The sequence below is a fragment of the Rathayibacter sp. VKM Ac-2857 genome, assembly GCF_013205025.1.
Lineage (GTDB): Bacteria > Actinomycetota > Actinomycetes > Actinomycetales > Microbacteriaceae > Rathayibacter.
Window position 1 is genome coordinate 785775 of sequence record NZ_JABMLE010000002.1, and the last position, 113528, is coordinate 899302.

A 113528-nucleotide genomic window follows, 5' to 3' on the forward strand; every position below is an offset into this window, starting at 1 on the left:
CGTACGGAGGTTAGCTGACCGAGTGGACGCGTTCCGGGGCCTGCACCCGCTGCAGAGCCCGCTTCGCGTCCACTGAGCACGGCCGCCGCCCTCCACTGGACGCGTCCCGGGGCCTGCGCCGTAGGCGGCCCCCGCTCCGCGTCCACTCGCGAATCTCTGCGGCTCGTGCGGGCGAGAGGACACCGCAGGGCGGCGGCGCGCTCCGCGCGGGTCGAGCAGAAATCGCGCAACCTCATGCTGATCGAGCAGCCGCGCCCCCCATGCTGGTCGAGTAGCCGCGCAGCGGCATATCGAGACCCACCGTCGCCAGGGCCGCAGCCCTGCACACCACGTCCTTGCGATGGTGGATCTCGATACGCCCTCTCCGAGGGCTACTCGATCAGCATGGATTGCTGACGCCCCGGCTAGAGGAACACGAGTCCGCGCCGACCCCGCAGCGAGCGCGCCCACGCCGGCCGGACGGCCGCACCCATGCTGGTCGAGTAGCCCGCAGGGCGTATCGAGACCCACGTGTCCGAGCTGAACCCGCACCTCTCGCCCGCATCCGTCGCACGGTTCGACACTTTCTGCGGGTATGAGGCCGGCGAAGCAGCGGAAAGTGGCGAGCGGCGCGCGCGATCCGGCGCGGAGGGTCGTCGTCGGGCGGGGAGGGCGACCGTTTGTGACGGATCGCGCGCGGGTCAGTGCTGGGGGTCGCCGCCGAGCTGGCCGATGGGGGGCAGCGGGCCGCCGTCGTCGGCGCCGGTGCGGCGCCAGCGGGCGACGGCGTTGCCGAGGTGGTAGATCACGAGGGCCGCGGCCGCGCCGAGGACGATGCCGCCGAGCTCGAAGCCGCCGGAGCTGAAGGAGAAGCCGGCGATCGCGATGACGAGGGAGACGGCGGCGGTGTACTGGTTGACCGGGCGGGAGAAGTCGACGCGGTTGTCGATCCAGATCTTGATGCCGATCACGCCGATGAGGCCGTAGAGCGCGGTGGTCGCGCCGCCCAGGACGCCGGCGGGGATCGAGTTGAAGACGGCGCCGACCTTGGGCGAGAGGCTGAGCAGCACGGCGGTGACGCCGGCCACCCAGTAGGCGGCGGTGGAGTAGACGCGGGTCGCGGCCATCACGCCGATGTTCTCGCCGTAGGTGGTCGTGCCCGAGCCGCCGAACGCGCCGGAGACGGTGGTCGCGATGCCGTCCGCGATCAGGGCGCGGCCGGTGTGCTGGTTGACCGAGGAGTCGGTCATCGTCGCGACGCCGCGGACGTGGCCGACGTTCTCGGCGATGAGGACGAGGACGACGGGCAGGAACATCGCGATGCCGGACCACGTGGATCCGGACGCGAAGTCGGGGAAGCTGAACGGCGGCAGGCCGACCCAGGCGGCGTCGGCGACGGCGGAGTAGTCGATCTCGTTGCGGATCAGCGCGACGACGTAGCCGATCACGACGCCGACGAAGATCGAGACGCGGCCGAGGAAGCCGCGGAAGAAGACGCTGCCGAGGATGATCGCGGCGAGCGTGACCGTCGCGGTGACCGGGGCCTGCTGGAAGCTCGACCAGGCGGTCGGGGCGAGGTTGAAGCCGATCAGGGCCACGATCGCGCCGGAGACGACCGGGGGCATCAGGCGGTCGATCCAGCCGAGCCCGGCGAACTGCACGACGAAGCCGACGAGCGCGAGCAGCACGCCGACGGCGACGACTCCGGCGAGCGCCGATCCCGTCCCGCCGACCGCCGTCGCCGCGGTGACCGGGGCGATGAAGGCGAAGCTCGAGCCGAGGTAGCTGGGCAGCTTGTTGCGGGTGATCAGGAGGAACAGCAGCGTGCCGACACCCGAGAAGAGCAGGGTCGTCGCGACGGGGAAGCCGGTGAGCACGGGCACGAGGAAGGTCGCGCCGAACATCGCGACGACGTGCTGGATGCCGATCGCGACGGTCGCGGGCCAGTTGAGCCGCTCGGCGGGGCCGACGACGGCTCCGGGCGCGACGGTGCGGCCGTCGCCGTGCAGGGACCAGATGGGCATGGGGCTCCTCGGCGGGAAGGGGATGGGGGCGCTTCAGAGTAGCGACGCGGCGGGCGGGCGGCGCCGCCCTCCCGTGACGCAGCCGGGAGCCGAGTCGGCGCGCCGGTGAAAGAACGGCGGGCGTGCCGGACAGGAGGGAGCATGAGGCACATGCCAGCTCCCCTCGCGGGTCCCGACCGCTTCGCCGTGCTCGCCGGCGTGGTCGCCGAGCCCGTCCGCCGCTACCTGTGGCGCCGCACAGACGAGGCCACCGCCGACGACGTGCTCGCCGCCACCCTCGCCGTGCTCTGGCGCCGCGTCGCCGACGTGCCGGAGGACGACCCGATCGCCTGGTCGATCGGGGTCGCCCGCCTGCAGCTGCAGAACGCGCGCCGGATGCAGCGCCGCCAGGTCCTGCTCACGCACCGGATCGCCGTGGTCGATCCGCCGCAGGTGGTGCGCGACGCCGACGGACCCTCGGCCACCGACGACGCCGTGCGCTTCGTCCTCTCGCGGCTGCGCGAGTCCGACGCCGAGCTGCTGCGGCTGTGGTCGTGGGAGGAGCTCGACGCGCGCGGGATCGGCGAGGTCCTCGGGATCACGCCGAACGCGGCGTCCATCCGCCTGCACCGCGCGCGCCTGCGCTTCGCGGAGCTGTACGAGGGCCGAGCCGAGAATCCGTCGACGACAGAAGGAGGAGCACGATGACCGCGATCGAGGACTCGGAGCTGCGCCGGCTGGTGCGCTCGACCGACCCGGCGGAGGGGCTCGCCCCGCTCACCCGCGCGCAGCTCGCCGAGCACCGGGACCGGGCGATGGGCGCGCAGGCGACGGGCGGGCAGGCGCTGGGCGAACCGGGCACCGACCCCGGCGACTCCGACCCCACCGCCGTCCGCCGCCGCCGCTCCCCCTGGCTGATCGTCGGGGTCGGCGCGCTCGCCGTGGGCGCCGCCGCGTCGCTCCTGCTCCCCTTCGCCCTCGGCGTCACCACCGGCGGCTCCGCCTCGGCACTCAAGCTGCCCGCGACCGGAGGCCCGATGGACCAGTGCGCCCCGGTCACCGCCGAGGCCCTCGCTCCGTCGCAGCTCGCCTTCCGCGCCGAGGTCGCCTCGATCGACGACGGCACCGTCACCCTCCGCGTCCTCGACCGCTTCGCCGGCGACGTCGGCGACGCCGTCTCGGTCACCCAGGCGCCGGAGTCCGCTGTCGACGGCGCCCCGATCGTCTTCGAGCGCGGAATCGACTACCTGATCGCCGCCGACGGCGACATGATCCTCACCTGCGGGCTGAGCGCCGCCGACTCCCCCGAGCTGACGAGCCTGTACCGGGAGGCGTTCGCCCAGCGCTAGGCGGGCCTCAGGCGGTAGGCGCGGACCTCAGGCGGTACGCGCGGGCCTCAGGCGAACAGCCCGAGCACCCACCCGATCACCAGCGGGCCGAACGCCACGGCGAGCACCCCGAGTCCGAGCACGAACCCGACGAGGCTCACTCGTGCGCCGCGAAGCGTCTCGTCCGCGCGCAGCCGGTTCCGGGCGCCGAGCGCCAGCACGATCGCGACGACGGCGAGCGCCGACGCGAGCAGCGGGACGCCGACCAGCAGCGCGCCGAGCACCGCGACGCCCGCGCTCGCGAGCGCCCGGGAGTCGACCGGTCGCGGAGTCGTGCGGGTCTGCTCAGTCATGCTCCGAGCCTCGCACAGCCATCCGACGGCGGCCCAGACCCTCGACGGAGGCGCACCCGGACTCCGCGCAGTCCCCCGGGCCTCGGAGCACTCACCCGCGCACCCCGCGCACCCCACGCGCCCGCCCGGGTCGCACGCGCACCCCCTCGGTGGCAAGGGGCTCTGCAAACGCCCCCAGCGCGGCGGAGGGTGGAGGCACCGACGATCCTTCTGGAGGCAATGGTGTACTTCCACGTTCAGCGACTCATCAACGACATCGAGCAGGACGAGCCGGATCCGGCCGCCGCGAACGCGCTGCAGGAGGGCCTCGGCGGGCAGTTCGGCGAGATGCGCACGATGATGCAGTACCTCTTCCAGGCGATGAACTTCCGCGGCGCCGACGCGAAGCCGTACCGCGACCTGATCCAGGGCATCGGCACCGAGGAGATCGGCCACGTCGAGCTGATCGGCACGACCATCTCGCGCCTGCTCGACGGCTCGCCGCGCTACCAGGGCAAGCCGACCGACCCGCTGGACACCCCGGGTGCCGGCGGCGCGACCCCGCTCAACATCGCGCTCGACACGGGCAACATCCACCACTACCTGGTCGGCGCGCAGGGCGCCCTGCCCGTCGACTCGGTCGGCAACCCGTGGAGCGGCAGCTACGTCTACAACTCGGGCAACCTCGTGCTCGACCTGCTCTACAACCTCATGCTCGAGTCCACCGGGCGCCTGCAGAAGTGCCGCATCTACGAGATGACGCAGAACAAGACCGCGCGCTCGACGATCGCCTATCTGATCGTCCGCGACCAGGCGCACGAGAACGGCTACGCGAAGGCACTCGAGACCCTCGGCATCGACTGGAGGAAGACCCTGCCGATCCCGAAGACGAACGCCGAGAAGTTCCCCGAGGTGAAGAAGCTGGTCGACCTCGGCCTGCAGAGCAAGCAGTTCACCTTCGACCTCGAGGGCGCGTCCGAGGCGGGCAAGATCTTCCGCGGCGCCTCCCCCTCGAACGACGGCACCGACCTCTCGGCGAACGAGCAGGCCCCCGAGGGCGTGCCGTCGACGATCGCGCCGGAGCGCTTCGAGGAGTTCTCGCCGGGCCTGGACCCCGAGCTGCTGAAGCTCATCCAGACCACCGCCGAGATGGAGCTGGACGAGATCACCTCGTTCTACGGCCCCACCGCGAAGTAGCACCACCCCTCCGGTCCCGCGCGGCCCCCTCCGCGCGGGACCGGTCCGTTCCCAGGAGACAGGCCCATGCCGACGTTCCGGCTCCTCGAACCCCGCCGCGTCGCGGGTGTCGCCCTGCGCGAGCTGGGCGACGCGTCCGCGCTCACCGGAGACGGCGACGTCCTGATCCGCAGCGTCACCCTCGCGCACCGCGAGATCTTGCCCGGCGCACTGTTCGCCGCCCTCCCCGGCCGACGCCGGCACGGTGCCGACTTCGCCGACGAGGCCGCGGCGGCCGGAGCGGTCGCCGTACTCACCGACGAGGCCGGATTGGCGGCCGCGCGAGCGAGCGGCCTGCCGGTGCTGCTGTCCGCGGACCCCCGGGCCGCCCTCGGCGGGATCGCCGCCCACGTCTACGGCACCGATCGCGACCGCCCCCAGCTGCTCGGCGTCACCGGCACCAACGGCAAGACCAGCACCGTGCACCTGCTCGACGCGGTGCTGCGCCGGCTCGGCGTTCCCTCGGGCCTCAGCTCGACCGCGGACCGTCGCAGCCGCGACACCGTCGTCGCCAGCCGGCTGACCTCGCCCGAGGCGCCCGAGCTGCACGCGCTCCTCGCCCGGATGCGCGAGGACGGCGTCGAGTCCGCCGCGATCGAGGTCAGCGCGCAGGCGCTCATCCGCTCGCGGGTCGACGGACTCGTCTTCGACGTCGCCGGCTTCACCAACCTCAGCCACGACCACCTGGACGACTTCGGCGATCTCGGCGCCTACCTCCGGGCGAAGCAGCGGCTCTTCCGCCCGGACCGCAGCCGGCGCGGCGTCGTCGTGGTCGACACTCCGGAGGGGCGCACCGTCGCCGCGGAGGCGGAGGTCCCGGTCGTCACCGTCGGCTCCACCGCGGAGGCGGACTGGCGCGTGGACGTCCTCGCGCTCAGCGCCGACGCGACCCGGTTCCGCCTGACCGCGCCCGACGGCTGGACCCTCACCACCTCCGTCCCGCTGATCGGCCGGCACATGGCGTCGAACGCGGCGCTGGCCCTGGTGATGCTCGTGACGGCGGGCCACGACCGCGACGCGATCGCCCGCGCCGTCGCCGACGGCATCGACGTCGCCGTCCCCGGCCGCACCCTGCTCGTCTCCGGCGAGGCCGGCCCGCGCCTCTACGTCGACTTCTCGCACACCCCCGACTCCGTCGCCCGCACCGTCGACGCCCTCCGCGAGGTCACCTCTGGCCGCGTGCTGGTGATCCTCGGCGCGGACGGCGACCGCGACCCGAGCAAGCGCGCGCCGATGGGCCGCGCCGCCGCCGAGCGCGCGGACCTGCTGATCGTCACCGACCACCACCCGCGCTTCGAGGACCCGGCCCGGATCCGCCGTGCCCTGCTCGACGGCGCCCGCGACGGCCGCTGCGAGGTGCAGGAGATCGCCGAGCCCGCGCTCGCCGTACGCGCCGCCGTCGGCCGGGCCGGGGCGGACGACTCGATCCTCTGGGTCGGCCCGGGCGACACCGACTACCGCGTGGTGCTGGATCAGGACCTGCCGTACTCACCGCGCGCCGATGCGGCGCTCGCCCTGGCGGAGGCGGGCTGGGCGGTCTGAGCCGCCGGCGCCCGCGGCCCCGTGCTTGACTGGCCGGGTCGTCACGACCGGAGGGGGTGCAGGTGTTCTCCTCCCTCCCCGTGCGCCGGGTGCAGAAGCACCCGGCCGCGCTCGAGTCCGACGTCTGGCCCGCGACCCTGCCGCCGGTGCGCCAGGTGCTCGACGAGGGCTGGGACCTCGGCCCCGTCTCGGTGATCACCGGCGAGAACGGCTCCGGCAAGTCGACGCTGCTCGAGGCGATCGCGCTCGCCTACGGGCTGAACGCCGAGGGCGGCTCGACCGGCGCGATGCACTCGACCCGCGTCTCGGAGTCGGACCTCTCCCAGCAGCTGCAGCTCGTGCGCGGGGCGGGCGCCTCGAAGCGCGGCTTCTTCCTCCGGGCGGAGACGATGCACGGCTTCTTCACCTACCTCGAGGACATCGGCCTCGGTGACGCGGACTACCACGAGCGCTCCCACGGCGAGTCGTTCCTCGACATCGTCATGAACCGCTCCCGGATCCGCGGGCTGTGGCTGCTCGACGAGCCGGAGTCGGCGCTCTCGGTCTCAGGCTGCCTGGCGCTGATCGGGCAGCTGCGGTCGCTGGTCGCGGGCGGCTCGCAGGTGATCCTCTCGACGCACTCGCCGGTGCTCGCGGCGCTGCCGGGCGCGGACCTCTACGAGCTCGGCGAGTGGGGCCTGCGCCGCGCGGAGTACGACGACCTGGACCTCGTGCGGACCTGGCGCGGCTTCCTCGGCGACCCGCAGCGGTACCTCCGGCACCTCGACTGACCGGGTCCGCGCACACCATCAGCTGAGAAGGGTGGGCCTCCTCTGTGGGGGGAGGGACCCCCTTCTCAGCTGATGTTGTGCAGAGCTCACCGGCAGGCCGGCGCCGTCAGGCCGTTGAAGGCGAGGCTCTCGCCGGGATGGGCGGGTCGGATCGACGTGCGCAGGTGCTCGAAGGCGGCCTGCGTCGTCGCGCCCGCTCCGGGCGTCGCCGCGCACTGCAGCGACGAGGAGGCGAAGGAGTCGACGACCGGGCCGGAGCCGTCGGCCGCCTCCGCCGCGATCTCGGCGCCGATCGCGTAGCCGCTCCCCCGGTCGGTCAGCGCCGTCATCGTGCCGAGCACGCGCGGCCAGACGACGGAGTCGCGCAGCGAGCGCGGGGCGGCTGTTCCGGGTGCGCCCGCCAGCGCGACGTTCAGCACCGCGCCGTTCAGGTGGACCGTCGACTCCCGCACCCCCGAGAAGGAGCCGTCGATCTCGCGGGCGAGGCGGACGATCTCGTCGGCCGGGCGCTCCTCCTGCACGCGGATCACGGCGGCGCCGCGCGCGTCGGTCGCGGGCTGCACGATCGTCCAGTCGAGGTCGCCCCCGGTGATCGCGGAGCGCTGCTCGAGCAGCAGGTCGAGCGCGTCGAGAGCGGTCGCCGCGCCGGTCGGGGCGAGGGTGATCGCGAGGACGGGGTAGCTCTCGACCGTGCGCACCGAAAGGCTCCCGTCGATGCCGCGGCGCAGGGCGTCCCAGGCCCCGACCGGAACCTCGCGATCCCGCGGATCCGCGATCGCCAGGGAGTCGTCACCGACCAGCAGCACCAGCTCGCTCGAGCGCTGCCCAGCCGGAGCCGTGCGGAGCGCCGCGTCGATCGCCTCCGACGCCGTCGCCGCGAGCGCGACCAGGCGATCCGTCGGACAGTCGTCCCGCGCGATGACGTCGACGTCGAAGACCGCCGGCTCGTCCCGCGCGAGCGGCAGCACCGGCCGCCACTCCGCCCTCGCGCTCTCGACGCAGTCGTCCGCCGACAGCGCCAGCTCGAGCCCCTCCGCCGGCCCCGTGCCGGTCGCGACGACCGCGATCGCCAGCAGCACCGCCGCGCCCGTGAGCGCCCGTCCCCGTCGTCCCATGCCGAAGCCCCCGTCTCCCCTTGCCGCTCTGCGGTCGAGGTGACAGTATCGACATTCGATACGAAACGCACGTCTTTCGATACGCGCCCCGCTCGACACGCACCCGTCACGACCCAGGAGCCCCGCATGCCCCGACCCGTCCTCCTCGCGCTCCGCACCCTCCTGCTGGTGCTGCTGCTCGGCTGCGTGCTCGTGCAGCTCGCCGTCGGCCCGGTCGCCCGGGAGGCGCTCGACGGCGGGCCGGTCGACGCGGTGCTCGTCGCGGTCGTGGTCGCCGGGCTGCTCTGCGTCGAGGCCGTGCTGATCGCGGTCTGGCGGCTGCTCAGCCTGGTCCGCGACGACACGCTCTTCGCGGGCGACCACCGCTCCGACCTCTGGGTCGACCTCGCGATCGGCGCCTTCGTCTTCGGCGCGGTCCTCGCCGTCGTCGGCGCCGTCGCCTCGCTCACCGCGGTGCCCGCGCCCCTGCCCGCCCTCGCCTTCGGGCTCGTCGCCGTGGCGAGCGCCACGACCGCGCTCATCGTCGTGGTGATGCGGCGCCTGCTGCACCTCGCGGTGGAGCAGCGCAGCGAGCTCGCCGAGGTCGTCTGATGGCGATCGTCCTGCACCTCGACGTCGAGCTCGCCAAGCGCAAGATGTCGGTGACCGACCTCGCCGCGGCGGTCGGCATCACCACCGCGAACATCTCGATCCTCAAGAACGGCCGCGCCAAGGCCGTCCGCTTCTCCACCCTCGACGCGATCTGCGCGGTCCTCGACTGCCAGCCCGGCGACATCCTCAGCCACGTCCCCGACGAGGAGGGGAGCGATGCCGTACTCGTCGGAAGCGATGCGGACGGCTGATCGGAGGCTCCCGCCGGGCGAGCGGGTCCTGGCGGCGGGCGTCGTGCAGCTGGTGGTCGTCGTCGTCCTCGCCGTCCTCGGGCCGCTCGCGCCGACCTACGGGCTGCTCGGCGCCGACCGGGGGGAGGCGCTGTGGTGGGGCACGATCGTCCTCGGGGACACCGTGCCGACGGTCCTCGGGATCGAGCTGGTCCTCCTCGCGAGCGGCTGCCTCACCGCTCTCGTCGGCGTCTGCCTGCCGTGGACGCAGCGGACTCCGTCGACGACCCGGAGCGTCGTTTCGGGCGTGGCCGGTCTGGCCCTGGCGATCTGCGTCGTGTGCTCCGTCTTCTTCTCGCTCGTCTTCGCTTTCAGCGCCTACCAGGTGCTCCCCGGCGCGAGCGGCTCGGGCTGCCGCCTCGTCGTGCGGGAGTCCGCTTTCCTCCTCCTGGCCGACGGCGCGATCGGCGTGCTCCGCCCCGGGTCGGCGGTCGTCGAGTGGCAGGAGGACTACTCCGCGGACGACGGCCACGCGCCGTTCAGCGCGGACGACTACGAGCTGCGGTGGAGCGGGGACGTGGCGCAGCTGCGGCTGGGGATGAAGCGGATCCAGCCCGTGTGGCTCGAGGGTGACGGCCTGCTCGACTGCTCGCGCTGAGAGCGCTCCCTCCAGACCCCTCGAAGGGGGACATGGTGCGCGCTCGATCGTCTCGGCGCCGTAACAGCCGCGCAACACGAGGCTCCGAGACTGGGGAGGCTCCAAGCCCCCTCCCACTCGATCCGAAGGTTGTCGCTTGTCCACCACCCCCTCGTTCCGGAGGGTCGCCCGACTCTCCGCCGCCACCGCCCTGTGCACCGGACTCGCACTCGGCACCGCCCTCGCCGCCCCCGCGGCGCTCGGCGCGACCACTCCCCCCGTCGACGTGGCCGCCCCCGCGGTCGTCGACCTGAGCATCACCGACGCCCTGGCGCTCCTGCAGTCCGGCGCGACGACGTCCGTCGCCCTGACCCAGCGCTACCTCGACCGTATCGCGGCCTACGACGACCCCTACGGCGACCAGCCCGGACTCGCCGCCGTCATCCTGGCCAACCCGGACGCGCTCGCCACCGCGGCCGAGCTCGATGCCGAGCGCGCGGCCGGCTCGATCCGCGGACCGCTGCACGGCATCCCGATCCTGGTGAAGGACAACTACGCCACATTCGACATGCCCACCACCGCGGGCAGCGCCTCCCTGCACACGTACCAGACGAAGCTCGACTCGACGGCCGTGCAGCGCCTGCGCGACGCCGGCGCGATCATCCTCGCGAAGACCAACATGGCCGAGTTCGCCTGGCACGGCACCTACACGCTCAGCTCCGAGCGCGGCCGGACCAACAACCCCTACAACCAGGCGAACAGCGCCAGCGGCTCGAGCGGAGGCACCGGCGCGGCCGTCGCCGCCGGCTACGCTCCCGCGGGCCTCGGCACCGACACCTGCGGCTCGATCGTCGGACCGAGCGCGCACCAGAGCCTCGTCGGCTACCGGCCGACCATGGGCCTGACCAGCGTCACGGGCATCGTCCCGCTGTCGCCGCGCCAGGACGTGTCGGGCCCGATGACGACGACCGTCACCGACGCGGCCCTGCTGATGGAGGTGCTGGCCGGCTACGACCCGACCGACCCGCTGACCGTCATCGCGGACCAGCAGGACAGCTCGACCTACGTCGAGGGGCTCAGCGACACCGCGCTCGAGGGCAAGCGCATCGGCTACGTGCAGTGGGACTACGAGGAGGACCCGGCCCGCCCGGGCCTCGCCGAGACCATTGGACTCGTCGACCAGGCCGTCCGCGATCTGGCGGCGCAGGGCGCCGAGATCGTGCCGGTGCCGACCTTCACCCGCGAGTTCGTGTCGGAGACGCTCGTCAGCGGCGGCTACCTCGACATGCGCCCGAGCATCGACAAGTTCTTCGCGGACACCGACGCGACCTGGCCCGAGGGCCTCGCCGGACTGACGGAACCGGCCGACGCGCTGACCTTCTCGGACGTCATGGCGGACGGGAAGACCTCGCTGCTGCCCGGCGACGTGGACTTCTTCAACAGCAACGCGGACATCCCGAACCCCGAGTACGACGCGGCGATCGCGGCCCAGGACGCGGGCAAGCTCGCGATGGACCAGTTCTTCCTCGACAACGACCTCGACGCCCTGGCGATGCCGACCAGCGCGACGGCGGCGACCCCCGACTGGGCGGGCACGACGTTCTGCGACGTCGGCGCGAACACCGGGGTGCCGACGGTCTCGCTGCCCGCGGGCTTCACCTCGACCGGGACGGCCGCCGGCCTCGAGCTGGCCGCCCCGCGTAGCCAAGACGCAGCGCTGCTGGCGATGTCGTACGACTACGAGCAGGCGACACTGAACCGCGTCGCCCCGGCGTCGACCCCGGAGCTGGCCGCCGCGCCGACTCCGGAGCCGACGGCCACGCCGACCGCGCCGCCGGTCGGGCCGACGGCGGAGCCCACCGTGGCGCCGACTGCTGAGCCGACCGTGGCGCCGACCGCTGTGCCGACCGCGACCGCCGGGCCCGTCGCTCCGGCGCCGACCGCAACGCCGAAGCCCACGGCGAAGCCCTCCGCATCGCTCGCGCACACCGGCGCCGAGGGCACGACGGGCCTGGCCGCGCTGGCCTTCGCCCTGATCGCCGGCGGCGCGGGCGCTCTCGCGCTCACCGCGACGCGCAGGCGCACCGCCCAGAAGTAACCACCGCACGGCAGGCGGGGTCGGCGGAGTTCCGCCGGCCCCGCTTCCGCGTGCCCGGCCGCACAACATCAGCTGGGAGCACGTCTCATCGCCGATGAGCGATGAGGCCCACTCTCAGCTGATGTTGCGGAGAGCTTCCGTGGCTCGGGCGGCGCTCCATGCTGATCGAGTGGCCCGCGCAGCGGGCGTATCGAGATCCACCCGCCCGCAGAGCCACCCTGCTGGGGACGCCGGGTCTCGATACACCGCTGCGCGGCTACTCGACCAGCAAAGATCTGCGGGCGTCCCTCCAGGTGACGCAACCATCGGACGCCGACACGGCCGAGACCGGCGTCGCCCATGCTGATCGAGTAGCCCGCCCTGCGGGCGTATCGAGATCCACCACCGCCAGAAGTCGAGTCAGCAGACCCCGCACCCTCAGGCCGCCACCGCGACCGGCTGCATCCGGGCCCGCGGCGCCCAGCCGAGCGCGATCGCCGCGACCGCGAACGAGAGCTGCCCCACCCACGGCAGCACCGCCGACACGACCGACGCGTCGCCGCCGCTGGTCGCGAAGGAGTCGGCGATCGACATCCCGATGCCGAAGCCCGTGAAGAAGCGGAAGAAGATCGCCGCGCCGACGAGCGAGAGCATCACGATGACGAGCCGCCTCGGAGTCAGGGCGTCGCCGACGCGGTGCACGGCGAGCGCCGCCACCAGCAGCGCGGGCACCGTCCAGAAGGCCGCCCAGATCGCGGTCGCCACCAGCGTCCCCGTGAGCGAGAAGCCGTCGCGCTCGGCCAGCAGCCGGTAGATCGTGGCGAGGTCCGTGCCCGGCACCTTGGTGAGCGGGTTCCAGACCAGCAGGTCGACCCCGCCGACCACGACCACCGCGACCACCAGCGCCGCCCCGCCCAGTGCGATCGGCACTCGCTGCGCCCGCGACGAGCTCCGGTACTCCCACGCGATCGGCCGCGTCCCGCCGATCACCGCGACCCCCGTCGCCAGCCCAGCGCTCGACACCAGAAAGCCGAGCAACGGCAGCCACCACGGCGCCCCCGGCACCAGCACGCCGCCCGCCACCATCGCCGGCCCCGCGATCGCCGCGAGCAGCGACACCCGCGCCGTCCGGGTCTCGGCGGCTCGCGCCGCCCCCGCCATGTGCGCCGCGCCGACCAGCCCGACGACGAGCGCCAGCCCGATCAGCACCCGACCGGTCGCCTGCATCACCGTGAGCACCCCCGCGGAGACCCCCTCCTGCACCACTCCCCCGCCGGTCAGATACCCGCCGATCAGGATCACCGCGGCCGCCGTGAGCAGCCCGAGCCCGCGTCGCGCCAGCCGCCGCGGCCGGAGGAACCGCGGCTCCCCCGAGTGCACCGGCAGCGCGCGATCGAGCGTGGCGCTGAGCACGAGCGCGCCGAGCACGACGTCGCGGCGCCGCAGCCCCGCCTCGCCAGCGCCGGCGACGTCGGCCCGCCACTCCTCGAGGTAGCGCTCGCGGGCGAGCGGAGGGAGGAGCAGGGCCAGGATCCGCAGCAGCAGGTCGATCACGCGCGGGCCTCCGCTCCGGAGAGCCGGACCGGCCGGGCGGCGACCGCCTCGAACCGCGCCACGGCGCTCGTCGCCGCCTCCGCCCCGTCGCTCGTCAGCTCGTAGAGCCGGCGCCGCGGACCGCTGCGCTCCGTGTCCGCCTCCCATGCCGACGACACCCAGCCGGCCCCCTCGAGCCGCTCCAGGATCGGGTACACACTGCCCGCCGGACGCCCCGTGGACTTGATGACGAGCATCCCCCAGGTCGGCCCGGTGGCGTCGAGGAGCGCACGGAGCACGTCCGCGGTCGCGGCGGTCATGCGGCTGAGCGGAGTCATGCGGCGAGGCTACCTATATAGAGATAGGCAGGTCAACCGCGCGGCTGCGATACTCGCGGCATGACCGCCTACAACCCCGCCGTGTATCCCGAGCCCACCCCCGGCACCGGCCCGCAGCCCCCGAAGACCGGCAACGGCCTCGGGCTCGCCTCGCTGATCATCGGCATCGTCGCGCTGGTCGGCGCCGTCATCCCGATCGTCAACTACGTCTCGGGCTTCGTCGCCTTCGTCGGCCTGGTGCTCGGCGTCATCGCGCTGTTCCTCAAGGGCAGGAAGAAGGGCACGGCCATCGCCGGCACGATCCTGAACGCCGTGGCGATCGTGCTCGCGATCATCCTGGCGATCGTCTACACCGCCGGCTTCGCGAGCGGCATCTCGAACGCCATCGCGACGGCGCAGGCCTCGGCCACCTCCGGGACTCCCCAGGCCCTGGTGTACGAGGTGACCGGCGCCGGCACGGACACATCGATCGTCTACTCCACCCTCGACGGCGCGAACTCCGGCGTCGAGCAGGCCGCCGCCCAGCCCCTCCCCTTCACTAAGGAGCTGCAGGTCGACAGCACCGCCTTCCAGGCGTTCTCCGTCACCGCGACGAACGGCGCCGACGACGAGGGCGACATCACCTGCCGCATCACCCTGGACGGCGAGGTCCTCGCCGAGGAGACCAGCACCGGCGCCTTCGCCTCGGCCGTCTGCATCGCGACCCCGCAGTAGCCGTGTCGTCCGAGCCGTTCGAGCAGCCCGCCGCCGCGGCGGGGCTGCGCGGCGACGAGGCGTTCGTCGGGATCGACGCGCGGGTCCTCGACTTCTGGCGCTTCGCGATGAGCGACCTCCGGATGAACAACACCCGCGGCTACCTCGCGGAGTTCCTGGTCGCGAGAGCCCTCGGTCTCCAGGACGTCCGCCGCGTGGAGTGGGAGGCGTACGACCTGCTCTTCGAGGGCATCACCATCGAGGTGAAGTCGTCCGCCCGACTGCAGGCCTGGCCGCAGCAGCGGCACAGCCGGTTGTCGTTCAGCGGGCTGCGCACTGGTCCGAGGGGCTTCCGGACTCTGAATGCGGACGTGTACGTGTTCTGCACGCAGACGTCCCTCCAGCACTCCGAGTACGACCCGCTCGATCTGGCCGCGTGGACCTTCCACGTCGTCTCCCGGACGGCGCTCGATGCTGCCGCCGGCGACTCGATCGGTCTCGCAGGAGTAGAGAAGGTCTCGCAAGGCGCGACGCCCTGGGCAGGGCTCGCCGATGCCGTCCGCGACGCTCACCGAGCATCCCCGGAGCGCTGACCCGGCCCCGCCGGGATCCGAGGCACTCTGAACAGGCACGATGCCGGTCCTTCCGGATGCTCCGAGTAGAAGTGCTCTCCCGTCTCCAGGACGCGCGTCGCTGTCTGCCAGCATGAAGACCTGCGCTCGACGAGGGGGACATCTGTGGGGATCGTGAAGTGGCTTCTGAGCCTGTTGGAGTCTGGGCCGACGCCCGAGAAGCCGGTGAGGACGACGAGCGCAGGGGTTCCCGCCTTCGCCGTCATCGACGTCGAGACGACGGGCCTGTCCCCCCGCCAGGATCGCATCCTCGAACTCGCGATCGTCCGCACCGATGCAGCCGGAGTGGTCGTCGACGAATGGGTCTCCCGGTTCGACCCGGAAGGACCGGTCGGCGCCACGCACATCCACGGCATCCGGGCATCGGACGTCGCCGGCGCGCCGCTCTTCCGCGACCTCGCTCCGACCATCGCCGCCGCTCTCGGCGGAGTCACGATCGTCGCCCACAACGCGAAGTTCGACACGGCCTTCCTCCGCGAGGAGTTCCAGGCGGCGGGATGGGCGGTCCCCACTCTGTCGACCTTCTGCACCATGGACGGGAGCCACCACTACCTCCCGGACCTTCAGCGCCGACGCCTCGCAGACTGCTGCTGGGGTGCCGGCGTCGAACTGGTCGACGCCCACTCGGCGCTCGGCGACGCTCGCGCCACGGCAGCACTGCTCCGCAGCTACCTCACCGCCGATCGTCGTCGCCCGCACCCGACTCTGGCCGCACTTCCGCGCACTCCGCTCTGGCCGAGCGCGCCGTCCCGAGCCGCCGTCTCGCGGCACCGCACCACCGGATCGCGGACGAGCGCTCCCGTCCGCATCACGCCGAAGCGCCCGGAGCAGCAGCCCCTCGTGCAGCAGCTGACGAACGTCGGCCTTCTCGAGCTCATCGACGAGGGCGCGCCGGTCGGAACGATCGCCTACCTCGAGCTGCTGCTCGACTGCCTCACCGACGGCGACCTCTCGGTGTCGGAGGCGTCCGCCCTCGACGAGCTGACCCGGACTTTCGGCCTCTCCGCGGCGGACGTCGCATCCGCCCACACGGCGTTCCTGCAGGCGCTCGCGCACCGAGCACTCGACGACGGCCGGGTGTCGCAGTCGGAACGGCAGCAGCTCCTGGCCCTCGCCGCCCTGCTGTCCGTCCCCGCGAACTCGGTCAAGACCCTCATCGAGCGCGCGGACGCCGCGCGCATCGCCCGGCTGAGCGCCGGACTCGGGCCGCTGCCCCGGATCTGGTCGCACGGCGCTCCCCTCCACGTCGGCGACCGCGTCGCCTTCACCGGCTGCGACGAGCGTCAGCGCGAGAAGCTGGAACGACGCGCCGAGCAGCTCGGGGTCCGCGTGCTGGGGAACGTCTCCCGCCTGACGGCCGTCCTCGTGGCGGACGGCTCCTTCTCGGGCGGCAAGCACGAGCGCGCGCTCGAGCACGGCACCCGGATCGTCCATCCGGACACCTTCGAGATCCTCCTCGAGCACCTGCAGCCGGCCCGCTCGTCCGCCGAGCCGGAGCGGCGCTCGACGCCTGCTGCGCCGCGCTCCCGGCCCGCCGAAGTGATCGTCGCCGTGCCGTCCCCGACGCCATCGACGGCGTCCCCCTCCGAGATCCGCAGCTGGGCGCTGGCGAACGGCCACGAGGTCGGCGTTCGCGGGCGGCTTCCGAAGGACGTGGTCGCGGCGTTCGAGGCAGCGCGCCCGAGGCTCTAGACCTCACCGGGCTCGCCAGCGACGCGACGGCGGGATTCGAACCCGCGTCAGCGGTGTTGCAGACCGCTCCCTGGCCTCTCGGGCACGCCGCGACGGCGGCGGAGAGTGCGCTCGGGGAGCGCGTTCCGCCTCCGACCAGGGTGGTCCGGACGGAGGCGGGACGGAAGGCGCGTGACGCCGTGTGGCCGATCGTTGCGGAGCGTGACGGCGCCGCGCAGGAGTGAGGCGGACCCGCCGAGATCGGCGGATCCGCCGCGGACGACTACTTGCGGAACATCCGGGCGGTCGTCTCGAACAGGCCCTTCACGGGGCGCTGCTGCTCGCCCTGCTGGGCGCCGAGGATGATGATGACGGCGGTCAGCACGGGGATCGCCCACTGGGTGACCTTCTGGACGCGGAGCGCGGTGGTCAGCTCGTCGGAGTTGCTCGACGACGCCTCGGTGACGCCCTTCGCGCCCTCGTCGGCGTGCTTGGCCTGGGTCGCGCCGGCGATCGCGGCGGTGACGGAGGCGGCGCCCGCGAGACCGGTGACGATCGTCTTCACGACCGTGTTGGTGCGGCTCTCCTGCTGGTTCGCGAGGCGGGTCTTGTTGGCGAGGATCAGGCCGATGCCGCCGACGCCGTGCGCCGCGATCGCCGCGAGCTGCACGGGGGTCCAGCGGGCCCAGCCGTTGGAGGCGAGGCGGAGGCGCTCCGAGGGGTCGGACGAGGTGGACGCGGCGCCGTTCAGGCCGACGGCGCCCATCAGGGACCCGCCGAACCAGGCGGCGGCGCCGAGGTCGTGGAGGCTGCGGACGAGCGTGTTGCGTGAGGGCATGGAGGCCTCTTCCTGTGCGTGGGTGGTCTCGGACGGCTGACTCCCGACGCTACGCGCGTGGCCGCGGATGGCACGGGGCTTGACCTCTCGCCCGCGGGGCGCTCGAGTGGAGCGGTACCGAACCGAGGAGCGAGCACGATGAGCGACGACACGACCGACGACGAGAAGCGCGGGATCCGCGACGACTTCCACGACGCCGTGAACATGACGGCGAAGGAGCTCGAGTCGTGGCTCGAGGAGGACGAGTCGAAGGAGGTCGGCCAGAAGCCGGCGAGCGGAGGCGAGTCCGTCGGCCACCACAGCGGGCGCCGGATCATCGAGATCCTCGGCACCAAGCAGGCCGACCTCAGCGAGGACGACTACGCGCACATGAAGAAGGTCACCGGCTACGTCGCCCGGCACTCGAAGCAGCGGCCCTCCGGCGACGTCACCGAGACGAAGTGGCGGTACTCGCTGATGAACTGGGGGAACGACCCGCTGAAGGGGTGAGCCGGGCCTCGCTGACGAGGCGTCCCCGAACGGTCGAGACGTCCCTGTACACCGGGACGCCTCGACGGGAGCGGGACGCCTCGACGGCCGACGTGCCTGCGGTGGGCGGATCTCGATACGCGCGCTGCGCGCGCTACTCGATCAGCATGAAGGGGGCGCCCGCCGGACGTCCGGCTCCGCCATGCGGCCCTGCATGCTGGTCGAGTAGCCGCCGCAGGCGGCGTATCGAGACCCGCCCAGCTCAGCACTGCCGCCGCAGGCGTCACCATGCTGGTCGAGTAGCCGCGGGACGCGGCATATCGAGACCCACCCCATCGGTAGGCGGGTCTCGATACGCCCCTCCAGGGCTACTCGACCAGCATGTTCTCAGGCGTCTCTTCCCAGGAGGCCCCGCCGTCAGTCGACCGCGCAGCTCGCGTCGATCGGGCCGATCACGCCGTCGGTCACCGGCACGATGCCGCAGTTCGGGAAGCCCGCGCGCGGACGGTGCGCGGGGTCGATGGCGCGCAGGAGGCTGCCGAGCACCGTGCCGTGGGTGACGACGAGCACGTCGCCGTGCTCGGCGGCCGGCAGGATCAGCGCGAGCGCCGCCTCCACGCGCTCCCGCACCGAGGCGGCCGTGTCCGCGCGGCCGGACGGGTCGTGCCGGTGGATCGCGTCGATCACGCTGTCCAGGCCGGCATCGGTCATCCGCGGCCAGTCCGCCGAGGCGGGCACGTAGGAGTAGCCGTGGTCGGCGAAGACCGGCTGCCAGAGCGACGCGTTCGGCTGCCCCTCGAAGCCGCCGAAGTGCCACTCCCGCAGCGTCGTCGTCGGTACCGGCTCGACCGACGGATGCCCCACGAGCGCCGCCGCGGCCGTGGTCCGCGTCCGGGTCAGGTCGCTCATGAAGGCCGCGACCAGCGGCACCCCGCGCATCCGCTCGCCGAGGGCCGCGATCTGTCGCTCACCCCGCGCGGTCAGCGGCGAGTCGCACCAGCCCTGCAGCTGGCCGTTGACGTTGAACAGCGTCTGGGCGTGCCGGACGAAGTGGACGGTGCCGCGGGTCATGGTGCTCTCTCCGTAGTGACTGACAGGGACTCGAACGCGCCCTACTCCGGCGCCGCCCGCGCGATGTGCAGCGCCAGGAACGCCACCTCCTCGTTCGGCAGCTCCGCACCGTACTCCGCCCGCACGAACGCGCGGACCCGCTCCGCCGTCGCCACCGCCCGCGGATACCGCGTGCTGAGGCTGGTGAAGAGGAAGTCGTCCGAGCTGACCAGCAGCCCGCCCGAGAAGAACCGCTCCGCGAAGTACTGCAGGTGCGCCACGAAGCGCGCCGAGCGCAGGTCCTCGCGATCCAGCGCCGCCCCGCTCGTGTGCTGGATGATCGCGGTCACCGAGCGGATCAGCTGCACGATCCGCAGCGAGTCGATGCCGACCTTGCCCAGCTCCGCGTTGGCGAGGTGGAAGGCCACGTTCGCCGCCTCGTCGTCCGGCACGTCCACGCCCAGCCGCGAGCGCATCGCCGCGACCGCCCGCTCCCCCACCGCGTACTGCACCGGGTACACCGAGCGCATCTCCCAGGCGAGTCGGTTGGCGACCGCGAGACCGCGCCGCTGCCGCTCCACCGCGAAGTGCAGGTGGTCGGTCAGCGCGAGGTACACGTGCGGATCGAGCTTCAGCCCCTGCTCCTCCGCGTCGGCGACGACCGCCCGGGTCAGCTCGACGAACTCCGGCGGGATCTGCGCGAGCAGCTCGACGAGGTTCCGCTGGTCGGCGTCGTCGAGCGCGACGAACACCTGGTCCACCGCGGACGCCTCGATCACCTCGCCCGCCTTCGCGCCGAAGCCGATCCCCTTGCCGAGCAGCACCCGCTCGGCGCCGCGCTCGTCGACGACGAGCACGACGCTCGAGTTGAGCACCTTCTTGATGGTCTGCATGCGTGTCTCCGTCGACGGCGTCTGCGCGGCCCGGCGGGCAACTGGAGCGAGGAGGGTCATCCCAGGTCGGCGCCGTTGGACGCGATGACCCGCTGGTACCAGAAGAAGGAGTCCTTCCGGTATCGGTTCGTGCTGCCGTGGCCGAGGTCGTCCATGTCGACGTAGACGAACCCGTAGCGCTTCGATATCTGCGAGCTGGAGGCGCTGATCAGGTCGATCGGCGCCCAGCTCACGTAGCCGAGGAGCTCCACACCCTCGTCCACCGCCTGGATCATCTGCTCGAAGTGCGCGCGGAAGTAGTCGATCCGATAGGGGTCGTGGATGCGGGGATCCTCCCCCTCATTGTCCGCTGCGACGAGCTCGTCCCGCATCCCGAGCCCGTTCTCGACGATGAACAGCGGCTTGCCGTAGCGGTCGTAGAGGTCGATCAGCGAGATCCGCAGGCCGACCGGGTCGATCTGCCAGCCCCACTCGCTCGACTCGAGGAACGGGTTCTTCACGCCGAGCACCGTGTTGCCGGGGGTGCGCTCGGCGTCCGGGCGCACCGACTCCGTCATCGACATGTAGTAGCTGAACGAGATGAAGTCGACCGGGTGCTCGCGGAGCAGCTCGGCGTCCCCCTCCGCGAACGGGATCTCGACGCCGCGCGCCGCGAGTGCCCGCAGGGCGAGCCGCGGGTAGGCGCCGCCGGCCTGGACGTCGGTGCAGAGGTAGAGCATCCGCTCCTTGGCCTGGGTGGCCGCGACGTCGTCGGGGTGGCAGGTGTTCGGGTAGGTCGTCAGCATCGTGAGCATGCAGCCCATCCGCGCCTCGGGCCAGAGCTGGTGCAGGATGCGGGTGACCGACGCCGAGGCCACGAACTGGTGGTGCAGCGCCGTGTAGCAGGCCTGCTCGACGCTGCCCTCGACGGTCTCCTCGATGATGCCGCCCGAGGTGAACGGGTGGCGGATGATCCCGTCGATCTCGTTGAAGGACAGCCACATGTCGACCAGGTGGCCGAAGCGCTCGAAGCAGGTGCGGGCGAAGCGCTCGAACAGCTCGATCGTCCGGCGCTCGACCCAGGCGTTGTGCTTGAGGGCGAGGGCGAGCGGCGGGTCGTAGTGCGAGAGGGTGACCAGCGGCTCGATGCCCAGGCGCCGCATCTCGGTGAAGAGCGCGAGGTAGTAGGCGATGCCCTCCTCGAGCGGCTCCGCCTCCTCCCCCGTCGGGTAGAGCCGGGTCCAGGCGATCGAGACGCGGAGGGTGGTGAAGCCCATCTCCGCGAAGAGCGCCAGGTCGCCCGGGTAGCGGTGGTAGAAGTCGATGCCGCGGCGCTTGGGGTAGTACTCGGTGTCGTCGTCCGCCATCGCCGCGGTGATGCTCGCCACCGTGTTCTGATGGTGGATCGCGTACTCCTTGGGGTCGGCCTTGGGCTTGTAGGAGGCGACGTCACTGACGGCCGGCCCGCGCCCGCCCTCGCGCCACGCGCCCTCGACCTGGTTGGCGGCGAGTGCGCCGCCCCAACGGAATCCCTCAGGCAGCGCCATCGGCGAGCTCCTTCTCTTTCTGGGTGACGGTGATGATCGCATCGCCCGCCGACACGCGGTCGGCGGCCTCGATGAGCACGGTGTACTCGGCCGAGTTGGTGATCAGCACCGGGGTGGTGGTGTCGTAGCCGGCGGCGGTGATGGCCGCGAGGTCGGCGGTGAGCAGCAGCTGCCCGGCCTCGACGCGCTCGTCGACGGCGACGTGCACGTCGAAGGGCGCGCCGTCGAGCTGGACGGTGTCGAGGCCGACGTGGATGAGGGCCTCGACCCCGTCGTCGCGGCGCAGGCCGATGGCGTGCTTGGAGCTGAGGACGGCGATGACCGTGCCGGCGAACGGCGAGCGGACGACGCCGTCGGTGGGGCGGATGGCGATGCCCTCGCCGAGGACGCCGGCGGAGAATACCGGGTCGTTCACCTCGCTGAGCGGGATGACGTCGCCGCTGAGCGGAGCGGTCAGGGCGGTCGCGTCGGCGGCGTCCTTCGCGACCACGTCGCCGAGGGCCTGGACGCTGGCGGAGGCGTCGTCGCGCCAGATGATGAAGGAGACGACGAACGAGACGGCGACGGAGATCAGCAGGCCGATGACCGCGTTGAGCAGGTTCCAGGGGTTGAGCCCGTCGATGAACATCGAGATGCTCGCGACGCCCGGGCTGACCAGCGCGAACGCGGCGACCTGGGTGGCACCGATGTAGGCGCCGCCTACAACGCTGCCCGAGATCACGGAGATCAGCGCGCGCTTGTTCTGCAGAGTGACGCCGTAGAGGGCGGGCTCGGTGATGCCGAACAGGGCGGAGAGTCCGCCGGAGAAGGCGGTCGCGCGCAGCGCCGCGCTCTTGGTGCGCAGGGCGATCGCGAGGCTGGAGCCGGCTTCGGCGGCGTTGTGGGCGAGGGAGGAGGCGAGGTAGAAGGTGTCCTTGCCCGCGCTGGCCATCGTCGCGATGGTCGGCGGGATGAAGGCCTTGTGCATGCCGACCGAGATGATCAGCGGCAGCACGCCGGCGAGGAGCGCGACGGCCACCCAGCCGAGCGCGCCGTAGAGGCCGATCAGGGCGCCGGTGAGCATCGAGCCGAGCCAGTAGCCGAGCGGGCCCAGCAGGAAGATCGTGGCCGGCGCGACGATGACGAGGCACATCAGCGGCACGTAGAACGTGCGGATCGGACCCCAGGAGTGCTTCGTGAAGAAGCGCTCGACGACCGAGAGCAGGAGGACCGCGAGGATCGCCGGGAACACTTGCGCGTTGTAGGCGATCACCGGGACCGGGATGCCGAAGAGGGCGACTCCGCCCTCCTGGTTGAGCAGCGTCGTGAAGGCCGGGAAGACGAGCACCCCGACGAGCCCGAGGGCGAGCGGCCGGTTCACGTCGAGCTTCTTGGCGCTCGTGTACGCGACGAGGAGCGGCAGGAAGCCGAACACCGCGTCCGGGATGGCGGACAGCAGCTTGAAATTGTCGGAGGCGGGGTCGAGCCAGCCCACAGCGGAGGCGAGGACGAGGAACGACTTGAAGATGCCGGCGCCGGCGATGGCCGGGATGATCGGCGTGAAGACGCTGACGACGAAGTCCATGATCGTCGCGCCGACGCGCTTGAGCGACCGCGGCTGCTTCGCCTTCGGGGCTGTCGCCTCGGTGCCGCCGCGCAGCTTCTCGACCGCCGCGTACATCTCGGCGACGCCGTTGCCGACGATGACCTGCGTCTGCGGCCCCATGACGACGCCGATCACGCCGGGCACCGCCTTGAGGGCGTCGACATCGGCCTTCTGGTCGTCCGCGAGCGCGAAGCGCAGGCGGGTCGAGCAGTGCTGCAGCTTCGAGACGTTGCCGGCGCCGCCGACGTGCTCGAGGATCGCCTTCGCGCTGTCCTGGGTACTCATCGGTACTCCTTCGGGTGTGTGGGGGACGCGCGCTTCCCTGCGCTGTGCTGCGTCGCGTTCTTGCTGCTTCCGTCGCTGTCCCCGCGCCATCATCGGCGCGTCAGGAGGCGTCCGGGCACAAAAAAAGGACCCGACGACGCTTCGTACGCGTTCCGTCGGATCCTGCCTGCACGACCAGTCACATGTCCGAGAGCGAACGTAACACGGGGTGGCGGGGGCGTCAAAGACGCGGGGCGGCTGGCACCGACCAGCCGGCTTCTCAACCGCCTCACCGCGCAGATCTGGTCGCCACTTCACGGCCACATGCATCAAACGGAAGACCTCGTCACGTCCTCGTGTTCCGACATCCGAACAGAAGACCCGCTCAGCCCGCTCCCGCAAGCGGTCGGTGTCCAGGTCTCATTCGAGGTTGCTCGTGACCTTCTTCACTCATGAGCGCGTAGGTTTTCGACATCGTGTGGTGCGTGGCGCAGCCGCGCGACTAGCGACCGTCGGGGCACGGCCATCTACTGTTCCGGGAAGGTGACGTCGACCAGCAGCGCAGAACCGAAGGCGACGCTCCAGCAGCAACGTCGTGGTCTCAGCTCGTTGGGTGCCATCCTAGAATCAGGGTCCCCTGCCTTGGGGGCGCGAGACGAAGGCGAGAGTCATGGCGCGGATCAGAGCACTTCACCCGGGCACACAACGGGTCAGCCGGCACCCGACCGAGGTGGACTGTTCCTACCAGGAGATCATCTCCAAGGACGGCACCAAGTACATCCACCTATCAACTTTCGGTTCGGACGACCGCAAGTCGGCACCCAAGAGCAGTCAGTCGATTCAGCTCGACGAGCAAGCGGCGCGGGAACTCGTTGAGATCCTCGTCTCAGCGTTCAGGATCACCTAAGCATCCGCTTGGAGCCGGAAATGTGGCGTTCCCGGTTGGGCGATCCACGCATCGGCCCGGCGCCAACCCCGCCCCGTACCTGTCGGTACTGCGCAGCGAGTCCATCCACGCAGGGTCTCGGGTGACGAGCCAGTGCTCCACCGGCCGCAGCCGTCGCGCGCCGCCAGCACAGCTCGCGTAACTCAACCGGCGACGTCGGAGGTCACGGCTACGGTGTACAGAAGCTCAGAACATGGGCCGGTCGGTCGGACGTGGCCAGGACGACCTTCGATTGCAAACTGACAGGCGATCACAGCACATGAGGAGAACCAGAGTGCAAGGCTCGACGCCAGCTTTCCGCTTCATCGATTTGTTTGCGGGCTTGGGAGGTTTCCACGTCGCCCTCGAAGGCCTCGGTGGATCAGGCGTGTTCGCAGCAGAGTGGGAACCCAACTTAAATTCCCTCTACCAGAAGAACTTTGGCCTAGCACCGTGGTTCGATGTGAGCACGCTTGACGACCAGGTAATCGAAGGACGCGTACCCGACCATGACGTTCTAGCCGCAGGATTTCCTTGTCAACCATTCTCGAAGTCCGGCAAACAACAGGGCTTTGAGCACACTGAACAAGGCCGTCTCTTTTTCAAGGTGCACGATATACTGCGTATTAAACGCCCGGCCAAATTTATTCTAGAAAACGTGCCAAACATCCTTAAGCACGACGGAGGCCGTACCAAGGATGTAATCAAAACAAAGCTCGAGGAACTCGGCTACTCAGTGGACATCCACCGCCTCTCTCCGCACCAATTCGGCATTCCCCAGGTAAGAGAGCGTGCGTACTTTGTTGGCTCAATCAACGGGCTAGACGAATTTAGTTGGCCGACCGCAATATCTGCGCCGACGACGATAGCCTCCGCGCTGCATAAGCAGACGAAGTCGGGACGACCGATACCAGATCAGACAAAGCGCGCAATTGAGATGTGGAATGACTTCCTGCACCTTTCGCCCGCAGATACTAAGCTTCCATCATTCCCAATCTGGGCTATGGAGTTTCGAGCAACATACCCATACGAGGACTTCACCCCTCCAGGGGCGTGGGCTCGTAATCGATCGCGTGATCTCGACTGGAGTTACGGATCATTCGGGTTTCCGCTCGCGGGACTGAACTCCGATGAGCAAGCCGCACGAATTCCAAGCCACTCCCGGCGCCCCGGAGACTTCAACTTTCCGACGTGGAAACGTACCTTCATCCGGCAAAATCGCGACTTTCACAGGGAGAATAGAAGTTGGATCAATCCCTGGCTTAATAAATGGCGCCCTTGGGAACTGCACTCGAGCTTCCAAAAGTTCGAATGGAACGCTCAGGGCGGATCACGAGACATTGATGATTACATCCTCCAGGTTCGAGCGTCGGGCATTCGGGTGAAAAGACCGAATACAGCGCCAAGCCTGATTGCTATGACACACACACAGGTACCCATTCTGGGCGCGAATATCTCCGGGACCGGATCAAGAAGATATCTTACTCCTCAAGAGTGCGCCGAACTTCAAAGTTTGGGAGATATCGACTTGCCCGAAAGCGAGTTGGCAGCATATAAGGCCCTAGGTAATGCCGTAAACGCTCGAGTTGTCGGCGCGATTGCAGAATCCCTAACCGAGACATTCCGCCCAGTCGGCCGCACGACAACCACTATAGCCGCCTGAAAAATATATTCCCCTACTCGACTTGCTTAAGGAGCGCGGATCTATGACAGACGCCATAACCGAAAAGTCCCTCAACGACGAGGAAAACATGTCGCAGCTTCAGGAACGAATTGCAGAACTTCTGTCGGAACTATCGGATGCCGCCGATTCCCCCAAAGGAGTAAGCGCCACCTCACGATTTGCGCCCGAAGACGTGCGGTTCGACTCTGACTCATGGATGGCCCGTCTCATTGAGGTCCAGGGCTGGCTCAGGCTGGCCGAAGATCTTCCGACAACCGGACCGCATGACCTGCTAAGTAGTCTTGCCGCGAGCCTCGGTTTTGAAGATGAGTCCGAGGCAATCGAGTACCACGGCACGACGCCAAGCTTGAGCAACACCGCGCTGGAGCGACTAAGCGCAAGGTCAGAGTTAGCCGCGCGTCTTCAACAAGTATTTTTCGCGAACTTAGATGCTGACGGCGGGACGCGGACCTCCGCTACCACCTACTGGGATGAAGCTTGGGTTGCGCGTGAAGACGATGAGGAGACGATCGATTCCGAGCCCGTCACAGCAAAAGCCGATGTCTGGCACATCTTCACCCTGACGAAAAAGAAGCTAAATTTGACTCCGTCATATCAACGCGGAGACGTCTGGCGAATCAGCGATCGGCAGGCCTTGATTGAATCGATTCTGCGAGGAATTCCTCTTCCTTCAATCATCCTTCTCCGAACGGGCGGCACTGCGCCGAACGACGTCGTCGACGGAAAGCAAAGGCTGACAAGCATTCTACGGTTCGTGGGGCTCCATCCCAGAGCACTCGAGAAGGTTGGCCAACTCGATCGAGACTTCCCTGACGCAGGCTTCGCGAGCCTCTTCCACAACGACTACCCAAAGTTCCGAGCGGCATGGAAAAATGCAATGATCTACCCACTTACCGCGAAACTTGAAGACGACTTCTATTTCCCGTTCAAGCTGCGAAGTGACGCCAATGGCGGCCTCGTCGGCACCGATCTGGAACCGTTACGCGGCAAGTACTTCACGCAGATAAAGGACAGCACAATCAAGGTTGCCGACCAAGAGGTGACCGTCGATGACCTCTTCGGCGGAGCTCCGGACTATAAGGTGCCCGTCATTGAATACACCAAGGCCACGCAACGCCAGATTCACGAAGTTTTCAAGCTATACAACAAGCAGGGCATGCACCTAAATGCCGAGGAAATTCGCAACGCTGTTTATCACGACATCGAACTCACTCGCGCGATTCTGGTTGCTGCCGGTGACGCTAGTTCGCAAAGTAAGATCGCGGATGTAGCCCCCTCGCTTATGAATGTGCCCAATATTGAGGACCTTGGTACAACGCTCTCCGAATACGGGTTTGGCGAAGCAAGATATCGGCGAACTAAGGTGTTGGGCTGGATCGTTGCAACACTGGTTTGCGACTCGAATGGCAAGCTTTTGCCTTCGACCTCGCGCCACACGGATCAGCTTCTCAGCCAGGTGCAAGAAAAGCCGGACCACCCGCTTCGCAGTTCTGTACGGATCGCCGATCTCTTCGGCCTCATATCACAAGCCGCCGACCTGCACGCCTCGTACGGGGAGCTTTGGCCGGATGCGTTCAAAGGTGATGGGAAGTCATCAAAATGGCAAGATCTACAGTTAGTCGGGTCACTAGTAGGAATTGCTGTGGCGCTCGCGGGGTCACCTGATGACATCGAGGCTAGGATAGTGCAGCACGCGAAGGCAATACGCGAAGCTGCGCCGACGGAGTGGAAGCGTCCCGAGAAAACTCAGACTCGTTCGCAGTGGCAATACATTGCGAAACTTGTCGAGGGGATTAACGAGACGCTTGGAGTCGATCTCACCACGGCTTCTAATTCAATGCGCGCACGCTTTGGATCCTCCGGAATCGAGTCGCTTCTCGGTTCTGCTCAGAAAATTGCTAAGTAGAGGATCCCTATGAGCGGCTTTGACGCGGAGCAGATATATCTCGACGGACCGCCACCGGACCAAGAGTCATGGTGGGGCCGTTACGCGTCGACTCTTTCGGGACTTACCTCGACAGGTTTGAATGCGCTGCGTGCTGACTCCGAGCATATTCTGCGTCGCGGTATCTTCGGGGCGGGTAAACCGACTGATAATCGGTGGAAAACGAAGATCAGAACCGGCCTCGTCATGGGCTCCGTACAATCTGGGAAGACGGCGTCAATGTTCGGCGTCTCAGCACTCGCATTAGATGAGGAAATCGACATTGTCGTGATTCTCGCGGGAACGCGGTTGTCCCTATGGCGACAGACGTATGAGCGAATGGCAGCGCAACTGGATTCAGGTGAGGATGGAGTCGAAAAGGCAAATAGGCGTCTTCTGATCCCTAACCCCGGTGTGGCACTATCTCGATCGTCGAGTTCTCTATCAGACGTTTACAGGATGCAGACAGCGCAATTTCGACGAAAGTTGTCGGACAAAGCGCCTTTGATCATCGTTGCAATGAAGCAAACAGACCACCTGTATGCGCTCGGGAGTTCGTTGCGAAAAAGCGTGTTTCCGGCGATCCTAAGCGAGGACAGACCCGTCCACATGCTTGTTCTCGATGACGAAGCTGACGACGGCTCAGTCCTTGATGCGGCAGTGGAAGCGGGTCACGATTCTCTCTGGTCAGGCTATAAGCAGATTCCACGAGCTATTGCCGACCTTTGGGAACCTCGATCGACTGGTTCGCCTCCAAACCTTTACACAACGTACATTGGCTACACAGCCACACCACAGGCCAATCTCCTGCAAGAAGAGCACAATCCGCTAGCGCCCCGCGACTTCGTCATTGCTCTACGCACACCTGCAGATAGGGGGCACCCAGTTGACCTGACTTCGACAGACGCCCCACGTTCTTCTAGCTACCCGGAGCCGACCGGTCTGTCCAATTACTACACTGGCGGGGATGTTTTCTACCGTCGCGGCGCATCAGCTGAGCTCTGTGTGGACCTCACAGGCGAAGAAGACCAGGATCTCGGGCGGGCGCTTCGAGCGTTCCTCGTTGCTGGTGCAGTCCTCCGGGCGCGGAATCCCAACGGCGATCGTCTGACAGAGATCCAAAGCACTCGCTTTTCAAGCGAGTGGGACGCGAGCGTGGCATCGCCTGAGCCTCACTCGATGCTGATTCACCCCGCTTCAGAAATTAACAAGCATTTCGAAACAGCGGAGGATATTCTTCTATGGGCTGGCATCCCAAGTCGTGCGACCGCAGCTGCAATCGTCGAATCCGGGGAGGGCTATCTTCCTCCTTCTCTGCTCGACCGAATTGAGAATGAAGAGCCTCTGTGGGAGGAATGGGCTATACGCTACCAACAGTCATCCTCACTGATCGAGGATGAGTTTGATTTGATGACCTCCCGTCCCGTCCCGGAATGGTCCGTCCTGAAGGACATACTTACGACTGAGATCATTCCTGGAACGCGGGTATCCGTCGTCAATAGCGATCCGAACGCGGATGATCGACCCTCGTACAAGCCGCGCTACGATCAAGAAGAGCGCGTGTGGAGAGCCGCACGAGATCTGTCCACGATTTTCGTATCGGGAAACGTGATGGCGCGCGGTCTAACCCTCGAGGGCCTAACCACCGCTCTTTTTCAGCGTGACACCCTAACCCCACTTGCGGACACGCAGATGCAGATGCAGCGCTGGTTTGGATACCGTGGGAAGTATCTCGAGTTGTGTCGAGTATTTGCTACTGAGCAACAGTTCAACCTTTTCCGCAGCTATGACGACATCGATGAAGCGATACGGATTGCGATTCTTTCGGCAGCTAATAGTGATGACGTCACGCCCGACGTGCTTCATGGTATGCAATTTTTGGCCACTGGGAAGATCTCGAACCTCAGCCGAACGCCCCTATGCCCCGGGCCCAGGCCTTTTATAACTACTGTTAACAGCGGTGAAATGGAGGATCCGAACGCAAGATATGTCGCAGACTTGTTCCGGATGATTCCTTCCGCTGAAGTTACCGCAGGAGGGGTCGTCCGAGGACGGGCGTTAGATCAGCAGCTCTCCATGACGGAGGCTGCGGACTTGCTCGATAATCTGACCTACACCGGCTATTACCCCGGTGAAAAAAGTGATCTAGCTCAACTGTGGTCAAAAATCGAATCGAGAGTTTCGGCGGTTCGCCCTCTCGCGGCCGGCGGCTTATACCGGGCGCCAGGCCCGACAGATGGGGGCCGGGCTTCCGCACCGATGCTGAACTGCCCCTACTCAATCGCTGCGTACCTCCGCTTGTGGGACGCCTGCTTGACTCGTTCGGTGCAGGGCCTTTTCGTGACCGGATCACCGTCGGATCTTTGGTCGATGGTCAACTTGACTGAGAAACAAAGCCAACAGCCGACGTTCACGGTCGGCATCCGCTACGGAATGGGTGCTTCGCTAGAGAATGAGGTCTTCGGCCTGCTCGGCGCGAAAGCCACAACGAAGCGAATTGGTTCCGATGGAACCATGGAGACTCGCTGGGGTGCAAATAACCCGGCTGCCGATAGCACTCAGTATCGGGGCGACGAGTTCTTCGACTATTATCACCGCGGCGATCGCATCGCTCTTTCGTCGAATGGTAGTTCATGGCGTCCATCAGGAGAGCCGGGTCAGATTCTTTTCTACGTTAATCAACTGGCCGAAGGAGAGCAGCCGGTAGTCGCCGTCGGCGTATGTATCCCTTCCGGGGGCCCAGAACAGTTCTCCGCCACAAGAGTCACAGGTTAGGGACTGATTTTGCGTAATATGGAATCTGGCTATGAGAACATCAGGCAGCGCGTCGCTGCGATCCCAAATGCATCCGACCCCTCGAGCCGCGTTGTCGCGTGGCTATCGCCTGCGCAAGTGCTCGGTGTTGCTCGAGACACGGATGGCCGAATCGAAATCTTCCTGCGAGGAGAGCGAGTCGCCCCACTCCTGAAGGTTGTACGCGACGCAATTGACTACCGCGTGGTTCATCGGAAGGGACACCCTCCGTTCGATGCGAGTCGTGTACTTCTTCCTGCGATTGACTATTTTGACAACGTAGCTGCTTTCATTTGCACCGAACTCCTTCGCACCGGCGTTGACGACACGTTAGAGGCTGCCTTCGCGGCGACGGAGCCTCTCATCGCGCTCGCAATCAACCAGTTCATGCTCACTCAAGACGCAGTTATTGGCCTTGCAGGTGAGCTTCTGGTTTTAGACGCTCTGTGTCGCAGGGCCGAGGGATCTCAGATTGCTCTAGTCGTATCTGGCTGGCAAGGATGGAAGCGGTCAGCGAGAGACCTGACCGTGGGTGGAGTGGGAATCGAAGTTAAGACGACGGTTCAAGCGTTCTCAATTCACCATATTGAAGGGACGCACCAGGTAGAGGTTCAGACCAATTCGGGCGGCGCAAATAGCGAGGACAGTCTTATTCTAATCAGCGTGGGGCTACAACACGATGTCTCAGGAGATTCGGGGTTCACCATCCCAATGCTCGTTGATCGGATAGTGTCAAGGATGGAGCATGCGGATGCGTCAGAGGGAACGATCGCGACGTTCTTAGCGCGTCTCTCTGAGTACGGGAATAGCACGGGGGGTGGCTATGTCCATTCTGCGGAATCCACGCAGCCACAGTATCTGCAGGCGTTCCATCCTGCATTCATGCGTGCATACGACATGGCCGATCCGGAGATTGCGATTCCGCGGACTGAGGGGCTGGTCGACTTCATTCATCTGCAACCAGATTCTATAAAGTTCGAGGTTCGCCTGCCCGCGACATTAAATTCAACGAATCCCGTTGCTGGCGCGAACCGAATCGCGAAGGCCATCATCGGCTGATCTCCTCGTGTCGACGTCGTTCTTCGCGGACTGCTGAATCACCGCTCCGCAGGATTTCGCATGCTGGCATGCTCCTGACATCTTCCGCACATCGAGCCACGGTGCTCGCTTCGCCCGTCTGGTCCTCGGAGGTTGTGGCCGGTCAACCGTTTGAAGATCCTGAGTTCTGATAATGGCTGCTCCGATACCGAAGGCCTCCGTTTCAGCCGAGAGCGCGACAGCGCCCCCTACAAGCCTCGCCGGATGTGACGGCAGGCGCGCGTCGACGGCCCACCGGACTCGTTCAGCCTCGAGGATGTCGAGCCCTGGTGCAATGTCTCCCACCGGCAAGCGCAAGCCGGTCTCCTCGACCCGTGCGCCGCAGCATTCAATGCACCGCGACGAAGACCAGGCCCGACGCGAGCAGGAACGCGAGGACGGCGACCACTGTCCCGGTCGCGGGGATCCACCAGATCCGACGCGACCTGTTCGGTCGGACGAGTGCGACGACCGTCACGAGGAAGGTCAGGGCGACGACTCCGGGGACGAGCACGGTCGTCGTGCTCAGGAGCCCGTAGTCGCATTCGCCCGGGGCTCCGCCGCACCGATCCATCGCCAGCTGCTCGACCAGGACGAAGAAGGACAGGACGACACCGAGGACCAGCAGGAGGACGAGCAGCAGGATCGCGGTCACGCGGTCCGCCCGAGCGGGGAGTCCTCGGCGGGGCGGCGGCGGAGGTGCCCACCGATCGAACGGGTCCCCTTCGCCCCAGTCCGAATCCGAGTCGAAGGCCATGATGCCGCTCAAGATAGCGGAGCAGGGCGGCTGAGCATCGTCGGTCGCAGGGCACCAGTGCGGGTCAGCACCCAGCCAGCACGGCTTCCGCCGCCTCCCGGTCCTCCGCCCCGACCGCCAGCCCGTACCCGCCCAGCACCCCGACGAACTGCTCCACGTACCCGCAGCGCAGCTCCGGGGCCGGCGGCAGCCACTCCCCCGGGCCGGCGTCGCTCTTGGACTGGTTCGTGTCGTCCGAGGCGGCGACGAGGTTCGCCGGGTCGTTCGCGAACGTCAGGCGCTGCTCGTCCGTCCACGCCCACGCGCCGTGGTGCCAGGCCCAGCCGAGGGCGACGACGTGGTCGATCTGCACGAGCCGGGACGTGTCGCTCCCGGAGACGAACGACACCGCGGTGCCGTCGTACGGGTCGACCAGGGTGCCGGAGAGGACCTTGCAGTCGCGGGTACCGGCCTTGAAGACCGGGTCGAGCAGGTCGCGGCCGAGGACGTCGTTGCGGGTGTCGCAGCCGTTGCGGTCGACGTCCTTCCAGGACTCGCCGAAGAGGTCGCGGTCGTAGGGGACGTCGGCGCGGCCGTCGTCCACGGGCAGCGCGGCGAGGGTCGCCAGTGCGAGGGCGGCGGGGTCGGCGGAGTTCGCCGTCGGTGACGCGGCGACGGACCCGGACACGGTCGGCGCGCTCGCGGCGGACGGAGTGTCCGTCGCAGGAGCGGCCGAAGCAGGAGCGGTCGACGCAGGTCCAGCATCGGCGCCGGACGACGCAGACCCCGCCCCCGGCACCCCCACCGTCTCCCCCGCGCCCACCACCGCGAACGCGACCGCAGCCACACCGACGGCAGCCACGATCCACGCCCACCACGGCGTCCGCCGCACCCGCCGGTACCGGGCCGGAGCCCCCGGACGCCCAGCACCGCGCCCCGGAACCGCCCGCCGCACCGCGGGAGGCCGCGGCGGCGGCGGCCTGCCGACCACCGACTACACCCCCGAGTCGCCGTCAGCCGGGACGGCGGGCGCCGAAGCCCGCACCGCCCCGTCCCACAGCCGGATCGCCGCACGCGGCACCGGTCCGACGACGTCCACCCGCCACACCAGATCCACCGGCGACCCGGTCGACGCCTCGAACGGCACCACGTGGATGGGCGCGGACGGGTCGAACCGCAGCCGCTCCTGCAGCCGCGACGGTGCGACGAGGAAGCTCGTCACACGCTCGTGGTAGCGCTCGCCCACCTGCAGCTCGGTCAGCACCGTGGCGCTCACCGGGGTCATCGGGTCGGCGCGGGTCAGCGAGTCGAGCAGGAAGTCGTCCCACGGCACGTCGAGCTCGACGCCCTCGAAGTCCTCGGGGCGGCGCAGCGCGTTCAGCGGATTCGTGCCCATCGGGCGGACCCGCGGGCGGGCGATCGCCTCCTCGTCGCGCTGCACGGAGGCGACGATGTCGGCCAGGCGCGGGGCGGCGATCCGGGTGAGCAGCGACTCGTCGTCGAGGGCCCGCAGCAGCATCCGCCGGGTGTGGTTCGACGAGTGCGGGAGGTCCTCGTCCAGCGCCGACAGGCCGAAGCCCTGGCCGGCTCCGTAGTCCGCGGCCATCTCCTGCACGAGCGACTCGAAGGCCTCGTGCCGCCAGCCGCGGCGGACGAGCTTGGACGTCATCGCGGCGCGCATGCGGGCCACCGCCGCCGTCTCCTCGCCGCTGACGGTCGCGAGGCGCACGGCGAACGGCATGGCGCCGCGCTCGACGTCGAAGGTCTCGTGCTGCGTCCACACGGGCGGCACGTGCCACGGCCGGTGCACGGCCTTGGACAGCAGCACCAGCCACTCGACGGCCTGGCGGTGCACCGAGCGCAGGCGCGCGGCCTCCTCGCGGGCGCGGCGGGCGCTGCGGCCGTAGTGCGCGAGGCGGGTGCGCTCGAGCTGGATCCGCCGCTCGAAGCGCGACCAGCCGGCGTGGTACCGGACGAGCGAGACCAGCGTGATCAGCACTCCGGCGCCGGCCAGGCCGACCAGCACCCACAAGAGCACAGAGGTGATCAGCCCGGGATCGAAGGAACCGTCAGCCTGCCGCGAGGCGTAGTCGTTGACGAACCAGATGCCGACGCCGACCACGATCGCGAGCGCCAGCACGGTGACCCAGCCGACGAGCAACGTGCGGTGGAACTCGCGGCGCAGGCCCAGCAGCTCGCCGGGGCGCTGGGGGCGGATCGCGTCGATCTCGCCCTTGAGGTACGCGACCTCGTCCTCGGCGCGGCGGCGCTCGGCGCCGATCCGGTCGAGGAAGCGCCAGACGAACGAGGAGCTCTGCCGGCCGGCCCAGAGGTCGTACTCGCCGAGCGCCTGCAGGCGGCCGGAGCGGCGCGCCTCGGCGTCGGAGGCGGAGACGGGCGGCTCCGCGGGCTCGGGAGCCTCCTCCGCGGGGACCTCGATCTGCACGACGGTCCGCGGCTCGGCGGCCTCGCCCTCGACGAGCGTCTCCTGCGCGGGCGGCGCGAACGCGGCGGAGTCGGAGGGCTGGTCCGAGGGCTCCGGAGCGACCGGCGCCTCAGCCGAAGAGACCTCCGGTACCGAGGCCGCAGCAGCCGCCGCCTCCGACGCCGACACCCAGTTCTGCAGCCTCTCCCGCGGATCCGCGAGCGCCAGCGCGTACCAGTCGACCCGCTCCGGGAACCCCGGCGGCACGTCGTACCCGCTCGACACCCACGGGTCGTCCGGCAGCGCGAGCACGTCGCCCACGCGCCCGAACACGGGCACGGCCCCCTCGACGGGCGCGAAGCCCGCGTCGCGGAGGTCGGCGCTGCCGTCGAGCGCGCCGAAGACCAGCTCGCGCAGGCCCGCCCAGAGCTGCGGCGTCGTGCGGACGTGCGCCATCGCGGCGGGCGCGTCGGCCTCGGCGCGGGCGCGACCCTCGTCCTCGCGCAGGTGCTCGAGGTCGGCGACGAGGAGCCGGTCGCGGACGTCCAGGACCTCGTCGTAGTCGGCCCCGACGACGGCCGAGCCCTGCGAGGTGTGCAGGGCGCGGGTCACCGAGCGGTTCGCGCTCGAGGTGATCCAGAGCACGGCCCAGCGCGGGATCTGCACGAGCTTGCCGGCCGAGAAGGCGAAGAAGCGGCCGATCTGCGCCCAGAAGCCGATCCGCTCGGGCTCCGGCACGTCGAGCGAGCCGGCGGAGTCGTAGGTGAGCGCGCCACCGTCCAGGCGCAGGGCACCGGCGACCATGCTGTCGACGTAGCCGGCGATCTGGCCGTCGTCGATGTAGGCGGTGCCGGGCGGCGGCGGACTGACGCTCGGGTCGATCAGCAGCGAGTCCGGGCGGGCGGCGTTCTCGAGCACCCCGGCGGCGACGCGGCGGCCGAGCGACTCGGTCAGCACCGCGTTGAGGAACACCCGCGAGATCCAGACGGAGTCGCCGCCGTCGGACTCGCGGCTCATCAGCTCGACGCTGCCGTCGGTGACGCCGTTCCACAGCCCGGCGACGCTCGCCAGGTGGGTGAGCGTGAAGCCGGTGAAGCGCTCGTCGTCGCGGACGAAGGCGTCGCCGGACCACGGGCTCGAGCGGTCCTCGGGCGAGGCGATGACGACGAAGCCGTGCTCGTGCGCCTCCACCCGCTCACGCAGCTGGAACGCGGTCGGCGCGCAGATCAGCGTGACCCGGCGGAGCTCCGTGGTCTGGTCGGCGAGGGTCGCCGACGGATTGGGCAGCGGCATCGAGGTGCGCACCCAGCGGCTGACGAGGTCGGCGACCGCGTCCTGCGCCTCGTCGGTCTCGCGCTCGGGCAGCGCGGAGCGGAGGGTGACCAGGCGGACGAGGGCGAGCGGCTCCTCCGCGAGCGCCTCGAACAGGTCGACCGCGATCGCGACGGACTCGAGGTCGGCGCCCACGCCGAGCACCACGGCCTCGATCTGCGGCGGCGCGTAGGGCGAGGTCTTGACGTGCTCGGGCAGCACCCAGAGGGCCTGGCCGAGCAGGCCGGTCTTCGTCCACTGCGCCGCCAGCTCGAGCAGGGTCTCGCCCTGCGCGCCGCTGGGCAGCAGGACGATCGCCGCCTTGCCGTCGGGCCAGAAGCCGGCGTGCCCGTAGCCGGCGTGCCCGTAGCCGTCCGGGCGAGTCTCCGGGGGCACGCTCAGACTCCGGAGTCGCGCGGACCGGTCGAGACGACCGACGACACCAGGCCGAGCAGCGCCTCGCGGAACTGCTCGCGCATCTCCCAGGTCACCGGGTAGTCGTAGACCGAGACCATGTCGTCCTGCAGCACGATGTCGCTGTCGAAGCGGGCGATCTCGGCGGTCAGGTAGGCCTGCACGGCGGAGCGGCGCGACGCGAGGTCGCCGTCCGCACTGCCGGCGCGGGACGACTCCGGCACTGGGGCGCCGGCCGGCAGCGCGCCGGTCTGCAGCCACTCGGCCAGGTCGGTGTCCTCGTCGCGACGCCCGAGCGACATCAGCACCCGGTAGGCGGCGAGCGGCGCCAGCGTCCCGTCGACGTTGCAGAGCGCCATCGCGATGGCGAGCGACTGCAGCACGACGCCGGGGAAGTCGGCGGGGCGGGCGTTGCGCTCGCTCAGCAGCGGGTGCGGGAAGTCCGCGAGCGCGCGGGTCGACGGGTCCCAGACGGAGAGCTTGGGGCCCTTCTCGCCCTGCGAGCCGTCGACGGCGAGGCGGCCGAGCGCCTTGGCGACGTACCAGCCGCGGATCATCGACTCGATCGCGCGCGGGTCGGCCGGGATGCTCTCGCCGAGCAGGCGGGCGCGCTTGAACTTCCAGAACGCCTCGCGGCTGTCCTGGGTGTTCGACTGCGCGAGCCAGCCGCGGGCGATCGGCTCCATCACGGAGTCCATCACGATGGGCTCGTAGGGGAAGCCGGACATCGCGAAGACCTCGATGCCGTCGACCTTCTGGTCCTGGAACCACGACTCGCTGGTCGCGTCGTCCCAGACGCCCATCTGGCCGAGCACGCCCTTGGTCACCTCGTACATCTCGGTGCCGGCGCGGAACGGGATCGAGCTGAAGACCAGCGAGGTGTCCTCGTTGATCGCCTTGCCGTGCACCGCGCGCAGCAGCGCCGGGTTGAGCTTGACCAGCGGCTCGCTCGCGCCGAGGGCGGCCTGGAGCTGCTCGCGGTAGCGGTCGCGGCGGGCGGCGAAGACGTCGGGCGGCAGCACCTCGGAGTCGAAGAAGCCGAGCAGGTCCTCGCCGATGTAGGCGGCGAACGGCGTGCCGTCGCGCTTCATCCAGGCGCGGGCGCGGCCGACGTAGACCTCGGGGTCGGTCGCGAGCTCGAAGGAGGCGCGCTGAGCCGGGTTGGCGACGGCCGGGTCCGCGGTGACGGTCGGCTTCCAGGTGCGCGGGTTGCCGACGAGCGACCAGGCGCCCGCGTCCGACTCGCTGTCCGGGCTGACGCCGACGAGCTGGTCGGCGAGCACGCGCAGGACGGCGTCCTGGTACTTGGCGTCGCCGTCGACGGAGGCGCGCACCAGCTTCTGGAACTCGGCCGGGTACTTCTCCGGCTCGACGAGCATCCGCTCGTTCGGCGCGGGCGAGTACTTGCGCGGCACGGTCTCGTCGACGCGGCGGGGCCAGAACTCGTAGGCGTTCTCGCGGTCGTCGCTGGTCTTGCGGGAGTGCACGCGCTGCAGCAGCGCGGTGCGCGAGCCGTCGAGGTAGTCGGCGAGCGGGCCGAGGAAGGTCTCGCGCAGCTCGGCGAGCAGCGCCCACGCGGAGTCGCGCAGGGCGGCCTCGGAGGACCACTCGAGCGCCTGGCCGAGGCGCTGGATGGCGAACTGCACCGCCTCCTGGTCCGGACGGATCGACTGCTGGTTGGCCGAGGTGCGCAGCTCGTCCGAGACGAGCGAGCTGAGGGTGCCCACCCACTCCTCGTGCTGGCGGGCCTCGACGCGCAGGGCGTCGACGGTGCCCTTGAGGCCGCGCTCGAGGCGGCGGAGCATCGCGGTGACGACCGGCAGGCCGTCCTGGGCGACGTAGCGCGAGACGGTCTCGAGGATGTGTCCGGGCATCGTGCGCGTCCACTCGTCGAGGCGGCGCTGGCGGGCCTCGCGATCGCGCTGGAGCAGGCGCGGGCTGTGCCGGGTGAACTCGTTGACGAGGCGGTCGGTCCAGGTGGTGATGTCGGTGCCGCCCTGGCGGTCGAGCGACTCGGGGCGGGCCAGCTCGTCGTCGGCGCCGCGCTGCAGCTCGGCCTTGATCAGGTCGAGGGTGCTCTGATCGCGCAGCGCGTCGGTGACGTCGTTGTGCTCGGCGGTCTCCTCGTTCAGGCGCAGCTCGCGGAGGAAGCGCTGGTACTCGCTGTCGGACGCCTTCTTGATGTACTCCGACTCGGTCATCCGCTCGAACTGCGGGTCCTCCTCGGCGTGCGCGAAGAGCATCCGGTCGATCGCGGAGCGGGCGAAGCGCTCGGCGGAGTACTCCAGGAAGCGCTCGCGGCCGAGGGTGACCCGGCCGAAGCCGATCGAGGAGAACGGCGGCGAGTGGTGCGCCGGGCTCATCAGGCCGGAGTTGTCGGGCAGCACGTTCGCGGCCGAGCGGGCCTGCCAGTTGCCGGACGAGTAGGCGATCATGTCGTCCTGCACGCGCTCGTCGATCATCCACGCGGTGAGGCTGGTGGCGACGGCGTCGTAGACGGCGTTCTGGTCCTCGAAGGTGACCTTGCTGTTGCTGCGGCCGACGATGAAGGGGTACGCGGCGCCGACGCGGTCCATCGCGGCGCCGTAGGAGGGCGCGACGCCCTTGGTGCGCAGCAGCTCGAGGGTCGCGGCGGAGGGGGTGTCGGTCCAGAAGCCGTTCATCGTCTCGGAGATCGCGGCGAGCGCGTTGCCGGGCATGCCGGCGGTGACCGAGAGCTGATCGAAGACGTCGGGCGCGTAGAGCATGCTGAAGAACTGGTTCGACCACGGGTACTGCTTCGCGGTCGACTTGATGATCTCGATGATGTCGAGGAACTGGCCGGCTCCCGAGCCGCCGGCGACCGACGAGATCACGATGACGATCGGGCTGCCGTCTCCGCCGTCGTCGCGGGCGCGCAGGCGCTGGCCGAGGGTCTGCAGCTCGGCGAGCGACTCCGCGTCGTTCATCTTGCCGATCGCGAGGCGCGCGGCCTGGGCGATCTCCTTGGTGGCGGCGAGCGCGACGGCGCGGCCGACGGCGCGGTACTGACCGGCGCCCTTGGTCACGTCGACCTTGACCAGGCGCGGGTCGGGCAGCTGGCGCTCGATGTCGTGGCGCATCGCGTTGTTGGTCGCGTGGGCGCTCGTGATCGAGCCGTGCACGATGTCGAAGGTCGCCGCGGTGCTGACCAGGCCGCGGTAGTCCTGCCGGGGCAGGAACGGCGCCTGGTACTCCATGCCGTCCTGGACGGTGGGGGTGTCGAAGTGCAGGAAGCGCCAGGCGGCGGGGATGCCGCCCTCCCAGCCGAGCTGCTGGAGCTTGAGCTCGAGCTGGTACTTGATGCCGCGGAGGGTCTTGCCGCCGGAGCCGCCGACTCCGATCAGGAGGAAGGGTCTGAGCATGAGGTCCTGCTTTCGTCTGGTCGCGCGGTGTTCCTGCGGTAGCGCGGTGTGTCGTGAGGCGTGTCTGAGTAGGGCGCGTCGCCGTCAGCGACTGCGGGGCGGAGGGGTGCGGGGTCCGGCGCGCCCGGGCGGCGGGGGCGGCGTGGACCCTCCCGGTCGCGGCGGCGGCGGTCCGCCGGGGCGGCCGGGCGAGCCCTGGGTCCGCGGGGGCGGGCCGCCGGGACGCGGCGGCGAGGAGGGGCGCGGAGGCGTGGCCGTGGGGATGCCGTTCGTCGCGCCGCCCGAGGAGGCGCTCCGTGGCGGGACGGACGAGTGCGGCTCGGCGGCGGGCGCGGGCTGCTGGGGCTCCCTGGGCTCCGGTCGCTTCGCCGCGCGCTCGCGCCGCAGCCCCTCGACGGTCTTCCACGCCGGCTCGCCGGAGTCGCGGAGCAGGTCCTCGAGGCGGCGGTCGTACTGGCCCTCGTCGTCGCGGTCGACGCGGTGGTAGAGCACCGCCGTCGCGCGGACGGGCTCGTCCCCGCGGGGGCGCTCGAGCTCCTGCTCCGAGACGACGATCGCCCAGAAGACGTCGAGCGGAAGCGCCGTGAACTCGACGCCGCCGTTGCCGAGCGGGCGCCCGGCGGAGGTGCCGCGGGTGCCGGTGCGCGAGGCGATGATCACGCCGCCGGCGGGCGGGCCGACGCGGTAGCTCGGGGCCTTCAGCGGCCACCACGGCACGTGCGAGCGGAGCCGGCCGAGCTCGGGGTCGGGCAGCTCGCGCACGCCTTTCTCGCTGCGGAGGTAGCGGAAGCGCTCGTCGAGGCGGCCGCTGGTGAGCGCCGAGCGGACGCCCTCGGGCGTGATCTCGACCGGGAGGGTGCCGCGCTGGAACGAGCCCTCCATCGCGATCTTTGCCTTCGACCGGTTGAACAAGTACAGGCCGAGCAGCGGCAGGAGCACACCGAGCAGCAGGAGGACGAGCGCGACCAGTCCGATCGCCGCCGCGTTCACCGGGTAGGTCGAGGGGAACGAGAGCGCGACCGTCTGCGGGGCGCTGCTGCCGTCGCTCGTCCGGATGTCGAGGGGCAGGATCGCCGAGACCGTGGAGTCGGCGGGGGTGTCGTTCTCGGCGACGACGGTCAGCGCCGCGGAGGCGCCGGTCGCGACGACGACGCAGTCGCCGGGCAAGAGCGCCGTGCCGGTCGGTCCGACGAAGGTCCAGCGCCAGCCGCCGTCGCGGTCGGCGTTGTCGCTGGTGACGGTCGGGGCGGCGGTGAGGCAGACCTGGCCGTCGGTGCCGGCCGTGGGTCCCTGAATGGCGAGGGTGCCCTCCGCGCGGCCGTCGGCGCCGGTTAGCTCGCTGAGCACCAGCGGCGAGGCGACGCTCGGGAAGGCGGCGGGCAGCACGGTCGTGATCCGCTGCTGCGTGGTGACCGGTGCGAGCTCGATCGCGTGCTCGGCGGTGATCAGCGGCTCGAGCGAGGCGGTGACGAGCAGCTCGGAGGCGGTGACGTCGGAGGGCAGCGGGATCGTGATGACGCCGGAGGCCGCGTCGATCGCGGCACCCGGCAGGTCGGCGGTCGCGCCGTCGGCGGTGCTGGTCGCGGTGAAGTCCGCCTGCCCGAAGACGGAGAGGTCGACCGGCTGGCCGTCCGGGTCCTGGACGCGGGCGGTGAGGGCCGCGGAGAGCGTGCCGTCCTCACCGCGCTGCACCTGGTTGGCCTCGTCGAAGACGATCCGCAGGTCGCTGAACGCGAAGACCTCGGTGGTGCCGGGCGAGGTGAGCGTCCACTGCCCCTGCAGCTCGGGCCGGTCGACGGTGATCTCGAGGCGCGAGACGCCGGAGGACTGCGTGACCGTCACCTCGGGGACTCCGGAGGAGGCGGAGATCGTGCCCAGGCCGGAGGCGGCGGGCGCCTGCAGCGTCCAGCCGTCCTTCACGACGGCCTGGATCCGCGCAACGCCGGGGTCGATCCAGAAGGAGCCGTTCGCGTCGAGCGCCTCGGACGCGCCGCCGGCGATGCGGGCGCCGAGCTGGAGGAAGACGGAGGCGAGCGCGTCGGGGTCGGAGGCGTCGACCACGGCCCCGCGGACGGAGCCCTCGGGCGCGACGGCCGGCCCGCAGGTCGCAGTGCCGCTCCCGTACGCCCCGCTGCCCTCGACGAGCGGCCACATCACGCGGGCCTCCTCGCGCTGCTCGCCGTCGGCCAGGAGCGTGCCGAGCACGACGACGCCGGCCTGGCGGAGCGCCGCGAGCAGGCCGTTGCCCTCGGGCTCGTCGCCGTCGGGGTCGATCCGGACACCGCAGAGCGCGTTGGTCGCGTCGGCGGTGGCCTGCGCGGAGCCGAGATCGATCTCGCCGTCGGTCAGCCAGATCACCAGCTGGCACGCGGAGCCGGCGCTCGGCTGGCTCTGCAGCGCGGTCTGCACGCCCTGCAGTCCGGCGAGCCAGTTGGTGCCGCCGCCGGGCGTCTTGTCGCGGATGACGCCGGCGAGCGCCTCCGGGCTGTCCTGCGCCCAGGGCCGCCAGTCGACGGCCGGCTCGAAGGCCCGGCTGAAGAAGGCGGCGCCCCAGTTGACGGTGAGCGAGTCGCGGAGGCCGCCGAGCTCCTGCAGGCTGCCTGCGAGGATGCCGGCCCGCGCGATGTCGGGGTCGGAGCCGCGGCCGTCGTCGCCGCCGGTGTTGAGGGAGCCGGAGCTGTCGACGAGGTAGTAGACGTTGAGGACGTCGGAGGAGGAGAGGCAGGTGCGCAGGTCCTCGATCGCGCCGCGGCCGATGTCGGTGAGCGAGGCGGTGCTGGACGTGGTGCCGGTGGTCGCCGCGCTCGCGGGCTGCGCCGCCGCCCCGAGCCCGAGGGTGAGCAGGAGCGCGGTGACCGCGATCGCGAGGGCGCGGCGGATCACGTGCCGAGCCACTCGGAGATCGGCACGCTGATGTTGAGGACGTGCCAGGCGCCGAGGACGAGCGCGGCCGCCGACAGCCAGTAGAGGGCGCGGGTGAAGCGGGCGTCGGGCACGAAGCGGCGGGCGTCGCGGAGGGAGTGCGCGCGCTGGGAGGAGAGGTCCCAGCCGGTCGCGAGGAAGACGAGCAGCGGAGTCAGCAGGTAGCCGGCGACGCTCAGCCAGACGGCGCCGCCGCGCACCAGCGGCAGCGGCACCCCGAGCACGCGCACGGGCGCCGACGCGACGGAGGCGGCCACGACGGCCAGCACAAGGCTCACCACGAGCCCCGCGGCACCCACCGCGAGAGGCAGGATGCTGGCGGTTCGGCGGGCCGCGAGGGCCCGGTCACGCACGGTCGACACCGCTCCACCCTCCGCTGTCGCAGCTGAACGCTCCCTATTGGGGGCGGTCCTCCAGTATGCGGACCCCACCCCGACCCGCCAAACCCCGCGCTGGGCCCCCGGGTCTCGAGCATGCTGATCGAGTAGCGCGCGGAGCGCGCGTATCGAGATCCACCACCCCCTGCACGCCAGGTCTCGATACGCCGCTCCGCGGCTACTCGACCACCATGGCTTGCCCGCTCATCGAGCAGCGCGCGAAGCGCTCCTCCCCGCTGATCGAGTAGCGCGCCCCGCGCGCGTATCGAGATCCACCCCGCCCGCACCCCCCGGCCGCCCGCCCCCGCTCGGATGGTTGACTGGCCCCATGGAGATCGTTCTCGCGCTCGTCGGCCTGCTCGGCGGCCTCATCGTCGCGGCCGCCGCCGTGGTCGCCGTCGTCATCGGCCAGCGCCGTGCGAAGCCGGCCTCGCTGGTCGACATCGACGTGCGCCTGTCGCACGCGGGCGACGACTGGTGGCGGGTCACCGCGACGGTCCGCAACCTCGGCCGCACCGACCTCCCGCCGACGACCTTCGTCGCGGACCGCCCGATCTCCTTCACCCTCGCCGGCTCCTCCTCCGCCGAGTGGTACGGCGCCCCGCCGCAGACGCCAGAGTGGTCGATCGACCCGTCCGGCTCCTTGCTGCTCGCACCCCTCCTCCTCTCCCGCGGCGTCCCCGTCAGCGCGACGGCCGTCGTCCGCGGCCGGCCGGAGGTGCGCATCGACGCGCCGCTGCGCTACATCCCCGTCCGCGAGAACGTGGTCGAGACGACGGGAGCGGCGCCCACCTGGGGCGAGCCCGCCGCCGCCTCCGCCACCCCTTCTCCCGCGTCCTCCACCCCGCCCGCTCCGCAGCGCCTCGTCGACGCCCCCCTCGAGCCGCGCCCCGAGCGCGAGAGCGTGCTCCGTGGCGGCTTCGGCATGTGGTCGGCGATGGCGGCGGGAGGGCTCGGCGCCGTCTTCATCGGCGTCGGGATCGCTCTGTCGCTGGCCGGCCTGAACTCGACGCCCCTCGGCTCCGCCGGCGTCGTGCTGATCGGCGCCGGCCTGACCGGCCTCGTCGGCACCCTCGTCGTCCGTCTGCTCCGCCGCTGGCTCGAGCCGCCGGCCCTCTGGCGCACCCCGCGGCAGCGCCTGCGCCGCCCCGGCACTATCGTCGTGCTCGTCCTCGCCTACGTCGGCCTTGCACTGTTCTGCCTCGAGTTCCTGGTCGAGGACGTCAGCGGCGACACCACCTGGGTCGCCGGAGTCGCTGTGCTGCTGCTCTTCGCCGCGCTGCTGGGCACGGGCCTGGTCGGCTTCCTCCGCCTGGTCGTGCTGCTCGGCGTCCGGCGCGCCACGAACGGCGCGACGGCCTGAACCCCGCCCGCACCGAGCAGGGGTTTAGGCGCGCGGCGGGGCCGTCGACTCCCGGAGGACGAGGCCGGTGGCCAGCTCGATGCGGTGCGAGAGGGGCGGGATGCCGTCGTGCATCCGGACCAGGGTCTCAAGGCCGAGACGGCCGAGGTCGTGCATGGGGGTGTGCACGGTCGAGAGCAGGACGGCGGTCGGCAGCGCGGCGAAGGTGTCGTCGTAGCCCATCACGCTCAGGTCCTCGGGGACGCGGAGGCCGGCCGCGTTCGCGGCGCGGATCGTCTGCAGGCCGTCGATGTCGTTCGTCGCGACGACGGCGGTCGGCGGATCGTCCAGCGCCAGGAGCGCCGGCACCACGTGCTCGGCCGACCCCATCCCCCGCTCGGAGACGAGGGCCGGGTCCTCGGGCAGGCCCGCCGCGGCGAGCGCCTCGCGGTAGCCGCCGTAGCGGGCGCGCAGCCCCGGGTTGCGGGCGTCGCCGCCGACGAAGGCGATCCGCCGGTGGCCGAGCGAGACGAGGTGCTCGGTGGACTGCTGCCCGCCCACCCAGTGGTTCGAGCCGACGCTGACCACGGACGGGTCGAGCGGGTTGGGCGCGTCGACCGCGACGAGCGGCAGCCCGGCCTCGGCAGCGGCGGCCACGATCTCCGCGTCGATCGCGGTGGTCACGGCGAGGATCCCGAGGTGCCCCTTCGCCGCGACCGAGCGGACGAACGCGGCGTCGAAGCGCAGCGTCTCGTCGGCGGAGCCGCTCGGCGCGAGGACGCCGGTCGTGACGTCGACGCGCTCGCTCTGCGCACCTCCGACGACGCCCTCGAGGACGCGCAGGGAGTAGACGCTGAGCAGGGTGTCGAAGACGACGGTGACGCCGCCGCCGACCCGGGGCGCCCGGGTGCTCGGGCTGTAGCCGAGCTCGCGGAGGGACTGCTCGACCCGCGCGCGCGTCGCCGCCGACGCGCCGGGCCGCCCGTTGAGCACCTTCGACGCGGTCGCCTTCGAGACGCCCGCGTGCGCCGCGACGACGTCCAGCGTGACGCGGGTGTCCGGCGTGCGGGCCACAGGCCCTCCTCTCAACGGTCCCCCGACCCTACCGAAACAGTTTCCTGCCTGACCCCCTGACCTGGCGCGCGCCCCGTCGCGCCCCGCGAGATGCCACTTGTGCACGCGACACGCCGAGAGAAGCGTGCACAAGTGGCATCTCGCGGAGGGGAGAAGGGGGACTCGGGGCGTCATATCGATTCGACCGGCAGAGGTCGCGCTGGTTGGATACCGAGTATGAGTAGGCATGTCGTCGTCGTCGGGGCCGGTCTCTTCGGGGCCGCCACCGCACTGCACCTCGCGCGCGCGGGCGCCCGGGTCACGCTGGTCGAGTCGGGGGACGCGGCGCGCGGCACCACGGCGGCCGGCGCGGGCTTCGTCGGGCTGTGGGCCGCGGGCTACGCCTGGTACTGGAACGAGTCCGAGCGCGACCTCGAGCAGTACGGCCTCGACTTCTACCGCGCCCTCGCCGTCGACCCCGACCGCGGCGGCGTCGACATCCTCCTCCGCGAGACGGGCAGCGCCTGGCTCGCCGTCACCGAGGAGGCCGTCCGCGACCACCTCGGCCCGCTCGCCGAGCACCCGCTGCGGCCGGAGGGCTCCCGCGAGCTCTCGCCGCAGGAGGCCGCCGAGCTCGTCCCCGGCCTCGACGCGAAGGCCGTCGCCGGCGGCTTCCTGCAGCCCGGCGGCATTCAGATCAGCGCGCCCGACGCCGGGCTCGCGCTGATCGCCGCGGCCCGCGCGGCCGGCGTCGAGATCGTCGAGCACGCGCCCGTCACCGAGGTCCTCGCGACGGACGGCCGGGCGAGCGGCGTCCGCACCGCCGACGGCCGCACCTTTTTTGGCGACAGCGTCGTGCTCGCCGCGGGCTCCTGGACCAACGAGCTGCTCGCCCCGCTCGGCCGCCGCCTCCCGCTGGCCCGCGTCGTCGCGAGCCGCCTCACCACCACTCCCTTCGGCCTCCCGCACCTGCCGACGCTGATGGTGCCCGAGCTCGGCGGCCTCTGGGTCCGCGAGCACCTCGGCGGCCTCACCTACGGCAACGGCGTCGGCTACGAGCCGCTCGGCGAGGTCGCTGCCGACCGCCGACCTCAGCGCACCGACCTGGTCGAGGCGATGGACGCGCACCTCGCACCGCTGATCGCCCACCTGATCCCCGCCTCCGCCGACGCGCTGCGCGAGACCGAGTGGACGCAGGGCGTCGTCTCGTACACCGCCGACCGCCGCTTCCTGGCCGGCCCCGTCCCCGAGCTGCCCGGGCTGTTCGTCGCCGCGGGTGACAACGAATCCGGAGTGACGCACGGACCCGGTCTCGGCCGTCTCGTCGCCGAGCTGGTCCTCCAGGGCAGAACCACCCTCGGCGACGCCGAGCTCTACGCCCCCGCCCGCTTCGCCGCCCAGCAGTTCCCCGACGAGGCCGCCGTGCGCGCGGCCATGCCGGCCCGGCGACTGGTCGATGCAATGGGCGGCCGATGACCGGCCGCGACGTCGTCGTCGTCGGCGCGGGCCTCGTCGGCGCCGCCGCCGCTCGCACCCTCGCCGAGCGCGGCGACCGGGTGCTGCTGCTCGAGCGGTTCGAGCGCGGTCACGACCGCGGCTCCTCGCACGGCGAGACCCGCATCTTCCGCCGCGGCTACGCGGAGGACGACTACCGCGCCCTGACCGGACGGGCCGCCGCCGAGTGGGCGCGGCTCGAGCGGGAGTCGGGCCGGAGCCTCTTCACCGCGACCGGCGCGATCGACCACGGCGACGCCTCCGCCCTGCTCGCGATCGAGGAGGCCTTCGCCCGCGACGGCATCCCGGTCGAGCGCCTCGACGCGGCCGAGGCCGCCCGGCGCTGGCCCGGCCTGCGCTTCGAGACCGACGTGCTGCTGCACCCGGAGGGCGGACGACTCGACGCGGCCGCCGCGATCGAGGCGCTGCTCGGCTCCGCGGAGTCGCACGGCGCCGTCGTCCGGGCGAGCACCGGTGTCCGGGCGATCGAGGAGCGCGAGGGCGGCGTCCGCGTCGTCACCGACGAGGGTCCGCTGCTCGCCGACGCGGTCGTCGTCGCGGGCGGCTCCTGGACCCCGGGACTCGTCGGCGGGCTGGTCGCCGCGGCCGGCCGCTCCCTCCCGCCGCTGCGGATCACGCAGGAGCAGCCCGCGCACTTCACGACGGACCTGCCGCTCGACGCCTGGCCGAGCTTCGTGCACCACCGCGGCGACGAGCCGACGATCTACGGCCTGGCGACCCCCGGGGTCGGCGTGAAGGTCGGCGAGCACGGCACCGGCCGCGTCGTCGATCCGGATCAGCGCGACTTCCGCGCCGAGCCCGAGCGCCTCGCCCGGCTCGTCGAGTACGTCGCCGACTGGCTGCCGGGCGTCGACGCGGCGAGCGCCGATCCGATCTCCTGCCTCTACGACAGCACGCCGACCGAGGACTTCGTGCTCGACCGCGTCGGCCGCGTCACCCTCGCGACCGGCTTCTCCGGCCACGGCTTCAAGTTCGGGCCCGTGCTCGGCGAGCTGCTGGCCGACCTGGTCGACGGCGCCGACGCCCTCGAGCGCTTCCGGCTCGCGACCCTCCAGCCCCGCTGACCCCCCGACCACACCCCCGCACCACGGACGAAAGCAGCAGCATGCAGACACTCCGCGCCCTCGGCGCCCTCGCCGCCCTCGGCACCGCCGTCGCCCTCGCCGGCTGCACGGCCCCCGGCGCCTCGACCGGCGACTCCGCCTCGGGCGAGCGCCTCGTCATCGGCACGACCGACTCGATCGTCTCGCTCGACCCGGCCGGCGCCTGGGACCGCGGCAGCTTCACGCCGCAGAACCAGATCTACCAGCACCTCCTGAGCTACGCGGACGGCTCGACCACGCCCGTCCCCGAGGCCGCCGAGGAGTGCGGCTTCGACGACGCGACGACCTACCGCTGCTCGATCGCGCCCGGCCTGACCTTCTCGAACGGCGACGAGCTGACCGCGTCGGACGTCGTCTTCTCGTTCCAGCGGGTCGTCGACATCGCCGCGGACAACGGCCCGTCGCCGCTGCTCGCGAACATGGAGTCGGTCGCGCAGGACGGCGACGACGTCGTCTTCACCCTCGCCGTGCCGAACGACCAGACCTGGCCGTACGTGCTCTCGAGCATGGCAGGGCCGATCGTCGACGAGGAGGTCTTCCCCGCCGACGCGCTGCTCGACGACGCCGACGTGATCGGCTCCGGGCCCTACTCCGTGCAGAACTACGAGGCCGGCGGACTGCTGCAGCTCGCGGCGAACGAGTCGACCTCGAGCCCCGCGCCGAAGACCGCCGACGTCGTGCTGAAGCCGTACACCTCGTCGACCAACCTGCGCCTCGACGTCGAGAACGGCGCCGTGGACGTGGCCTACCGCTCGCTCACCGCGACCGACGTCGAGGACCTCCGCGGGAACTCCGACCTCCAGGTCGTCGACGGCCCCGGCGGCTCGGTGCGCTTCCTCACCTTCAACGTGAACACCCAGCCCGGTGGCACCCCCGAGCAGAAGCTCGCGATCCGCCAGGCCGTCGCCTCGCTGGTCGACCGCGACGAGCTGTCGGAGCAGGTCTACCGCGGCACCTACACGCCCGCCTACTCCGTGGTGCTCGACGGGCAGACCGGTGCGACGCAGGCCTTCGCCGACGCGTACGGCACGACCCCCGACGCGGACGCCGCCGCCGCGATCCTCAGCGCCGCCGGCGTCTCGACGCCGGTGACCCTGCCGCTGCAGTACACCTCGGACCACTACGGCCCCGACTCCGACCAGGAGTACGCGCTGATCAAGTCGCAGCTGGAGTCGACCGGCCTCTTCACCGTCGACCTGCAGTCGACCGAGTGGACCAGCTACGTGAAGCAGCTCTCGCCGGACGCCGGCTACCCGGCCTACCAGCTCGGCTTCTTCCCGGACTACCCGGACCCGGACAACTTCCTCCGCTCGGCCTACTCGACCACCGGCGCCTCGGTCGCCAACGGCTACTCGAACCCGGCCGTCGACGCGCTGATCGACACGGAGGCGACCGCCACCGACCCGGCCGCGCGCGCCACCGCGATCGAGGCGATCCAGGAGCAGACCGCCGCGGACGCTCCGATCATCCCGCTGCTCCAGGGCCGCGAGACCGTCGTCGCGGCATCGGGCGTCACCGGCATCGAGGACACCCTCGACGCGACGTACCTCTTCCGCTTCGGAGCCCTCGCGAAGTAGCGGGGAAGCCGCTTCGCGTCTCGGTGGTGAGCGAGAGGACGCGGCGGCGCCGCGACATGCTGGTCGAGTAGCCCCGCAGGGGCGTATCGAGACCCGCCACCACCAGCAGAGCGGGTCTTCAGACTCAGCGTTCTGACGGTGGTGGATCTCGATACGCCCGCTCCGCGGGCTACTCGATCAGCATGGTTTTCCCATACGTACTAGGTGATCTTTCCTAGGAGGCCCACCGTCCTCAGCACGGCGGGTCTGCAGACTCAGCGTTCTGACGGTGGTGGATCTCGATACGCCCGCTCCGCGGGCTACTCGATCAACATGAATGCCACTGCGGACGACGGCTCCGGCCTCCCCTTGCTGGTCGAGCAGTCGCGCAGCGGCCCTTGCATGCTGGTCGAGTAGCCGCGCAGCGGCGTATCGAGACCCGCGTTCCATCGGACGGCGGATCTCGATACGCCCCTCCGGGCGCTACTCGATCAGCATGGTCCCCCGTCAGCGCTCGACGAGCTCGCCCTCGACCCAGCCGTCGGGGGCGGCCTCTTCCGCGGGCTCCTCCGCATGCACCCGCCGGTGCTGCGCCACCGCCGCGACCACGAGCACGACCAGCAGCCCGAGCGCCACGGTCATCAGCGGCACGGCCGCCCGCGAGAGCGTCTCCCGCCAGATGATCTCGATCGGGGCCGTCAGCGAATCGCCCTGCCACTGGTTCGGCAGCACGAGGATGATCGCCGGGATCGCGAGGAGCGCGGCCCAGAGGACCAGGTCGAGGACGACCGCCCCGACCCACCAGGCGCGACCCGGTGTCATGCGCGCGACCGCCGGACGGCCTGCACCACGACGGCGGCCGCGAGCGAGGCGAGGCCCACGGTCAGCAGAGGTGTGGCGCTGAACTGCAGCAGCAGCCGGAGGTACTGGTCGTAGCCCAGCTGCTCGTAGACGGTGCTCGTCGTGTAGATGGCGAGCGTCGACCACCACAGCGAGGCCAGCCCGAGCGGGATCAGGACCAGGCCCGCGACGGCGAGTGTCACCGGCACCCGCCGGCCGATCGGCCGAACGGCGGCCGGTGCCTCGGCCCGCGCCTTCTCCTCGACCTCCCGATCCTCGGCGGCCTCGAACTCGGCCGGATCCGGCACGAACGAGAGCCCGGCGAACGGCGACTCCGGCTCGGCCGCCTCCACGCGCGGGCTCGGATCCACGCGCGCGACCCGTCCGCCCGGCCACCGGGGGCGCCGGTACGCCTCCTCCTCGCGGCGGCGCACCTCCGGCGCCGGCCCCTGGTAGCCACGCTGATAGGCGGCGTCGAACCGCGGATCCGTTCTGCTGCTGTCGACCATGACCGCCCCCGCCTCGTGCGCTCGGAGTCTCATCCTGTCGCACGGCCCGGCGAGGAGCGAGGCCGCGGCGTCAGGAGCGGCGCCCGGCGCCTCCCGTGGTCGGCAGCTCGACGAGGACGCCCTCGCCGAGCTCGACGTCCTCCTCCTCCGGGTCAGCGTCGACGTCCGTGGACCCGCGACCGGCGCGGACGAGTCCGATCGCGAGGGTCGCCGCGGTCATCGCGAAGGCGGCGGTGCCGAGTGCCGGCGCGACCGGCCACAGCAGACTCGACACGATCGCCGCCAGCGGCACGTCGTCACCCTCGGAGTAGCTCCAGTCGTCGGGTTGCACCGCTGCCAGAACGCAGGCCCCGAGGGCCAGCGCCCACAGCAGTGCGGTGTATCCCAGGAGCAGACGCCACCAGCCGCCGCGTCCGGTCACGAGCGCGCCACCCGCACGGCGATCGCCGCGCCGACCGAGAGCAGCCCGATGGTGATCGCCGGGCCGGCCAGGTAGCTGGTCAGCGCGCTGACGAACTGATCGAACTCGGTCTGCTGGAACCCGACAGTGCCGTACATCGTCGTGGTGACGTTCCAGACCAGGCCCAACCCGGCCATCAGGAAGAGCAGTCCGAGCGCGGCGAGCGCGATCGGGACGCGCCGATCCAGCGCGGACGGCCGCCGCGGCTGGGCCGGCGCGGTCTCCGTCTCGACGTCATCGACCGGCGCCTGGTCCGGGTCGACGACCGCGGCGCCACTCGGCAGTGGCGAGGCGATCGGCGGAAGCGAGGAGCTCGGCAGCCGCGCCGGGCTCGGTCGCCGCACGCGGACCGGCGCGTCCTCCTCGGGAGCCGTCGCCCGGCGCCGACCGCCGACCGAGTCGCCTCCGCGAGGGCGCCGGAACCGCTCCTCCGAGGACACCGCCCGATCCGCCCGGAGCCCCGAGCCGCCCTGCCCCTGATACCCCCGCTGGTAGGCGGGATGGAACCGCGGATCCGTCCGGGTGCTGTCGGTCATGAAGTCCCCCACTCCGTGCGCGAGCCCCCATCCTGTCGCAGAAGCGCGGCGACCGGCCAGGCCGTCAGCGCGCGGAGGCGACGCTCGCGCGGCTCGGCAGGCTCACGCAGCCGGCGCCGACGAGCAGCAGGGCGATCATCACCGCGGTCAGCGCGCCCCAGCCGCCCGCCTCGACGACGAAGCCGAGCAGCCAGCCGCCGACCCCGGAGCCCACGTAGAACGCGATCGTGTAGACGGCGCCGGCGTGGCCGCGGAGGGCGGGGGCCGCCCGCGCGCCGGTCCAGGCCGCGCCGGTCGCGTGCACGGCGAAGAAGCCGGCGGAGAAGAGGACGAGCCCGATGACGACGACCACGATCAGGTCCGACAGCATCACGAGCAGGCCCAGGACCATCGCCGCGACGCCGATCCGCATCAGCACCCGCGGGCCGAGGCGCGGCGCCCAGACGCCGGCGAGCCGGGAGGTCGCGGTGCCGGCGAGATAGGTGAGGAAGAGGAGCGAGACGAGCGCGGGCGGCAGCGCGAACGGCGCGGCCTCGAGCCGGAAGGCCAGGTAGTTGTACACCGCGACGAACACCCCGACGACGAAGAACGTCTGTGCGGCGACCGCGAGCAGGACCGGATCGCGGAGGACCTGCGCGATCTTGCCGCGCCAGCCGCCCTCGCTCCGCGGCGCCCCCACGACACCGCCGCGGGGAGCGAGCAGGACGAACGCGACGGCCGCGAGGGCGCAGACGATCGTCACGGCGAGCAGCGCGCCCCGCCAGCCGACCACCGCGGCGAGCGGACCGGCGAGCAGCCGGCCGGCGGCTCCGCCCAGCGTCGTCCCGGAGACGTAGGCCGCGGCGGCGGCGGTCGCGCCCGCCCCGCCGACCCGGTCGTGGATCGCCGCGACGGCGAGCGCCGGCACCGCACCGAGCGCCGCTCCGCTCAGGAAGCGCAGCACGAGCAGCACCTCGAAGGACGGCGCGACGCAGGCGAGCAGGGCGAGAACCACGGAGGAGAGCACCGCGATCCGCATCGACTCCAGCCGCCCGATCCGCTCGGCGATCGACGCCCAGGGCAGCACCATCAGCGCGAGTCCGACGGTCGCCGCCGAGACGGTCAGCGCGGCGTCCGAGGCGGAGATCCCCCACTCGCGCGAGAACTGCGGCAGCACGCCCTGCACGGCGTAGAGCTCGGCGAAGGTCGCGACCCCGGCGGCGAGGAGGGCGATCGTCAGCCGGCGCTGGGAGACGGGAGGAGCGTCGACGGCGGGGCGGACGCTGGTGCTCATCCTCCGAGGCTAGAACCGCGGCGAACGCATGACCAATGCCTGTCGCGTGCTGACCTATACGCTGGAGGCATGAACGAGCCCGCGATCCTCCGGCTGCTGCCGATGCTCGTCGCCGTCGCGCAGACCGGGAGCGTCACCGCCGCGGCCGCCGAGCTCGGCGTGCCGCAGCCCACCGCGAGCCGCTCGCTCGCTCGCCTGTCGGAGCTGATCGGCGCTCCCCTGGTCCGCCGCGAGGGCCGCGGCGTCGTGCTGACCGAGGCCGGGCGGCGGCTCGCGGACGTCGCGCAGGACGGCCTGGCGCTGATCCGCGCGGGCCTGACCGAGGTGCAGCAAGCCCGCGACCTGGAGGACGGCCGCATCGCGATCGCCTTCCAGACCCTGCTCGGCGAGACCTTCGTGCCCGACGTGATCCGGCGCTTCCGCCGCCGCTGGCCCCGCGTCGGCTTCGGTCTGCGCCACGGTTCCCGCGCGCTGTGCCTCCGGGCCGTCGCCGACGGCGAGTCGGAGCTGGCGATCGTCGCCGACCCGCCGGAGCTGCCGGGCACCACCACGACCACCCTCTACACGGAGCCGCTGCTCGCCGTCGTCGACGACCGGCACCCGCTCGCCTCCCGCCGCTCGGTGACGGTGGCGGAGCTGCGCGGCCTCGACCTGATCATGCTCTCCCCCGGCTACGGCCTGCACGAGTCGGCCCGGCGCCTGCTGTCCTTCGAGGGGCGCGACCCCGAGCCGGCCTTCGAGGTGGGCGACTACCGGGCCGCGCGCGGACTGGCCGCCGCGGGACTCGGGCTGACCATCCTGCCGCCGAGTCCGTCGTCGATCGAGGACGGCGTGCGCGAGATCCCGATCGACGACCCGCGGGCCGTCCGCGAGATCGGGGTGCTGGTCCGCGACACCGGGAATCCGGTGGTGCCGGAGTTCGTCGAGGCGCTGCGGGCGGCGGCCGGAGCGCGCGCCCGGGTGCGCTGACGCCGGAGGACTCTTCTGTCAAGCACAGGCACACGGGGCTCCTGTGCAGGATGCTCGGAGAGGATCCACTTCCCCCCTCACCGCGCACCACCAGCAGCCAGGACGGTCCCGGTCATGATCCTTCTCCGCACCCACTCCAACCGCTGGATCGCCCGCGCCCGCCGCACCGGCGTCGTCCACGGCCTGATCACCTTCGCCGACGACCTGCCGCAGCCGGTCTTCCGCACCCTCCGCCTGGACACCGCGACCGGCGAGCGCGTCCTGCTGCGCGACACCGACACCCTCGAGGTCGCCTTCGCCGTGCTGATCGCGGCCGTCGAGCGGGTGCGCCTCGCGGAGGTCGCGGCGCCGGCGGAGGACGACGCGGACTCCGCAGCGCACGCCCCTCTCGCGCCGGTCGCGGTCCTCGCCGAGCCGGACTCCTTCGAGCCGGACGAGCCCACCGACCCGCTGGAGGACGCCGTCGCGGCGTGACCCGCGCGACGAACCGCGCCAGTTCTCTAAAACCTTCCGAACGATTTCGTTCGTATGGTTTTAGACTGAGGACATGACCCGCGACGACCTCTCCGCACGCCTGAGCGAGCTGCTGCTCGACGCCGGGCTCAACACGCGCATCACCGGCTTCCGCGAGCTGCAGATCATCACCCCGTCCGGCGCGGACCTGCACGTGCGCCTCGTGATCACCCCTCGGCCACCCACCGCCTCCGAATTGCGCGACCAGGCCTCGCGATCGACCGACAGTGCCGTGACCGGGTTCGTCGTGCCGCGAGCGAATGCGATCGCGCGGCGACTCGCTCTGGACGACCCGCGGCTCGCGCTGTTCGGCACGGACGACGGCACGGTGATCCTGGACAGGCAGGACCTGTCGTTCGCGACGGACGATCGACCCGCCGTCCCCCGGCGGGTGCCGTTCGCGCGCTTCGCCCTCCTCCGCACCCTCGTACGGAGCCGCGAGCCCCGCACGCAGGCGGAGCTCGCGGCGGAGTGCGGCGTCTCGCAGATGTCGATCTCGAAGCTGCTCCGCGCCGACCCGCCCCTCGCTGAGCGGACCGAGCACGGCTGGACCGCCCGCGACCCGCAGGCACTCGTCCGGCACTTCCTCGCGGAGTACCCGGGCCCGGGTGGGCTGTCCCAGTACTGGTACTCCCTCCGGCCGGTCATCGAGCAGGGGGAGCGAGCGCTGATGACGGGGCTTCCGGCACTGCTGTCCGGCGACTCCGCCGCCGATCGCCTCCAGCCGTGGAGAGTCCCGCGTCTGGCCGTCGTCTACGCCGACCGTGGACTTCCCTTCGAACCCGTCGATTTCACGGAATCGGATTCACGGGAGGGCACTCTCCGGGTCACTGTTCCGAAGGATCCGACCATCCGGGCGACGGCGACCGCGTGGTATCCGAACGGCCGCACAGTCGACCCGCTCATCGCGGCGTGGGACCTCCGCACCAGCGAGGGTCCCGACGCCGAGGAGGCCGCGGATCGCCTGCTGAGGCGAGAGACGAAAGCCTGGACGCCATGAGGTCCGTCACCCTGCCCTCGACCTCAGGATCCGACGATGCCGCCTTCCGCGCCCTGTACGACGCCTCGGCAGCGATGGACCAGCTGCAGGAGGCGTGCATCGTCGGCGGACAGATGGTGGCCCTCCTCTGTGCCGCGTTCCCCAGTGCCGGGATGATCGCTCGAAGAACAGCGGACGCGGATGCCGGCATCTCCCCCGTCATCGCCGCAGCAGGAACGCTTCACGCTCTCCTGATCGATCGCGGGTACACGCCGCAGCGAGGGAACCACTACACCTGCGGCGATCGTGAGATCGACGTCCTCGTTCCCGCGAGGACGCATCTCTTCGAGAGTGCGGAGTACGGCGGGCGGGTCTTCGACAGCGCACCCGGCCTGGGTCTGGCCTTGACGGAGCTGCTCGAACTCCAGGTGACGGCGGTCCTCCTCGACGGCACTCCACTCACCTTCCACACCCGAGTCCCGGGAGTGGAACGCGCCTTGATCGTGAAAGCCCTGTCCTACGAATCCCGGAGGAGCAGGAACGACATGATCGACCTCTTCAACCTCCTGCAGATCAGGCACTCGAACGAACCCGCCGAGATCGGAGGCTGGCGGATCGGAGACCGCGCGGACGCAGGAGCGCGACGGGACGCGGCGACCGCGCTGCACCGACTCGCCGGTGCGCCCGGTCTCCGCTTGAGTCTCAGAGGGTCCGACATCCCGCCGTCGCAATTCAGCGCACTGCTCCGCAGGTACATCACCGCCGTCTGAGATCTCACCGGCGGACCCGCAGGGGGCCGACCCTCGACAGGTCGGCCCCCTCCGCACTCAGAGCGTCAGCGTGTGCGCGCCCGAGGCGAGCTCGCGGTCCTCGGCGCCGGCCGTGCGGACGACGGCGGTCGCGCCCTCCGGGACGGTGACGGCCAGCTCGATCGCGTCGCCGCGGCGGTCCCAGCGGACCGAGGCGAGGCCGTGCGGGGTCTCGAGCGTGGACTCGGCCCAGTCGAGGTCGGTGCCGGGCTGCGGCGCGACCAGCAGGCGGGAGTAGCCGGGCTCCAGCGGCGCGAGGCCGCCGACGACGCGGTGCAGCCAGTCGGCGACGGCGCCGAGCGCGTAGTGGTTGAAGCTCGTCATCTCGCCCGGGTTGATGGTGCCGTCGGGCAGCATCGAGTCCCAGCGCTCCCAGACCGTGGTCGCGCCCATCGTCACCGGGTACAGCCACGACGGGCACTCGCGCTGCAGCAGCAGGCGGTACGCGGCGTCGATGTGCCCGGTCGAGGAGAGCGCGTCGGTGATGAAGGGCGTGCCCGCGAAGCCCGTCGAGATCGTGTAGCCGCTCTCGGCCACGAGCTCGGCGAGGCGGTCGCCGGCCCAGCCGAGCTCGTCGTCGTCGAGCAGGCCGAAGACGATCGCGAGGGAGTAGACGGTGGTGCAGTCGCTGAAGACGCGCTGGTCGGCGACGTACTTCGCGCGGAAGGCCTCGCGCAGCTGCGCCGCCATCTCGGCGAACTCCCGCTCGTCGTCGGTGCGGCCGAGCACGGCGGCGCTCTCGGCGACGATGCGAGCGGTGCGGTAGGCGCAGGCCGTGGCGACGACGCCGGTGTCGGCCTTCGCGTCGGCGGGCTTGTCGGGCGCCGCGTCGGGGTCGAGCCAGTCGCCGAACTGGAAGCCGGTGTCCCAGACCCCCGAGTCGGAGAGCTTCGAGCGCACCCGGCGGGCGTGCGAGGCCATCGACGCGAACGACTCCTCGAGCACCGTCGGGTCGCCGTACGCCTCCCAGACCGCCCACGGGACCCAGGCCGCGGCGTCGCTCCAGAGCGCGGTGGAGTCCATCGGAGGGAAGCTGGTCTCGGCGGCGCGGCGCTTCAACACGTCCGGCACGACGAACGGGACGGCGCCGTCGTGGTGCGCCTGCTCGAGGGCGAGGTCGCGCAGCCAGTCGCGGAGGAAGTCCTCGGCGTCGGCGAGGTAGACGGCGGTCGAGGCGAACGCGGCGATGTCGCCGGTCCAGCCGAGGCGCTCGTCGCGCTGCGGGCAGTCGGTCGGCACGTCGAGGAAGTTGCCGACCATGCCGCGGTAGACGTTGTCGTGCAGCTGGTTGACGAGGTCGTCGGAGCTGCGGAAGGTGCCGATGCGGCGCAGGTCGCTGGAGACGACGACCGCGGTCAGCGCGCCGTCCGCGATGTCTCCGGGCCAGCCCTCGACCTCGGCGTAGCGGAAGCCGTGGAAGGTCAGCGTCGGCTCGAAGACGTCCGCGCCGCCCGAGAGGGTGAAGCGGTCGGTGGCCTTCGCCTCGCGCAGTGGGCGGACGCCCAGCTCGTCGTCCTCGAGGACCTCGGCGTGGCGCAGCGTGACGGTGCTCCCCTCCGGACCGGTGACCTCGACGCGCAGCCAGCCGACGAGGTTCTCGCCGAAGTCGACGAGGGTGCGGCCGGACGGGCTCGTCCAGATCTTCTGCGGCGCGACCTCGCGCAGGCGGCGCACCGGCGGCGCGATGTAGGGCTCGAGCGTGGAGAGGTCGACGTCGATCTCGCGGGTGGCGGTCCAGGCGGAGTCGTCGAAGCCGGCGCTCTTCCAGCCCTGCGGCTCGAGGCGGGCGTCGATGTCCTGGCCGTCGTAGATGCTGTCGGCGGTCGTCGATCCGGTCGCGGCGCGCCAGGAGTCGTCGGTCGCGACGATCTGCTCGGCGCCGTCGGCGAAGGTGATCCGCAGCTCCGCGAAGCCGGCGATCTCGGTGCCGTAGGGCTCGGCGCCCTCGCCCCAGGTCAGGCGGCCGCGGTACCAGCCGTCGCCGAGCGCGAGCGCGAGCACCACGGAGTCGCCGGAGATCAGGCTCGTGACGTCGTGCTCGGAGTAGCGCAGGCGCCACTCGTAGCTCGTCCAGCCGGGAGTGAACAGCTCGTCGGAGACGGGCGCGCCGTCGATCCAGGCCTCGACGATCCCGAGCGCCGAGAGGGCGAGGGTCGCGGAGACGACGTCGCCGTGCCCGGTCTCGAGGGCGGTCTCGCGGCGGAGCAGGGGGGCGGCGTCCAGGGCGGCGGCGGGCGCCGTGAAGCGGGCGGTCCAGTCGGTCATCATCGTCCTTCTGTCAGGAGTGGTCGGGGTGGTCGGAAGTGGGTGGGTGTCAGGAGTGATCGGGGCCGTCGGCGGCGAGCGCAGCGGTCCGGAGCGGGGCGGAGGACCCGCGGGCCCGGAGCACCGGGTCGACCTCGAAGTGCACGGCCTCGGTCCGGCCGGCGATCCGCTCGAGCAGCAGCTCGACCGAGCGGGCGCCGAGCGTCTCGCCGTGCTGGTCGATCGTCGTGAGCGACACCCCGGGGTGGGCCGCGATCTCGATGTCGTCGTAGCCGACGATCGAGAGCTCGGAGGCGTCGAGTCCGGCGTCGCTCCGGGCCCAGAGCGCGCCGAGCGCGAGCGAGTCGTTGCCCGCGAAGAGGGCGGTGGGCCGGTCCGGCGAGCGGAACAGCTCCAGTGAGCGGACCCGGGCGTCGCTGCGGGCCGCGTCGACGTGCACGATCCGCGTCTCGCTCTCGAGGCCGGCCTCGCGCATCCGCTCCTCGTACCGGACGCGCCGGACGAAGTGCGGCGCCTCCGCGAGCCGATGGGTGACCTGGCTGCTCTCGGTGAGGTGCACGATGCGGCGGTGCCCGAGGGCGAAGAGGTGGTCCATCAGGAGATCCGTCCCGGCGACGTCGTCATTGGTGACGGTGTCGTAGCCGACGGACGCGTCGTGCCGACCGAGCATGACGATCGGGATCCGCGTCGACTGCCGCTCGAGCCAGGCGTGGCTGACCACGGGCGAGACGGCGATGAGCCCGTCGACCTGGCGGTCGACCAGGGCCTCGATGGCGCGCAATCCGTCGTCGCCGAAGTCGCTCTGCACCGGCGCCACCACCAGCTGGTAGCGGGTCCCCTCCAGGGCGGTGCTCGCGCCGGTGACGATGCGGTTGAAGAAGGCGTTGTCGAGCGAGGGCACCTCGACGCCGAGGGTGTAGCTGGAGCCGCGCATCGCGCGCGCCGCGACGCTGGGCCGGTAGTCGAGCTCCTCGATCGCCGCGGTGACCCGCTCGCGCATCGAGGCGCTGACGCCGTAGGCGTTGCGGATGACCTTCGAGACCGCGGCGCGGGAGACGCCGGCGTGCAGGGCGACGTCCTGGATGGTCGCGGGCCCGGTGTGGCCGGTCTCGATCGAGCTCATCATCGCCTCCTCGCGCTGTCGCTGCTGTCGTACTGCCGTGCTGCGTTGCTGCCGTGCTCTGTTGCTGCCGTGCTCCGACGGTGGCCCGATCGGGGCCTCCGCGAACGCCACTGTAACGGTTCATTCTCGATCGTGTAGATCGATCCACGAATTTGCCCGATTTCGTTGACACGTTTCACGACACGGACGTAGGTTCTCCCTGCGTCGCCCCTCGGCCCGGCCTTCCGAACGGTCCGGCGAGCAGGACGACAGCCCCCGGGCACCCCCGCAACGAAGAAGTTGTCCCTACATGGAGGTAGTGATGTCGACCCGACAGAACCGGCGAGCAGTGCTCGCCCTCGGCGCAGGAGGAGCGGCTCTCGCTCTCGCGCTCACCGGCTGCAGCACCGGAGGCGGCGGCGGCGATTCCGCCGACGGCTCCACGCTCAGCGTGCTCATCGACAACCAGACGGCGACCGTCGAGCTCTGGGACGCGCTGAAGACGAAGTTCGAGGAGGAGAACGACGGCATCACCCTCGACATCGAGACCCGGCCGCAGGGCAGCGAGGGCGACAACCTGATCAAGACGCGCCTCGCCACCGGCGAGATGAACGACGTCTTCGCCTACAACTCGGGCTCGCTGTTCCAGGCGCTGAACCCCGACCAGAACCTCGCGCCGCTCTCGGACGAGGCGTGGGTCGACTCGCTCGACGAGGGCTTCCGCACCGTGGTCTCGACCGACTCGGACCTCTACGGCATCCCGCTCGGCCAGGCGATGGGCGGCGCGGTCCTCTACAACAAGGACGTCTACAGCTCGCTCGGCCTGACCGTGCCGAAGACCTGGGACGAGTTCATCGCGAACAGCGAGAAGATCAAGGCCGCCGGCGACGTCGCGCCGATCATCCAGACCTACGGCGACACCTGGACCTCGCAGCTCTTCGTGCTCGGCGACTTCGCCAACGTGCTGGAGCAGGACCCGGAGTGGGCGACCCAGTACACGGCCAACGAGGCCAAGTACGTCGACGAGCCGGCGCTGGCCGGCTTCGAGCACCTGCAGCAGGTCGCCGAGTCGGGACTGGTGAACGAGGACTACGCCTCCGCCACCTACGACGACGGCGTCCGCATGGTCGCGACCGGCGAGGGCGCGCAGTACCCGATGCTGACCTTCGCGGCCGGCCCGCTGATCCAGAACTACCCGGACTCGCTCGACAAGGTCGGCCTGTTCCCGCTGCCCGGCGAGTCGGCCGACTCCAACCCGCTGACCGTCTGGCAGCCCAACGCGGTCTACGTGCCGAAGTCGACCGAGGGCGCGAAGCTCGAGAGCGCCAAGAAGCTGATGGCCTTCCTGGTCACCCCCGAGAGCTGCGACATCCAGAGCGAGATCGCCGCGCCCCAGGGTCCGTTCGTGATCGACGGCTGCACGCTGCCCGACGACGTGCCCGCCCTCGTGTCGGACATGCAGCCCTACTTCGACAGTGGTGACACGGGTCTCGCGCTCGAGTTCCTCTCGCCGATCAAGGGACCGGCGCTCGAGCAGATCACCGTCGCCGTCGGCTCGGGCATCACGCCCGCCGCGGAGGGTGCTCAGCAGTACGACGACGACGTCACGAAGCAGGCCAAGCAGCTCGGCCTCGACGGCTGGTGAGCCTCAGGGCCGGGAGCGGAGGCAGCCCCTCCGCTCCCGGCCCCTTCCCCCGGGCGCACCGCCCTCCCACCCTCCCCCCGGCCGATCGACGGAGATCTGATGACCGCAACGATGGAGAAGCGCCCGGCCCGGCGCTCCGAACCCTCCCGCTCCCCCGAGCCGCCGAAACGGCGCAAGGCCATGAAGAGCCCGTACCCGACGTGGTTCTACCTCCCGGCCGGCGTCTTCTACGTGGTCCTCTTCCTCGTCCCGACGGTCGCCTCCCTCTACTTCTCCCTCACCCGCTGGACGCTCTTCGACTCGACCTTCATCGGCTTCGAGAACTTCGTCGAGTTCTTCCAGGACCCGGCGCTGACGACCGGCTTCGTCAACACGTTCATCTACGCGGCGATCACCTCGGGCCTCAAGATCGTGCTCGGCATGGCCCTCGGTGTGCTGCTGAGCTCGCAGATCATCGGCCGCGGCTTCCTCCGCAGCGTGGTGTTCTTCCCGGTGCTGGTGTCGACGATCGGCATCGGAATCACCTTCAAGGTGCTGCTCGACCCGTTCGACGGCCTGATCAACCAGGGCCTCGCGACGATCGGCCTCGCCGGCCCGGGCTGGCTCACCGACCCGCAGTGGGCGCTCTTCTCGGTCGCACTCGTCGACGTCTGGAAGGGCGTCGGACTCGCGACGCTCATCTACATCGCCGGCATCGTCGCGATCCCGCAGGACTACTTCGAGGCCGCCCGCGTCGACGGCGCCGGCGCCTGGCACAACTTCCGGCACATCACGCTGCCGCTGCTGCGCCCCGCCACCGTGACGGTGATCCTGCTCTCGTTGATCGGCGGACTGCGCTCCTTCGACCTGATCTGGGCGATGACCAAGGGCGGGCCGGGCTTCACCAGCGACGTGGTCGCCTCGGTCATCTACAAGCAGTACCAGGCCGGCTTCTACGGACTCTCGACCGCCGGCAACGTCATCCTCTTCCTCGTCGTCGCAGCGCTGATCTTCCCGCTGTCGGCCTGGCTCAACCGGAAGGACAAGGAGCTGTGACCACCACGCCGCTCACGCCCGCCCCGCTCTCGCCGACCCCGCTCCAGGACGACCCGCTGCGCGCGAAGGTGCGCCAGCGCGGTGTCGGCCGCGGCTCCCGGACCTGGCGCTACGGCGGCGGGATCCTCGCGATCGTCCTCGCCGTCCTCGTCTTCATCGTCCCCTTCCTCTTCATCGTGCTCACCGCCGCGAAGACGCAGCAGGAGTCGTCGCTGCTCGGCTTCACCCTGCCGACGCAGTGGGTGTTCCTCGAGAACCTGCAGGAGGTGGTCTCGGCGCGGAACTTCGTGCTGCTGCGGGCCTTCGCGAACAGCGCGATCCTGACGATCGTCTCCGTGACGGTGATGGTGGTCCTGGCCGCGATGGTCGGCTACGTCCTCCAGCGCCGCCGCTCGAAGTGGAACCCGCTCGTCAACGGCTTCGTCCTGGCCGGCCTGATCATCCCGCCCGCCGTCGTCCCGACGATCTGGGTCCTGCAGGGCCTCGAGCTCTTCAAGACGCTGCCCGGCCTGATCGCGGTGCACGTCGCGTTCGGCCTCTCCTTCTGCATCCTCCTGTTCCGCGCCTTCGTCTCGACGATCCCCCGCGAGCTGGACGAGGCGGCGACCATCGACGGCGCCGGTCCCTTCCGCCTGTTCTTCACGGTGGTGCTGCCGCTGCTGAAGCCGGTGATCGTGACGGTGATCGTCGTCCAGGCCGTGACGGTCTTCAACGACTTCACCTACGCGCTGTACTTCCTGCCCGGCGACGACAACGCGACCGTGCAGCTGACGCTGTACAACTTCTCCTCGCAGTCGGTGTCCTCCTGGAACCTGCTCTTCATGGACGTGCTGCTCATCACCGTCCCGCCGCTCGTGATGTACATCTTCTTCAACCGCCAGATCGTCGCCGGCATGACCTCCGGAGCGGTCAAGGGCTGAGCCGGGCCGCCGGACCACCACGCCGTTCCGAGCCGCCGTCGAACTCCTCCCGTTCCATTGGGAGATGTTCGGCGGCGGTTTTACGTTCGGGCTGTTACTCAGATCCCCGAGCGGGAGCAACGCCGAAGTCGGAACGCGGTGAATCGAAGATAGCTGCTAGCCCTTCTCCTTCTCGGCTCTGCGGAAGTACCAGGTGATTCCGATCCGGAGGATCGAGACCGATCCGCTTCGAGACTAGAAGACGCAACGGGTCGAATGCCGAGCCTCTCAATTTCTCTGCCGTGGCGCAGTGTCTTGTCACCGAGGTCTCTCACCACACGCGGATGCGACGGAATGCGCCAACCCGGTGACACGGTACGGAGTATCGAGACTGTCGTTCAGCGCTCCCGCTCGACCATCCCTGCCCGCGAAGCCGGAAGGGCGACACGCCGAACCCACTCGTCCTGGCGCGGATACTGCACGATTCACGGCGACCATGACGCGCAGTCTCTCCGAGAGACCCCTCTCCACCACGGAACTCCGCGGTCCCCACCGCAACGGAGTGGATGCTCCGTCCGGCGCCATCGCACTCTGACCGGCCGTCGAATCCTCATACTCTTCGTCGTCAACCGCAGAGCGCGGAGACCGAGCGGTCTTCTCAAGCCCGGAGACGTCGGTCATGAAGTCACAAAGGAGTGAACAGAGTGGATAGGCAAGCGAAGTCGAAGACATATCCGACCATGATCGTGTCGAGCCTGGTCGTGACAGCGGTGGTGATTGCGGCGGCGAGTCCCGCGCAGGCGATATCGAAAGTCGAGAGCAGTGATCAGGTGTCATCGGCCGCGATCACCACCGAGGCTGTTCCCGAGACCAACACGGTCGTCACAGACGCCGGAGTGTATGCGGCGGGCATCACTCTCCCCGGCGAGGTGTCGTCTTCCGCAATGGTCGACCCGGACACTCTTCCGGACGGCCTCTTCGTCGGCTCGGGCGAACCGGTGCTGACGACCACCCTCGAGGACGCGGCGATCAGCAGCTATTCGACGGGCAAGGGCACGCAGACCTTGATCAGGGTCGACTCAGCCGCAGCGGCTCACGAGTACCGCTTCCCCCTCTCGCTTCCAGCCGGAGCGAGTGCGACGGTCGAGTCGGACGGTTCGGTCGGAATTCGCTCGGTCAATGGCGACCTCGTCGGTGGATACGCGACCCCCTGGGCCTATGACGCCAGCAACCAACCAGTTGCCACGAGCTTCTCCTTGGACGGGGACACGCTCGTCCAGACCGTAAGTTTTGACGAGACTACAGCCTTTCCTGTGATCGCGGATCCGACTGACCTATGGGGATGGGCTGACTGCATCGCCAAGGTCGTAGCCGAAGTCGCTGGCAACGTGCTGCTCGCCGGAAAGGTCGGAAAGATCATCACGAAGTATGGAACCTTGGAGAAAGGGATGAAGGCCATCTATAAGGCCTGGAGCAGTGTCGCCAACGAACAGCAGAAGCGGGACGCCCTCGTGAAGGCTGTCGGGAGCTTCGCTTTGGAGTTGGCAGGAGTCACGGCGATCAAGCAGGCGTGCTTTGACTCCTGAGGACCACAACGGCCTATCGTCTTCTCTCGTCCTGTTCGCCATGGGGACGGTCTTCGTGTTCTCCACGGCCCTCGCTTGCAGGCCGACGTGGTGGATGGCCCTTGCTGCGATCGGCCTCCTCGGGACCGGCATCGGCGCGTTCAGGGATTTTCATCGGCGGGGGCGATGAAAGCCGCCCGACTTCCTCGGGCTCACCGCTCGAGCGGACCTTGACCTGGGTCGGAGATCCTGCTGACGCACTCATAAGAGCGGGCAGAGCGAGCGTCTTCAGCTCGCTCTGCCCGCTCTCCGCCTAGTACAGCTTCGCCGGTCACCTCTGTAGCCGGAGCGTCACCGATCGAGCAGTCCTACCGCGCGGACGGTCGTATCAAGCCGGGACGCCGCTCACGAGCTCACGAAGGAGCTTTCAGATAACTGAGCAAGCAAAATCGAAATCTTTCCCGGTCGGAAGGATGTCGCTCCCGGTCGAGAGGACGATCGTCATCTCCGCACGAAGTCCCTCGCGGGAAGTACTCGAAGTTCGCATGGTCCACAACGCTTGAAAGGGTTCTTCACATGACTCGCAGAAAATCGGAGGGCGTTTCTACGCCGCTGGTTCTCTTCGCGACCGGCAGCATGTTCATCTTCTTCGCCGCCGCCGAGAACCGACCCGCCTGGTGGATGATCGTCGCGGCGATCATGCTGCTCACCACCGGATACAGCGCTTTCGCCGACTTCCGCCGACGCGGGCGGTAGCGAACCTCGATCACGGGCTGAGCGGGCCCCCCTCTCCGTCGGCCGGGTGCTCTCCCGGCGGGCGCCGCTCGGTCCACCGGGCGACGTCCGACGGGGGCTCGGTCGTGGGGAGGTCCCGGGGGCCGATGAGTCGGCGCAGCCGGGCCGGTCGGCGGGAGCGGGTCAGGGCCGTCCGCCAGCGGACGTCGACCACCGCGCGCTGCAGGGGGTCGATCGGCTGGAGGACGCCGTCGATCCGCTCCTCGATGCGCACGAGCGGTGGGCGGACGAGGTGCAGGCGCCGGCCGGGCTCGCGCTCCGGGTCGGTCCGGCCGGCCCGGGTGCGCAGCTGCTGCTCGAGCTGCTCCGGGTCGCGCGCCGACCAGGTGCTGACGCCGACGCGGCCGTCGGGGAGGGCGAAGCGCTCGGTGATCCGCAGCGGGAGCTCCTCCTGGGGGTGGGTCATCGTTCGTTCCTTTCGATGGAGAGTGAAGAGGAGGGCCGACGCTCGGCGGGAGTCGCGGTTCGCCGTCGGCGCAGACGCCGCCCGAGGAGGAGGCCGCCGCCCGAGAGCAGGAGCGCTCCGGCTCCCAGCACGATCGGGCCCGCCGCGGCTCCGCTGACGGCGAGCACCGTCGACACCTGGCCGACCGTGGGCACGGACACCGCCGCGCAGCTGGCCGCCGGCTCGTCGTCGCAGGGGTGCTGGACCGAGGTCGACGGGAAGCCCGGCGGCAGCCGGTCGATCCGCGCGCGGTTCGGGATCGTCCAGGCGTCGACGCCGTCCGCGACCCGCCCCGTCACGGTGAAGACCGTCGAGGCGCCGGGTGCCAGGGCCAGGCCCTCGACCTCGAGATCGGCGGAGGCGGGCCCGCCGTCCCGCGAGATCGTCACATCGGACAGGTGCGCGAGAGTCGGGACGTCGGTGAGAGTGAAGCCCTCCGCGGGGCGTGGGCCGATGTTAGCGACGACGATCCGGAAGCCGACCCGGCCGCCGTGCGCGACCGTCGGCTCGAGCGCGGTCTTCGCGATCGCGAGGCCGCGGTCGCCGCCGGGCTCGGGGACCTGAGGCACGGGCATTCCGGGCACGGGTGTCTCAGGCACGGGCGTTCCGGGCACGGAGATCTCAGGAACAGGGATCTCGGGCACCGGTCTTTCCGGCACCGGTGCTCCAGGCACGGTGAGCTCGGCGCAGGAGTACGCGGCGTCGTCCGGGCACGGTCGCCGGACCGCGGGCGGCTCGAAGCCGCCCGGCTGCTGCGAGATCGTCGCCCGGTTCGGCACGGTGAGCGCCTCCCGGCCGTCGGCCACCCGGCCACTGACGTGCAGGGCGATCTGCCCGCCGGCCGGGATCGCGAGCCCGGTCACGGGCTGCGTCACGGGCTGGACGCCTCCGGCGCCGTTCTCGATCACGGCGTCGAGGAGGTGCTCGAGCACCGGGACGTCGGTGACGGTCACGTCGGCGGCGTCGAGCGTCCCCGAGTTGCCGACCACCACATCGAAGCCCGCCTGCCCGCCGTGCTCCGCCGACGCTTGCGTCGCGGTCTTGTCGATCCACAGCGCTCCTCGGCCGATCGTGTGCGGGACCGTCGCGCAGGGGTTCTGATCGGTCGCGGTCCCCGAGGCGGAGGGGGTGAAAGCGGCCCCCGCGAGGCAGGCCGTGTTCGTGAGGTCGCGGTCCCCCGCTCGGTCGGTGCGCACGACGACCTCGAAGACGAGCTCGGCGACCGTGCCGACCGGCAGGGTCCCCGCCGCCCAGGCCAGGCGGCCCGTCGCCGGATCGACCGTGGCCGTGCCGTGCGAGGTCCGGATCGAGGCCGCGTCGAGGTCGGCGTCGTCGAGCACCCCCTGGTCGAGATGGTCGACGACGGCCGCGTCGCGGGCGTCGCCCGAGCCGTCGGACGTGAGCGTCAGCCGGTACGGCACCCGCGCGCCCGGCCGCAGCGGGACGTCGGTCGGCAGCGACGAGGTCTTCGCCAGCGTGACGTGCGGAGCGAGAGCGCCGAGCCCGGCGACCGCCGACGCGCCGTCGGAGCCGGCGGCCCAGTCGTCGATCGCCCGCAGATCGCCGTAGGAGCCGTGCACGGAGTCGTTCGCGTTCGGCACCCGGCCCCGGCCCGAGTCGTCCGCCTCCCAGCGGTGGACACCGGCGCTCGAGTCCGCGCCGGCGGCCGGCGAGGTGACGGCGGAGGTGGCCGAGTAGCGCTCGCCGTTCGAGTCGGCGAGCAGATGGTCGTCCCAGTGCAGGGCGGTCGGCGCCGCATCGCCGCCGGTCGAGCGCACGACGGACAGGCCGCCGACCGACACCTCCGCGTCGACCCGGGTGACGTGGAACTCGTTCGTCCGCCCGACCGAGGCGCGGAAGCGGACGTCCGGGTCGGTGGTGTCGACCGCGTCGCCGCGCCCGTCGAGGCCGTCCCAGGCGATGTCGAACGGGCCGGGCGTCGCGACGATGCGGGAGAGGTGGACGTCGCGCGGGCCGTCGTAGGCCCCGTCTCCATCCGCGTCGATGTCGGCCGCGACCGTGCCCGGCTGGGTGCCGAGCGTGCCGACGAGGGTTCCCGCGTTCGAGCCGGAGCCGGAGCGCCGATAGGCGAGCCCCTCGATCGTCGGGGCGGCGTAGGCGGGCGCGATCGAGGCCGGCAGATCCGCCGCGGGCGGATCGAGGAAGAGCTTGTAGGTCTGCACCCCGTCGATGCCGGAGCGCCCGGACGCCTGGACGTACTGCACACCGACCCCCTGCGCCTCGGTCGACTCCGGCATCGGCACGGACAGGTACGACGGATCGGAGGATCTGACCCGGACGTTGCCCTTGTTCGTCGCCTGCAGCGTCGACGCGACGCCGTCGTAGTCGCGGAGCGTCAGGTCGTAGCGCGCCCCGGTCTCCGTGATCGCGTGCAGCGTGAACGTCGCGCGGCGCTCCGCGGGTGTCGCGTAGCTCGTCCTCGCGCCCGACTGGATCGCGTACGAGGTGGACCAGACGCGGCCGGCGAGCGGCGCGCCCGCCGCGGTGGCGACCCCGATGCTCCAGACCAGGTTCACCGGCGCCTTGACGTCCTCGTCGCTCACGATCACGCGGAAGACCCCGGTCTCCGCGGCGACGAAACCTCCCCCGGCCGCGACCGACGGCGGAGCGCCGCGCGGAAAGACCTGGGTGTCGAGCACGCCGCCGTCCGGCGCGACGATCGACGCAGTGCCGCCTCCGCTCTCGCCCTCTCCCGTGCCCGAGCCGCCTTTGAGCGGATGCAGGTCCACGCTCAGCCGCTCGCCCTTCCGCAGCCAGGCCGAGACCGTCGTCACCCCCTCATCGGTCGACCCGCCGTGCAGCAGCGTGTTCTCGATCGTCCGATGCGGCGACGGCTGGGCGGCACCAGCTGGCGGAGCGGTCGCCCCAGCACCCAGCAGCCCGCCGACGAGGGCGACGCACACCCCCGCTCCCGCGAGCAACTGGACAGCGCTCCCCCTGAGGCGGCCGGCCCACCCCGGCCGTTCCGTTCGACTCATCCGTTCGTCCCTCTCCTCGGCCGCCCGCGCTCTGCACCGGCGACGGTCGTTCAGCCCCGTGAGGAGGAGAGTAATGCTCAGCTCCCGGTGGCCTCGGGGAGTGGCGGCGATCTGTGGACGACTCCGCGGATCGGGTCATGGGGAGGAGTGGCGTCTCCCGCGCCGGACCGCGACGGCGCGCGGGATCCGTGGCACGCTCGTGGAGACCGAAAGGCCGTGATGACCACCGCACCTCCCTCCGCTCCGACTCCCTCTCCCTCCCCCCTCGCCGGCGTCCGCGTCCTCGAGCTGGGCAACTTCATCGCCGCTCCCACCGCGGGCCGCCTGCTCGCCGACTTCGGCGCCGAGGTCATCAAGGTCGAGCGCCCCGGCACGGGCGACGAGCTGCGCAAGTGGCGGCTGCACCCCGGATCGACGACGTCGATGCTCTTCCACACCCTCAACCGCAACAAGCGCTCGGTCGCGCTCGATCTGCGCACGGGGGAGGGCCGCGACGCCGTCCGCGGGCTCGCCGCCGAGTGCGACGTCGTCCTCGAGAACTTCCGCCCGGGGACCCTCGAGCGCTGGGGCATCGGACCGGACGTGCTGAACGAGGCCAACCCCGAGCTCGTCATCGGCCGCATCTCCGCGTTCGGCCAGACCGGTCCGCTCTCGAGTCGGCCGGGCTTCGCGGCGGTCGCGGAGGCGATGGGCGGCTTCCGTGAGCTCGTCGGCGATCCGGACCGCCCTCCCGTCCGCGTCGGCGTCTCGATCGGCGACTCCATCGCGGGCCTCTACGCCGGCTACGGCGTGATGATGGCGCTCTTCCAGCGCGAGACCCGCCGCGCCGCCGGGCTCGGTCCGGCGCCGCTGGTGGAGCGGGTGATCGACGTCGCGCTGAACGAGGCGATGTTCTCGATGATGGAGTCGCTGATCCCCGACTACCAAGCGCACGGCATCGTCCGCGAGCGGGTCGGCGGCCGGATGGAGGGCATCGCGCCGACGAACGCCTACCTCTGCGGCGACGGCTCCAGCATCGTCGTCGCGGCCAACGGCGACGCGATCTTCCAGCGGCTGATGGCGATCATCGACCGCGCCGACCTGGCCGAGGACCCGGATCTGCTCACCAACGACGGCCGCTGGCGCCGCCGCGACGAGCTCGACGCCGCGATCGGCGCCTGGACCGCCACGACGACCTCGGCCGCGGCGCTCGCGATCCTCGACGAGCGCGGCGTCCCCTCCGGCCCGATCCTCACCGCCGCCGACATCAGCACGAACGAGCAGTACGCGGCGCGCGACATGATCCAGAAGTTCGACGTCGACACAGGCGCCGGGGTCATCGAGGGCGTCGGCTTCCCCGGCATCGTCCCGGTGCTCGGCGACCGCTCGCTCCCCATCCGCACGCTCGCGCCCGCACTGGGCCACGACACCGAGGAGGTCCTGGCGATGCTCGGACGGAAGCCGACCGACGACGCACCGGCGGAGGAGTCGCGATGACCGGCGCCGACCGCACCGTCCGGCTGCGCGACGTCACCCTCCGCGACGGTCTGCAGCTGACCGGCAAGCTCCTCTCGACCGAGCGCAAGGTCGAGCTGGTCCGGGCGCTCCTCGCGGCCGGCGTCCCCGAGCTGGAGATCGGCTCGCTCGCCCGCGGCGATCTCGTGCCCCCGATGGCGAACACCCTCGAGGTCGTCGCGGCGCTGACCGCCGAGGAGCTCGAGCACTGCTGGGTCTGGGTGGCGACCCCGCGGCACATCGAGCGGGCGGCCGCCGCCGGCGCGCGCAACTTCCAGTACTGCCTCTCGGCGTCCGACTCGCACAACCGGGCGAACATCGGCCGCAGCACAGAGGCGAGCCTCGACGCGATGCCCGACGCCGTCGCCCTCGCGCACGCGGCGGGCGGGCGGATCCAGCTCTGCATCGCCACGTCGTTCACCTGCCCCTTCGAGGGCCCGGTGCCGGAGGAGCGGGTGCTCGCGATCGCGAACGACCCACGCGCGGCCGGCGCCGAGGACGTCGTGATCTGCGACACACTCGGTCAGGCGCATCCGGACCAGGTGTTCTCGCTCGTCTCCCGGGTCGCCGCCGAGACCCCGGCGCGCGAGATCGTCTTCCACGGTCACGACACCTGGGGTGCCGGCGTCGTCAACGCGCTGACCGCCGTCCGCGCCGGGGCGACCGTCGTCGACGGAGCTCTCGGCGGGCTGGGAGGCTGCCCGTTCGCGCCCGGCGCGAGCGGCAACACCGCGACCGAGGACCTCGTCTTCGCGATGCGCCCCGACTGGCTCGACACCGAGTGCTTCGCCGAGCTCGTCCGCCAGTCCGAGCGGCTGCTCGCCGACGTCGAGGAGCCGAACCGCTCGAAGGCCCGCCAGGGCGCCCGCTCGAAGGCCGAGGCCTTCCCGTGGGTCGTGGCAGAGGCGACGGCCTGAGCCCGGGCCCGCGGGCGGATCTCGATACGCCCGCTCCGCGGGCTACTCGATCAGCATGAGCGGGCCGCTCCGCGGCTCCCCGTCAGCATGAATGGACCCGCTCCGCGGGCTGCTCGATCAGCATGAAGGACCCCGCTGCGCGGGTTCCCCGATCAGCAGGAACGGACCCGCTCCGTGGACGCTCCCATCCATGCTGGTCGAGTAGCCCCGAAGGGGCGTATCGAGACCCGCCGCCTCCGCTCCTCTCGTCAGATCTCGAGGGCGACGTCGCGGCCGTTGACCGAGATGACGATCCGTGGATTCGTCGCCCCCGTAGCGACGAGGTAGCCGCGCAGCGTCGACAGGAGCATGTCCGACCGGTTCTCCAGCTGCGAGACGGCTCCCTGGCTGACGTGCAGTTCTCGGGCGATGTCCGCCTGAGTGCGCTTCCCGGCTTCCCGCACCATGGCGAGACTCATCGCGTGAACGCGATCCATCTCGTCGGCCTCGGCGTCGAGGGCAGCGACCGCCTCCTCCATCCCGGGCAGCGCGCGCAGCCGGTCGACGCGATCGTTCCCACTCACGAAGTCCTTCTCAGCCATCATCGGTCCTCGTTCTCCATCATCCACAGCTCGATGATCCGGTCGGCACGAACGCCGACCGAGTCGTAGAACACGTCTCCCATGCGAGCCTTCTCCCCTGCGAACAGGGTGACCACGATCCGATCCTCCCCCGGCGGGAACCAGCAGATCAACCGAAGCGCGACACCCTCCCGATACGGATGGGAGACGCGCCAGACGGTGAATCTGCCGGACTGCCGCACCCGTTCGAACATCGCCGACTCCTCGGAAGGCTCGTTCTCGAGCGCCCGCAGGCGGCCCAGCATGAAGGCCAGCAGCTGAAGCACCTGCCGACCGCGCTCGGACTCGTCGGACTCCATCCGGTCCAGCTGGCGGTCGAAGTCGCGCGACCACTCGATATCCATCTGGTGAACATTAGTCCGACCTTATATCAGGTGCACCTGATGTCGCTCACTGTCGGATGCCGGCGTCCTCGACAGGCTGACCTTCCCCGGGTCGAGAGGTACGTGCGGCCGGCGCGCACGGGATTCAGAGGGCTGCGGGTGGATCTCGATACGCCCGCTCCGCGGGCTACTCGATCAGCATGTGATGGCCCGCTCCGCGGGCTCGTCGATCAGCACGGGCAGGCACGCTCCGCAGGCTGTTCGATCAACATGGGTGCGCCCGCTGCGCGGGCTCCTCGGTCCGCGTGCGCGGGCCCGGTCCGCCGGCTGCTCGATCGGCAGGGTTCGCTGCGCGATCGGCGGCCGAGGGCGCGCCGGTCAGGCCGGGACGCGCTCGCGGGCGGCGCGGGGCTTCGCGGCCGAGGTGAGCAGCGAGGCGAGCGCCACCAGCACCAGGACGACGGCCATCGCGCCGCGGAGGCCGAAGTGCTCGCCGAGGAAGCCGAGCAGCGGCGGGCCGACGAGGAAGGCGATGTAGCCGGCGGTCGCGACGGCGGCGACGGCCGAGGTCGGGTCCTCGCTCTCGCCCGCGGCGGAGAGGGTGACCGGGAAGCCGAGGGCCGCGCCGAGACCCCAGAGGACGACGGCCGCGCCTGCCACGACGGCGTTGTCGGCGAAGACGACGATCCCGATCCCGACCGCCGAGACGAGGGTGCTCGCCAGGAGCACCGTCGCCTTGCCGAAGCGGGCCAGCAGCGGGGTGCCGAGGAAGCGGCCGACGGTCATCGCCGCGGCGAAGGCGGTGAAGACGACGGTCCCGACGGTGGCGGAGACGCCGTGGCCGTCGACCATGAGCAGCGGCAGCCAGTCGGTCGCCGAGCCCTCGGCCAGCGCGAGGGCGAGCACGATCAGACCGAGCATCAGCACGCGGGGCTGCTGCCAGACGGGGGTCGAGCGGACCTTCTCCCGGGGAGCGCCGGCGACGGCGCGCTCGACCCGGCCGGTCTCGACGGGGATGGAGCGGATGACGGTGACCAGCAGCGCGAGCGCGACCACCGCGACTCCGACGAGCTGCCAGACGACGGGGAAGTCGATCGCCGTGAGGCCGATCCCCGCGACGGCGCCGGTGACGGTGCCGAGGCTGTAGAAGCCGTGCAGCGCCGGCAGGACCGAGCGGCCCGTGAGCGTCTCGAGCGCGGCGCCCTCGACGTTGAGCGCGATCTCGGAGATGCCGATCCCGAAGCCGACGAGGGCGAGGCCCGCCGCGACGCCGAACGGCGTCGAGAGCTCGGCGAAGACGCCGGTCAGCGCGATGCCGGTGACGAAGGAGGCACCGCCGATCACGACGGTGAAGCGCACCCCCTGCCGGCGGACGACCGCGGCGGAGGAGAGCACTCCGCTCATCGAGCCGACCGAGAGCCCGAGCAGGACCAGACCCATCTCGGCGGTCGAGGCGGCGAGCAGGTCGCGGACCGCCGGGGTCCGCACGACCCAGGAGGCCATCCCGATGCCGAAGACGAGCATGAAGGCCGAGATGGCCAGGCGGCGCTTCGCGGCGGAGACGGGGCGGGACGGCATGACTACGACGGTATCGCCCGGGGGTGGACGGCAGGCGCCGCACCGGACGATCCCGCCGTTCGTCAACCGCCCGCGCCCGCGGGCCGCCCACGGCTAGCGTGCGAGAAGGGCCGGAGCCGAGACGGCACGCCCGCACGACGACGCAGGAGGACCCCATGCCCGATCAGTACACCTTCACGAACCCCGCGACGCAGTACCCGAACGTCACTCCGCCGGTGCAGCAGCAGCCCGAGCCCGGCCTCCAGTCGCGGATGACGCCCGTCCCGGACCTCGGCGAGGACAGCTACCGCGGCACCGGCCGCCTGACCGGGCGCCGCGCCCTGATCACGGGCGCCGACTCCGGCATCGGCGCGGCGGTCGCGATCGCCTTCGCCCGCGAGGGTGCGGACATCGCCCTCGCCTACCTCCCCGACGAGGAGGAGGACGCCCAGCACGTCGTCGAGCTCGTCCGCGCGGCCGGCCGCACCGCCGTGACCGTCCCCGGCGACCTGACCGACGCGCAGTACTGCCGCGACCTGGTCGCGAAGGCCGTCGAGGGGCTCGGCGGCCTCGACACGGTCGTCAACGTCGCCGGCAAGCAGGTCTGGCGGGACGACGTCCTCGAGCTCAGCGACGAGCAGTTCGAGACGACGTTCGCGATCAACGTCTTCGCGCCGTTCCGGATCATCAAGGCGGCGCTCCCGCACCTCCCCGCCGGCTCGACCATCATCAACACCGCCTCGGCCGAGGCGCACACGCCCGCGCCCGATCGGCTCGACTACGCGATGACCAAGGGCGCGATCAACAATCTGTCGAAGGGACTCGCCCAGCAGCTCGCGGCGAAGGGCATCCGGGTGAACGTCGTCGCGCCCGGGCCGACCTGGTCGGTGCTGCAGGTGACCGCGGGCGTCGACCCCGAGAGCCTGCCCGAGTTCGGCTCGAGCGAGGCGCCGATGGGCCGCGCCGCGCAGCCGGCCGAGCAGGCGCCGGCCTACGTCTTCCTCGCCTCGGCGGAGTCGAGCTACGTGGTCGGCGAGACGCTGAACGTCAACGGCGGGATGGTCTCGCCCTAGCCGATGCCGCCGGGGCGGCCGACGCCCCCTACCGTGGAGGGATGAGGACGAGGCGATGGCTCCTACCCGCGGCGGGCGCGCTGCTCGTCGTGATCGGGATCGTCGTCGCGGCCACCACGCAGCGCGAGGTGTCGTTCGGCTGGTTCGCCTACGCGCCGCTCTCGGAGACGATGTTCTCGCCGGCCGGCACGATGGTCGTCACTCCCGGCCTGGCGACCGCCGCCGCGCTGATCGTGCTCGGCCTGCTCGTGCTGGCGTTCTGCGCGGGCTGGCTGCTCGCCCGCCGGCGCCCGCGGACCACGAGTGAGGGAGCCGCCGGAGCGGACTCCTAGGTACCCGGTCCGCCGCTCCCTCACGCGAACGGACCCGAACCGGGCTTCGCGCCCGGAGCGGAGCCCGATCCCCGTCCACTCGCGCGCGGCTCCGACTGCGAGTGGACGGGGAACGGGCCTCGCGTGGAAGCCAGGGCCCGTTCCGGGTCCGGTCGCGGATCCGCCCCCGGGAACCGGCGCGCCGCTAGGGTGAGCGCACCCGCCGCCGCCGCGATCCCCGCGCGACCGGGACACCCGAGAGGCGGCCGCCGTGGTCCCCGACATCAACCCGTGGGCGGTCGGACTGGCCACCCTGTCGACGATGCTCGTCGGCTCGATCTGGTACACCCCGAAGGTCTTCGGCACGCTCTGGATGCGGCTGGCCGGCATCAGCCGGGAGCAGATGAGCAGCCGCAGCGCGGTCGTCCCGATCGTCGTCACCGTCGTGGTCAGCCTGGTCACGGCGCTCGTCCTGGCCGGCTGCGTCGACATCGCGCACGCCTTCTACGGCGGCAGCTGGTTCGCGAACTCGCTGATCACCGGGCTGTTCCTCTTCGTCGGCTTCACCGCCGCGCGGATGATCACCCACGACGCCTTCGAGGGCCGGCCGGCGAAGCTCACGGTCTTGAACATCACGCACGAGCTCGTCACGATCCTCGTGATGGCGGTGATCATCGGGCTTCTGCCGGCCTGACGCCGGGCCGGCTCGGCGCCGGTCAGCCCTCGGGCAGCTCGGCGAACGTGCGCTTGGCGCCGTTGTACCAGCCCATCGACTGCACGGGGTGGCGCCAGCGGTTCTTCATCTCGTCCCGCGCCTCCTCGTGCGTCGCGTCGCCGCCCTTCACGGCGTCGCGCAGGTGCCGGTCCTGGAGCTTGATGACGACGTCGGCCGAGTCGCCGCGGTGCTCGAGATCGCAGGGTCCGCCGAGCTGGCGGCAGGTCATGGTCTTCATCGCGTGCTCCTTCTGTCGGGGGCCCGAGTGGGCCTCTCTCCTGTTCGACGGGCGGGGGGCCGCCGATGTGACACGACACGCCGGAGCGCGTCAGCCCGCGTCGACCGGGGCGCCCTCGCGCCGGACGATCGACGCCAGCACGGCCGGGTCCGCTCGGAAGACGACGGCGGCGACCCGCCCGTCCGCGACCGTGAAGTCGAACGCGACCTGCGGGGCTCCGCGGTGGAACCAGGCGGCGCCCGGCCGCCCGTCGACGACCGCGGTGAGCGCCGCGTGCGCGCTGCCGTCGAAGAAGGCGGCCACGGCCTCGCGACCGTCGATCCGCTCGGGAGTCCCCGCGGCGAGCGCGTCCGCGTCCGCGCGGATGCTCGCCCCCGGTGCCAGCAGCAGCAGGAGGCGCGCCAGGTCGCCGCCGCGCGCCGCCGCCAGGAAGGCGTCGACCACCTGCCAGTCGGCGACCGGTCCGTCCACGGGTCCCGCCGCGGTCTTGGCGCGCGCCCGGGAGGCGAGCTTGCGGGCCGAGACCGCGCTGCGCCCGAGGATCTCGCCGATGGTCGCGAAGTCGACGCCGAAGCTGTCCGCCAGCACGAACGCGACGCGCTCGTTGGGCGTCAGGGTCTCGACGACGACGTGCAGGGCCTGGCCGACGGCCTCCGCGCGCTCGAGTCCCGCGCCCTCGGTGCCCGTGCCGGTCTCGACGATCTCGGCGGGCTCCGGGATCCGCGCGCGCAGCCGGTCGAGGCAGAGCCGGGTGGTGACCGTCGTCAGCCAGGCCGGCAGGTTGTCGATCGCGGCCGTCGTCCCGTGCAGGCGCAGCCACGCCGACTGCACCGCGTCCTCGGCCTCGTGGTGGTCGTCGAGCAGCCGCGAGGCGAGCCGGGTGAGCCGGCCGCGCTCCGCCTCGAAGGCCACGGCCTGCTCGTCGACGGAGTGGGACACGCGTCCTCCTGACCGGACCTGCGGCGGCCGCAGCTCGCGCCCCGGCCGCCGGTCCGGAGAGGACCGCGCGGTGAGGGACGCCCCCAGTGTCGCGGCCGAACCGCCGCCGCGACAAGAGCGACGGCGGCCGGCCCCCGTGTCAGCGATCCGCGCGCGCGTCCTCCGGAGCCTCCGACGGCACCCCGGCAGCCGGCGCCGCGAGGCTCTCGCGGTGCAGGCGCTCCGCCTCCTCGCCGCCGACGGCCTCGCCGCGGGCGACCATGCCGGACTGGTCCGACAGCGGGATCTGCTTGAGCAGCAGCGCGAGCACGAAGGCGATCGCGATGAAGGGCAGCAGGTACCAGAAGACCGGCGCCAGCGATTCGGCGTAGGCGCGGACGACGCCGTCGCGGACCTCGTCCGGCAGGGCGTTCAGTGCCTGCGGGTCGAGGGTCGCGGTGGCCGCTCCGACGTCGGCGACGCCCGCGTCCGTGAAGACGCCGGTCAGCTTCTCGGCGAGGGAGTTGGTGAAGATCGTGCCGAACACGGCCACTCCGAGCGAGGCGCCCACCTCGCGGAAGTAGTTGTTGGTGCTGGTCGCCGTGCCGATCATTTCGGGGGCGACGGCGTTCTGCACGACGAGGACGATGACCTGCATGATCAGGCCGAGCCCCGCGCCGAAGAAGAAGAGGTAGACGCAGATCAGCGGGATCGGGGTCTCGGCGGTCAGCGTCGTCATCGCCGCCATCGCGAGGCCGGTGAGCAGCGCGCCGACGATCGGGAACGCCTTGTAGCGGCCGGTGCGCGAGATCGCGATGCCCGAGTAGATCGACGTGCCCATCAGGCCCGCCATCATCGGCAGCATCAGCAGGCCCGAGGCGGCGGCGGAGGTTCCGGACGCCATCTGCAGGAAGGTCGGCACGAAGGCGATGGCGGAGAACATCCCGAGGCCGAGGGTGAGGCCGATCGCCGTCGCGTTCACGAAGATCGGGTTGCGGAAGAGGCTGAGCGGGATGATCGGGTCCTCGGCGCGCGACTCCACCCAGATGAAGCCGGCGACCGCGGCGATCAGCCCGGCGCCGAACGCCCAGGTCTCGAGGGCGCCCCAGCCGTGCGCGGCGTCGCCGCCGAAGTCGGTGAAGAAGATCAGGCAGGTGGTGGCGATCGAGAGCAGCAGCACGCCCGGGATGTCGATCCGCTTGGTCGCGCGCTTGCTCGGCAGCGTCAGCGCGAACCAGGCGATGGCGAAGGCGGCGATGCCGACCGGGATGTTGATGTAGAACGCCCACTGCCAGGTGAGGTGGTCGACGAAGAGGCCGCCCAGCAGCGGGCCGGCGACGGCGGAGAGGCCGAAGACGGCGCCGAGCGGGCCCATGTACTTGCCGCGCTCGTTGGCGGGGACGATGTCGGCGATGATCGCCTGCGAGAGGATCATCAGCCCGCCGCCGCCGAGGCCCTGCAGCGCGCGGAAGACGACGAACGACCAGAAGTCGCCGGCCAGCGCGCAGCCGACCGAGGCGAGGGTGAACAGCGCGATGGCGATCAGGAAGAGCGTGCGGCGGCCGAGCACGTCGCCGAACTTGCCGTAGATCGGCATCACGATCGTGGTCGCGAGCAGGTAGGCGGTGGTGATCCAGGCCTGGTGCTCGACGCCGCCGAGCTGGCCGACGATGGTCGGCATCGCGGTCGAGACGATCGTCTGATCCAGGCTCGAGAGGAGCATGCCGGCGATCAGCGCGGAGAAGATGATCCAGATCCGGCGCTGCGTGAGCAGGAGCGGAGAGGCGATGGCGGGGGCGGTCATGGTGTCCTCGGGGTCGGGTGGGGCGAGAGGGAGCGGGCGGGCCGGCCGGCGCGGCGGGGGCCGGGTCAGCCCAGGAGCAGGCGCGTCACGGCCGCGATGCGGTCCTGCGCGAGGCGCTCGAGCGGCACGGAGCCGTCGGAGTCGAGGTAGGCGCCGACGGCGCTGCGGATCACGGTGCCGGCCGTCTGCACGGCCAGCAGCACGGACGGGTCGGCGGGGTCGAGGCCCTCGCGCCGCGCGACGAGGTCGGCGACGAGCAGGTCGCGCTGGGTGCCGACGTCGAGCAGGGCCTGCAGGAGCTTCGGCTCGCGGTCGGCGACGGCGACGAACTCGCGGACGCTGTCGGCGTTCAGGCCGATCGCGGCGAAGTGCACCGCGCCGAGGGCGACGAGCGCCTCGAGCAGCGAGACGCCCGGGCGGCGCGTCAGGAACTCCGCGACGCTGTCGTCGTCGAGGCCCTCCTCGGGCCGGCCGACGATCGCGTACTCCTTGCTCGGGAAGTAGTTGAAGAAGGTGCGGCGCGAGATGCCGACCTCCTCGCAGAGCTCCTCGACGGTGAAGCCCGAGAAGCCGTGGCGGATGGTCAGCTCGCGGGCGGTGCGGGCCAGCTCGCCGCGCCGCTCGGCCGCGCGCTGATCGCGCCGGGTCGCGGTCACATCTGCTTGCATACCGTGCATCATTGCACTATCCGGGTCAGGGTGCAAAGGAACTCGTATCGCGCAGCCGCGACCCCCGTCCGGGTGACTAACGGCCCTCAGCGGCGACCGGGGACGCACCGTTCGATACCGTCGTGGCGGAGGCGCGACACCGTCTCCGGACGCAGACTCGGGGGGACGATGTCGCAGCAGACCAGCCAGGACCCGGCAATCGGCGCCGACGCACCGAGCGGCGCGCCCGATGACCGCGACCGACGCACCGCCGCGATCGAGGCCCTCGGCCTGATGGGCTCCGCTCCCGAGGAGCGCTTCGACCGGATCACCCGGATGGCGCAGGAGCTCTTCCGCGTGCCGGTGGCGGAGATCCACATCCTCGACGAGACGACGCTCTTCACGAAGTCGCCGCAGCCCGACGGGCCGGTCTCCTACCCGCGCGCGGGGACGTTCTGCGACGCCACGCTCGCCCAGCGGAGCACGCTCGTCGTCCCCGACCTGGGCGCCGACGGGGCCTGGGCGCAGCACGTGCACGTCTCCGGCCCGCCGCACGTGCAGTTCTACGCCGGGCGCCCGCTCACGGTGGACGACGGCCTGCAGCTCGGGACGCTCTGCCTGCTCGACTTCGTCCCCCGCGCGCTCAGTCCGGAGGAGGAGCTGCTCTTCGAGGAGTTCGGCCAGTGGGTCGAGCGCGAGCTGCGCGACACCGCGGAGTGGGACCGCGCCGCCGACGTGCAGGCCCGCCTCTCCCCCACCGCGTTCCGCCACCCCGCCGGCTACGACCTCGCCGGGGCGTCGCTGCCCAAGTGGCAGATCTGCGGCGACTTCTACACCTGGACCGCGACCGAGGCGGTCGTCGATCTGACCCTCGTCGACGTGATGGGCAAGGGCACCGGAGCCGCGATCCTGGCCGCCGGGATCCGCGCCGCCTTCCGCGCCCGGGCCGGCGGCGCTCCGGACGCGGTGGTCGCCGCGGTCGCCGAGCAGCTGCTGCCGGACTTCTCCGCCACCGAGACCTTCGCCACCCTCTTCCACGGCCGGCTCGACACCGCGACCGGGCGGGTCGACTTCGTCGACGCCGGCCACGGCCTCACCGTCCTGCTCCGCGCCGACGGGACGTTCCACCGCCTCGCCGCCCTCGGGCTGCCCCTGGGCATCACGGAGGACGGCGGCTGGGTCACGCAGACCGTCGACCTCGGCGTCGGCGACTCCCTGGTCTCCTTCACCGACGGCGTGCTCGACCTCTTCGACGGCACGCTGCAGTCGCTCGTCCTCGCGGCCGACCTCGTCCGCACCTCCGAGGGCGCCATCGGCTTCCTCACCGCCCTCACCGCCCTCGCCGGCTCCGGCCGCGCGATCGACGACATCACCGCGCTCCTCGTGACGCGGACGCACGACGCCCCGCGCCCCGCCGCGGAGACCGACCAGGAGCAGGCATGACCTTCAGCACCGAGACGATCGCCCCCGGCGTCGCCGTGATCACCGCGGCGGGGCGGCTCAATCTCGCGGCCGCCCGGGAGCTGCGCACCGAGGTGCGCACTGCACTGGACGAGGGCAGCAGCCGGATCGTCGTCGAGCTGAGCGAGGTCTCCTTCATGGACTCGTCGGGGCTCGGCGCGCTCGTCGCCTGCCTCAAGACCGCTCGCCAGGCCGGCGGCGACCTCCGGATCGCGGCGCCGAGCGCCCAGGTCACGATGGTGCTCGAGCTCTCCAACCTCGACCGCGTGCTCGTCGGCTACGCCTCGGCCGGCGACGCGTACCGTGACTGAGCGCACCCTCGCCTTCCGCACGCCGCCCGACGACGTCGAGCTCGTGCACGACCTGCTCGACTCGCTCTTCGCCGAGCGCGCCGACGTGGGCGCCCGCGATCGGATGGAGTTCGAGACGGCGCTCGTCGAGCTCGTCTCCAACGTGATCCAGCACGCCGTGTCGACGACCGCGGTGCTCTGCCGCCTCGTCGTGACCGTCGACGACGACGCGCTCCGGGCCGAGCTGGTCGACACGGCGGACCCGCCCGGCGTCGACACCGGCCCGCGGGAGATGCCGGACGCGTTCGCCGAGTCCGGTCGCGGTCTCGCGCTGATCAGCGCGCTGGTGACCGCCTTCGACTACGAGCGCACGTCGAGCCGCAATCTGTGGTCCATCAGCAAGGACCGCTCGATCACCTCCTGATCGGAGTCAGCCGATCGTGTGCGCCGTGATGACCGCCGCGGCCCGCGCGAGGTCCTCGACGACCTCGTCCTCGCCGAGCCGCGGCGACGCCCGCAGCACCTCGACACCGACCGCGTCGTAGCGCTCGTCGACCGCCGCGAGCAGCGCGTTCCCGGAGTCGGTCAGCCGGAGGAGGACGCTGCGCCGGTCCTGCGGGTTCGACACCCGGTCGAGGTGGCCGGCCTTGGCCAGGCGATCCAGCAGCGCGGTGACCGCGCCCGTCGTCAGGGACAGCTCGAGACCCAGCCACTTCGGCGTCAGGCCGGGCGACTCGGCGAGCGCCTCCAGCGCGCCCAGCTCCGAGATGCCGATCCCGAGATCGAGGGCGACCGCGGCGCGGAGGTCGCGCTGCGCGGTCTCGAGCGCCCGCAGCGCCTGCCGGAGGGCCGCGCCGGCGGACTGCGCGCCACCGTCGGCGGGAGGCGTCTTCTCGGGATCCATGCGGCCCTTCTCGCGGTTCGGAGCAGGCTCGGCGCCGACGGATCGGCTGTGCCTACAACAGGGGGTATTAGAACGATTGCAAAGTATCTTTGCCATCAAGTAACTTACTCGACAAGCCAGAAAACACCCCACAGCGAACTGCACGGCAGTTCACCTTCTACCCGATCAGGAGTCCTGTCATGTCGAACCACACCGCAAAGCGCAAGCGCGTCCGCTTCGCCCCCCTCGTCCTCGCCACCAGCGTCGCCGCCGCCGCGCTCCTGTCGGTCTCGATGTCCGGAACCCTCTCGGGCTTCGTCGCCAGCATCACCAACACCAACAACACCGCGGCCTCCGGCTCGCTCGTGATGGAGGAGAAGTCGACCGGCACCACGCCCGTCACCTGCCTCAGCACCGACGGCGGCTCGGTCAGCACCAACACCGCGACCTGCTCGACCATCAACAAGTTCGGCGGATCGACCACCATGGTCCCCGGCCAGACCGTCAGCACCGCGATCACCATCAAGAACACCGGCACCGTCTCGGCCAACACCTTCACGCTGACCCCGGGCGCCACCTGCGCCCAGTCGGTCAACGCCGCCGCGGGCGTCTCCGGCACCGCGACCGACTTCTGCTCCAAGCTCAACGTCGTCATCACCTCCGGCAGCACCACCGTCTACAGCGGCACCGCCGCCGCGCTCGCCGGCACCGCCGCCAAGTCGCTCTCCGCCGCTCCCGTCACCGCCGGCACCAGCACCCCCTTCACCATCGCCGTCACGCTCGACGCCTCCGCCGGCAACACCTACCAGGGCCTGTCCGCCTCGCTCCCCCTCACCTGGACCTTCGCCAGCTGATCGAGCCGGCGTCGATCGAGGCACGCGCCCGGCTCACGCCGATCGAGGCACGCGCCGAGTTCATGCTGATCGCGTAGCCCGCGCAGCGGGCGTATCGAGATCCACCACCGCAGACCGCTTCCCCCGAAGCACCCGCTCCACCCCGAGAAACGCCCCTGCAACACCCGACACCCGCACCCCGGGGGCCGCCCACCCGGGCGGCCCCCTCCCCGCCGAGGAGGTGGACCCGTGACCACGCTGCTGACCCGCCCCGCACCCGCACCCGCCCTCCCCGGTTCCACCGCCGTCCCGACCGGCACCGCCCCCACCACCCCCGGCACCATCCCCGAGCCCCGCTCCCCCCGCACCCCCCGCACCCGCCTGCGCACCCTCGCCACCTGGCTCGTCACCGCCGTGATCGCCGCCCTGGTCGTCGCCGCCTTCCTCTTCCACGCCTCCGGCGGACGCTGGTTCATCGTCCAGACGCCGTCGATGGGCACCGCCGCCCCCGTCGGCACCCTCGTCCTCACCACCCCGACGCCCCTCGAGGACATCCGGGTCGGCGACGTCGTCAGCTTCCACCCGACCACCACCCCCGACGAGACCTACACCCACCGCGTGGTCGACCTCGCGGACGACGGCACCCTGGTCACCCGCGGCGACATCAACGGCGCGACCGACCCGTGGGCGACCGGCGCCGAGCAGCTGATCGGGAAGGTCGTCGTCGCGCTCCCCGGCGCCGGCTGGCTCGCGAAGGGCCTCCCGATGCTCCTCGCCGGCACCGTCCTCGTCCTGCTGCTCACCCGCCTGCTCTCCTCCCCCACCCACCGTGCCGCGATGCGGGTGCTCGGGATCTCGCTGGTCGCCTCGTTCACCGTCTTCGTGCTCCGCCCGTTCGTCGGCATCGTCGTCCTCGAGGCGACCGTGGAGGACGGGCAGACGGACGCCTCGCTCGTCTCGGTCGGCATGCTGCCCATCCGCGTCACAGCGGTCGGCGGCACCGACGTCGACCTCGTCTCCGGCCAGGTCGGCAGCATCCAGGTCCCGGCCAACGGCGAGGACTTCTACAACGTGTCCTCGGCGCTGCACCTGCCGCTCTGGGGCTGGATCCTGTTCGGCGCGCTCTGCGCCGCTCCCGTGCTCTGGACCGTGCTGGTCGGGCTCCCCGCCGGAGCCGAGCCGGCCGGCGAGCACGGCCGCCGCGCCCGCACCGCCGGGGCCGAGCTCACCGAGACCGAGCCCGCGCGATGAGCCGCCACCGCCGCGCCCGTGCGCCGCGCAGCACCCGCGCCGCCCTCGCGGCCGTGCTCGTGGCCGCCCTCTCGGCCGTGCTGTTCCTCGCCCCCGCCACCTCCGGCGCCTATGTCGCCTCGATCCGCAACTCGAACAACACCGTCGGCAGCGCGGCCGCCTTCTTCACCTGCGACTCGGCGCTCGCCGCCGACAGGGGCGACGCGCTGTTCTCGTACACGCTCGCGCAGGCGACCGGAGCGACGACCGCCGTCGACACCGACTCCGGCGCCTACCCCGGCACCTACCGCCCGGCGATGACCAGCTCGCCGACCACCCCGAAGGCCTGCCCGCGCGACGCCGGCGGCTCCTGGCTGCTGAACGGCACGAACGGCTACCTCAGCACGCCGCTGCAGCTGGTCAACCCGACCACTTTCAGCACCGAGATCTGGTTCAAGACCACCGTCGCGGGCGGCAAGCTCTTCAGCTTCAACAGCAGCCGCGACACCGCCGGCAGCCAGTACGACCGCCACACCTACGTCGGCGCCGACGGCCGCCTCGTCTTCGGCATCTACAACAACGGCGTCCAGGCGATCACCAGCCCGAACCCGGTCAACGACGGAGCCTGGCACCACGTGGTCTCCACCCTCTCGCCGACCGCGGGGATGAGCCTCTGGCTCGACGGCGTGAAGGTCGCCGGCAACACCGCCTTCCGCAGCCCGGAGAACACCACCGGCTACTGGAAGATCGGCTACGACACCCTCGGCGGCTCCTGGACGAACGTCGGCCCCGCCTCCTTCTCCGGCAGCCTCCGCTACGCCGCCGTCTACTCGACCGCGCTCACGGCGACCCAGATCCAGAACCACTACAGCGCGGGCCGCTGAATCCCTGCTCCGCCCCGCTGCGCCCCGCACCGCGCCTGCACCGCCCTGCCCTGCCCCGTCCCGTCCCCTCCGCACCCGAACGGATCCCGCCATGACCAGCACCCCCGCGCCCGGCCTCTCCCGCCGCTCGCTCACCACCACCGCCCTGTGGACCGTCCCCGTCGTCGCGATCGCGGCCGGCGCGCCCCTCGCCGCTGCGTCGACCGCCCCCTGCACGAGCGTCACGCAGTTCGCCGCGACGAACGCGAGCGGAAACCCCGCCGTCCTCGGCGCGACCTCCGCCTCCGGCCGCACCTCGACGATCCGCATCACCTCGACCCTCGCCGCGGGCACGGTCGATCTCTCCGGCGGCACGCGCTACAACATGAGCCAGAACGGCTCCGGCTGGGCCGGCAACGCCCCCGGCGGCGTCCCCTCCGAGTACTCCTTCTCGGGCTTCGGCCCGGCGGGCGCGCTCGTGCTCAACCAGCGCCGCGAGGGCGACCTCGCCGTCCTCCCCACCCCGGGATCCGACGCTCAGACCCTGACCTTCGAGTTCCGCGACGCCGACGGCGCGCTCTTCGACCCCGTCGACTTCCAGCTGACGATCTTCGACATCACCTCGAACACCGACGCGAACTCGTGGGTGCCGACCTACTGGGACGCCGTCGGCTTCAGCGTCGCGCCGACCTCGATCGCGACCTCGGGCTCCCTCCCGGGTGACGGGATCGGCACCCTCGCCGACCCCTTCCGCCGCGCGACCGGGAACGAGTACACGACGGCGGGCGTCACCCGCTCCGACACCTTCCACTTCGGCGTCTTCCCCTCGGGCAGCACCCTCACCTACACCCAGCACGACGGCCGTCAGGGCTGGCACTTCGTCTCGCTCACCGACCTCCGCTTCGGCGCCGACGACTGCTGAAGTCGTCCCGGACGCGTCGCCTGCGACGCTCCACTTCCGAGGCCCACGCGAGAGCGTGGGCTTTCGGCGTCTCCCCGCCGCGCTGCCAGGATGAGGGCATGCGCGCTCTCGTCCTCGACTCGGTCCGCGGCGAGCCGGAGGTCCGCGACGTCCCCGCGCCGGTCGCCCCCGCCGACGGCGTCGTCGTGCGGGTGCTGGCCACCGGGCTCTGCCGGAGCGACTGGCACGCCTGGGCCGGGCACGACGACATCGTCTTCCCGCACGTGCCGGGGCACGAGCTCGCCGGCGTGATCGCCGAGGTCGGGCCCGAGGTGCGGAACTGGGCGGTCGGCGACCGGGTGACCGTGCCGTTCGTCTGCGGCTGCGGCCGCTGCGAGTGGTGCCTGCAGGGCGACGCCCAGGTCTGCCCGGACCAGGAGCAGCCCGGCTTCACGCACTGGGGCTCGTTCGCCGAGCTCGTCGCGTTGCACGCGGCCGACACCAATCTCGTCGCGATCCCCGAGGGCGTCGACTTCGCGACGGCCGCGAGCCTCGGCTGCCGCTTCGCCACCGCCTACCGCGCGCTGGTCGGGCGGGCGCGGGTGCAGCCGGGCGAGTGGGTGACCGTGATCGGAGCCGGCGGCGTCGGCCTCAGCGCCGTCATGGTCGCGCACGCACTCGGCGCCCGCGTCCTCGCGGTCGACAGGAACGCCGCGGCCCTCGAGGTGGCGGCGAGCGTCGGCGCCGAGCAGGTCCTCCTCGCCGACGGCAGCGATCTGCCGGCCGCCGTGCACGCGCTCACCGGCGGCGGGAGTCACATCGCCGTCGACGCCGTCGGCAGCGAGCAGACCTCCTCCGACGCCCTCCTCAGCCTCCGCCGCCGCGGTCGGCACGTGCAGGTCGGCCTGCTGCCGCCGGTCGAGGGGCACCCGCGGGTGCCGATGGCGCGCGTCATCGCCTGGGAACTCGACGTCCTCGGCAGCCACGGAATGGCGGCGCGCGACTACCCCGGGATGCTGCGGCTGATCGCGCAGGGCGTCCTCGCCCCGCAGCGCCTGATCAAGCGCACCATCGGCCTCGAGGAGGCGGCCGAGCTCCTCCCCGTCTTCGACCGCGCGAGCCCGGCGGGGATGACGATCATCGATCCCACTGGTCGCGGGTAACCGCTTTCCGATACGCTGGCCGGATCATGCAGCGCAGACGAGACGACCGCAGCCGCCCGCTCGCCGGAGCCCGCCCGTGATCCCGCGGATCGGACTCGTCGGCATCGGCGGCTACGGCGCCTCGCACCTCGGCGCCGTCCTCGCGGCGCACCGCGACGGCCGCGTCCGACTCGTCGGCGTCGCCGATCCGCGCCCTCCGGTCGACGGACTCCTCCCCGACGGCGTCGCGCACCATGCCGACGCGGCCGGCCTCTTCGCCGCCGGCGGCACCGACCTCGTCATCATCAGCACGCCCATTCACACCCACGCGGCGATCGCGCTCGCGGCGATGGATCACGGCAACGACGTCCTGCTGGAGAAGCCGCCGGCCGCCTCGCTCGCCGAGTTCACCGCGATCAGCGAGCGCGCCGCCGCGACCGGCGCCCTCGTGCAGGTCGGCTTCCAGAGCCTCGGCTCCTCGGCGATCCCAGCGATCCGCGCGGCCGTGGCCGACGGCGAGATCGGCGACGTCCTGCGCTACGGCGCCTCGGGGGTCTGGGTCCGCGACGACCGCTACTGGTCGCGCTCCCCCTGGGCCGGCCGCCGCACGCTCGACGGCGCGGTCGTCGCCGACGGCGTCCTGACCAACCCCTTCTCGCACGCGACCGCCACCGCCCTCGCGATCGCCGGCGCCGACCGGCTCGAGGACGTCGTCGACGTGCGCCTCGACCTGCGGCGCGCGAACGACATCGAGGCCGACGACACCTCGGTCGCCGTGCTGACCCTGGCCGACGGCCTGCGGGTCACGACCGCGGTCACTCTCTGCGCCGCGCGGCCGGAGGAGCCGTCCGTCGAGATCGTCGGCACCCGCGGGACGCTGCGGTTCTACTACACCCTCGACGTCGTCCAGCTGGAGCGCGAGGGCCTGCCGCCGCGCACGCTGCAGTTCGACCGGATCACGCCGTTCGAGGGCCTGCTCGCGGCCCGCGAGCTGGGCACGCCGCTGCACGCGGGCATCGAGCGCACGGGCGGCTTCCTCCGCCTGCTCGACGCGGTGATGACGGCTCCGTCGCCGCGCGCGCTGCCCGCGGACGCCTGGCGCGAGGTGCAGGACCTCGAGGGACGCCACCGCGTCGTCGACGGAATCGAGCACGCCCTGCAGGAGGCGCTGCGCCGCGAGACGACGTTCGATGCGCTGGGTCTGCCCTGGAGCTGAGCCCGTCGCTCCTCGAGAAGGCTCCTCTAGAAAGAAGGAGCCCGGTCCGCCGCTCACCCTCCAGCGACGGCGGACCGGGAGTTCAGGGGTGCGCCGCTCAGAGGTGCGGCGACACGGTCTCGGCGAAGGTCGCGACGACGCGCTCGGCCACCTCGGGGTACGCGGTGTCCCAGATCTCCTGATGGAAGATCTCGACCTCGACGTCGCCGGCGTAGCCCGCCTCGACGACCGCGCGGGTGAGCGATTCGAAGTCGCTGACGCCCTCGCCCGGGTAGCGACGGGCGAGCAGCACGTCGGCCGGCAGCGGGGTCGCCCAGTCGCAGACCTGGTAGCTCGCGATCCTTCCCTCCGCTCCGGCGCGGGCGATCTGCGCGAGGACCTGCGGGTCCCACCAGACGTGGAAGGTGTCGACGACCACTCCGACCGCGGCCGCGTCGAACGGAGCGGCGAGGTCGAGGGCCTGGCCGAGCGTCGAGACGACGGCGCGGTCCGAGGCGTACATCGGGTGCAGCGGCTCGATGGCGAGCTGCACGCCCGCCGCCGCGGCGTCGTCGGCCAGCTCGGCCAGCGCCTCCTGCACGCGGGCGCGGGCGCCGATCAGATCGCGCGAGCCGGCCGGCAGACCACCGGCGACGAGCACGAGCGCGGGGGCGCCGAGCGCCGCCGTCTCCTCGATCGCGCGGCGGTTCTCGTCGATCGCCGCGCGCCGCTCCGGCCCCTCGGGCGCGGTGAAGAAGCCGCCGCGGCAGAGGGAGGAGACGCGGAGCCCCGAGTCGGCGACGAGGCGGACGGCCTGCGCCAGCCCGACCTCGGCGACCGGCTCGCGCCAGAGACCGATCGCGGACATGCCCGCGGCGACCGTGGTGTCGAGCGCCTCGGCGAGCGAGGCGTGCTTGATCGTCGCCTGGTTGAGCGAGAGGCGCGGGTCGGCGCTCACGCGGTGACCGCCTCGACGAGGTGCAGCGCCTCGACGCCGCGGGTCACCTCGACGCCGTTCAGCGCGAGCAGCCCGGTCCAGCGGTCGGCCGCGAGCTCCGGCCGCTCGAGCGCACCGGACGCGTTCGCGAGCCGGACGATCTCGGACAGGTGCGGCAGCGAGCGCGCGGAGTGCAGCCCGCCCACCATCGAGAACGACGGCTGGTGGCCGTTCAGCCAGGAGAGGAAGGCGACGCCGGTCTTGTAGTACTGCGTCGGCGCGGCGAAGACCTGGCGCGAGAGCGCCTCGGTCGGGCCGAGCACGCGGCGGTACTCGGCGGTGTCGCCCGCGTCCAGCGCCTGGATCGCGGCGGAGGCGCTCGGCGCCAGCGCGGCGAAGGCGCCGAGGAGCGCGTCCGACCAGCGCGGCGTGCCGTCGGCGTCAGGGGCGCCCTCGATCAGGCCGACGTAGTTGAAGTCGTCGCCGGTGAAGAGGGTGGCGCCCTCGGGCAGCCGGGAGCGCAGCGCGATCTCGGCGTCCGCGTCCAGCAGCGACATCTTGATCCCGCGCACCGAGGCGAGGTTGTCCTCGATGATCCGCTGCACGACCGGGAAGGCGTCGACCGGGTCGGCCGCGCCGAAGTAGCCCTCGAGCACGCTGTCGAACGCGGTGCCGAGCCAGTGCAGCACGACCGGCTTCGTGGCGCGCGCGAGCACGGCGGCGTAGACCCGCTCGTAGTCGGCGGCCGACTCCGCGGCGCGGGCCAGGTGGCGGCTGGCCATCAGCACGACCTCCGCCCCCGCGTCCTCGGCGAAGGCGAGCTGCTCGACGTAGGCGTCGATGACGGTGTCGAGCGGGACGACGTCGTCGGTGAGCTGGTCGGTGTTGATCCCGACCACGAGCGCCCCGCCGACCGAGGCGGCCTCGGCGGCGCTGCGGCGGATCAGCTCCTGCGTCGCGGTCCAGTCCAGGCCCATGTTGCGCTGCGCGGTGTCCATCGCGTCGGCGACGCCGAGGCCCCAGGACCAGACGTGGTGGCGGAAGCCGAGCGTGGCGTCCCAGTCGATCTGGGCCGGGTGGCCGGGCCGGTTCTCGCCGTGCACGAGCGGCACGACGTGCGCGGCGGCGTAGGCGGTGCGCGAGAGCAGCGGGGCGGTGGGCCTCGTGTGCGCGGGAGCGGGCAGCAGCTCGATCGAGCGGGTCGCGCCGTCGGCGCCGAGGAGGGTCAGCCCGCTCACTGGACGGCGCCCGCCTGCGCGAGCGCCTCGGCGTCCGCGGCGGCGTCGAGCGCGGCGACGTCGATCCGGCGGCCCTCGCGCGAGGACTCCAGGCCCAGCTCGGCCAGGCGCACGCCGCGCGCTCCGGCGAAGAAGTCGTACTCGTGCGGCGCGTCCTCGACCACGTGGCGGATGAACTGCTCCCACTGGGTCTTGAAGCCGTTCTCGAACACGTCGTTGACGGGCAGCTCCTGCCAGTCCTCGGCGTAGTCGTGCGTCTCGGGGAGGTCCGGGTTCCAGGTGGGCTTGGGCGTGGCGACACGCGGCTGGATCTTGGCGCCGAACAGACCGACCACGGCCGAGCCGAGGGTGCCGTCGACCTGGAACTCGACGAGCTCCTTGCGGTCCACCCGCACGGCCCAGGAGGAGTTGAGCTGCGCGGTGATGCCGCCCGCGAGGTCGAAGATCGCGTAGGCCGCGTCGTCGGCCGTCGCCGTGTAGGGCGCGCCGCTCTCGTCGACCCGGGTCTCGATGTGGGTGGTCGCCTTGGCGTAGACGCCCTCGATCGGTCCGAAGAGGTTCTCGAGCACGTAGTTCCAGTGCGGGAACATGTCGACGATGATCCCGCCGCCGTCCTCGCTGCGGTAGTTCCAGCTCGGGCGCTGCGCGGCCTGCCAGTCGCCCTCGAAGACCCAGTAGCCGAACTCGCCGCGGACGCTGAGGATGCGGCCGAAGAAGCCGGAGTCGATCAGGCGCTTGAGCTTCTGCAGACCGGGCAGGTAGAGCTTGTCGTGCACGACGCCGTTCTTGATGCCGGCCTCCTTGGCCAGCTCGGCGATCTCGAGCGCCTCGGCGTAGGACTCGGCCGTGGGCTTCTCGGTGTAGATGTGCTTGCCGGCGGCGATCGCCTTCTTGATCGCGGGGACGCGCGCCTTCGTCACGAGGAAGTCGGCGTAGACCTGCCACTTCGGGTCGGCGAGCGCGGCGTCGAGGTCGGTGGTCCAGTTGGTGAGGCCGTGCTTGCCGGCGAGCTCGGCGAGCTTGGCCTCGGAGCGGCCGACCAGCAGCGGCTCGACCTGCACGCGGGTGCCGTCGGAGAGCAGCACGCCGCCCTGCTCGCGGATCGCGAGGATCGAGCGGACGAGGTGCTGGCGGTAGCCCATCCGGCCGGAGGCGCCGTTCAGGATGATCCCGAGGGTGGGGGTGGTCGGCTCTGACACGGTGCGCCTTTCGGAGGAGGGGAAGCGTTTTCCTGATGGTAGCCGCGAAGCGTGCGTCCGGGCAAGCGCTTTCCCGATACCGAACGAACGGCGGTGGGCAGGTCTCGATACGCCCTGCGCGCTACTCGACCAGCATGTGCAGGCCCGCGCCGACGTGCGCTGCCTGCTCTGCATGCTCTGCCTGCTCTGCATGCGTCGCATGCTGATCGAGTAGCGCGCGCAGCGCGCGTATCGAGATCCACCACCGTCAGAACCTCGGCAGTGGCGCGCCTGCTGACGGTGGGTCTCGATACGCGCTGCGCGCGACTCGACCAGCATGACTTTGGCGCACGCCGACGCGCCTCGCGCGCCCCGCATGCTGATCGAGTAGCCCGCGCAGCGGGCGTATCGAGATCCACCCACCGTCAGAACGGCGCAGGTACGTCATCGACCCGAGGCTCCGGCGGCGGGTCCGGCGGCCGCCCGGGGAGCGGGGGTGGACGATTGCTGATCCGCCGGCCGGTCGGGCTCGTCCAGACGAGGGTCCCGTGGTCGTCGACCCGGTCGTAGCTCCACTGCTCTCCGTGCCGCACGTGGTGGTGGGACGCGCAGAGGCTGACGAGGTTCTCGAGCGAGGTCTCGCCGCCGTTGCGCCACTCGAGAGTGTGGTCGGCCTCGGCGGTCGAGGCGGGGCAAGTGCAGCCGGGAAATCGACATGTCTGATCCCGCAGCTGCAGGTGGAGACGCATCTGGTGCGGCGGGACGCGCCAAGTGCGACCGACTGACACGACGGCTCCGGTGTCCGGATCGGTCAGGACCCGGGTGAAGGACGCAGCCGTGCGGATCAGCTCGCGCGCGATCTCCGCGGGCACCGGGCCGTAGCCGTCGAGGTCCGCGGGGGCGTCGTCGAGACCCACGGCGGCGGACGCCGCGAGCGTGAGCCGCACCTCGGCGCGGATGCCGGGGACGAACGTCAGGTCGGGCCGGTGCTCGCCGTTCGGCGTGGTTCCGGCGATGTCCCCATCGCAGAGCAGGTCCAATGCCGCGTCGGCGCTGAGCTGCTGGAGGGTCCGGGTATCGCCCTCGTCGCGGAGAGTGCGGGCGATGCGGCGCAGCCTGTCGTAGGCGCCGGAGACGGCAGGCGCCGACCCGTACACGCAGAGCGTCGCCATCCCATCGACGTCCGGGGTGACCCACACGGCGCGGTCCTCGCAGGCGCGGGCGTGCCGTCGGGCGAGCGGATCCTCGTGCAGTTCCTCGCGCCAGCGCCCCAGGGCGCGGCGCAGCTGCGTCGTCGTCATGATGAGAGCCCCGCCCGCTGCGCGCTCGTCGAGTGCGGAGCGGGAGGCCTCGGGGAGGCTGCTCGCGGCTCTGCAGATCGCTTCGCAGGCATCCCAGAGGATCCGGCCGTCGCGCAGCAGTGCGCGGGTGAGCGGAAGGTGCTCCATCAGCAGCTGCGCGGTCTCGAGGCGGCGGGAGACCTCCTGCTCGGACACGCCGAGCGTCACTGCGAGCTCGGCTCGGATGGAGCGCTCGACTAGGTCACGGGTCTCACTCCGGGACGCGCCCCGCGCGAACGCCTCCGGGACGGCGATCGCGACCCGGTAACCGCGGTGCATCCGCTCCGCCGCCCGCAGGCGCGTCGGCGATGCAGCGCGCTCGGCGGCCGCGGAGTCGTCGAAGCAGTCGCGCACCTCCGCGAGTGCCGCCGCATTCTCATCTTCTGGCATACGAGTATTGAACCAGGGACCACCGACATCGGGGCGGCGTGCTGAGTCGATCGGGGACAGAGCCATCGGACCGGGGGCTGGGGAGGAGGCTTGCCCCGAACGTCTCGGCGAGGGTGGGTCTCGATACGCCCTGCGGGCTACTCGACCAGCATGAACAGCCCTCCGGGTCAGCGTCGGTCTCGATACGCCCTGCGGGCTACTCGACGAGCATGCAAGGACTGCCGGCGGCGGCTGCTCGACCAGCATGATTCGGACCATTCCCGGACGAGGCCCAGCACCTGCATGCTGATCGAGTAGCCCGCGCAGCGGGCGTATCGAGATCCACCACCCTCGAAGCAGGCGTCTACAGACCTGCCCTTCAGGGGACGGTGGGTCTCGATACGCCCTGCGCGCTGCTCGACCAGCATGGACGGCGCTGCTCGACCCGCAGAGCCGGGGCGGCGCGCGCTACGCGGCCGGCGCGGCTCGCCGCGGCGTGCTCGCCCGCAGCACGACGCGGGTCGGCAGCTCGACGGACGCGCCGTCGGCCTCGTCGCCGAGGGCCGCGGCGACCGCCCGCTCGCCGAGCGCCGCGAGCGGCACGGCGACGGTGGTGAGCCCCGGGTGCACGTCCTCCGCGATCGGCGCGTCGTCGAAGCCCGCGACGCCCATGCCCGCGCCGGGCTCGACCCCGGCCGCGCGCATCGCGGAGGCGACGCCGACGGCCATCAGGTCGGTCACGGCGAAGACCAGGTCGATGTCGCCTGAGCGGCCCGCCAGCAGCGCGGCCGCCGCATCGAACGCCCCGTCACGGGTGAGCGGTGCCTCGACGATCAGACTCGGATCGACGCTCACCCCGGCCGCAGCCAGCCCCTCGAGGAACCCCGCGACCCGGTCCGACGACGTCAGCACTGCCTCCGGACCGCGCACGATCGCGCAGCGCCGGTAGCCGGCCTCGGCGAGCGCCGCGGCGAGCGCCCTGGCCCCCGCCCGGTTGTCCACCTGCACCGAGGGGAACGGCAGCCCGCCCTGGCTGATCATCGCGACGCGCCCGCCGGACGCCTCGTAGGCCTGCAGCTCGGCGATCAGTGCGTCGCGGTGGCGGTCGGCGGCGAAGCGGCTGCCCGCGAGGACGATCGCCCGCGGCCGGCCGCCGCGCAGCGAGCGGACCAGGCCGAGCTCCTTGTCCGGGTCGCGGTCGGTGACGGCGATCCGCACGTCCAGCCGCGCCGCGTCGGCCGCGCCGATCACCCCGGAGGCGATGCCCGAGAAGTAGGGGTCGGTGATGTCGCTGACGAGCAGCGCGATCGTCGAGGTGGTCCCCCGCGCCACGGCCTGCGCCGCCGGGTTCGCGGAGTATCCCAGCTCGGCCGCGGCCGCCTCGACCCGTTCGCGGTACTCGCCCTGCACCTTGCGGGCGCTGCCGTTCAGCACCCGCGACGCGGTGGCGAGGGACACCCCCGCCGCACGGGCGACGTCGTGCAGCGTCGCGGCGGCGGTCGTTCGTCGTGCTGCCACGGTGCTCCTCGGGGTCCGGCCGCGGCTTCCCGCGCGCTCGCCAGTGTACGGAGGAGCCCGGGGTACGGAGGAGCACGGGATACGGAGGAGCGGCACGGAAGGCCGCCGCGCTCAGCTCGCGTCGAGCGGCGACACCCCCGTCAGCTCCACGGCGCGGTCCCAGAGCCGGCGCGCGGTGTCCCGATCCCGGGCGGCGCGGTTCGGATTGACCTGGCGCGGCGCCCCGCGCACCTCGCCCAGCCCGCCGGGTCCGTAGTACGCGCCGGAGCGGGCGTCGGGCGAGGTCGCCGCGAGCAGCGTCGGCAGCGCCCCGTCGTCGCCGCTCTGCCCGAGGGTCCGCATCATCGCCCCCATCAGCGCGCCCTGGCCGGCGGTGGAGTGCGTGTGCAGCTCGGTCACCGACATGCCGGGGTGCGCGGCCATCGAGCCGACGCTCGATCCGGCCCGGCGCAGGCGACGGTGCAGCTCGAACGAGAAGACCAGGTCGGCCAGCTTCGACTGCCCGTAGGCCGGCCACGGGCTGTAGCGGCGGCGCTCCCAGTTCAGGTCGTCGAAATCGAGCGTGCCGAAGCGGTGCGCGAGGCTCGAGAGCGACACCACGCGGTCCGCGATCCGCGGCAGCAGCAGTCCGGTCAGCGCGAACGGCCCGAGGAAGTTCGTGCCGAACTGCAGTTCGAACCCGTCCGCCGTGCGCCCCTCCGGCACCGCCATGATCCCGGCGTTGTTGACGAGCACGTCGATCGGCCCGGTCGCCTCGGCGAACTCGCGCACCGAGGCGAGGTCGGCGAGGTCGAGTCGCCGGACCACGACGTCGCCGCCCATCTTCTCGGCCGCCCGCTCGCCCTTCTCGACGGTCCGGCAGGCGAGGACCACGCGGGCGCCGTGCTCGGCGAGCGCCCGCGCGGTCGCCTCCCCCAGTCCGCTGTTCGCACCGGTGACGACGAACGTCCTGCCGGTCTGGTCGGGGATGTCTGCGGCGCTCCAGGAGGTCATCCGCCCACCCTAGATTCCGGTCGTGCACGCCACCTGGGCGCCGGTCAGTCCTCGGCCCAGCGGTACCACTGCGTCAGGACGACCGGGCCGAGCTCGAGAAGAGGAGAGGCGTCCCGGCCCCGGCGCTCCTCCGCGCTCTCGGTCAGCCCGATCCGCGCCTCGGGCGACATCGGCAGGATCTCCAGCACGATCTCCCCCGCTCCGACCGCGCCGGAGCCCAGCTCGTCGAGGTCGAGGACCCACGGCCCGCCGTCCCAGAACTGATCGGCCACGACCTCCCCGCCGACGAGGATCCGCGCGACGTCGCCGGCCCAGTGGATCTCGAGCTCGCGGCGCTGCGCGCGGGAGTCGGTCGCGGGGACGTCGAGCCGGTGGACCGCGGCGGCGGCGAAGTCGGCGTCCCGCGGTGCGGAGGCGCGCCCCGCGGACTCGCCGTAGGAGGCGGGCACACCGGCGCTCTCGCGGACCGCCGTGACCCCGACCTCGACCGCGCCCCGAAGCTCAGCGGCGGATCCGGGAACGGCGACGAAGCGCTGCAGCTCGACGTCGTAGGCGCGCGGCGGGCGGCTGCCGTGCCGCAGGTCGCCGGCGATCCGGCCCGAGCGGTCCGTCCAGACCGGATCCTCGGAGAGGACGAGACGGCGCGAGCCGGCCTCGACGAGCACCGACGCCTCCTCGCCCACCCCCGCGGACAGGATCAGCACCGAGCACGCCCCACCCGCACCGCGCGCCCGCACGAGCACCGGCTCATCGACGTCGAGCCGGAGGATCCGCCCGTCCCGCCGCTCCCCCTCGACCTCGAGCTCCGTGCCCTCGGCGAAGGCCAGCTCGGCGACGACGTCCGCCGCCGCGACCAGCACCAGCGTCGGCACCGCCCCGTCGAGGAGCGTCAGCGGCGTCGCGGTCGCCCAGTCCAGCCGCACCCCGCCGACCGTCAGACCGACCGGCCAGACCGCCAGCGTCCCTGCCGGGATCGGCGTGCTCACCGAGGGGAACCGCACGACCTCGTCGTCGAGACCCACCTCGAGCACCACGCCCGGGTGCTCCGGCAGCGGCTCGTGCGGCTGGTGCCAGGTGACGAAGACGAAGCCGCTCGCCCCGTCGCTCCGCAGCGCCCAGCGCAGCGTCTCCGTGTCCTGCTGGCTCGAGGGCAGCTCGTCCGGCAGCGTCGACGGCATCTCCGCCAGCTGCTCGCCGAACGCCTCGAGGAAGGCGTGCTGGCGCCGCAGCAGCGCGAGGGTCGGCGACGGGCGCCCGCTCGCCCCGATCGGCGCCCGGAAGTCGTAGTCGAACCGCGGCAGGTCGTTCGGGTAGCCGGTCACCTGCGACTCCTGCAGCCCGTCGGCGACGACGCTCCGCGGGTTCGTCCCGCCGGCGTACATGTAGTACCCCTGCCAGGCCGAGCCGTTGCCGATCTTGGTGTGCGCGACCGCCGCGATGTCGAGCGGCTGCACGGCCGGGCGCCGGTGATAGGCGGTGGCCATGCCGCCGCCGAGCTCGCAGGTCGCCGGCGGGTAGTCGAGCGAGGGGGCGCGGGGCGTCACCGCGTCCGTCGTCGCGCCGCGGACGTCCGCGCCGATCCCCGGGTCGTCCCACTGGTGGCTGAAGAAGAAGTGGTCGCGGAAGGTCGTGTCCCACGGCGAGTCCGACTCGACCCAGAAGCCGTCGGCGTAGCCGCCGAAGAGCGGCAGCACCTCGTTCAGCGGCAGATCCGCGCCGCCCCACGCCGTCGACGTCCAGATCGGCGCCGTCAGCCCCGCCTCACGGGCCAGGCCCTTCAGCGTCCGGATGTGCCCGGGCTGGTCGTAGATCTCGTTCTCCAGCTGGATCGCGACCACGTTGCTCGCGGGCCCGCAGCGGGAGGCCAGCTCGCCGCCGAGGGCGCCGAACCACTCCCGGACGAGCTCGAGGTAGCGGGGGTCGTCCGTCCGGTGCCGCACGTCGGCGTCCTGCACCCAGTCGGGGAAACCGCCGTTGCGGACCTCGCCGTGGCACCACGGCCCGATGCGCAGCACGACGTCGAGCCCGATCTCCGCGCACAGGTCCACGAACGCTCCGAGGTCGAGGTCCCCGTCGAAGCGGCGGGACCCGCGCACCTCCTCGTGGTGGATCCAGATCGCGTAGAACGCTACGACGGTGACGCCGCTCGCGCGCATCACCCGCAGCCGCTCCTCCCAGCGCGCCCGGGGCACGCGGCTGCAGTGGAACTCCCCCGACACCGGCACGAAGTGGCGGCCGTCGCGCAGCACCGAGCGGCTGGTGAGCCGCCACCGGTCGTGCCGGTCGACCGTGTTGCTCATCGCGGGCTCCCGCATGGGCGACGCCCACGGGAGGTGCCGCACCGACGCGGCGGTGACGGTGTCCTGGCGTGCTTCGGTCATGGAGATGCTCCTTCGGATCCGGCCGATCGATCCCGTCCACGCTAGCGGGGGCGGATCCGGAGCCTCCGCCTCAGCGCCGCGGCCGGGTCGACGCGCGCTCCACCAGCTCCGGCAGGAACACGGTCTGCCGCGGGATCAGCTCCGGATCCGCCGCCTCCTCCAGCAGCACGCGCAGCGCGGTCCGCCCGATCACCGAGCTCGGCTGCCGCATCGAGGACAGCGGCACGGCGGCCGCCGCGGCGAACGAGATGTCGTCGAAGCCGATCAGCGCGATCTCGTCCGGCACGAGCATCCGCCCGTCCACGGCGAGCGCCTGCAGCAGGCCGAGGGCGACCAGGTCGTTGGCCGCGAAGAGCGCGTCGGGGCGGTCGCGGCGCGGCCTGGCCAGGATGCGCGCCCCCGCGGCGACCCCCTGCGCGACGGTCAGCGCCGTCGTCGCCACCACCTCGAGGTCGACCGCGGCGTCGCTGTTCTCGACCGCGACCCGCGCGCCCGCGAGCCGGTCGGTGACCTGGCGGATCTCGAACGGCCCGCCCACGAAGGCCAGCCGCCGCCGCCCGGTGGCGATCAGGTGCTCGGCCGCCATCCGCCCGCCGGCCACGCTGTCGACCGAGACCGAGCTGTAGCGGCCGTCGCCGCTGAAGCGGTCGACCAGCACGACCGGCACCCCGCGCCCGCGCAGCTTCTCGAGCCGCTGCGAGATGTCGCCGTACGGAGCGATCAGCACCCCGCGCACCTGCTGCTCCTCGAAGAGGTCGAGGTACTGCCGCTCGCGCGACGGGTCCTCGTCGGTGTTGCCGTAGAGCACGGCGATCTGGTGGCGCGACGCCTCGTCCTCGGCGCCGCGCACCACATCGTTGAAGAACGGGTTCTGCCCGTCGAGCACCACGAAGCCGACGGTCGAGCTCACGCCGTTGCGCAGCTTCCGCGCCGCGTCGTTGCGCACGTAGCCGAGCGACTCGACGGCGGCGTTGACCCGGGCGAGCGAGTCGTCGGAGACCTCGTCCGGCCGGTTGAGCACGTTGGAGACCGTGCCGACCGAGACGCCGGCGCGCAGGGCGACGTCGCGGATGCTCACTCGCGCCACATCGCCTCCCCTGGGACGCCGAGCCGCATCTCGCGTTGACCGCTCCGGCTCAGCGTCCCTATAGTAGCGATGAAGCTGGATGAATCGATTCAGGTCCTCTTCATCCGAAGCCGGGACCTGGACGCGATTCCCCTCGATGAGGAGGTACCACCCGTGGCATCAGATCCGCCACCCGCACTCGAACTCGCCCGCGTGGTCAAGGCGTTCGGCGCCGTCGTCGCGCTGCGCTCGGGCACCATCGCCGTGCACCGCGGGTCGATCCACGCCCTCGTCGGCGAGAACGGCGCCGGCAAGTCGACGCTCGTTAAGATCATCGCCGGAGTGCACCAGCGCGACGCGGGCGAGTTCCTCCTCGACGGCGAGCCGGTCGACTTCTCCTCGACCGCGCAGTCGAAGGCCGCGGGCATCGCCGTGATCTACCAGGAGCCGACGCTCTTCCCCGATCTCAGCGTCACCGAGAACATCTTCATGGGCCGCCAGCCGCGCGGCCGCCTCGGCCGCATCGACCGCAAGGCCATGCGCACCGAGGTCGTCGGCCTCTTCGAGCGCCTCGGCGTCCGGATCGACCCCGACCGCCCCGCCGAGGGCCTCTCCATCGCCGACCAGCAGATCATCGAGATCGCCAAGGCCATCTCGCTCGACGCGAAGGTCCTCGTGATGGACGAGCCGACCGCCGCGCTCTCCGGCGTCGAGGTCGAGCGCCTCTTCACCGTCGCCCGCTCGCTCCGCGACGAGGGCCGCGCGCTGATCTTCATCTCGCACCGCTTCGACGAGGTCTTCTCGCTCTGCGACACCATCACCGTGATGCGCGACGGCGCCTACATCTCCACGACCGCCACGACGGACGCCACCGTCGACGGGATCGTCCGCGAGATGGTCGGCCGCGACATCACCGAGCTCTTCCCCAAGCAGACGACCGAGATCACCGACGTCCTGCTCGAGGTCGCCGGCCTCACCTCGGCCGGCGTCTTCCACGACATCTCCTTCACCGTCCGCGCCGGCGAGATCGTCGGCCTGGCCGGCCTCGTCGGCGCCGGCCGCAGCGAGGTCGCCCGCGCCGTCTTCGGCGTCGACCCCTACGACTCCGGCTCCGTCACCCTCGTCGGCGGCCGGATCCCGGCCGGCAGCCCCTCGGCCGCGATGCGCGCCGGGCTCGCGCTCGTCCCCGAGGACCGCCGCAAGCAGGGCCTCGTGCTCGACTCCTCCGTCTCGCGCAACATCACGATGGCGATCCAGAAGTCGCTGTCGAAGGGCGGCCTGATCACCGGCCGCGCCGAGAACACCGCCGCCCGCGACTGGGCCGCGCGGCTCGAGGTGAAGACCGACGCGCTCGACACCGTCGCCGGAACGCTCTCGGGCGGCAACCAGCAGAAGGTCGTGCTGGGCAAGTGGCTCGCCACGAATCCGAAGGTCCTGATCATCGACGAGCCGACCCGCGGCATCGACGTCGGCACCAAGTCCGAAGTGCACCGGCTGCTCTCACAGCTCGCCGGGGAGGGAATGGGGATCCTGATGATCTCGTCCGAGCTGCCCGAGGTGCTCGGCATGGCCGACCGCGTCCTGGTGATGCGCGAGGGGCGGATCACCGCCGAGCTCGACCGCGCCGACGCCACCAGCGAGACCGTCATGCTCGCCGCGACGAGAGGGGCCGCCGCATGAGCACCGCCCAGGCGCCGACGCAGAAGCGCGTGCCGGCCGCGAAGCCCAACGCCTTCTCCTCCGGCTTCGGCTCCTTCATCCGGGCCCGCGAGACGGGCATCCTGCTCGCGCTGGTCCTCGTCGTCATCGCGACGACCGCGAAGAACCCGACCTTCCTCTTCTCCCCCGACGGCTGGCGCGACCTGCTGCTGACCCCGTCGATCCTGATCCTGATCGCGGTCGGCCAGGCCATCGTCATCATCACCCGCTCGGTCGACCTCTCGGTCGGCTCGATCCTGGGCCTGACCGCCTACCTCACCGGCCGGCTGTTCCTGGACGTGCCGGGCATCCCGATCCTCGCCGTCTTCGCCGCCGGCATCGTCTTCGGCGGGCTGCTCGGGCTGATCAACGGCGCGCTCGTCGCGTTCGCGAAGGTCCCCGCGCTGGTGATCACCCTCGGCACGCTCTACGCCTACCGCGGCATCAACGTCGCCTGGACGGGCAGCGACCGGATCAACGCGTCCGACATGCCCAAGGACTTCCTCGCCCTGGGCACCGGGCAGTTCCTCACCATCCCGTACCTCACGATCATCGCGCTCGTCGTGCTGATCGCCGCGGGCTGGTACCTGCGCAACCAGCGCGCCGGCCGCGAGTTCTACGCGATCGGCTCCGACCCGGACGCGGCGCGGCTCTACGGCCTGCCCGTCACCCGGCGCATCCTGGTCGCCTTCGTCGTCTCCGGCGCGCTGACCGGCCTGGCCGGCGTGCTCTACGCCGCGCGCTACGGCACGGTCAACTCGCAGGCCGGCTCCGGCTACGAGCTCGACGCGGTCGGCGCCGCGGTAATCGGCGGCGTCGCGATCTTCGGCGGCTCCGGCACGGTCTGGGGCGCGGCGATCGGCGCGGTGCTGCTGCTCACCATCAACCGGGCCCTCCCGATCCTGGGCGTGCCCGACTTCTGGCAGCGGGCGGTGGTGGGCGTGCTGATCATCGGCGCCATCGTGCTCGACCGCGTGCTCTCCCTCCGACAGTCCCGCAAGCTCCTCGAAGAGAGGGACGACTCCTGATGAGCCTCGTCACCGACACCACCGCCGTGCGCACCGCGCGCGAGTACCGCGACTACGCCCGGCCGGCCTGGCAGCGGATCCTCTTCAGCCGCGAGACGGCGATCGTCGTGCTGCTGATCCTCGTGATCGTCGTCGCCTCCGCCTCGGTGAAGAGCTTCGACAAGCCGATCACCATCACCTACCTGTTCCTCGACATCGCGCCGACGCTGCTGATCGCGCTGCCGATGACGCTGATCATCATCACCGGCGAGATCGACCTCTCGGTCGCCTCCACGGTGGGCCTCGCGAGCGTGCTGACCGGCACGCTGCACCAGGCCGGAGTGCCGTTCGAGGTCGCCGCGCTGATCGCGATCGTGGCCGGCGCCGCCGGCGGAGCGCTGAACGGCTTCCTGGTCACCGTCGTCGGACTGCCCTCGCTCGCCGTCACGATCGGCACGCTCGCCCTCTACCGCGGACTCGCGGTCGGACTGCTCGGCACCACCGCCGTCACCGACTTCCCCGAGTTCTGGACCGACCTCGCCAAGGCGAAGCTCGTCGGCCCGGTGCCGCTGGTGGTACTGCCGTTCGCGATCCTGGCGATCGTCTTCGCCGTCGTGCTGCACTCCACCCGCTTCGGCCGCGGCGTCTTCGCCATCGGCCTGAACGACGAGGCGGCGATCTTCTCCGGCGTGAACGTGAACCGCACCAAGTTCATCCTCTTCGTGGTCTCGGGCGCCGTCTCCGCGCTGGCCGGCATCTACTACACGCTGCGCTACGGCTCGGCCCGCGGCGACAACGCGACCGGGCTCGAGCTGCAGGTGATCGCGGCCGTCCTGCTGGGCGGCGTCTCGATCTTCGGCGGCCGCGGCGCCCTGCACGGCGTGATCGCCGGCGTGATCCTGATCGGAGTGATCGCCTCGGCTCTGCGCCTCGCGAACGTCACCTCCGACGTCATCAACATCATCACCGGAGTGCTGCTCGTGCTCTCGGTGGTGTCCACCAGCTTCCTGGCCTGGCTGTCGCGACTGCGGCGCTCGGGCAGGAGACGCCCCTGATCCCGCATCACCGGCACAGCACCCGCACCACCCCTCGCACCACCCCTGCACCACCCCACAGCACCTCGACGAAAGGCAGACGATGATGTTCTCCTCCCGTGGGCGCCGCTTCGGCACCCTCACCGCCCTGGCCGTCTCGGTCGCGCTCGTCGCGACCGGCTGCTCCGCCTCCGACGGCGACTCCGGCGGCGACTCCGGTGGCGACGCCGGCTCCGGCGACTACTCGATCACCTTCCTGCCGAAGAACCTCGGCAACGCGTACTTCGACACCTCGGACGCCGGCGGCGAGAAGGCCATCGAGGAGTTCGGCGGCACCTACGCCGAGGTCGGCCCCGCCGAGGCCTCGCCCGACGCGCAGGTCTCCTACATCAACACGCTCACCCAGCAGGGCGCCGGAGCGATCGTCGTCTCGGCGAATGACCCGAAGGCGATCTGCGACGCGCTGAACGAGGCGCGCGACAACGGCACCAAGGTCGTCACCTTCGACTCCGACACCAACGCCGACTGCCGCGACCTCTACATCAACCAGGCCACCGCCGAGGGCATCGCCAAGGCGCAGGTCGACCTGATCACCGAGCAGATCGGCGACAGCGGCGAGGTCGCGATCCTCTCCGCCTCCGCGAACGCCACGAACCAGAACGCCTGGATCGAGCTGATGAAGGAGGAGCTCACCGCGAACCACCCGGACGTGACGCTCGTCGACACCGTCTACGGCGACGACGACGACCAGACCTCGTTCGACAAGACCGCGGCCCTGCTGCAGACCCACCCCGACCTCAAGGGCATCATCTCGCCCACCACGGTCGGCATCGCCGCCGCCGCCCGCTACCTCTCCACCTCGGACTTCAAGGGCAAGGTCGCGCTGACCGGTCTCGGCACGCCGAACCAGATGCGCGAGTTCGTCGAGGACGGCACCGTCACCGCGTTCGCGCTGTGGAACCCGGGAGACCTCGGCTACCTCGCCGCCTACGCCTCGAAGGCCCTGATCGACGGCGACATCACCGGCGCCGAGGGCGACACCTTCGAGGCCGGCGACCTGGGCTCCTTCACGGTCGACGCCGACGGCACCGTCCTGCTGGGCGACCCGTTCACCTTCACCGCCGACAACATCGGCGACTTCGACTTCTGACCCGTCGATTGGCCGAAGGCAAGCGCCCGCAGCAGACATGCTGATCGAACGGCGCCCGCGCTGCATGCTGATCGAGTAGCGCCCGAAGGGCGCGTATCGAGATCCACCGTCCCTGAAACGGTGGGTCTCGATACGCCACTCCGCGGCTACTCGACCAGCATGGAGTCACGCCGATCGAACGGCGCCTGCGCTGCATGCTTTTGAAGCAGCGACCGCAGGGCGACGCCGCTCATGCTGACCGAACAGCGCCCGCAGGGCGACGCCGTTCATGCTGACCGAACAGCTCTCGCAGGACGACCCTGCATGCTGATCGAGTAGCGCCCGCAGGGCGCGTATCGAGATCCCCCACCGAAAGGCCCCACCCCATGCAGCGCGTCTGCTTCCAGCTCCAGGTGCGACCGGAGCTCATCCCCGAGTACACCCGCCGGCACGCCGCGATCTGGCCCGACATGGCCGCCGCGCTGAAGGCCACCGGCTGGCACAACTACTCCCTCTTCCTCCGCCCCGACGGCCTCCTGATCGGCTACTTCGAGACCCCCTCCCTCGACGCCGCCCGCGCCGGGATGGCCGCCACCGAGGTCAACGCCCGCTGGCAGGCCGAGATGGCCGAGTTCTTCGTCGAGCTCGATGGAGCCCCCGACACCGGCTTCCTGCAGCTGACCGAGGTCTTCCACCTCGAGGACCAGCTGCCCTGACCCCTTCCGCCTCCTCGAGACCCATCGGACAGAGCCTCCGCTCCGAATGAACGACGGGATCGATCGAGGAGGTCGCAAGGATGTCGTTCAACAGCCGCCGCTGGCAGGTGCGCACCATCGTGGCGCGGGTCCAGGCCACCGCCGCCGTCAGCACCGCAGGCCTGGACACCGCCGCCCGCGCCGATCGTAAGCTCGAGATCCTCCGGATCGCGGACGGCGTCGACGTCGGCCGGATCAGCAACGACCAGGCCGTCGCCGCCTTCGAGCGGCTGGCCGAGGAGCTCCGTCCGCACCCCGAGGCCCGCCTCGGTTGACGAGCCGTCGCCAGGGCACGCGGTGACCGCCGACGCCCCGTCCGCTCCGGACGCCCTCGTCTCGAGCCTCACCGACGGCGACCACGCCGCGTTCCGCCGGCTCTACGAGCGCACCGTGCGCCGCGTCCGCTCGATCACGGTCGGCATCGTGCAGGACCACGCGCAGGCCGAGGAGGTCGCGCAGGAGACCTACTTCGAGCTCTGGCGCTCCGCCGCCCGGCACGCCGTCCTCGAGGAGCAGCAGCACCTCGTCGCCGTGATCGCCCGCCGCCGCGCCATCGACCGGGTCCGCGCCTCGCAGTCCGCCCGCGAGCGCGACCACCGCTACGCGATCCACAGCTACCTCCGCGAGATCGACGAGGCGGAGTCGCACGGCGAGATCGTCGGCGAGTTCACCCGCGCCGCCGCCGAGATCCGCCGCCTGGCCCCCAAGCACCGCGACCTCCTCTTCCTCGCCTACGTCCGCGGCCTCTCCCACTCCGAGATCGCCGCCGAGCTCGACCTCCCCATCGGCACCGTCAAGACCCGCCTCCGCGACACCCTCGCCCGCCTCCGCCGCGAGCTGACGCCCCCGCCCCCCTGACGCCCCTGCACGCCGGTCGAGCAGCCGCGCAGCGCCCCCTGCATGCTGGTCGAGTAGCCGCGCAGCGGCGTATCGAGACCCACATCCTCAGCACGACGACCCCCCAGAGCCCCCTCGACGTCGTCATCGTCCGACGCGGACGCAGAACATCAGGCAGGAGTCCGTCTCATCGCCCATCAGCGATGACAAGCGCTTCCAGCCGATGTTCTGCCGCCGCAGCCGCGCACGACATCAGCTGAGAAGGGAGTCCCTCGGCTGACAGAGGAGGCCGGGTGCTCTCAGCTGATGTTGTGCGCAGCACCGTCCACAGGGATCTCGATAGGCGCCCTGCGAGCGCTACTCGATCAGCATGCCTCTGCCGTCCGAGCAGCCCTGCAGCACCGCCTGCATGCTGGTCGAGTAGCCGCGCAGCGGCGTATCGAGACCCACGCACGCCGAAGCCCCCGCCCTCCGAGCACGGAGAGCGGGGGCCACGGCGACGCCGTCAGCGCGTCAGAGCGTCTGCGCGAACGGGTCGAAGTCGACCGGCACAGCGGGCACCGGCGCCGACAGCGTGCTGTCGATCGCGACGAACTCGCCGCTCTCGGCCGACTCCTGCGCCGAAAGCATGACGTCGAGCACGTGGAAGCCGAGCTCGCCGGTGGCCACGTGCGGGCGGTCCTCGGCGATCGCGCGGACCATGTCGAGCAGGCCGAGGCCGCGGCCGACGACCGTGCCCTTCTGCTCGATCTCGGTCCACTCCTGCTCGCCCCACTGGCCGTCGGCGATCGAGGTGCGGGCCTTCACGTAGGCGGTGCGCCCCTCGAACTGGTTTGGGTCCGGGATCACGATCGACCCCTCCGTGCCGTGGATCTCGAAGACGCCGTGGCGCTCGAGCGCGGAGTCGAAGCTGAGCAGGCTCGACGCCTGCTGCCCGGCCGCGAACGAGGTCAGCACCTGCAGCGAGGTCGGCACCTCGACCGGGAACGTCGTCCCCGCATCGGGGCCGGAGCGGATGACCCGCTCCTCGAGCTTCTTGCGCCCGAGGGCCGCGACCCGCGCGACGGGTCCGAACAGGCTGACCAGCCCGGTGAAGTAGTACGGCCCCATGTCCAGCAGCGGGCCCGCACCCTCCGCGAAGAGGAACGCCGGGCTCGGGTGCCAGAGATCCGGTCCGACCGTCTGGAAGACGGTCGACGCGAACATCGGCTCGCCGATCACGCCGTCCGCGATCGCGCGCTTCGCGGTCTGGAAGCCCGGGCCGAGCAGCGTGTCCGGCGCCGAGCCGACGCGGAGGCCCTTCGCCGCGGCGTCCTGCAGCAGCTGCGCGGTGCCGGCGCGGTCCAGGCCCAGCGGCTTCTCGCTCCAGACGTGCTTGCCCGCGGCGATCGCCGCGGCCGAGACCTCGACGTGCGCGGCGGGGATGGTCAGGTTGACGACGACCTGCACCCCGGCGTGCGCGAGGACGTCCTCGGCGGAGCCCCAGGCGGGGACGCCGTGCTTCTCGGCCTGGCTCCTCGCCCGGTCGAGCAGCAGGTCGCCGACGATCAGGACCTCGACGTCCGGGAAGGACGCGAGGTTCTCGAGGTAGGTGTCGCTGATGACGCCGACGCCGATGACGCCGATCCCGATGGGCCCGCTCATGCCGCGTACCCGCCCTTCACGAGGAAGTCGTAGCTGGCCTGGATGTCCGCGAAGACGTCGCCGGGGGCGTTGTCGTACTCGATGACGGCGTACTTGATCGCGCCCTCGCCGGCCTTGAGCGCCTCGACGAGCGGCACGTCGCCCTCGCCCGGGCGGCGCTGGTCGAGGGTCTCCGAGCCGAAGGCCGCGGCGCCGGGCGCGAACGGGTTCTCGGCCGGAGCGATGCCGTCCTTGACATGCACCGCGACCAGGCGCGAGCCCAGCTTCGACACCAGCGCGGGGCCGTCCTGGCCGCCGGTCAGCGCCCAGAACAGGTCCAGCTCGATCTCGACGCGCTCGTCGGTCGTCGCGACGAAGCGCTCATAGGCGGTCTGGCCGTCGAAGGAGGCGATGAACTCCTGCGCGTGGTTGTGGTAGCCGACCTTCAGGCCGAAGGTCGCGGCGACCTCGGCGGCCTTGTTCAGGCGGTCGGCGATGTCCGCCACGCCGTCCTCGGTCAGCCAGCGCTCGGCCGAGACGAACGGGTCGATGACGGTCTGGATGCCGATCTGCGCGGCCGCCTCGAAGACGACCTCGGGGGCGGGCGTGGGGATGGAGCCGTCCGGCGTCCACAGCTCGTCGGAGAGCAGCGGAGCGTGGCCGGTGGGCGAGGCGAGACCGCTCGCGTCGAGGGCGGCGCGGGTCTCGGCGGGGCGGCGGACGAAGTCGAACGCCTCGACGTTCTTCAGTCCGATCGCCGCGAGCTTCTCGAGCGAGCCGTTCGGGTCCTCGGAGAACTCCTTGGCCAGCGTGTAGAGCTGGATGGAGGCCAGGGGCAGAGTCATGATCGATGTCGCTTTCACTGGTGATGGTGGTGCGGGCAGGACTGTCGTCTCCGACCAGCCTGTCCTATGGACGTCTGAGAAAGGCCTATCGGACTTTCTTGATGGGGAGGATGACGAGCGCGCCGACGACGGCCGCGAGCGCGCAGACGGTGAACCACAGGCCGTAGTTGTTGCCGGTCGGGTCGCTCACGTAGACCAGGATGCCGCCGACCAGCGGGGCGAGCGTCTGCGGCAGCGCGTTGGCGATGTTGAAGACGCCGAGGTCCTTGCCGGAGTCGTCCGGGTTCGGCAGCACGTCCACGACGAGCGCCAGGTCGACGCCGACGTAGATGCCGTAGGCGAGGCCGAGGACCGCCTCGAGGACGTAGAAGGCGCCGACGTCCTGGACGAAGATCAGCGCGAAGGTGCCGACCGCGAAGAGCGCGGTGGAGCTCCAGACGAAGACCTTGCGGCGCCCGATCCGGTCGGACAGCCAGCCGGCGAAGTAGCTCGCGCCGATCAGCGCCACCGTGTAGATCAGCACGCTCGTGCTGATGACGACGGGGATGGTCCCCTCCTCGATCCCGATGTGGTTGAGGAGGTAGAAGAAGCGGAAGGTGGTGAAGCCGAAGCTCGCGAAGGTGATCAGGAAGCGCGACCACCAGGCCAGCGCGTAGTCGGGGTTCTTCACCGGGCTGACCCAGAAGGTCTCGGCCCAGTCGCGCAGGGTCGCCTTCGGCGGGGCGACGGGCAGCCGCTTGTCGGGCAGCACGACCGCGAAGACGACCATGACGATGATCGCCAGGATCGACGGCGCGACGAACATGATGAAGAGCTGGTCGACGAACGCCTGGGCGACGTAGGTGCCGCCGAGGATGCCGACGTTCTGCGCGATCCCGAGGGCGGCGGTGACCTTGCCGCGCTGGAACCTCGGCACTTGGTCGGCGAGCGTGGCGATAAAGGGCGCGAGCGTCATGTTCGCGCCGAGCTGGGCGAGCGACCAGCCGATGGTCGCGATCAGCAGCGTCGGAGCGAGCGCCATGATCGTGAACGCGACGGTCATGATGACCGTGCCCGCCACGATCCAGACGCGGCGGCGCCCGAGGCGGCTGGTCGTGCGGTCGGAGAGCCGGCCGAAGACGACGTTGGCGACGGTCGCGAAGAGGGCGCCGAACCCGCCGAGGATCGCGGCCGCTCCGGTCGCGCCGTTCTGCGCGATCTCGCCCGCGTCGACGAGCGACTGGATCTTGAGGCCGATGCCGACGATCGCCGGCCCGAGCAGGGCGATGAAGAAGATCAGCTGCGCGGCGAGCAGCCAGAAGACGTAGCCCTTCTTCGCGGGCTCGGTCGGCTCGGCGAACACGTGGTGCCCCCGCACCGTGGCCGTCGCGGTGGTCATGCCCGAGGGCATCCCCGCCGCGGATCCGCTGGACGTCGTCATGATCGTTCCCTCTCGTCATCGAGTGTGCAGGCGGCGCGGTACGACCGAAAACCTTGCAACGTGTGGTTTTGAGTATGCAGGGCCGCTCACCCCACCGCAACCGTCGGCCGCTGGAGATCCGGGCCGGAAGTTGCGCAAGATTCTGCCCCCACGACGCTAGCCCTCCCCCTCGCGCCGCCGCCGCCCCTCGCTCGTTCTGGCGCGCGACGTCCCGCGAGCAGCCCTAGCGACGGGCTCAGCGCGACCGCGAACCTCGGCGGCATCGCCGCGGCTGCCGACCACCCGCTCGATCCACCGGCCGACGCCGCTTCGGCCTTTGCACGGGCGCAACGCCGCGATCGCGAGCGAGCGGCTCGACAAGCCGTTAAACCAAGAACGGCCCGCCGAAGCGGGCCGTCCTGTTCTGTCTCAACCAGAGTGCGCCCGGAGGGATTCGAACCCCCAACCTTCTGATCCGTAGTCAGATGCTCTATCCGTTGAGCTACGGGCGCAGTCCATCGCGTGACCTTGGGGGGCGCACGCAACGAGGTACGACTATACATGCCGGGGAGCCCCTCCGCGAATCGAGCAGGCGCCCGCCCGGGCCCGCGTAGCGTGGCAGTCATGGAGGCTGCCGCGATCGAGCTCGTGCGCTTCGTCGTCTCGCCGCTGCACCGGTTCGAGGGACGGCCTTCCGACGGCCCGATCCCCTCGGAGGGCAACGAGCAGCCCGAGCGGATCGAGATCCGGGCCGGCCTGGGCATCGTCGGCGACCGCTACTTCGCCCAGCGCGCGCACCGCACCGCCGCGGTCACCCTCTTCGCGATCGAGTCGCTCGAGCACGTCGCCGCGGAGCTGGGCCGTGCGGCGTTCGACCCCGCCGACACCCGCCGCAACATTATCGTCCGCGGCGCCGACATCGACGCGCTGGCCGGCCGCACCTTCGCGCTCGAGCAGGGCGGCGAGCGGATCGAGTTCCAGGGCGGCCGCCCCGCCAACCCGTGCGCCTGGATGGACGTCTCGCTCGCACCCGGGGCCTTCAAGGCGATGCGGCGCCGCGGGGGCGTCCGCTGCGCCCCGCTCACCAACGGCCTCCTCCACATCGGGCCGGCCCGGCTGATCCTCCACCGCTCCGAGGACATGCTGATCTGAGCGGATCGGCCAGCGCCTAGGCTCTCCCCCGACCCGTTCCCGCCCGGCCGCTGCGCCGCGACACCCGAGGAGGCGCCCGTGCCCTACCCCGGCCGCCCCCTGCGCGCCCTCGCCTCGAGCGTCCGCCACGGCGTGCGCGACGTCTTCTCGACCACCCGCTCCCGCCGCCGCGACCCGCGCCGCCGCTACAAGAACACCGACGTCTCCGTCCTCCGCGTCCGCCGCGGCGACGTCTACGCGCGGGTCAACACCGTCGGCCACACCGGCGAGCGCACCTTCGTCCTCGTCCCGGGCATCGGCGTCGCCGCCACCTACTTCGAGCGGCTCGCCCCGGCGCTCAACGAGTTCGGCCCCGTGCACGCCCTCGACCTGCCCGGCTTCGGCGGCGTCCCGCATCCGCCGAACGCCCGGCACATGACCATCGGCGACTACGCCGAGCTCGTCGGCGCCGTCATCGACGACCTCGGCCTCGACGACCCGGTCGTCCTCGGCCACTCGATGGGCACGCAGGTCGTCGCCGAGCTCGCCGCCCGCCGACCCGAGCTCACCACGATCGTGCTGCTCGGCCCGGTGATGAACCCGCACGAGCGCCGCATCCCCGTCGCGGCCTGGCGCTTCCTCCAGTCGAGCGTCCGCGAGCCGGTGCAGGTCGCCGTCCTCGCCGCCGCGGCCTACCTGCTCTGCGGTCCGCGCTGGTTCTCACGGGTGCTGCCCGAGATGATGCAGTACAGGATCGAGGACGTGCTGCCGCGGATCCGCGCCTCCACGCTGGTCATCCGCGGCGAGTACGACCGCCTGGTGCCGCGGGAGTGGGCCGAGGAGGTCGCGGAGTCGATCCCGCACGCGCGCGCCTGGGAGATCCCGGACGCCTCGCACTCGGTGATGCACGCCCACGCGGAGGAGGTCGCCCGGCTCTGCGTCGAGCACGCCCGCGCCCCGCAGCCCGACCGCGACGAGGCCGAGTTGCGCCGCTTCCCGGACGACGAGGTCGACCGCTCGCAGGAGGACGCGCCGATCGAGGATCCGCTCGGCGCGATCCGCGGCCGGGTGACCGAGCTCGCCGGCATCCTCGTCGACGACGACTCGCTGATCGCCGAGGGCAAGACCCAGCACGCCGAGGCGACCGACCCGACCGCCCTGCAGGAGTCCGACACCGACGCGGGGAACGGCGACTCCGGCCCGGACCTCTTCGACGGCCCTTCCGCCGCGCACTGACAGCGCCGCCGGCTCAGGACTCCTCGCCCACGATCTCCTCGCGGATGCGCCGCAGGTCCTCGGCGAGCGCCCCCAGCAGGATCCAGTGCTCGGGGTGCGGGGTCACGATGACGAGCGGGGCGGTGAGCGCCGGCAGCTCGTCGGTGATCGGCTCCGGCTCGGGCACCGCGACCGAGGACTGCACGAGCAGCCGCAGGTCGTGCGCCGCCCGGTGCAGCTGCACCGCGATGTCGCCGATCGTCGGCTCGCCCACCAGGTCCTGGTCGTAGAGGTCGTGCACGGTGCGGGTCATCCCGCGCACCCGCGTCACGATGCGGGCGAGCCGCGGCGTGACGGAGTCCAGCGCCAGCAGCCGATCGCGGTGCGCGGAGCGGCGCGGATTCAGCCGCAGCGACTCCTCGCCCGTGGCGATGGCCTCCTCCGCCTTCGTCTGCATCGTCTGCAGCAGCCGCGCGTTGATCAGCAGCTCGCTGAGCCGCTCCCGGCCGACCTTCGTCTCGAGCACGTCGGCCAGGTCGTCCAGAGCCGCGGCGAGCTGCGCGGTCAGGTCGCCGACGGCCCGCTCGGCCGGCGCCAGCGTGATCGGCGGGACGATCAGCGCGTTGACGACGATGCCGACCGCCGCGCCGATCAGCGTCTCGAGGATGCGGTCGACGGCGTAGTTCGGCGTCACCGAGCCGACCGAGAGCACGAGCATCGCGCTGATCGGGATCTGCACGGCGGAGGCGGGCGTCAGCCGCACCGCCCAGCCCACCGCGATCGCGGCGACGATCGCGCCGAGGACGATCACGCTCTCGTCACCGAAGAGCGTGCCGATCAGCGAGCCGACGACGACCCCGATGATCACGCCCACGCTGCGCTCGAGCGCCTTCGAGAAGGACTGGTTCACG

The 113528-nt window shown here is 71.2% G+C and carries 100 protein-coding genes and 2 tRNA genes (1 of these 102 only partly in view); 54 read left to right on the forward strand and 48 right to left on the reverse strand.

The features are described from left to right. Nucleotides 1–680: 680 nt before the first annotated feature. A complete protein-coding gene (locus HQQ86_RS10945; protein WP_123736709.1) occupies nt 681–2003 on the reverse strand; it encodes a uracil-xanthine permease family protein in 1323 nt (440 codons plus the stop codon). Nucleotides 2004–2153: 150 nt separating this feature from the next. Between HQQ86_RS10945 and HQQ86_RS10950 the strand changes: the two genes are divergently transcribed. Beyond that, nucleotides 2154–2690, forward strand: a complete 537-nt coding sequence (locus HQQ86_RS10950) for an RNA polymerase sigma factor (RefSeq protein ID WP_173288103.1) — start codon at nt 2154–2156, stop codon at nt 2688–2690. After that, entirely contained in the window at nt 2687–3331 is a 645-nt protein-coding gene (locus HQQ86_RS10955) for a hypothetical protein (protein WP_173288104.1), read from the forward strand. The genes HQQ86_RS10950 and HQQ86_RS10955 overlap by 4 nt, the downstream gene beginning before the upstream one ends. Nucleotides 3332–3378: 47 nt before the next feature. Here the strand turns inward: HQQ86_RS10955 and HQQ86_RS10960 are convergent, their stop codons facing one another. Continuing rightward, nucleotides 3379–3663, reverse strand: a complete 285-nt coding sequence (locus tag HQQ86_RS10960) for a hypothetical protein (protein ID WP_173288105.1) — start codon at nt 3661–3663, stop codon at nt 3379–3381. Nucleotides 3664–3885: 222 nt separating this feature from the next. On the opposite strand from HQQ86_RS10960, the gene HQQ86_RS10965 reads away from it, so the two are divergent. The 3 genes from HQQ86_RS10965 to HQQ86_RS10975 all read left to right on the forward strand — a co-directional run bounded on the left by HQQ86_RS10965 (nt 3886) and on the right by HQQ86_RS10975 (nt 7190). Continuing rightward, nucleotides 3886–4839 (forward strand): manganese catalase family protein, encoded by a 954-nt coding sequence (locus HQQ86_RS10965; RefSeq protein WP_173232970.1) that lies wholly within the window; start codon nt 3886–3888, stop codon nt 4837–4839. A gap of 66 nt (nt 4840–4905) precedes the next feature. Continuing rightward, nucleotides 4906–6420, forward strand: coding sequence for a Mur ligase family protein (locus tag HQQ86_RS10970; RefSeq protein ID WP_173288106.1), 1515 nt, complete (start codon nt 4906–4908; stop codon nt 6418–6420). Nucleotides 6421–6476: 56 nt separating this feature from the next. Then, nucleotides 6477–7190 carry an AAA family ATPase gene (locus tag HQQ86_RS10975; RefSeq protein WP_173288107.1) on the forward strand — a complete coding sequence of 238 codons (714 nt, stop codon included), beginning with the start codon at nt 6477–6479 and terminating at the stop codon, nt 7188–7190. 86 nt (nt 7191–7276) lie between these two features. On the opposite strand, the gene HQQ86_RS10980 is transcribed toward HQQ86_RS10975, so the two are convergent. Beyond that, the gene (locus HQQ86_RS10980) at nt 7277–8305 is read right to left on the reverse strand and encodes a hypothetical protein (protein ID WP_173288108.1); all 1029 of its coding nucleotides are present in this window, start codon (nt 8303–8305) and stop codon (nt 7277–7279) included. Between the two features lie 126 nt (nt 8306–8431). Here HQQ86_RS10980 and HQQ86_RS10985 point away from each other — a divergent pair, with 126 nt between their 5' ends. The 4 genes from HQQ86_RS10985 to HQQ86_RS11000 all read left to right on the forward strand — a co-directional run bounded on the left by HQQ86_RS10985 (nt 8432) and on the right by HQQ86_RS11000 (nt 11861). Next, on the forward strand, nt 8432–8896 hold the full coding sequence (locus HQQ86_RS10985) for a DUF2975 domain-containing protein (RefSeq protein ID WP_173288109.1): 465 nt from the start codon (nt 8432–8434) through the stop codon (nt 8894–8896). After that, entirely contained in the window at nt 8896–9147 is a 252-nt protein-coding gene (locus HQQ86_RS10990) for a helix-turn-helix transcriptional regulator (RefSeq protein ID WP_173288110.1), read from the forward strand. The genes HQQ86_RS10985 and HQQ86_RS10990 overlap by 1 nt, the downstream gene beginning before the upstream one ends. After that, nucleotides 9113–9784, forward strand: a complete 672-nt coding sequence (locus HQQ86_RS10995; RefSeq protein WP_173288111.1) for a hypothetical protein — start codon at nt 9113–9115, stop codon at nt 9782–9784. Before HQQ86_RS10990 ends, HQQ86_RS10995 begins: the two co-directional genes overlap by 35 nt. Before the next feature lie 136 nt (nt 9785–9920). Next, nucleotides 9921–11861, forward strand: a complete 1941-nt coding sequence (locus tag HQQ86_RS11000; protein ID WP_173288112.1) for an amidase — start codon at nt 9921–9923, stop codon at nt 11859–11861. Nucleotides 11862–12278: 417 nt separating this feature from the next. On the opposite strand, the gene HQQ86_RS11005 is transcribed toward HQQ86_RS11000, so the two are convergent. Both HQQ86_RS11005 and HQQ86_RS11010 read right to left on the reverse strand, forming a co-directional pair. Next, nucleotides 12279–13394, reverse strand: coding sequence for a hypothetical protein (locus HQQ86_RS11005; protein ID WP_173288113.1), 1116 nt, complete (start codon nt 13392–13394; stop codon nt 12279–12281). Next, nucleotides 13391–13711: a PadR family transcriptional regulator gene (locus tag HQQ86_RS11010; protein ID WP_173288114.1), complete on the reverse strand. Its 321-nt coding sequence runs from the start codon at nt 13709–13711 to the stop codon at nt 13391–13393. The genes HQQ86_RS11005 and HQQ86_RS11010 overlap by 4 nt, the downstream gene beginning before the upstream one ends. A 60-nt stretch (nt 13712–13771) precedes the next feature. Here HQQ86_RS11010 and HQQ86_RS11015 point away from each other — a divergent pair, with 60 nt between their 5' ends. The 3 genes from HQQ86_RS11015 (at nt 13772) to HQQ86_RS11025 (ending at nt 16728) form a co-directional block, all read left to right on the forward strand. Continuing rightward, a complete protein-coding gene (locus tag HQQ86_RS11015; protein ID WP_173288115.1) occupies nt 13772–14425 on the forward strand; it encodes an MmpS family transport accessory protein in 654 nt (217 codons plus the stop codon). Nucleotides 14426–14427: 2 nt separating this feature from the next. Next, nucleotides 14428–14997, forward strand: a complete 570-nt coding sequence (locus HQQ86_RS11020) for a hypothetical protein (RefSeq protein WP_173288116.1) — start codon at nt 14428–14430, stop codon at nt 14995–14997. A 204-nt stretch (nt 14998–15201) separates the two neighbouring features. Beyond that, nucleotides 15202–16728, forward strand: coding sequence for a histone-like nucleoid-structuring protein Lsr2 (locus HQQ86_RS11025; RefSeq protein WP_173288117.1), 1527 nt, complete (start codon nt 15202–15204; stop codon nt 16726–16728). A gap of 21 nt (nt 16729–16749) precedes the next feature. Here the strand turns inward: HQQ86_RS11025 and HQQ86_RS11030 are convergent. Next, nucleotides 16750–16820 (reverse strand) — tRNA-Cys (locus HQQ86_RS11030). A gap of 170 nt (nt 16821–16990) precedes the next feature. After that, on the reverse strand, nt 16991–17545 hold the full coding sequence (locus HQQ86_RS11035) for a hypothetical protein (RefSeq protein WP_173288118.1): 555 nt from the start codon (nt 17543–17545) through the stop codon (nt 16991–16993). A 138-nt stretch (nt 17546–17683) separates the two neighbouring features. Here HQQ86_RS11035 and HQQ86_RS11040 point away from each other — a divergent pair, with 138 nt between their 5' ends. Next, nucleotides 17684–18034 (forward strand): DUF3140 domain-containing protein, encoded by a 351-nt coding sequence (locus HQQ86_RS11040; RefSeq protein ID WP_173288119.1) that lies wholly within the window; start codon nt 17684–17686, stop codon nt 18032–18034. Between the two features lie 396 nt (nt 18035–18430). On the opposite strand, the gene HQQ86_RS11045 is transcribed toward HQQ86_RS11040, so the two are convergent. Genes HQQ86_RS11045 through HQQ86_RS11060 form a run of 4 tightly spaced genes read right to left on the reverse strand, consistent with a single transcriptional unit; the run spans nt 18431 to nt 23352 of the window. Beyond that, complete coding sequence (locus HQQ86_RS11045; RefSeq protein ID WP_173288120.1) at nt 18431–19084, reverse strand: histidine phosphatase family protein; 654 nt, start codon at nt 19082–19084, stop codon at nt 18431–18433. 41 nt (nt 19085–19125) lie between these two features. After that, complete coding sequence (locus tag HQQ86_RS11050; RefSeq protein ID WP_132437919.1) at nt 19126–19956, reverse strand: PRD domain-containing protein; 831 nt, start codon at nt 19954–19956, stop codon at nt 19126–19128. A gap of 56 nt (nt 19957–20012) precedes the next feature. Continuing rightward, on the reverse strand, nt 20013–21482 hold the full coding sequence (locus HQQ86_RS11055; protein WP_173288121.1) for a family 1 glycosylhydrolase: 1470 nt from the start codon (nt 21480–21482) through the stop codon (nt 20013–20015). Continuing rightward, on the reverse strand, nt 21469–23352 hold the full coding sequence (locus HQQ86_RS11060; protein WP_173288122.1) for a beta-glucoside-specific PTS transporter subunit IIABC: 1884 nt from the start codon (nt 23350–23352) through the stop codon (nt 21469–21471). Before HQQ86_RS11060 ends, HQQ86_RS11055 begins: the two co-directional genes overlap by 14 nt. Nucleotides 23353–24001: 649 nt before the next feature. Between HQQ86_RS11060 and HQQ86_RS11065 the strand changes: the two genes are divergently transcribed. From HQQ86_RS11065 to HQQ86_RS11085, 5 genes are all read left to right on the forward strand, one after another. Beyond that, the gene (locus HQQ86_RS11065; RefSeq protein ID WP_173288123.1) at nt 24002–24238 is read left to right on the forward strand and encodes a hypothetical protein; all 237 of its coding nucleotides are present in this window, start codon (nt 24002–24004) and stop codon (nt 24236–24238) included. A gap of 313 nt (nt 24239–24551) precedes the next feature. Then, nucleotides 24552–25919: a DNA (cytosine-5-)-methyltransferase gene (locus tag HQQ86_RS11070; RefSeq protein ID WP_216845318.1), complete on the forward strand. Its 1368-nt coding sequence runs from the start codon at nt 24552–24554 to the stop codon at nt 25917–25919. 43 nt (nt 25920–25962) lie between these two features. Next, nucleotides 25963–27846 carry a DUF262 domain-containing protein gene (locus HQQ86_RS11075; protein WP_173288125.1) on the forward strand — a complete coding sequence of 628 codons (1884 nt, stop codon included), beginning with the start codon at nt 25963–25965 and terminating at the stop codon, nt 27844–27846. A gap of 9 nt (nt 27847–27855) precedes the next feature. After that, nucleotides 27856–30639, forward strand: coding sequence for a Z1 domain-containing protein (locus HQQ86_RS11080; RefSeq protein ID WP_173288126.1), 2784 nt, complete (start codon nt 27856–27858; stop codon nt 30637–30639). A gap of 117 nt (nt 30640–30756) precedes the next feature. Continuing rightward, complete coding sequence (locus tag HQQ86_RS11085; RefSeq protein WP_173288127.1) at nt 30757–31716, forward strand: PD-(D/E)XK motif protein; 960 nt, start codon at nt 30757–30759, stop codon at nt 31714–31716. Nucleotides 31717–32083: 367 nt separating this feature from the next. On the opposite strand, the gene HQQ86_RS11090 is transcribed toward HQQ86_RS11085, so the two are convergent. The 6 genes from HQQ86_RS11090 to HQQ86_RS11115 form a co-directional block, all read right to left on the reverse strand. Next, on the reverse strand, nt 32084–32389 hold the full coding sequence (locus tag HQQ86_RS11090; protein ID WP_173288128.1) for a hypothetical protein: 306 nt from the start codon (nt 32387–32389) through the stop codon (nt 32084–32086). 166 nt (nt 32390–32555) lie between these two features. Then, a complete protein-coding gene (locus HQQ86_RS20925; protein WP_367948622.1) occupies nt 32556–33158 on the reverse strand; it encodes an HNH endonuclease family protein in 603 nt (200 codons plus the stop codon). A 306-nt stretch (nt 33159–33464) separates the two neighbouring features. Further along, complete coding sequence (locus HQQ86_RS11100) at nt 33465–36602, reverse strand: hypothetical protein (RefSeq protein ID WP_173288130.1); 3138 nt, start codon at nt 36600–36602, stop codon at nt 33465–33467. 2 nt (nt 36603–36604) lie between these two features. Then, the gene (locus tag HQQ86_RS11105) at nt 36605–40003 is read right to left on the reverse strand and encodes a tubulin-like doman-containing protein (protein WP_173288131.1); all 3399 of its coding nucleotides are present in this window, start codon (nt 40001–40003) and stop codon (nt 36605–36607) included. An 84-nt stretch (nt 40004–40087) separates the two neighbouring features. Further along, nucleotides 40088–42886, reverse strand: coding sequence for a hypothetical protein (locus HQQ86_RS11110; protein WP_173288132.1), 2799 nt, complete (start codon nt 42884–42886; stop codon nt 40088–40090). Beyond that, a complete protein-coding gene (locus HQQ86_RS11115) occupies nt 42883–43287 on the reverse strand; it encodes a hypothetical protein (RefSeq protein WP_173288133.1) in 405 nt (134 codons plus the stop codon). The genes HQQ86_RS11110 and HQQ86_RS11115 overlap by 4 nt, the downstream gene beginning before the upstream one ends. Before the next feature lie 343 nt (nt 43288–43630). Between HQQ86_RS11115 and HQQ86_RS11120 the strand changes: the two genes are divergently transcribed. Next, nucleotides 43631–44665: a hypothetical protein gene (locus tag HQQ86_RS11120; protein WP_173288134.1), complete on the forward strand. Its 1035-nt coding sequence runs from the start codon at nt 43631–43633 to the stop codon at nt 44663–44665. A gap of 24 nt (nt 44666–44689) precedes the next feature. Here the strand turns inward: HQQ86_RS11120 and HQQ86_RS11125 are convergent, their stop codons facing one another. Beyond that, nucleotides 44690–45718, reverse strand: a complete 1029-nt coding sequence (locus tag HQQ86_RS11125; RefSeq protein WP_173288135.1) for a LacI family DNA-binding transcriptional regulator — start codon at nt 45716–45718, stop codon at nt 44690–44692. Nucleotides 45719–45808: 90 nt separating this feature from the next. On the opposite strand from HQQ86_RS11125, the gene HQQ86_RS11130 reads away from it, so the two are divergent. From HQQ86_RS11130 to HQQ86_RS11140, 3 genes are read left to right on the forward strand one after another with little or no spacing between them, the layout of a single operon-like run. Next, complete coding sequence (locus HQQ86_RS11130; protein WP_254071990.1) at nt 45809–47173, forward strand: FAD-binding oxidoreductase; 1365 nt, start codon at nt 45809–45811, stop codon at nt 47171–47173. Beyond that, a complete protein-coding gene (locus tag HQQ86_RS11135) occupies nt 47170–48276 on the forward strand; it encodes an FAD-dependent oxidoreductase (RefSeq protein ID WP_173288137.1) in 1107 nt (368 codons plus the stop codon). The genes HQQ86_RS11130 and HQQ86_RS11135 overlap by 4 nt, the downstream gene beginning before the upstream one ends. A 41-nt stretch (nt 48277–48317) precedes the next feature. Continuing rightward, nucleotides 48318–49892: an ABC transporter substrate-binding protein gene (locus HQQ86_RS11140; RefSeq protein ID WP_173288138.1), complete on the forward strand. Its 1575-nt coding sequence runs from the start codon at nt 48318–48320 to the stop codon at nt 49890–49892. A gap of 486 nt (nt 49893–50378) precedes the next feature. On the opposite strand, the gene HQQ86_RS11145 is transcribed toward HQQ86_RS11140, so the two are convergent. The 5 genes from HQQ86_RS11145 to HQQ86_RS11165 form a co-directional block, all read right to left on the reverse strand. Continuing rightward, nucleotides 50379–50693 carry a hypothetical protein gene (locus HQQ86_RS11145; protein ID WP_173288139.1) on the reverse strand — a complete coding sequence of 105 codons (315 nt, stop codon included), beginning with the start codon at nt 50691–50693 and terminating at the stop codon, nt 50379–50381. Then, complete coding sequence (locus HQQ86_RS11150) at nt 50690–51220, reverse strand: hypothetical protein (RefSeq protein WP_173288140.1); 531 nt, start codon at nt 51218–51220, stop codon at nt 50690–50692. Before HQQ86_RS11150 ends, HQQ86_RS11145 begins: the two co-directional genes overlap by 4 nt. Before the next feature lie 70 nt (nt 51221–51290). Next, entirely contained in the window at nt 51291–51641 is a 351-nt protein-coding gene (locus tag HQQ86_RS11155) for a hypothetical protein (RefSeq protein ID WP_173288141.1), read from the reverse strand. Beyond that, a complete protein-coding gene (locus tag HQQ86_RS11160) occupies nt 51638–52216 on the reverse strand; it encodes a hypothetical protein (RefSeq protein ID WP_173288142.1) in 579 nt (192 codons plus the stop codon). The genes HQQ86_RS11155 and HQQ86_RS11160 overlap by 4 nt, the downstream gene beginning before the upstream one ends. 64 nt (nt 52217–52280) lie before the next feature. Beyond that, nucleotides 52281–53489: an MFS transporter gene (locus HQQ86_RS11165; RefSeq protein WP_173288143.1), complete on the reverse strand. Its 1209-nt coding sequence runs from the start codon at nt 53487–53489 to the stop codon at nt 52281–52283. A gap of 69 nt (nt 53490–53558) precedes the next feature. Here HQQ86_RS11165 and HQQ86_RS11170 point away from each other — a divergent pair, with 69 nt between their 5' ends. From HQQ86_RS11170 to HQQ86_RS11185, 4 genes are all read left to right on the forward strand, one after another. Further along, entirely contained in the window at nt 53559–54458 is a 900-nt protein-coding gene (locus tag HQQ86_RS11170; protein ID WP_173288144.1) for a LysR family transcriptional regulator, read from the forward strand. A gap of 114 nt (nt 54459–54572) precedes the next feature. Next, nucleotides 54573–54932 carry a hypothetical protein gene (locus tag HQQ86_RS11175; RefSeq protein ID WP_173288145.1) on the forward strand — a complete coding sequence of 120 codons (360 nt, stop codon included), beginning with the start codon at nt 54573–54575 and terminating at the stop codon, nt 54930–54932. A gap of 73 nt (nt 54933–55005) precedes the next feature. Then, nucleotides 55006–55971 (forward strand): hypothetical protein, encoded by a 966-nt coding sequence (locus tag HQQ86_RS11180; protein ID WP_173288146.1) that lies wholly within the window; start codon nt 55006–55008, stop codon nt 55969–55971. Further along, entirely contained in the window at nt 55968–56720 is a 753-nt protein-coding gene (locus tag HQQ86_RS11185) for a hypothetical protein (RefSeq protein ID WP_173288147.1), read from the forward strand. Before HQQ86_RS11180 ends, HQQ86_RS11185 begins: the two co-directional genes overlap by 4 nt. A gap of 57 nt (nt 56721–56777) precedes the next feature. Here the strand turns inward: HQQ86_RS11185 and HQQ86_RS11190 are convergent, their stop codons facing one another. Continuing rightward, nucleotides 56778–59024 carry an alpha-L-rhamnosidase gene (locus HQQ86_RS11190; RefSeq protein ID WP_216845319.1) on the reverse strand — a complete coding sequence of 749 codons (2247 nt, stop codon included), beginning with the start codon at nt 59022–59024 and terminating at the stop codon, nt 56778–56780. 49 nt (nt 59025–59073) lie between these two features. Then, nucleotides 59074–60147, reverse strand: a complete 1074-nt coding sequence (locus tag HQQ86_RS11195) for a LacI family DNA-binding transcriptional regulator (RefSeq protein ID WP_173288149.1) — start codon at nt 60145–60147, stop codon at nt 59074–59076. 301 nt (nt 60148–60448) lie between these two features. On the opposite strand from HQQ86_RS11195, the gene HQQ86_RS11200 reads away from it, so the two are divergent. From HQQ86_RS11200 to HQQ86_RS11220, 5 genes are all read left to right on the forward strand, one after another. Further along, a complete protein-coding gene (locus HQQ86_RS11200; protein ID WP_243581203.1) occupies nt 60449–61771 on the forward strand; it encodes an ABC transporter substrate-binding protein in 1323 nt (440 codons plus the stop codon). Between the two features lie 99 nt (nt 61772–61870). Further along, the gene (locus tag HQQ86_RS11205) at nt 61871–62806 is read left to right on the forward strand and encodes a carbohydrate ABC transporter permease (RefSeq protein ID WP_123705466.1); all 936 of its coding nucleotides are present in this window, start codon (nt 61871–61873) and stop codon (nt 62804–62806) included. A 68-nt stretch (nt 62807–62874) separates the two neighbouring features. Next, complete coding sequence (locus HQQ86_RS11210; RefSeq protein WP_173288777.1) at nt 62875–63726, forward strand: carbohydrate ABC transporter permease; 852 nt, start codon at nt 62875–62877, stop codon at nt 63724–63726. A 719-nt stretch (nt 63727–64445) separates the two neighbouring features. Then, on the forward strand, nt 64446–65291 hold the full coding sequence (locus HQQ86_RS11215) for a hypothetical protein (protein ID WP_173288151.1): 846 nt from the start codon (nt 64446–64448) through the stop codon (nt 65289–65291). Between the two features lie 555 nt (nt 65292–65846). Then, nucleotides 65847–66026: a hypothetical protein gene (locus tag HQQ86_RS11220; protein WP_173288152.1), complete on the forward strand. Its 180-nt coding sequence runs from the start codon at nt 65847–65849 to the stop codon at nt 66024–66026. A 10-nt stretch (nt 66027–66036) separates the two neighbouring features. Here HQQ86_RS11220 and HQQ86_RS11225 read toward each other — a convergent pair whose 3' ends face one another. Both HQQ86_RS11225 and HQQ86_RS11230 read right to left on the reverse strand, forming a co-directional pair. Beyond that, complete coding sequence (locus HQQ86_RS11225) at nt 66037–66471, reverse strand: hypothetical protein (protein ID WP_173288153.1); 435 nt, start codon at nt 66469–66471, stop codon at nt 66037–66039. After that, the gene (locus HQQ86_RS11230) at nt 66468–69434 is read right to left on the reverse strand and encodes a DUF11 domain-containing protein (RefSeq protein ID WP_173288154.1); all 2967 of its coding nucleotides are present in this window, start codon (nt 69432–69434) and stop codon (nt 66468–66470) included. The genes HQQ86_RS11225 and HQQ86_RS11230 overlap by 4 nt, the downstream gene beginning before the upstream one ends. 294 nt (nt 69435–69728) lie before the next feature. On the opposite strand from HQQ86_RS11230, the gene HQQ86_RS11235 reads away from it, so the two are divergent. Together HQQ86_RS11235 and HQQ86_RS11240 are read left to right on the forward strand one after the other, a co-directional pair. Next, nucleotides 69729–70985, forward strand: a complete 1257-nt coding sequence (locus tag HQQ86_RS11235) for a CaiB/BaiF CoA-transferase family protein (RefSeq protein WP_173288155.1) — start codon at nt 69729–69731, stop codon at nt 70983–70985. After that, nucleotides 70982–71920, forward strand: coding sequence for a hydroxymethylglutaryl-CoA lyase (locus tag HQQ86_RS11240; RefSeq protein WP_173288156.1), 939 nt, complete (start codon nt 70982–70984; stop codon nt 71918–71920). The genes HQQ86_RS11235 and HQQ86_RS11240 overlap by 4 nt, the downstream gene beginning before the upstream one ends. A 248-nt stretch (nt 71921–72168) precedes the next feature. On the opposite strand, the gene HQQ86_RS11245 is transcribed toward HQQ86_RS11240, so the two are convergent. The 3 genes from HQQ86_RS11245 to HQQ86_RS11255 form a co-directional block, all read right to left on the reverse strand. Further along, a complete protein-coding gene (locus HQQ86_RS11245) occupies nt 72169–72483 on the reverse strand; it encodes a helix-turn-helix transcriptional regulator (RefSeq protein ID WP_216845322.1) in 315 nt (104 codons plus the stop codon). Nucleotides 72484–72500: 17 nt separating this feature from the next. Next, entirely contained in the window at nt 72501–72884 is a 384-nt protein-coding gene (locus tag HQQ86_RS11250; RefSeq protein WP_173288157.1) for a hypothetical protein, read from the reverse strand. Nucleotides 72885–73241: 357 nt separating this feature from the next. Next, nucleotides 73242–74441: an MFS transporter gene (locus HQQ86_RS11255; protein WP_173288158.1), complete on the reverse strand. Its 1200-nt coding sequence runs from the start codon at nt 74439–74441 to the stop codon at nt 73242–73244. 155 nt (nt 74442–74596) lie between these two features. Between HQQ86_RS11255 and HQQ86_RS11260 the strand changes: the two genes are divergently transcribed. The 3 genes from HQQ86_RS11260 to HQQ86_RS11270 all read left to right on the forward strand — a co-directional run bounded on the left by HQQ86_RS11260 (nt 74597) and on the right by HQQ86_RS11270 (nt 76498). Beyond that, the gene (locus HQQ86_RS11260; RefSeq protein WP_173288159.1) at nt 74597–75493 is read left to right on the forward strand and encodes an SDR family oxidoreductase; all 897 of its coding nucleotides are present in this window, start codon (nt 74597–74599) and stop codon (nt 75491–75493) included. 41 nt (nt 75494–75534) lie between these two features. Then, nucleotides 75535–75825 carry a hypothetical protein gene (locus HQQ86_RS11265; RefSeq protein ID WP_173288160.1) on the forward strand — a complete coding sequence of 97 codons (291 nt, stop codon included), beginning with the start codon at nt 75535–75537 and terminating at the stop codon, nt 75823–75825. 250 nt (nt 75826–76075) lie between these two features. Next, nucleotides 76076–76498, forward strand: coding sequence for a DUF1761 domain-containing protein (locus HQQ86_RS11270; protein ID WP_173288161.1), 423 nt, complete (start codon nt 76076–76078; stop codon nt 76496–76498). A gap of 22 nt (nt 76499–76520) precedes the next feature. Here HQQ86_RS11270 and HQQ86_RS11275 read toward each other — a convergent pair whose 3' ends face one another. The 4 genes from HQQ86_RS11275 to HQQ86_RS11290 all read right to left on the reverse strand — a co-directional run bounded on the left by HQQ86_RS11275 (nt 76521) and on the right by HQQ86_RS11290 (nt 80147). After that, nucleotides 76521–76757 carry a hypothetical protein gene (locus HQQ86_RS11275; RefSeq protein WP_173288162.1) on the reverse strand — a complete coding sequence of 79 codons (237 nt, stop codon included), beginning with the start codon at nt 76755–76757 and terminating at the stop codon, nt 76521–76523. A 90-nt stretch (nt 76758–76847) separates the two neighbouring features. Beyond that, a complete protein-coding gene (locus HQQ86_RS11280; RefSeq protein ID WP_173288163.1) occupies nt 76848–77696 on the reverse strand; it encodes a sigma factor in 849 nt (282 codons plus the stop codon). A 139-nt stretch (nt 77697–77835) separates the two neighbouring features. After that, entirely contained in the window at nt 77836–79479 is a 1644-nt protein-coding gene (locus HQQ86_RS11285) for an MDR family MFS transporter (RefSeq protein ID WP_173288164.1), read from the reverse strand. 65 nt (nt 79480–79544) lie between these two features. Beyond that, nucleotides 79545–80147: a TetR/AcrR family transcriptional regulator gene (locus HQQ86_RS11290; protein WP_254071991.1), complete on the reverse strand. Its 603-nt coding sequence runs from the start codon at nt 80145–80147 to the stop codon at nt 79545–79547. 168 nt (nt 80148–80315) lie between these two features. Between HQQ86_RS11290 and HQQ86_RS11295 the strand changes: the two genes are divergently transcribed. Genes HQQ86_RS11295 through HQQ86_RS11305 form a run of 3 tightly spaced genes read left to right on the forward strand, consistent with a single transcriptional unit; the run spans nt 80316 to nt 82301 of the window. Beyond that, a complete protein-coding gene (locus HQQ86_RS11295) occupies nt 80316–81569 on the forward strand; it encodes a PP2C family protein-serine/threonine phosphatase (protein WP_173288166.1) in 1254 nt (417 codons plus the stop codon). Further along, nucleotides 81566–81898, forward strand: coding sequence for an STAS domain-containing protein (locus HQQ86_RS11300; RefSeq protein ID WP_173288167.1), 333 nt, complete (start codon nt 81566–81568; stop codon nt 81896–81898). Before HQQ86_RS11295 ends, HQQ86_RS11300 begins: the two co-directional genes overlap by 4 nt. Then, nucleotides 81891–82301 carry an ATP-binding protein gene (locus HQQ86_RS11305; protein WP_173288168.1) on the forward strand — a complete coding sequence of 137 codons (411 nt, stop codon included), beginning with the start codon at nt 81891–81893 and terminating at the stop codon, nt 82299–82301. The genes HQQ86_RS11300 and HQQ86_RS11305 overlap by 8 nt, the downstream gene beginning before the upstream one ends. Nucleotides 82302–82307: 6 nt before the next feature. Here the strand turns inward: HQQ86_RS11305 and HQQ86_RS11310 are convergent, their stop codons facing one another. After that, entirely contained in the window at nt 82308–82781 is a 474-nt protein-coding gene (locus tag HQQ86_RS11310) for a MarR family winged helix-turn-helix transcriptional regulator (protein WP_173288169.1), read from the reverse strand. A 179-nt stretch (nt 82782–82960) separates the two neighbouring features. On the opposite strand from HQQ86_RS11310, the gene HQQ86_RS11315 reads away from it, so the two are divergent. From HQQ86_RS11315 to HQQ86_RS11340, 6 genes are all read left to right on the forward strand, one after another. Then, on the forward strand, nt 82961–83614 hold the full coding sequence (locus HQQ86_RS11315; protein ID WP_173288170.1) for a hypothetical protein: 654 nt from the start codon (nt 82961–82963) through the stop codon (nt 83612–83614). A gap of 228 nt (nt 83615–83842) precedes the next feature. Next, the gene (locus tag HQQ86_RS21765) at nt 83843–84844 is read left to right on the forward strand and encodes a signal peptidase I (RefSeq protein WP_173288171.1); all 1002 of its coding nucleotides are present in this window, start codon (nt 83843–83845) and stop codon (nt 84842–84844) included. Next, nucleotides 84841–85707, forward strand: a complete 867-nt coding sequence (locus tag HQQ86_RS11325) for a LamG domain-containing protein (protein ID WP_173288172.1) — start codon at nt 84841–84843, stop codon at nt 85705–85707. Before HQQ86_RS21765 ends, HQQ86_RS11325 begins: the two co-directional genes overlap by 4 nt. A gap of 91 nt (nt 85708–85798) precedes the next feature. Next, complete coding sequence (locus tag HQQ86_RS11330) at nt 85799–86608, forward strand: hypothetical protein (RefSeq protein WP_173288173.1); 810 nt, start codon at nt 85799–85801, stop codon at nt 86606–86608. 98 nt (nt 86609–86706) lie between these two features. Further along, nucleotides 86707–87750 carry a zinc-dependent alcohol dehydrogenase family protein gene (locus tag HQQ86_RS11335; RefSeq protein ID WP_173288174.1) on the forward strand — a complete coding sequence of 348 codons (1044 nt, stop codon included), beginning with the start codon at nt 86707–86709 and terminating at the stop codon, nt 87748–87750. Between the two features lie 76 nt (nt 87751–87826). Continuing rightward, on the forward strand, nt 87827–88945 hold the full coding sequence (locus HQQ86_RS11340; protein ID WP_173288175.1) for a Gfo/Idh/MocA family protein: 1119 nt from the start codon (nt 87827–87829) through the stop codon (nt 88943–88945). A gap of 97 nt (nt 88946–89042) precedes the next feature. Here the strand turns inward: HQQ86_RS11340 and HQQ86_RS11345 are convergent, their stop codons facing one another. The 8 genes from HQQ86_RS11345 to HQQ86_RS11380 form a co-directional block, all read right to left on the reverse strand. Then, on the reverse strand, nt 89043–89882 hold the full coding sequence (locus tag HQQ86_RS11345) for a sugar phosphate isomerase/epimerase family protein (RefSeq protein ID WP_367948623.1): 840 nt from the start codon (nt 89880–89882) through the stop codon (nt 89043–89045). Further along, nucleotides 89879–91099, reverse strand: a complete 1221-nt coding sequence (locus tag HQQ86_RS11350; protein WP_173288176.1) for a DUF993 family protein — start codon at nt 91097–91099, stop codon at nt 89879–89881. The genes HQQ86_RS11345 and HQQ86_RS11350 overlap by 4 nt, the downstream gene beginning before the upstream one ends. Beyond that, nucleotides 91096–92241 (reverse strand): Gfo/Idh/MocA family protein, encoded by a 1146-nt coding sequence (locus HQQ86_RS11355; RefSeq protein ID WP_216845492.1) that lies wholly within the window; start codon nt 92239–92241, stop codon nt 91096–91098. The genes HQQ86_RS11350 and HQQ86_RS11355 overlap by 4 nt, the downstream gene beginning before the upstream one ends. A 461-nt stretch (nt 92242–92702) precedes the next feature. Then, nucleotides 92703–94007, reverse strand: coding sequence for an HNH endonuclease signature motif containing protein (locus tag HQQ86_RS11360; protein ID WP_173288177.1), 1305 nt, complete (start codon nt 94005–94007; stop codon nt 92703–92705). Nucleotides 94008–94454: 447 nt separating this feature from the next. Beyond that, nucleotides 94455–95504, reverse strand: a complete 1050-nt coding sequence (locus HQQ86_RS11365) for a LacI family DNA-binding transcriptional regulator (RefSeq protein WP_173288178.1) — start codon at nt 95502–95504, stop codon at nt 94455–94457. Nucleotides 95505–95615: 111 nt separating this feature from the next. Beyond that, a complete protein-coding gene (locus HQQ86_RS11370; RefSeq protein WP_173288179.1) occupies nt 95616–96497 on the reverse strand; it encodes an oxidoreductase in 882 nt (293 codons plus the stop codon). A 44-nt stretch (nt 96498–96541) separates the two neighbouring features. Continuing rightward, nucleotides 96542–98878, reverse strand: a complete 2337-nt coding sequence (locus tag HQQ86_RS11375; protein WP_173288180.1) for a beta-galactosidase — start codon at nt 98876–98878, stop codon at nt 96542–96544. Between the two features lie 70 nt (nt 98879–98948). Next, nucleotides 98949–99956 (reverse strand): LacI family DNA-binding transcriptional regulator, encoded by a 1008-nt coding sequence (locus HQQ86_RS11380; protein ID WP_367948624.1) that lies wholly within the window; start codon nt 99954–99956, stop codon nt 98949–98951. 162 nt (nt 99957–100118) lie between these two features. On the opposite strand from HQQ86_RS11380, the gene HQQ86_RS11385 reads away from it, so the two are divergent. From HQQ86_RS11385 to HQQ86_RS11415, 7 genes are all read left to right on the forward strand, one after another. Then, entirely contained in the window at nt 100119–101624 is a 1506-nt protein-coding gene (locus tag HQQ86_RS11385; RefSeq protein WP_367948625.1) for a sugar ABC transporter ATP-binding protein, read from the forward strand. Next, complete coding sequence (locus HQQ86_RS11390; RefSeq protein ID WP_173288183.1) at nt 101621–102670, forward strand: ABC transporter permease; 1050 nt, start codon at nt 101621–101623, stop codon at nt 102668–102670. The genes HQQ86_RS11385 and HQQ86_RS11390 overlap by 4 nt, the downstream gene beginning before the upstream one ends. Continuing rightward, nucleotides 102670–103704 (forward strand): ABC transporter permease, encoded by a 1035-nt coding sequence (locus HQQ86_RS11395; RefSeq protein WP_160090832.1) that lies wholly within the window; start codon nt 102670–102672, stop codon nt 103702–103704. Before HQQ86_RS11390 ends, HQQ86_RS11395 begins: the two co-directional genes overlap by 1 nt. A gap of 82 nt (nt 103705–103786) precedes the next feature. After that, nucleotides 103787–104833: a rhamnose ABC transporter substrate-binding protein gene (gene rhaS, locus HQQ86_RS11400; RefSeq protein ID WP_173288184.1), complete on the forward strand. Its 1047-nt coding sequence runs from the start codon at nt 103787–103789 to the stop codon at nt 104831–104833. 365 nt (nt 104834–105198) lie between these two features. Next, the gene (locus tag HQQ86_RS11405; protein WP_173288185.1) at nt 105199–105528 is read left to right on the forward strand and encodes an L-rhamnose mutarotase; all 330 of its coding nucleotides are present in this window, start codon (nt 105199–105201) and stop codon (nt 105526–105528) included. 80 nt (nt 105529–105608) lie between these two features. After that, complete coding sequence (locus HQQ86_RS11410) at nt 105609–105842, forward strand: hypothetical protein (protein ID WP_173288186.1); 234 nt, start codon at nt 105609–105611, stop codon at nt 105840–105842. A gap of 22 nt (nt 105843–105864) precedes the next feature. Beyond that, nucleotides 105865–106425: a sigma-70 family RNA polymerase sigma factor gene (locus HQQ86_RS11415; RefSeq protein ID WP_173288187.1), complete on the forward strand. Its 561-nt coding sequence runs from the start codon at nt 105865–105867 to the stop codon at nt 106423–106425. 492 nt (nt 106426–106917) lie between these two features. Here the strand turns inward: HQQ86_RS11415 and HQQ86_RS11420 are convergent, their stop codons facing one another. The 4 genes from HQQ86_RS11420 to HQQ86_RS11435 all read right to left on the reverse strand — a co-directional run bounded on the left by HQQ86_RS11420 (nt 106918) and on the right by HQQ86_RS11435 (nt 110783). Then, on the reverse strand, nt 106918–108048 hold the full coding sequence (locus HQQ86_RS11420) for a Gfo/Idh/MocA family protein (RefSeq protein ID WP_173288188.1): 1131 nt from the start codon (nt 108046–108048) through the stop codon (nt 106918–106920). Continuing rightward, the gene (locus tag HQQ86_RS11425; protein WP_173288189.1) at nt 108045–108872 is read right to left on the reverse strand and encodes a sugar phosphate isomerase/epimerase; all 828 of its coding nucleotides are present in this window, start codon (nt 108870–108872) and stop codon (nt 108045–108047) included. Before HQQ86_RS11425 ends, HQQ86_RS11420 begins: the two co-directional genes overlap by 4 nt. Nucleotides 108873–108957: 85 nt before the next feature. Beyond that, nucleotides 108958–110292, reverse strand: a complete 1335-nt coding sequence (locus tag HQQ86_RS11430) for an MFS transporter (protein ID WP_216845324.1) — start codon at nt 110290–110292, stop codon at nt 108958–108960. Nucleotides 110293–110710: 418 nt separating this feature from the next. Beyond that, a tRNA-Arg gene (locus tag HQQ86_RS11435) sits at nt 110711–110783 on the reverse strand. 112 nt (nt 110784–110895) lie between these two features. On the opposite strand from HQQ86_RS11435, the gene HQQ86_RS11440 reads away from it, so the two are divergent. Together HQQ86_RS11440 and HQQ86_RS11445 are read left to right on the forward strand one after the other, a co-directional pair. Further along, nucleotides 110896–111423, forward strand: coding sequence for an MOSC domain-containing protein (locus HQQ86_RS11440; protein WP_173288190.1), 528 nt, complete (start codon nt 110896–110898; stop codon nt 111421–111423). Between the two features lie 78 nt (nt 111424–111501). Beyond that, entirely contained in the window at nt 111502–112638 is a 1137-nt protein-coding gene (locus HQQ86_RS11445; protein ID WP_173288191.1) for an alpha/beta hydrolase, read from the forward strand. A gap of 13 nt (nt 112639–112651) precedes the next feature. Here HQQ86_RS11445 and HQQ86_RS11450 read toward each other — a convergent pair whose 3' ends face one another. Further along, a protein-coding gene (locus tag HQQ86_RS11450) for an aromatic acid exporter family protein (RefSeq protein ID WP_173288192.1) crosses the window boundary here: on the reverse strand, nt 112652–113528 show its 3' portion. The gene runs 164 nt beyond the window's last position; only the last 877 of its 1041 coding nucleotides appear in the window; its start codon lies off the right edge, out of view — the gene reads right to left on this strand; the stop codon is at nt 112652–112654.

Bases quoted from the DNA above. Each gene is read 5' to 3' on its own strand.
- HQQ86_RS11010 (WP_173288114.1), bottom strand. From the start codon at position 13,711: ATGACTCCGCTCAGCCGCATGACCGCCGCGACCGCGGACGTGCTCCGT.
- HQQ86_RS10985 (WP_173288109.1), top strand. From the start codon at position 8,432: ATGCCCCGACCCGTCCTCCTCGCGCTCCGCACCCTCCTGCTGGTGCTG.
- HQQ86_RS10955 (WP_173288104.1), top strand. From the start codon at position 2,687: ATGACCGCGATCGAGGACTCGGAGCTGCGCCGGCTGGTGCGCTCGACC.
- HQQ86_RS11430 (WP_216845324.1), bottom strand. From the start codon at position 110,292: ATGACGACGTCCAGCGGATCCGCGGCGGGGATGCCCTCGGGCATGACC.
- HQQ86_RS11055 (WP_173288121.1), bottom strand. From the start codon at position 21,482: ATGGCGCTGCCTGAGGGATTCCGTTGGGGCGGCGCACTCGCCGCCAAC.
- rhaS (WP_173288184.1), top strand. From the start codon at position 103,787: ATGATGTTCTCCTCCCGTGGGCGCCGCTTCGGCACCCTCACCGCCCTG.
- HQQ86_RS11300 (WP_173288167.1), top strand. From the start codon at position 81,566: ATGACCTTCAGCACCGAGACGATCGCCCCCGGCGTCGCCGTGATCACC.
- HQQ86_RS11240 (WP_173288156.1), top strand. From the start codon at position 70,982: ATGACCGGCGCCGACCGCACCGTCCGGCTGCGCGACGTCACCCTCCGC.
- HQQ86_RS11035 (WP_173288118.1), bottom strand. From the start codon at position 17,545: ATGCCCTCACGCAACACGCTCGTCCGCAGCCTCCACGACCTCGGCGCC.
- HQQ86_RS11250 (WP_173288157.1), bottom strand. From the start codon at position 72,884: ATGGATATCGAGTGGTCGCGCGACTTCGACCGCCAGCTGGACCGGATG.
- HQQ86_RS11195 (WP_173288149.1), bottom strand. From the start codon at position 60,147: ATGAGCTCGATCGAGACCGGCCACACCGGGCCCGCGACCATCCAGGAC.
- HQQ86_RS11185 (WP_173288147.1), top strand. From the start codon at position 55,968: ATGAGGTCCGTCACCCTGCCCTCGACCTCAGGATCCGACGATGCCGCC.
- HQQ86_RS10945 (WP_123736709.1), bottom strand. From the start codon at position 2,003: ATGCCCATCTGGTCCCTGCACGGCGACGGCCGCACCGTCGCGCCCGGA.
- HQQ86_RS11150 (WP_173288140.1), bottom strand. From the start codon at position 51,220: ATGGTCGACAGCAGCAGAACGGATCCGCGGTTCGACGCCGCCTATCAG.
- HQQ86_RS10970 (WP_173288106.1), top strand. From the start codon at position 4,906: ATGCCGACGTTCCGGCTCCTCGAACCCCGCCGCGTCGCGGGTGTCGCC.
- HQQ86_RS10960 (WP_173288105.1), bottom strand. From the start codon at position 3,663: ATGACTGAGCAGACCCGCACGACTCCGCGACCGGTCGACTCCCGGGCG.
- HQQ86_RS11175 (WP_173288145.1), top strand. From the start codon at position 54,573: ATGATCCTTCTCCGCACCCACTCCAACCGCTGGATCGCCCGCGCCCGC.
- HQQ86_RS11060 (WP_173288122.1), bottom strand. From the start codon at position 23,352: ATGAGTACCCAGGACAGCGCGAAGGCGATCCTCGAGCACGTCGGCGGC.
- HQQ86_RS11130 (WP_254071990.1), top strand. From the start codon at position 45,809: ATGCCACTTGTGCACGCGACACGCCGAGAGAAGCGTGCACAAGTGGCA.
- HQQ86_RS11355 (WP_216845492.1), bottom strand. From the start codon at position 92,241: ATGGGCTACCGCCAGCACCTCGTCCGCTCGATCCTCGCGATCCGCGAG.
- HQQ86_RS11180 (WP_173288146.1), top strand. From the start codon at position 55,006: ATGACCCGCGACGACCTCTCCGCACGCCTGAGCGAGCTGCTGCTCGAC.
- HQQ86_RS11220 (WP_173288152.1), top strand. From the start codon at position 65,847: ATGACTCGCAGAAAATCGGAGGGCGTTTCTACGCCGCTGGTTCTCTTC.
- HQQ86_RS11165 (WP_173288143.1), bottom strand. From the start codon at position 53,489: ATGAGCACCAGCGTCCGCCCCGCCGTCGACGCTCCTCCCGTCTCCCAG.
- HQQ86_RS11255 (WP_173288158.1), bottom strand. From the start codon at position 74,441: ATGCCGTCCCGCCCCGTCTCCGCCGCGAAGCGCCGCCTGGCCATCTCG.
- HQQ86_RS11040 (WP_173288119.1), top strand. From the start codon at position 17,684: ATGAGCGACGACACGACCGACGACGAGAAGCGCGGGATCCGCGACGAC.
- HQQ86_RS11295 (WP_173288166.1), top strand. From the start codon at position 80,316: ATGTCGCAGCAGACCAGCCAGGACCCGGCAATCGGCGCCGACGCACCG.
- HQQ86_RS11080 (WP_173288126.1), top strand. From the start codon at position 27,856: ATGAGCGGCTTTGACGCGGAGCAGATATATCTCGACGGACCGCCACCG.
- HQQ86_RS11330 (WP_173288173.1), top strand. From the start codon at position 85,799: ATGACCAGCACCCCCGCGCCCGGCCTCTCCCGCCGCTCGCTCACCACC.
- HQQ86_RS11235 (WP_173288155.1), top strand. From the start codon at position 69,729: ATGACCACCGCACCTCCCTCCGCTCCGACTCCCTCTCCCTCCCCCCTC.
- HQQ86_RS11145 (WP_173288139.1), bottom strand. From the start codon at position 50,693: ATGACACCGGGTCGCGCCTGGTGGGTCGGGGCGGTCGTCCTCGACCTG.
- HQQ86_RS11370 (WP_173288179.1), bottom strand. From the start codon at position 96,497: ATGACCTCCTGGAGCGCCGCAGACATCCCCGACCAGACCGGCAGGACG.
- HQQ86_RS11360 (WP_173288177.1), bottom strand. From the start codon at position 94,007: ATGCCAGAAGATGAGAATGCGGCGGCACTCGCGGAGGTGCGCGACTGC.
- HQQ86_RS11325 (WP_173288172.1), top strand. From the start codon at position 84,841: ATGAGCCGCCACCGCCGCGCCCGTGCGCCGCGCAGCACCCGCGCCGCC.
- HQQ86_RS11190 (WP_216845319.1), bottom strand. From the start codon at position 59,024: ATGACCGACTGGACCGCCCGCTTCACGGCGCCCGCCGCCGCCCTGGAC.
- HQQ86_RS11425 (WP_173288189.1), bottom strand. From the start codon at position 108,872: ATGACTCTGCCCCTGGCCTCCATCCAGCTCTACACGCTGGCCAAGGAG.
- HQQ86_RS11260 (WP_173288159.1), top strand. From the start codon at position 74,597: ATGCCCGATCAGTACACCTTCACGAACCCCGCGACGCAGTACCCGAAC.
- HQQ86_RS11405 (WP_173288185.1), top strand. From the start codon at position 105,199: ATGCAGCGCGTCTGCTTCCAGCTCCAGGTGCGACCGGAGCTCATCCCC.
- HQQ86_RS11065 (WP_173288123.1), top strand. From the start codon at position 24,002: ATGGCGCGGATCAGAGCACTTCACCCGGGCACACAACGGGTCAGCCGG.
- HQQ86_RS11375 (WP_173288180.1), bottom strand. From the start codon at position 98,878: ATGACCGAAGCACGCCAGGACACCGTCACCGCCGCGTCGGTGCGGCAC.
- HQQ86_RS11205 (WP_123705466.1), top strand. From the start codon at position 61,871: ATGACCGCAACGATGGAGAAGCGCCCGGCCCGGCGCTCCGAACCCTCC.
- HQQ86_RS11215 (WP_173288151.1), top strand. From the start codon at position 64,446: ATGATCGTGTCGAGCCTGGTCGTGACAGCGGTGGTGATTGCGGCGGCG.
- HQQ86_RS11050 (WP_132437919.1), bottom strand. From the start codon at position 19,956: ATGCAGACCATCAAGAAGGTGCTCAACTCGAGCGTCGTGCTCGTCGTC.
- HQQ86_RS11170 (WP_173288144.1), top strand. From the start codon at position 53,559: ATGAACGAGCCCGCGATCCTCCGGCTGCTGCCGATGCTCGTCGCCGTC.
- HQQ86_RS11160 (WP_173288142.1), bottom strand. From the start codon at position 52,216: ATGACCGACAGCACCCGGACGGATCCGCGGTTCCATCCCGCCTACCAG.
- HQQ86_RS11200 (WP_243581203.1), top strand. From the start codon at position 60,449: ATGTCGACCCGACAGAACCGGCGAGCAGTGCTCGCCCTCGGCGCAGGA.
- HQQ86_RS11105 (WP_173288131.1), bottom strand. From the start codon at position 40,003: ATGCTCAGACCCTTCCTCCTGATCGGAGTCGGCGGCTCCGGCGGCAAG.
- HQQ86_RS11310 (WP_173288169.1), bottom strand. From the start codon at position 82,781: ATGGATCCCGAGAAGACGCCTCCCGCCGACGGTGGCGCGCAGTCCGCC.
- HQQ86_RS10980 (WP_173288108.1), bottom strand. From the start codon at position 8,305: ATGGGACGACGGGGACGGGCGCTCACGGGCGCGGCGGTGCTGCTGGCG.
- HQQ86_RS11420 (WP_173288188.1), bottom strand. From the start codon at position 108,048: ATGAGCGGGCCCATCGGGATCGGCGTCATCGGCGTCGGCGTCATCAGC.
- HQQ86_RS10950 (WP_173288103.1), top strand. From the start codon at position 2,154: ATGCCAGCTCCCCTCGCGGGTCCCGACCGCTTCGCCGTGCTCGCCGGC.
- HQQ86_RS11440 (WP_173288190.1), top strand. From the start codon at position 110,896: ATGGAGGCTGCCGCGATCGAGCTCGTGCGCTTCGTCGTCTCGCCGCTG.
- HQQ86_RS11390 (WP_173288183.1), top strand. From the start codon at position 101,621: ATGAGCACCGCCCAGGCGCCGACGCAGAAGCGCGTGCCGGCCGCGAAG.
- HQQ86_RS10990 (WP_173288110.1), top strand. From the start codon at position 8,896: ATGGCGATCGTCCTGCACCTCGACGTCGAGCTCGCCAAGCGCAAGATG.
- HQQ86_RS11335 (WP_173288174.1), top strand. From the start codon at position 86,707: ATGCGCGCTCTCGTCCTCGACTCGGTCCGCGGCGAGCCGGAGGTCCGC.
- HQQ86_RS10995 (WP_173288111.1), top strand. From the start codon at position 9,113: ATGCCGTACTCGTCGGAAGCGATGCGGACGGCTGATCGGAGGCTCCCG.
- HQQ86_RS11045 (WP_173288120.1), bottom strand. From the start codon at position 19,084: ATGACCCGCGGCACCGTCCACTTCGTCCGGCACGCCCAGACGCTGTTC.
- HQQ86_RS11265 (WP_173288160.1), top strand. From the start codon at position 75,535: ATGAGGACGAGGCGATGGCTCCTACCCGCGGCGGGCGCGCTGCTCGTC.
- HQQ86_RS11285 (WP_173288164.1), bottom strand. From the start codon at position 79,479: ATGACCGCCCCCGCCATCGCCTCTCCGCTCCTGCTCACGCAGCGCCGG.
- HQQ86_RS11410 (WP_173288186.1), top strand. From the start codon at position 105,609: ATGTCGTTCAACAGCCGCCGCTGGCAGGTGCGCACCATCGTGGCGCGG.
- HQQ86_RS11290 (WP_254071991.1), bottom strand. From the start codon at position 80,147: ATGCAAGCAGATGTGACCGCGACCCGGCGCGATCAGCGCGCGGCCGAG.
- HQQ86_RS11075 (WP_173288125.1), top strand. From the start codon at position 25,963: ATGACAGACGCCATAACCGAAAAGTCCCTCAACGACGAGGAAAACATG.
- HQQ86_RS11135 (WP_173288137.1), top strand. From the start codon at position 47,170: ATGACCGGCCGCGACGTCGTCGTCGTCGGCGCGGGCCTCGTCGGCGCC.
- HQQ86_RS11140 (WP_173288138.1), top strand. From the start codon at position 48,318: ATGCAGACACTCCGCGCCCTCGGCGCCCTCGCCGCCCTCGGCACCGCC.
- HQQ86_RS11275 (WP_173288162.1), bottom strand. From the start codon at position 76,757: ATGAAGACCATGACCTGCCGCCAGCTCGGCGGACCCTGCGATCTCGAG.
- HQQ86_RS11015 (WP_173288115.1), top strand. From the start codon at position 13,772: ATGACCGCCTACAACCCCGCCGTGTATCCCGAGCCCACCCCCGGCACC.
- HQQ86_RS11395 (WP_160090832.1), top strand. From the start codon at position 102,670: ATGAGCCTCGTCACCGACACCACCGCCGTGCGCACCGCGCGCGAGTAC.
- HQQ86_RS11120 (WP_173288134.1), top strand. From the start codon at position 43,631: ATGGAGATCGTTCTCGCGCTCGTCGGCCTGCTCGGCGGCCTCATCGTC.
- HQQ86_RS11315 (WP_173288170.1), top strand. From the start codon at position 82,961: ATGTCGAACCACACCGCAAAGCGCAAGCGCGTCCGCTTCGCCCCCCTC.
- HQQ86_RS11225 (WP_173288153.1), bottom strand. From the start codon at position 66,471: ATGACCCACCCCCAGGAGGAGCTCCCGCTGCGGATCACCGAGCGCTTC.